This is a genomic window from Oceanobacillus piezotolerans, assembly GCF_003665065.1.
GTDB classification, from domain to species: domain Bacteria; phylum Bacillota; class Bacilli; order Bacillales; family Amphibacillaceae; genus Oceanobacillus; species Oceanobacillus piezotolerans.
The window spans coordinates 1-84777 of the sequence record NZ_RCHR01000010.1 but is presented as its reverse complement, the minus strand read 5'-3'; the positions used below and the strand labels follow the sequence as shown (position 1 = coordinate 84777).

Below are 84777 nucleotides of genomic sequence, written 5' to 3'. Positions count from 1 at the left end.
GGCGGAGAGGCCACACCTGTTCCCATACCGAACACAGAAGTTAAGCTCTCCAGCGCCGATGGTAGTTGGGTTTTCCCTGCGAGAGTAGGACACCGCCAGGCAACGAGAAGACAGGATACAAATCAAATTGTATCCTGTTTTTATTTGGGCAATTTTAGCACGAACAGTATTCAATATTTGCAGAGATGACCTAACAATTAACAAAGGAGAAATAAATAAAAGAATAGGCATATAATAATAGATAAAGGGTTTTGTTTCATTTATTTTTGTCTAAAATGATAAAAAGATATTTGCATCTCCAAAGTAATTGAGTATAATGATAGTATAGTCAAAGATAGTCAAAGTCAAAAAGTGATGATAAACGATAGACTCCGAAGTACAACAGGTTAGAGGAGATGGTAGGATGAGTAACATATCGGATGTCATTGAACAGTATTTAAAGCAGGTTCTGCAGTCAAAAGGCAAGAATGAAATCGAGATTAAGCGAAGTGAAATTGCAGATCAATTTCAATGCGTCCCCTCCCAGATTAATTACGTTATTAACACACGGTTTACTTTAGAGAAAGGATATATCGTAGAAAGTAAACGTGGAGGTGGTGGGTATATTCGCATTATGAGGGTAAGACATAAGGACAAGTCAGAACTTATAGACGAAATCATTAAAATGATAAACCCCGCCGTATCTCAAAGGGGGGCAGTCGATGTAATTGCTCGGCTGCTGGAAGAAAAAATTATAACAGATCGTGAAGAGAAAATAATGTTAGGTGCAATTGATCGAACCACACTAGCATTTAATTTACCGCTCAGAGACGAGATACGAGCCCGAGTTTTAACTGCTATGCTATCTAAATTAAAGTATTATTAGTTTAAATAAGCAACAGTAAGGGAATTATTTTAAAAAGTACGAGTACGTAGCCAAAGGGGGAATTGCTATGGAATGTCAAGAATGCCATGAGCGTCCGGCTACGCTTCATTTTACACAGATTGTAAACGGGAAAAAACATGAGATTCGTGTATGTGAAGTGTGTGCAAAAGAGAAAGGGTATGTAAGTTACCCTGAGGAAGGATATTCTCTTCATAACCTACTAGCGGGAATATTTAATATTGATACATCCAATATAGATAATCCAGCTTTTCAACAACAAGTAAAAGAACTGAAATGCCCAGCATGTGGGATGACTTTTACACAGTTTAAGCAAGTTGGGAAATTCGGATGCGCGCACTGTTATGATGCATTCTCAAGTAAATTGGATCCAATCCTTAAACGAGTACATGCAGGAAATACAAAGCATTCAGGGAAAATTCCAAAACGCACGGGTGTTGACCTGCAAGCGAAAAAACAATTAAATACATTAAAGAAAGAATTACAGCATTTAATTGAGACGGAGGCTTTTGAAGAAGCTGCAAAGGTTAGAGATAAGATTAAAGCGTTAGAGAAGGAACTACAGCAGCCAGAGGGCGGTGATCATTCATGACATTAGAACACTTTATGGACGAAGCAATCAGTCCATGGATGCGTGAAGATGGACCAGATAGTGATATTATACTCAGCAGCAGAATCCGCCTTGCAAGAAACTTAGCTAATACGCCTTATCCTTTATTTGCAGAAGAAGAAAAGCTGGAGAAAGTAAAGGGCTTTTTTCAAGATAATTTTACACATACCTCTTTAGGAAACTACAAAAACTTTGAATTTATACCGATTCGTGATTTAAGTGCTATAGAGAAAAAGGTTTTAGTAGAGAAGCACTTAATAAGTCCACATCTAACCAAACACACACAAGAATCAGCCGTATTGATTTCGGAGAATGAACAAGTATCGATCATGATAAATGAAGAAGATCATATTCGTATTCAACTATATTTCCCAGGACAGCAGCTCCGCCTGGCACTTGATAATGCCTTTCGTGTAGATGATTGGCTGGAAGAGAAGATTACCTATGCTTATGACGAGGATAAAGGTTATCTGACGACTTGTCCTACCAATGTGGGAACAGGAATGCGAGCTTCCGTTATGATGCACATTCCTGCCTTAGTAATGACAAGGCAAATTAACCGAATGATGCCTGCCATTAGTCAACTGGGATTGGTTGTTAGAGGTATATATGGAGAAGGCAGTGAAGCGCTGGGTAATGTTTTTCAAATATCCAATCAGATTACACTCGGTAAATCAGAAGAGGATATTGTGGATGATTTAGAAAGTGTAGTAAATCAGCTAGTGGAACTTGAACGTAATGCCCGCAGTCTTATCATGAAAGAGTCCGGTATTGCATTGGAAGATCGCGTATACCGTTCCTATGGTACTTTGGCCTATAGTCGAATTATAGAATCAAAAGAGGCATCCAGTTGCATATCTAACGTGCGATTAGGAATAGACTTAGGTATTATAGAGAATACATCTAGAAATATACTAAATGAATTAATGGTGCTAATTCAACCAGGATTCCTACAACATTATGCTAAGAAAACATTGTCAACAAATGAGCGCGATGTATTAAGGTCATCACTCATTCGCGAACGATTACAATTGGGCAAATAGGAGGGAAGCAATTATGATGTTTGGACGATTTACAGAAAGAGCGCAAAAGGTGCTGGCATTATCACAAGAAGAAGCAGTACGTCTAGGACATAATAATATTGGTACAGAACACATTCTTCTTGGACTAGTACGCGAAGGTGAAGGTATTGCTGCTAAGGCATTACAATCACTAGGGTTAGAAGTATCTAAAATACAAGAAGAAGTAGAAAAGTTAATAGGTGTTGGAAAACAGCCAATGCAGTCAATTCATTATACGCCACGTGCTAAGAAAGTAGTGGAGCTTTCACAAGATGAAGCTCGTAAGCTTGGCCATTCTTATGTAGGAACAGAGCATATTCTACTTGGATTGATTCGAGAAGGAGAGGGTGTAGCTGCACGTGTATTAAATAACCTTGGTGTGAGCTTAAATAAAGCAAGACAACAAGTACTGCAGCTGTTAGGCAGCAATGAATCACAAGCTGGCCGACAAGGTAGAGGCGGACAGCAGTCCAGTGCTAATACTCCGACACTCGATTCTTTAGCAAGGGATTTAACTCAAAGTGCTAGAGATGGGAAAATTGACCCTGTTATTGGACGTTCCAAAGAAATTCAACGTGTTATTCAAGTCCTAAGCAGAAGAACGAAAAATAATCCTGTGTTAATTGGTGAGCCAGGAGTAGGGAAGACCGCTGTGGCTGAAGGTCTAGCTCAGCAAATAGTAGATAATGAAGTTCCCGAAACGTTAAGAGATAAACGTGTCATGACGCTTGATATGGGTACAGTAGTAGCTGGAACTAAATATCGTGGTGAATTTGAAGACCGCCTTAAAAAGGTAATGGAAGAAATACGCCAAGCGGGAAATATCATTCTTTTCATCGATGAATTACATACCTTAATCGGTGCAGGTGGTGCAGAAGGGGCTATCGATGCTTCTAATATACTTAAGCCATCCCTTGCTCGAGGAGAATTGCAATGTGTAGGAGCAACTACGCTTGACGAGTATCGTAAGTATATTGAGAAAGATGCTGCACTAGAGCGTCGTTTCCAGCCAATCCAAGTAGACCAACCTACTGTAGAAGAAACAATCCAAATTCTAAATGGGCTTAGAGATAGATATGAGGCTCACCATCGTGTAACGATTACGGATGAGGCAATTGAAGCAGCTGCAACTTTATCTGATCGCTATATAACAGACCGTTTCTTGCCAGATAAAGCAATTGATTTAATCGATGAAGCTGGTTCTAAAGTTCGTTTAAATTCTTATACCGTTCCACCAAATCTCAAAGAGCTGGAGCAAAAACTGGAAGAAGTAAGAAAGGAAAAGGACGCAGCTGTACAAAGCCAAGAATTTGAGAAAGCTGCTTCTTTACGAGATTCCGAACAGCGTTATCGTGAAGAATTAGAGAAAACAAAGCGTGAATGGAAAGAAAAACAAGGTCAGACTGACTCAGAAGTGACGGTTGAGGATATAGCAAGTGTTGTTTCTAATTGGACCGGTGTTCCTGTATCCAAATTAACGAAAGATGAGACTAACCGCTTGCTTAATATGGAGGAAACACTACACAACCGTGTTATAGGTCAAGAAGAAGCTGTAAATGCCATTTCGAAGGCTATTCGAAGAGCACGTGCTGGATTAAAGGATCCAAAACGCCCAATCGGCTCATTTATTTTCTTAGGACCAACTGGTGTAGGGAAGACAGAACTAGCTCGTGCACTTGCAGAAGTTATGTTTGCAGATGAGGATGCAATGATTCGTATCGACATGTCCGAGTATATGGAACGGCATGCGACATCTCGACTTGTTGGTTCGCCTCCTGGTTATGTGGGATATGAAGAAGGAGGGCAACTAACTGAGAAAGTGCGGAGAAAGCCATACTCTGTTGTTCTTCTTGATGAAATTGAAAAGGCACATCCGGAAGTATTTAACATTTTACTTCAAGTATTAGAAGACGGAAGATTGACAGATTCTAAAGGACGGCTAGTAGACTTCCGTAATACCATTATTATTATGACATCAAACGTTGGAGCAAGTGAATTAAAACGAAATAAATATGTTGGATTCTCCCTAGGAGACGAGGGGCAGGACTATAAGGATATGAAATCTAAAGTGATGGAAGCATTGAAAAAGGCATTCCGTCCAGAATTTTTAAACCGTATTGATGAAACCATTGTCTTCCATTCCCTAGAGAAGAAGCATATGAAGGATATTGTAACGCTCATGGTAAAAGAGTTACAACGCCGCTTAAAAGATCTTGAGATCGACTTTTCATTAACAGATAAGGCAATTGAAAAGATTGCTTCAGAAGGATTTGACCCAGAATATGGGGCCCGTCCATTACGCAGATCCATACAGAAAAATATTGAGGATTTACTTTCAGAGGAACTATTGAAAGGAACGATTGAAAAAGGCAATAAAGTAAAAATTGGATTAAATAATAAAGGCGACTTTATTATTCTTTCTTAAAAAAACCGTTCATATATCGAAAACTTGGTGTTCGCCTTAGCCTTTGGGTGAATGTCATAGTTGCAATCTGAGGGATAGGGGGGTATTATTCTTTCCTATCTATCAAAAGAAAAGCTAGAAGATGGATGAATCTTCTAGCTTTTCTTCAAATAAGGAGTTACTTTGTGGCAAAAATATGGAAAGTGCCCGCCATAATTGATAGATGCCTGTAACCTACAAGTATGTAAAATACGGTACAATAGATAAGAAAGGATCGAGTAATTTGGCCAAGCGTAAAACAAAATTTGTATGTCAAGAATGTGGATATGAATCTGCAAAATGGATGGGCAAATGCCCAGGATGTAATAACTGGAATACACTAGTAGAAGAAATAGAAGCAACAAACAGCAGAAATTCCCACTTTAAGGGTATTACCAAGGCAGGCAGTAAGCCAGAGAGAATATCGGGTATTGAATCTGTCGAAGAACCAAGGATTGCAACCTCCTTGAGAGAGTTAAATCGAGTGCTTGGAGGAGGAATAGTACCTGGATCGCTTGTTTTGGTTGGTGGAGACCCGGGTATAGGTAAATCAACATTGCTACTACAAGTTTCTGCTCAATTAGCTGAAAAGGAAATGCCGGTACTGTATATATCTGGAGAAGAATCTACTAGGCAGACCAAGCTTCGCGCGGATCGGTTAGGAATAAATGCAGACATGTTATATGTCCTATCAGAAACCAATTTATTTGATATAACTGCACAAATTGAAGAACTAAGACCCGCTTTTGTAGTAATTGATTCGATTCAAACGATATATAAAGAAGAGGTATCAAGTGCTCCCGGAAGTGTATCACAGGTGCGTGAATGTACAGGAGAACTCATGCGTATTGCAAAGACCAATCACATTCCAATTTTTATCGTGGGCCATGTAACCAAAGAAGGAGCGATTGCTGGACCGCGATTATTAGAGCATATGGTGGATGCTGTTTTATATTTTGAAGGAGAAAGGCACCATACATATCGAATATTACGTGGAGTTAAAAATCGATTTGGATCTACAAACGAGATGGGAATATTCGAAATGAAAGAAGAGGGACTACGTGAAGTAATGAACCCTTCTGAAATTTTCTTAGAGGAACGCTCAGAAGGAGCAGCTGGGTCGACTGTAGTAGCTTCCATGGAGGGTACTCGTCCAGTCTTAGTAGAAATACAAGCACTAATATCGCCATCCAGTTTTGGAAATCCCAGACGAATGGCGACCGGTGTTGATCATAATCGAATTTCATTATTAATGGCGGTACTGGAGAAGCGAGTCGGACTCATGCTTCAAAACCAAGATGCTTACATTAAGGTTGCTGGTGGAGTAAAGCTGGATGAACCAGCTATTGACTTAGGCGTCGCGGTTAGTATTGCCTCCAGTTTTCGTGACAAGCCAACTAAACCAGAAGATATATTTATAGGGGAAGTAGGTTTAACAGGCGAAATTCGCCGTATTTCGCGGATTGAACAGCGTGTACAAGAAGCGGCAAAGCTTGGATTTAAACGAGTAATCTGCCCTAAAAATAATCTCGATGGGTGGACTTTACCGAAAAACATCGAGGTAATTGGCGTCCAATCTGTTCAAGAAGCATTAGCGATTAGTATGGAACAGTAAATATAACTAAGCCTATTTTATTATAAAATTAAAACTTTTCAAAATTGAATGTTTAATAAAGCTGTGCTATGATTTAGTTGTTATTATAGGCTTCTTGCAATTATAAGTGATTATTTCTTGTATTAAAGGCAATAATAATTTCAGGAGGTGAAATCATGTTAAAGATTATTGTGAATGTATTTTTTGTTATTCTTGGAGGTACGATCGGCTATATTTATGTACCAGATATAATTGAACTATTAAATGTGGCTAGCGTTAGTTGGATAACTTCTCCATATTTAGGCATGGTTTTAGGTGCTATTATTTTCTTATTAATTTCCTACTGGTTAGCAGGATATATTGTAGATTTTTTAAAGTGGGTAGAGGATTCACTTTTCAAAATACCAGCAGTAGATTTGTTATTTGGTAGTTTGGGTTTAATTCTTGGATTAGTTATTGCCTACTTCATTAACATCCCATTACAGGATATTAATATTGAATTAGTATCTCAAGTATTGCCGCTCTTTATTATGGTCTTATTAGGCTACTTTGGATTTTTGCTAGGCTTCAAGCGCAGAGATGAGTTTATAAACTTATTAAAGTCGAGTAAGAAAGATAAATCTCGTGCTAGTGAAGAAGGAGAAGTTATTAAACCAAAAGCAAAGATACTAGATACAAGTGTTATTATCGATGGAAGAATTGCGGATATTTGTCAAACAAACTTCCTGGAGGGTACGATTGTAATCCCTCAATTTGTTCTTGGAGAGCTTCAGCATATTGCCGACTCATCTGATGCATTAAAGCGAAATCGTGGAAGACGCGGGCTTGATGTATTGAACCGTATTCAAAAGGAGTTACCTGTTAAAGTAGAAATCTACGAAGGTGATTTTGAAGAGATCCATGAAGTGGATAGTAAACTGATTAAACTTGCAAAGGTGATTGAAGGAATCATTGTTACAAATGATTTTAATCTAAATAAAGTATGTGACCTGCAAGGAGTCAGCGTCCTAAATATTAACGATCTGGCGAATGCTGTGAAACCTGTTGTATTACCAGGTGAAGAACTTGTTGTACAAGTGATTAAAGACGGAAAAGAGCATAACCAAGGGGTTGCCTATTTAGACGACGGTACAATGATTGTAGTAGAAGAAGGTAAAGACTATATTGGGCAAACCATTGAGGTTCTTATCACGAGTGTTTTACAGACATCCGCTGGCAGGATGATTTTTGCTAAACCAAAATTACTTGAAAAAGCATTATAAAAAGGGTATAACTTATAAGGATAGAGTTAAAAAGTGATAACAAGGTATGTTATCACTTTTTCTCATAGAAGGCTCATGTTTACGGTTTTGAACCTAAATAAGATGAAAGGGGAAACAACATGTCTAAAACTGTTCGTGTACGTTACGCTCCAAGCCCAACTGGACACCTACATATTGGAAACGCGCGTACGGCACTTTTTAATTATTTATATGCAAAGCATTTTAATGGAGAATTTATTGTTCGTGTTGAGGATACGGACGACAAGCGTAATGTTGAAGGTGGAGAAGAAAGCCAGAATAAATTTCTTAAATGGTTAGGAATTGAATGGGATGAGGGAGCAGATATCGGAGGAGAATATGGCCCTTATCGCCAAACAGAGCGCCTTGATATATATCAAAAATACGTTGATGAATTACTGGAAAGAGGACTTGCTTATAAATGCTATATGACAGAAGATGAGCTAGAAGCCGAGCGTGAAGAACAACGCGCAAATGGACAAGTTCCAAAATACTCTGGTGCACATCGTGATTTAACTTCTGAACAAATTGCAGCGTTTGAAGCAGAAGGACGTGAACCAGCGATACGTATCCGAATACCTGAAGGAAAAACTTATAAATTCCAGGATATGGTACGTGGAGAGATCACGTTTGAATCGAATGATTTCGGCGACTGGGTGATTGTGAAGAAAAATGGTATACCGACATATAACTTCGCAGTTGCAATTGATGACCACTTAATGGAAATCACGCACGTATTACGTGGGGAAGAGCATATTTCAAATACACCAAAGCAAATGATGATTTATGAAGCATTTGGCTGGGAGCCACCACAATTTGGTCACATGACATTAATCCTGAATGAAGACCGTAAGAAGTTAAGTAAACGTGATAACCATATTGTTCAATTTATTGAGCAGTATAAGAATTTAGGTTACTTGCCTGAAGCATTATTTAACTTTATTTCGCTATTAGGATGGTCACCAGTTGGGGAAGAAGAAATTTTTGATAAACAGACATTGATTGAGATTTTTGACCCAGAGCGTTTGTCTACATCTGCAGCCATCTTTGATCAACAAAAGTTGAAATGGATGAACAATGAATATATCAAACGTACGGATGTAAATAAAGTGATTGAGCTGGCATTGCCATATTTGATTGAGGCTGGCCGATTAGATCAGAATATGGATGAGAGAACTCGTGATTGGGCGGAGAAAGTGATTACTCTTTATCATGAGCAACTGCGTTATGGTCAAGAAATTGTTGAATTAACAGAGCTATTCTTTAAGGACCATATTGAATTGGACGCAGCATCGAAAGAAGTTTTGGCTGAAGAGCAGGCGCCAGAAGTACTACAAGTGTTTACTGACAAGTTAATCCATTTAGATGAATTCAATAAGGATTCTATCAAGGCACAAATCAAAGCAACTCAAAAGGAAACTGGTCATCGCGGTAAGAAGCTGTTTATGCCAATCCGTGTTGCGACAACTGGTCAAATGCATGGTCCCGAGCTTCCAATGGCTATAGAGCTGTTAGGAAAAGAAATGGTAATAAAACGCCTAGATAAAATTTTAAAAGATATTGGAGCGTAAAGATTCACATTTTAGCTCGCGTATAATATAGTAAATACAAATAGTCAGTGTTCAAAAGAGAGTTTTACCGGCTTTTTTGGACTTCTTAAAAATAAACTGAACGTTGATAAGGGAAAGTAAGAAACGCTCTGCTAACTCAGAGAGAATCACCACTTGGCTGCGAGTGATTTTTAGCACCGTTTCTGAAGTGCCCCTTGGAGTCTGTTATGGAAAGTAATTAGTACATAGCAGCGGTCCTCTACCGTTATGAGAGCAAAGTTGGGAGTCTTTTATTCTCCAAACAGAGTGGGACCGCGTTAGAAACGTCTCTGTGTATATGCACAGAGACGTTTTTTTATTATTCGGGAGGAGGGCAAGAAAGTTGAAGATCTTGAAACGAATGAAAGAGGATATGGATGTTGTATTCGAACAAGACCCAGCAGCCAGAACGTACGTTGAAGTGTTTCTCACCTATTCAGGATTGCATGCAATTTGGGCACATCGCATTGCACATGTTTTTTTTAGAAAGAAATTATTTTTTATTGCCAGGGTTATTTCCCAAATCAGTCGTTTTTTCACAGGAATTGAAATCCATCCTGGCGCCAAGATAGGAAGAAGGTTCTTTATCGACCATGGAATGGGAGTTGTTATTGGAGAAACGTGTGAGATTGGAGATAACGTTACGATATTTCAAGGGGTCACACTTGGCGGAACAGGAAAAGAGAAGGGGAAGCGCCATCCTACTATTAAAGATAATGCCCTTATTTCTACGGGAGCTAAAGTATTAGGCTCGATTACAATTGGGGAGAATTCTAAGGTAGGCGGGGGTGCTGTAGTAGTAAAGGATGTACCGGATAATTGTACAGTAGTTGGGGTGCCAGGGAGAATTGTCATACAAGATGGGGTAAAGGTTAGAAGGGATCTTGATCATCATAATCTTCCAGATCCCGTTGCAGATAAACTAAAACAAATGCAAGCAGAAATAGACAAATTAAAATCAGAACTTGAAAGAGAGAAAGAAAGGAGCCACTCAAATGTCAATTAAAATTTATAATAGCCTTACTCGAGAGAAAAATGACTTTGTTCCTATAGAAGAAGGGAAAGTGCGCATGTATGTATGTGGTCCAACTGTGTATAATTATATTCACATTGGAAATGCTCGCCCTGCAATTGTCTTTGATACCGTGCGCAGATATCTAGAGTACAAGGGTTTTGATGTTAATTACGTATTAAATTTTACAGATGTGGATGATAAGATTATCAGAACTGCAAATGAGTCAGGAGAAGAAGTATCTTCCATTGCCAATAAATATATTCAAGCATATTTAGAGGATGTCGGGGCTCTAGGAGTGAAGAAGGCAACGCACAACCCACGTGTAATGGAAACAATGGAAGATATTATAGCTTTTATCGATGATCTTATTGAAAAGGGTTTTGCATATGAGGTCGATGGCGATGTTTATTTTAAACCACGAGCATTTGATGGATATGGTAAATTATCACATCAATCCATTGATGAGCTCAGGTCTGGTGCAAGAATTCAAATCGGAGAGAAAAAGGATGATCCACTAGATTTTGCTTTATGGAAGCAGGCTAAAGAAGGTGAAATTTCCTGGAGCTCACCTTGGGGTAAAGGCCGCCCTGGCTGGCATATCGAATGCTCTGCAATGGCAAAGAAATATTTAGGCGATACGATAGATATTCATGCCGGCGGGCAAGACTTAACCTTCCCGCATCATGAAAATGAAATTGCACAGTCCGAAGCAAAAAATGAAAAAACTTTTGCTAACTATTGGATGCATAATGGGTATATTAATATAAATAATGAAAAAATGTCCAAATCACTTGGCAATTTCGTACTCACTAGAGAGTTGCTTGAGAGGCACAATCCGAAAGTGATTCGTTTCTTTATGTTAAGTGTGCACTATAGAAATCCTATTAATTTTACAGAGGAATTACTTGAGAATGCTGAAAATAGCTTTGATCGTATTAAAACAGCCTACTTTAACTTAGAACATCGGAAGGCATCCAGTTTGAACTTAGTCGATCAAAAGGATTGGTTAGAAAAAATCCATCGATTTAAGAAGCAGTTTGAAGCTGAAATGGATGATGATTTTAATACTGCTAATGCAATATCTGTCTTGTTTGAATTAACAAAAGAAACAAACGTCTACCTGCAGTTAGATCAAACCTCAATCGAGGTGATCAATGCTTTTCAAAAAGCATTTTCCACCATGCTTGAAGTCCTTGGTATTGAAATGACAGAGGATAAAGAAGCGAAGTTATTGGATGAAGAAATTGAGGAATTAATCGAAGAAAGAAATGAAGCTAGAAAGAATCGAAACTTTGCCCGCGCAGATGAGATAAGAGATATGTTAAAGGACCGTGGGATTATTTTAGAAGATACCCCACAAGGTGTGCGTTGGAAAAGAGGCTAGATGGATGAAATTAGATGTAAAACAGATGAAAAGCTTAAGTCTTGCCTATATGGGGGATGCTATTTATGAGGTTTATGTCAGGGAACATTTACTAAAGAGTGGTCAAGTTAAACCAAATAATCTGCATCAATCCGCGATTACCTTTGTTTCTGGAAAAGCTCAGGCAAAGGTAATCCTGCATTGGCTAGATATAGGAATTTTATCAGACGAGGAAGCAAAAGTAGTTGCTCGCGGAAGAAATGCCAAGTCTGGTTCTACTCCTAAGAACATCTCCGTACAAACTTATAGGTATTCTACAGCCTTTGAGGCGTTAATAGGCTATCATTATTTAGATGAAAATGAGGATAGATTGGAAGAACTTTTAAGGAAAGCTGTAAACTTTATAGAAGGAAGGAGTGAATAAAGTGGATCAAGAAATGATTATTGGAAAGAACCCTGTTATAGAGGCATTAAAATCTGGTCGTTCCGTAAATAAGGTATTGGTTTCTGAACAATTAAATCCGAATTCACTAGGAAAGCTTGGGCAATTAGCGAGAGAAGCAGGTACCATTCTGCAGAAGGTGCCACGAAATAAATTAGATCAAATGACTTCAGAGAATCACCAAGGTGTCATTGCTTATGTTGCATCCTATCAATACGCATCACTAGATGAGTTGTTTGAGCACGCCGAACAGAAGCAAGAAGATCCGTTTTTTATCATATTGGACGAGTTGGAGGATCCACATAATTTGGGTTCTATCTTACGTACCGCTGATGCAACAGGAGCCCATGGAGTTATCATACCGAAGCGAAGATCGGTGGGACTCACTGCGACAGTGGCCAAGACTGCAGCGGGCGCTATGGAGCATATCCCGGTAACAAGAGTAACCAATATCGCCAACACGATAGATGAGTTGAAGGAAAGAAATGTATGGATTGTAGGAACAGAAGCAGAAGCAACAGAAGATTATCGCCAACTGGATGGGACCCTGCCTATAGCACTTGTAATCGGGAATGAAGGGAAGGGAATGAGCCGGTTAGTAAGGAAAAAGTGCGATTGGACGGTAAGTCTTCCTATGAAAGGAAAGGTTTCTTCTCTAAACGCATCAGTAGCTTGCAGTTTACTTCTTTATGAAGTATTTCGAAAAAGGTATCCTCTGGGTGATTCATAATGGTCATTGTGGTTGTCGATGGATACAATATGATAGGAGCATGGAATGAGCTTGAGAAATTAAGGGAAATAGATATTGGGCAAGCACGCGATCGCCTAATTGAGTTAATGGCTGAGTATCAAGCTTATTCCGGCCATCGCGTGATTATTGTTTTCGATGCTTATTATGTAAGGGGAATGGAGAGCAAGTTAAAAGCCTCTAAAGTTGAAATCATTTATACCAAGGAGAAAGAAACGGCAGATGAATGTATTGAAAAACTTGTAAAAAAACTGAAGAACGTAAAAACACAAGTGTATGTAGCTACATCAGATTATGCCGAACAACGCACGATCTTTGGCCAAGGTGCGCTAAGGAAGTCTGCTAGAGAGTTATACCTGGAGTTACAGGATATTGAACGTCAAATAAAAGAGAACATTCAAACACACAAAGAGATGAAGCCACAATCCAAAATACATTTAGATAAAGAGATACTTGAAAAGTTTGAGCGAATGAGACGTGGAGAGATGTAACATTTGTCAAAAAAGTATTTTTTTTCATTATTTTTCATAAAAGTAGCCACACGGTATATTGACGGTATCTGAACCTGTCCTGTATAATATTTCCTAAAGTGACTGCAAGCTTGGAGGTTATCATCTTGAGTATCGAGCAAACTAACATGGACGATAAATACAATATAGAGCAGCTTGATGATGAAGAGATCATAAATCTTATTCATCAAGGAAGCAGTCATGCCCTTGATTACTTAATTAATAAGTACAGAAACTTTGTAAGAGCGAAGGCAAGGACTTATTTCTTAATCGGGGCTGATAAAGAGGATATCATTCAAGAAGGGATGATTGGACTTTATAAGGCGATAAGAGATTATGACGGGGACAAGCTGTCTTCATTTAAAGCGTTTGCAGAACTGTGTATTACTAGGCAAATTATCACAGCGATAAAAACCGCTACGAGGCAGAAACATATCCCTTTGAATTCATACGTGTCTTTAGATAAGCCGATATATGATGAAGAGTCAGATCGGACGCTGCTAGATGTGATTGCCGGCACACAAGTGGCTGACCCGCAGGAACTGCTCGTTAATCGAGAAAAAATGAGCGACATGGAGCTTAAGCTTTCAGAGCTATTAAGTGAATTAGAAAAGCAAGTGCTAAGACTCTATATAGATGGTCGCACGTACCAAGAAATCTCTGTAGAATTAAAACGCCATGTCAAATCAATTGATAACGCCTTACAACGAGTGAAACGGAAATTAGAACAGTTAATGGAAGCGAAAGAAATGAAATACTAACATAACTCCCTACACTCCGTATTGTAAAACAGAGGTATCAGTGTTTTTAGAGCGTTGACATAATAAGTAAAGGCATGCTACATTATATTTGGATAACCTCTGATAAAGGGGGACATGGTGAAGATGAATAAAGTAACCTTAGCGTGTGCGGTTTGTTCCAGTAGAAACTATTCAACAAACAAAAATGTATCCACAAATTCAACTCGTTTAGAAGTACGGAAATATTGTAAAACATGTGGGAAACATACATTGCATCGCGAAACAAAGTAGTTAGTGTATTTAGATGGAGTTGGGGGGTACAACCTTGTTTAAGTTCTTGAAAAATGTTTCAAAAGAAATGAAAAAGGTTAGTTGGCCAAAAGGAAAAGAGTTAACAAATTATACAATTATTGTTATTACATCTGTTGTATTTATGGCAATCTTCTTTATGATAGTTGACTCGATTATTTCATTTGGATTAAACTTCTTATAATTGTTTTTGAATAATTATGTTATGATTATGCTATAATGTTTATGAATATTACTCTTTTTAGCAAAACCCGCTTTATAAACGGGTTTTTTAAATTGCAAAAAATTATTCTATAATAAATGGTTATTATATTGTTATGAAAGGGAGGGAAGGGCAAGCGCATTGTCCTGCTTGAATGGAGAAAAAATGGTATGTTGTACACACGTACTCCGGTTATGAGAACAAAGTAAGAATGAATTTAGAGAAACGTGTAGAAACAATGGGGATGGAAGATAAGATTTTCCGCGTCATTGTACCAGAAGAAGAGGAAACAGAAATTAAAAACGGGAAGAAAAAGGTAGTTAAGAAAAAGTTTTTCCCTGGTTATGTATTAACAGAGATGATTATGACAGATGACTCTTGGTATGTCGTGCGCAATACACCAGGTGTGACAGGGTTCGTGGGTTCAAGCGGGCATGGTTCTAAACCTACTCCGTTATTACCCGACGAGGTGGATACTCTGTTGAAACGTATGGGTGTCGAGGCGCCGCGTGTTGAAGTTGACTTTGAAGTGAAAGAGAATGTAAGAGTAAAAGAAGGTCCATTTTCTGACTTTACTGGAACGATAGAACAGATCGATATTGATAAGCAAAAACTAAAAGTGCATGTTAATATGTTTGGACGTGAAACTCCGGTTGAGTTGGATTTCTCACAGGTAGAAAAGATTTAACTCCATGGGAGCTGGGTAAGGCTGAGCGTAATAGCTCAAATTAAAACGTGATAAAGTGAAACTGCACAAAGTGGGGGCTTCTTTCCATCCCTGCCGACTGTCAGTCCCTCACTTACAATTCTTGTTTGATGCTCGAATTCTTCTCGTCAAGGGCCTTACAGTAAGTTGGCCTGCGATAAAAATTTGACAAGGCCTTGCATTATTTTCACTTTCATGATAAAATTCCTATGTTATTCATGCTCTTATGAGCTTTTAAAATGAGTGGGAGGGTATTACCCTATTACCACATCACGGACTTAAGGAGGTGTGTCACGTGGCTAAAAAAGTAATTAAAGTAGTTAAATTACAAATCCCAGCTGGTAAAGCTAACCCAGCACCACCGGTAGGACCGGCGCTAGGTCAAGCAGGTGTTAATATCATGGGATTCTGTAAAGAATTTAACGCGCGTACACAAGAACAAGCGGGATTGATTATTCCAGTAGAAATTACGGTATTTGAAGACCGTTCATTTACATTTATTACTAAAACTCCACCTGCAGCTGTACTATTGAAAAAAGCAGCTGGTATTGAATCAGGTTCAGGTGAGCCAAACAGTAATAAGGTCGCTACACTCAAACGCGATAAAGTTAGAGAGATTGCAGAATCAAAAATGCCAGACTTAAACGCAGCTAATGTTGAATCAGCTATGCGTATGGTTGAAGGTACTGCTAGAAGTATGGGAATTGTCATTGAAGACTAATTCTTGAACTCGGTTTTAATTTATTTAAATACGGTAATGGGTTGCGACTCTTTCGCAACCTTTTTCGTGAAGTGTGATGACGCTGTTCATCACTGATTTATAAAAGCTATTTGCTTTTATAAGTGGGAGGTACTACCGTTATAACCACAATAGAGGAGGAAATATAGAATGGCTAAAAGAGGTAAAAAATTTCAAGAAGCTGCAAAGCTTGTTGATAGAAATAAAACTTATGAAGTAAAAGAAGCTGTTGAGCTTGTTAAACAAACAGCAAAAGCAAACTTTGATGAAACTGTAGAAGTTGCATTCCGTCTAGGAGTAGATCCTAAGAAAGCAGATCAACAAATCCGCGGTGCTATGGTACTTCCGCACGGTACTGGTAAAACACAACGTGTATTAGTATTCGCAAAAGGCGAAAAGGCAAAAGAAGCTGAAGCAGCTGGAGCGGATTATGTAGGTGATTCTGAATTCATCAACAAGATCAACCAAGGTTGGTTCGATTTTGATGTGATTGTTGCAACTCCAGACATGATGGCTGAAGTTGGTAAACTAGGACGTGTATTAGGACCTAAAGGTTTAATGCCAAACCCTAAAACCGGAACAGTTACATTTGATGTTGAAAAAGCAATTAAAGAGATTAAAGCTGGTAAAGTAGAATATCGTGTAGATAAATCTTCAAACATTCATGTTCCAGTTGGTAAAATCTCATTCGAAGATGAGAAGTTAGTGGATAACTTAACAGCGATTATTGAACAAATCGTGAAAGTAAAACCACAAGCTGCAAAAGGTGTATACATGAAGAATGTATCCATTGCTTCAACAATGGGACCTGGAATTAAAGTGGATGTAGCGAACTTCCGTTAATTGGTTATTTTTGTTTGTTTAACATCTATTGACATTTGCGTAATAACTAGATATAATACATCTTGTTGTTAAAACAATATATTGTACCGTAGACAGTAGGGGCGACAAGCTTAATCAGCCTACCGAGGTGTTTATAAACAAACAGATCTAAATGTTATTCTGTCGTTTGTATATAAAGCTCCCGTGTCTACATGGGAGCTTTTTTAATCGGATACGGTATAAAAAATCTATTAGGAGGTGGAATAATGTCTAGTATCATCGAAAAGAAAAAACAACTAGTTGAAGAAATTACGGATAAATTCCGTAACAGTAAATCAAGTGTTGTAGTTGACTATCGTGGACTTGACGTTAGTGAGGTAACAGCATTACGTAAGGAATTGCGTGAAGCGGGTGTGGAATTCAAAGTGTATAAAAACACAATGACACGCCGTGCTGCAGAAGCTGCTGAACTAGCTGACTTAAACGATACGTTAGTTGGACCAACGGCAATTGCTTTTAGTGCAGAAGATACTGTAGCACCTGCTAGAATCTTGAAAAACTTTGCGAAAGATCATGAAGCTTTGGAACTTAAAGGTGGAGTAATCGAAGGTAAAGTAGCTACAATGGAGCAAATCAAGGAATTGGCAGATCTACCAAACTACGAAGGTATGGTTTCTATGCTGCTTAGCGTACTACAAGCACCTATCCGCAACTTTGCTTATGTTACAAAAGCAGTTGCAGAACAAAAAGAAGAACAAGGCGCGTAAGTTAAAAGCTACGCTCGTGATGTAATAAATAAATTAAAAAATAATTAACTATTAGGAGGAAATATAATCATGACTAAAGAAGAAATGATTTCAGCAATTAAAGAAATGTCAGTTTTAGAATTAAATGATTTAGTTAAAGCAATCGAAGAAGAATTTGGAGTAACAGCTGCTGCACCAGTTGCAGTTGCAGGTGGAGCTGCAGGTGGAGACGCTGCTGCAGAGCAAACTGAATTTGATGTAGTACTTGAAAGTGCTGGAGCTTCTAAGATTAAAGTTGTTAAAGCTGTACGCGAAATCACTGGTCTAGGACTTAAAGATGCTAAAGAATTAGTAGATAACGCTCCTAAGGCTATTAAAGAAGGCGTTGCTAAAGAAGAAGCTGAAGAAGTTAAAGCTAAACTTGAAGAAGCAGGCGCTACTGTAGAAGTTAAATAATCTAGATTTTTTAATGATAGAGCTCGTCGAATTTCGGCTGGGCTCTTTTCAGCTACTAGAACATTTCTCTATATAGGAGCAATAGTTTATTGTTGATAACAGTAATTTGTTCCTTTTATCTTCAAAATAAAACATTAAAAGTAGGTGCCCAATAAAATGACTGAGCATTACTTTTCACAACAGCCTCATTCAAAAAGTTCACCAAAAACTTGGAGTTACACCTTAAGGAATAAAGAATACACCTTTACTAGTGATCTTGGTGTGTTTTCTAAAAACGAAGTGGATTATGGATCTAGGATTTTAATTAAAAGTTTCACAGAACCTGACGTCGAGGGAGATTTATTAGATCTCGGATGCGGGTACGGACCAATTGGCATTTCGTTAGCGGGCAGTTATCCTGATAGAAACATATGCATGGTGGATGTTAACGAAAGAGCGGTAGCTTTAGCTCGGAAAAATGCAAAGGAAAATAATTTGGATATGGTAGAAGTGATCCAGAGTGATGGATTCTCTAATATTAAGGACCGATCATTTGCTGCAGTAATCACAAATCCTCCTATCAGAGCTGGAAAGCGTGTCGTTCATGGAATGTTTGAGGGTGCGAAAGACGCACTCGTACCAAATGGAGAATTATGGGTAGTCATACAGAAGAAGCAAGGAGCCCCATCGGCTAAAGAGAAATTGGAAGACTTTTTTGGTGAGGTGGATGTTGTTTTAAGAGATAAGGGTTATTATGTGTTAAAAGCGAAAAATGTTTGACCAAAGATAACTCTTATGGTAAGATAGGAAAATGCTAATAATGGGATTTTTATGCCAAGAGGAATCTTGTTAATATTAAAGGTATATTTCGTTGATGAACGGTAAAACTGGTAGAATCGAGGAGATTTATGGTTTTTTGATAAATTTCTTTTGTCTACTTTTTCCCATTATAACGTTAAGATACTAAATCTGTAAACTATTATTTACTAAAATCGTTTTAAACGTAATAAACCTTACATATTAAGAATGCATGGATTCCTATGTTAATTTTACTTAGTAACACTAGATATATTGTTTTGGTATAAAACACACTAGATTTCTTCTAGTTGTTGTTTTTCAATATATGTAACCTTTTTAAGATCATTCTACGAAAACGTATCATTTAAGGGGTGAAGCAGTTGACAGGTCATCTAGTTCAATATGGACGGCACCGACAACGCAGGAGCTACGCACGTATTAGTGAAGTATTGGAGTTACCAAATTTAATTGAAATTCAAACTTCTTCTTATGATTGGTTCTTAGAAGAAGGTATGCGAGAAATGTTCCAGGATATTTCTCCAATCGAGGACTTTGCAGGGAATCTTTCCTTGGAATTCGTGGACTATAGTTTGGGTGAACCAAAATACGATGTCGATGAATCGAAGTCAAGAGACGTTACTTATAACGCGCCATTACGCGTGAAGGTGCGATTGATTAATAATGAAACAGGTGAAGTGAAGGAACAAGAGGTCTTTATGGGTGATTTCCCACTAATGACAGATACTGGGACGTTTGTTATAAACGGCGCAGAACGTGTTATCGTTTCTCAGTTAGTTCGTTCTCCAAGTGTATATTTCAATGATAAGATCGACAAAAACGGCAGAAGAGGAATTGCGGCTACTGTTATTCCAAACCGTGGAGCTTGGTTGGAATTTGAAACGGATGCGAAGGATATTGCGTATGTTCGTATCGACCGTACACGTAAATTACCAATCACCGTATTGCTTCGTGCGCTTGGCTTTGGAACAGATCAAGAGATTATTGAGTTGCTTGGTGAAAATGAGTACCTTAAAAACACCTTAGAAAAAGATAATACAGAAACTACAGAAAAAGCTTTAATAGAAATATACGAACGTCTGCGTCCTGGTGAACCGCCAACAGTAGAAAATGCAAAAAGTCTGCTTGTTTCACGTTTCTTTGATCCAAAAAGGTATGATTTAGCGCATGTTGGCCGCTATAAGATGAATAAAAAGTTAAACATTAAAAATCGTTTGTTCAATCAAGTCTTAGCAGAACCTATTGTGGATCCTGAAACTGGCGAGGTTCTCGCGGAAAGAGGAGCTAAGCTCGAGCGCAAACTGTTAAATAAAATCATCCCATATTTAGAACGCGCAGAAGAGGCGATTGGCAGCAAGGCATATCAGCCTCATGATGGTGTGCTTGAGGATGAAATAATTTTACAAAGCGTTAAAATTGTTGATCCAACTGATCCAAGTGGAGAAAGAGTGTTAAATGTTATCGGGAATGGCAATGTGGAGAAAACCATTAAGCACATTACACCGGCTGACATTCTAGCATCTATTAGTTACTTCTTTAACCTATTATACCAAGTTGGAGATACAGATGATATTGACCATTTAGGTAATCGCCGACTACGCTCTGTTGGAGAGTTATTGCAGAATCAATTCCGTATCGGTTTATCACGAATGGAGCGTGTAGTGCGCGAGAGAATGTCTATTCAGGACACATCTAGTGTGACGCCGCAACAGCTGATTAACATTCGTCCGGTCATAGCATCGATTAAAGAATTCTTTGGAAGCTCTCAATTATCTCAGTTTATGGACCAAACAAATCCGTTAGCAGAGCTTACACATAAACGTAGACTTTCTGCCTTAGGACCTGGTGGTTTGACTCGTGAACGTGCAGGAATGGAAGTTCGTGACGTGCACTATTCTCACTATGGACGTATGTGCCCAATTGAAACACCAGAAGGACCGAACATTGGGCTAATTAACTCGTTATCAAGTTATGCGAAAGTAAACGAATTTGGCTTTATTGAAACGCCATATCGCAGAGTTGACCCTGAAACAGGAATAGTTACAAGTCAAATTGACTATTTGACTGCGGATGAGGAAGATAATTTTATCGTTGCACAGGCAAACGCACCGCTTACAGAGGATAGTAGATTCGAAAATGAGGAAGTTATTTCACGTTTCCGAGGAGAAAACATCGTAGTAAGCCGTGATAAGATTGATTATATGGACGTATCTCCTAAGCAGGTTGTATCTGCTGCTACAGCTTGTATCCCATTCTTGGAGAACGATGACTCTAACCGTGCTTTGATGGGGGCGAACATGCAACGTCAGGCGGTTCCTTTATTGCAGCCACGCTCTCCAATCGTGGGGACGGGTATGGAATATGTAGATGGGAAAGACTCAGGTGCGGCTGTTATTTGTAAGTCTGATGGAATTGTGGAACGTGTTGAAGCTAAAGAAATCCTTGTTCGTCGTGTGTCGGAAGTGGATGGCAAAGAAGTACAGGGCGATGTAGATCGTTATAAATTACAGAAATTCATCCGTTCGAATGCAGGTACATGTATTAACCAACGCCCTATTGTAAGTGAAGGAGATCGTGTCACTAAGGGTGAAGTACTTGCTGATGGACCTTCCATGGAGGATGGTGAATTGGCGCTAGGTCAAAACGTACTTGTTGCATTCATGACTTGGGAAGGCTACAACTATGAGGATGCTATCATCATGAGCGAACGTCTTGTGAAAGATGACGTATATACTTCTATTCACATTGAGGAATATGAGTCAGAAGCTCGTGATACCAAGCTTGGACCGGAAGAAATTACGAGAGATATTCCAAACGTTGGGGAAGAAGCACTGAAAAACCTTGATGAAAATGGAATTATCCGCATTGGTGCAGAAGTAACCGATGGTGATATTTTAGTAGGGAAGGTAACACCTAAAGGGGTTACAGAATTATCAGCTGAAGAAAGACTCTTACATGCTATCTTCGGTGAAAAGGCACGTGAAGTCCGTGATACATCTTTACGTGTACCACATGGTGCAGGTGGAATAGTGTTAGACGTTAAAATCTTCAATCGTGAAGATGGAGATGAGTTGCCACCAGGTGTGAATCAGCTTGTTCGTGCGTATATTGTACAAAAACGTAAGATTCACGAAGGGGATAAGATGGCCGGCCGTCACGGTAATAAAGGGGTAATCTCTAAGATTATGCCAGAAGAAGATATGCCGTTCCTGCCAGATGGTACACCGGTAGACATCATGCTTAACCCGCTGGGAGTACCTTCCCGTATGAACATCGGACAGGTATTTGAATTGCATTTGGGTATGGCTGCAAGGCTCTTAGGTATCCACGTGGCGACACCAGTATTTGATGGAGCAACAGAAGAAGATGTTTATGAAACACTGGAAGAAGCAGGTATGGCTAGAGATGCTAAAACAGTTCTTTATGATGGCCGTACAGGTGAACCGTTTGATAACCGTGTGTCTGTAGGTGTCATGTATATGATTAAGCTTGCACACATGGTAGATGACAAACTTCACGCTCGTTCAACTGGACCATACTCCCTAGTAACGCAGCAACCTCTTGGTGGTAAAGCGCAGTTCGGGGGGCAACGTTTTGGTGAAATGGAGGTATGGGCATTAGAAGCTTATGGTGCAGCATACACTCTTCAAGAAATTCTAACTGTTAAATCAGATGACGTTGTTGGTCGAGTGAAAACATATGAAGCAATTGTCAAAGGGGAGAATGCACCTGAACCTGGAATTCCAGAATCATTTAAAGTTCTTATCAAAGAGCTGCAATCTCTTGGAATGGACGTTAAGATGCTAAATAGTGATGAAGATGAAATAGACTTGCGTGAAGTGGATGAGGACGATACACATTCAGCAAGTAAACTTAACTTAGAAGTAGAAGGTAATTAATATACTAGAAGAATGGTCTTGGGAAGGCCATTCTTCTAAAAACGCACATTATAAGGGAGGAAGGCTCCTTGCTAGATGTAAATAATTTCGAGTATATGAAAATTGGTTTAGCTTCACCAGAAAAAATCCGTTCATGGTCATATGGAGAGGTTAAGAAGCCTGAAACTATTAACTATCGTACACTGAAGCCAGAAAAAGACGGACTCTTTTGTGAGCGTATTTTTGGCCCAACGAAAGATTGGGAATGCCACTGCGGGAAATACAAGCGTGTACGCTATAAAGGTGTAGTTTGTGACCGTTGCGGAGTTGAAGTTACAAAATCTAAAGTGCGTCGTGAACGTATGGGACATATTGAACTAGCTGCTCCTGTATCACATATCTGGTACTTTAAAGGAATCCCGAGCCGTATGGGATTGTTATTAGATATGTCACCAAGAGCACTAGAAGAGGTCATTTATTTTGCTGCATATATTGTAACAGATCCAGGAAATACTCCTTTGGAGAAGAAACAATTACTATCAGAAAAAGAATTCCGTGTATATTACGATAAATACGGTAACACGTTTAAAGCACAAATGGGTGCAGAAGCCATCCGGAAACTGCTTCAGGATATCGATCTCGAAAAAGAAGTGGATGCATTGCGTGAAGAGTTGAAAACAGCCCAAGGGCAACGTAGAACAAGAGCTATCAAACGCCTAGAGGTGCTAGAAGCATTCCGTAACTCTGGAAATGAGCCAGCGTGGATGATTTTAGATGTTCTTCCGGTTATTCCTCCAGAAATTAGACCAATGGTCCAATTGGATGGTGGACGTTTTGCTACATCTGACTTAAATGATTTATATCGCCGTGTGATCAATCGTAACAATCGTTTGAAACGCTTGTTGGACTTAGGGGCACCAAGCATTATTGTACAAAACGAAAAACGTATGCTGCAAGAAGCTGTGGATGCATTAATCGATAATGGTCGTCGTGGCCGTCCAGTAACTGGACCAGGAAACCGTCCATTAAAATCCCTATCTCATATGTTAAAAGGGAAACAAGGTCGTTTCCGTCAAAACCTATTGGGTAAACGTGTGGATTATTCAGGTCGTTCTGTTATCATAGTTGGGCCTCATCTGAAAATGTACCAATGTGGTCTACCGAAAGAAATGGCACTTGAATTGTTCAAGCCATTTATTATGAAAGAGCTAGTAGAAAGAGGGCTTGCTCATAACATTAAATCTGCGAAGCGTAAGATTGAACGTGTTCATCCAGATGTTTGGGACGTATTAGAAGATGTTATTGAAGAACATCCTGTACTCTTAAACCGGGCACCGACGTTACACAGACTAGGAATCCAAGCATTCGAACCAACATTGGTTGAAGGTCGAGCTATTCGCTTGCACCCGCTTGTATGTACAGCGTATAACGCTGACTTTGATGGAGACCAAATGGCAGTTCACGTTCCTTTATCAGCAGAAGCACAAGCTGAAGCTCGTTTACTAATGTTAGCAGCTCAAAACATCCTAAATCCTAAAGACGGAAAACCGGTTGTAACTCCTTCACAAGATATGGTATTAGGAAACTATTATTTAACATTAGAAAGAAAAGGTGCGATTGGTGAGGGAAGCATCTTTAAGGATATCAATGAAGCTAAGATCGCTTACCAAAACGGATATGTGCACCTGCACACGAGAGTCGCCGTCCAAGCTTCCAGCTTAAATAATAAGACATTCACAGAAGAACAAAATCGTCAATTGCTTCTTACAACTGTCGGGAAATTAATTTTTAACGAAATCTTGCCAGATTCGTTCCCGTACATTAATGAGCCAACCAAAGGCAACTTAGAAGATAAAACTCCTGAACAATACTTTGTTGGACATGGAGTGGACATTAAAGAAGAGATTAAAAATCGTGATCTAGTAAAACCGTTTAAGAAAGGCTTCTTAGGTGATATTATCGCGGAAGTATTTAAACTGTTTAAGATTACCGAAACATCAAAAATGCTTGACCGTATGAAGGACCTTGGATTCAGTTATTCAACTAAGGCTGGAATGACGGTTGGTATAGCAGATGTTATTGTATTACCAGAGAAACAGGTTATCTTAGATGAGGCACAAGAGAAGGTAGATAGAGTCTTACAACAATTCCGCCGTGGGTTGATTACGGAGGAAGAACGTTATGACAGAGTTATCTCTATTTGGTCTCAAGCCAAAGATACCATACAAGAAAAACTAATGAAGTCATTAAGTGATAAAAACCCTATCTTTATGATGAGTGATTCAGGTGCTCGTGGTAATGCATCTAACTTTACACAGCTTGCTGGTATGCGTGGATTGATGGCTAACCCTGCTGGTAAGATTATTGAGCTCCCAATTAAGTCAAGTTTCCGAGAAGGATTAACTGTTCAAGAGTACTTTATTTCTACTCACGGTGCTCGTAAAGGTCTTGCTGATACAGCCTTGAAGACTGCCGACTCAGGATACTTAACAAGAAGATTGGTTGACGTTGCCCAGGATGTTATCATTCGTGAAGAAGATTGTGGTACCGACCGCGGCTTAACTGTAGCTGCTTTGGTTGATGGAACAGAGGTTATCGAACCACTCTTTGATCGACTAGTTGGTCGTACTTCATTTGAAACAATAAAACACCCTGAATCTGGAGAAACGATTGTATCTAAGAACCATATGATCACTCAAGATCAAGCGAAGGAAATTGTTGAGGCAGGAATAGAGCAAGTCACTATCCGCTCTGCGTTCACTTGCAATACGAAACACGGGGTATGTCAACGATGCTATGGCCGTAACCTAGCAACTGGTTCCAATGTTGAAGTTGGTGAGGCGGTAGGAATTATCGCTGCACAATCTATCGGTGAACCAGGTACACAGTTAACGATGCGTACTTTCCATACCGGTGGGGTTGCTGGTAACGATATTACCCAAGGTCTGCCGCGTATTCAGGAATTATTTGAAGCACGTCATCCAAAAGGCCAAGCGGTTATTACAGAAATCTACGGTAGTGTCCTTGAAGTGAAAGAAGTAAAAGATAGACAAGAAATTGTTATTCAAGGGGACGTGGAACAACGCTCATATGCTGTTCCTTATAATGCAAGAATGAAGGTTTCTGTAGGAGATAGTGTTGTTGCTGGTCAAGAGTTAACGGAAGGTTCTATTGATCCGAAAGATTTATTACGTGTTAAAGGTGTGGAAGGTGTTCAAGAATACATTCTGCGTGAAGTTCAGCGAGTTTATCGTATGCAAGGGGTAGAAATCGGAGACAAACACGTCGAAGTGATGGTTCGCCAAATGCTGCGTAAGATTCGTGTGGTTGATTCAGGAGATACAGATGTACTACCTGGATCCTTATTAGAACTTCATCAATTTAAAGAAGCAAACAAATCCGTACTCCTTAATGGAGGTCAGCCTGCAACAGGGAGACCGGTATTACTTGGTATTACCAAGGCATCCTTGGAAACAGACTCCTTCTTATCTGCGGCATCATTCCAAGAAACAACTCGTGTACTAACAGATGCTGCAATTAAAGGTAAACGTGATGAATTATTAGGATTGAAAGAAAATGTTATTATTGGTAAATTAGTTCCAGCTGGTACTGGTATGCAGCAATACCGCAGAATTAATCCGGTATTAGACAAACCAGAAGAAGAAGTGGAAGAAGCTGAAACTGAAACAGTACAATAACAGATCTTAATGAACAGCAAATGAACAAGTAGTTATTATCGGAAACATTAGAAAACTTGGCGTTCGCCAAGCCTTTAGGCGAATGCCATAGTTGCACTTATGCAGATAAGTAAGTTTATACTTTCTTATCTGCCAAAAAATATCAATAATATTATTGACATAAAAAACGATGGATGGTACTATATTCAAGGTGCTTCCGATATACTTGTTGCTTTGGAGGATATGAAAATGTCTAATGAAAAAGTGACAAAGATTAAGCAAAGCTTAATCATTGGGACGAAACAAACACTGAAAGCCATGAAGAATGGCGAAGTAAGTGAAGTGTATGTCGCTATGGATGCGGATAAACACATCACACAAAAGGTAGTAAGTTTGGCGGAACGCTTAGAAGTCCCTTATAAATATGTTAATTCCAAGAAGGAATTAGGTATTTCATGCGGGATTGATGTAGGAGCGTCAACTGCAGCGGTAAGGAAATAGTTGGGTTATGTATATAATCCAAAGCATTTTTTTACGTTAAAATGGACCGCCTGGATGTGTGGGTTTACAAGATGCAGATTTATTAACTGCTTATTAATATAAAATCATGAAGGGAGGACAATGAGTCATGCCAACTATTAATCAATTAGTACGTAAAGGTAGAGTCAGCAAGACTAAGAAATCTGATTCACCAGCGCTTAACAAAGGCTACAACAGCTTCAAAAAATCTTTTACAGATGTAAATTCTCCTCAAAAACGTGGAGTTTGTACTCGTGTAGGTACACTTACACCTAAGAAACCAAACTCAGCGCTACGTAAATATGCACGTGTTCGCTTGTCTAACAACATGGAAGTAACTGCTTATATTCCTGGTATCGGACATAACTTGCAAGAACACAGTGTTGTATTGCTTCGTGGAGGACGTGTTAAAGACTTACCAGGGGTACGTTACCACATCGTACGTGGTGCGCTAGATACTGCTGGAGTTGAAGGTCGTATGCAAGGTCGTTCTAAGTATGGAACGAAGAAACCAAAAGAGAAAAAATAATGAATCAAAATTAAGATAGAAAGAAAGGAGGATACTTATATGCCTCGTAAAGGTCCAGTACCAAAACGCGATGTATTACCAGATCCGCTTTATAATTCAAAATTAGTTACACGTTTAATCAACCAAATTATGGTCGATGGTAAACGTGGAAAGGCACAAAAAATCCTTTATCGCGCATTTGAACTTGTTCAAGAAAGAAGTGGCCAAAGCCCTATGGAAGTCTTCGAACAAGCGATGAAGAATGTAATGCCTGTACTTGAAGTACGCGCGCGTCGTGTTGGTGGTTCTAACTACCAAGTACCGGTTGAAGTTCGTCCGGAAAGACGCCAAGCATTAGGATTGCGTTACCTTGTTAGCTATTCACGTCTACGTGGGGAGAAAACAATGGAAGAACGTCTTGCTAATGAAATCTTAGATGCTTCTAACAACACAGGAGCTTCCGTTAAGAAACGTGAAGACATGCATAAGATGGCTGAAGCCAACAAAGCATTTGCTCACTATCGTTGGTAATAATAAACGAACAATTTTTCCAATTAGAAAGGAGAAAAACATATGGCTAGAGAGTTCTCCTTGGAAAAGACACGTAATATCGGTATTATGGCACACATCGATGCAGGTAAAACAACAACTACCGAACGTATTCTTTTCTATACAGGACGTATTCACAAAATCGGTGAAACACACGAAGGTGCTTCACAAATGGACTGGATGGAGCAAGAGCAAGAACGTGGTATTACAATCACTTCTGCTGCGACAACTGCTGCATGGAAAGAACATCGAATCAACATTATTGATACACCAGGACACGTAGACTTTACAGTTGAAGTTGAACGTTCCTTACGTGTACTTGATGGTGCTGTAACGGTGCTTGATGCACAATCAGGTGTTGAACCTCAAACTGAAACAGTTTGGCGTCAAGCAACAACTTATGGTGTACCAAGAATCGTATTCATCAACAAGATGGATAAAACAGGTGCAGATTTCCTTTATTCTACAAAGACTCTTAAAGATCGTTTAGGAGCGAACGCACACCCTGTTCAGTTACCAATTGGGGCTGAAGATCAATTCAATGGAATTATTGACCTTATCAAAATGGAAGCACACTTCTATCTTGATGATCTAGGTACAACTGAAGAAGCACGCGAAATTCCAGAAGAATTAAAAGATCAAGCAGAAGAATTGCGTACGAATTTAATTGAAGCTGTAGCAGAAACTGATGAAGAGCTTATGATGAAATACCTTGAAGGTGAAGAAATCAGCGAAGATGAGTTGAAAGCTGCAATTCGTAAAGCAACACTTAGCGTAGAATTCTATCCTGTGTTCTGTGGATCTGCATTTAAAAACAAAGGTGTTCAATTAATGCTAGATGGTGTTATTGATTACCTTCCAGCACCAACAGATGTTGAAGCAATCGAAGGTATCATTCCTGGCACAGAAGAGAAGACAACTCGTCCATCAAGTGATAATGAGCCATTTTCAGCATTAGCGTTCAAAGTTATGACTGACCCTTATGTTGGTAAATTAACCTTCTTCCGTGTTTACTCTGGAACACTTGAGTCTGGATCATATGTGAAAAACTCTGTGAAAGATAAGCGCGAACGTGTTGGACGTATCCTTCAAATGCACGCAAATCACCGTGAAGAGATTTCTAAAGTTTATTCTGGTGAAATTGCCGCTGCTGTTGGTTTGAAAGATACATCAACTGGTGATACGTTATGTGATGAAAAGAACCTAGTTATCTTAGAATCAATGGAATTCCCTGAACCAGTTATCTCTGTTGCTATTGAACCAAAAACAAAAGCAGACCAAGATAAGATGGGTATTGCATTGTCTAAGCTTGCTGAAGAAGATCCAACATTTAAGACAGAAACAAACACAGAAACTGGTCAAACTATCATCTCTGGTATGGGTGAACTTCACTTAGATATCATTGTTGACCGTTTGAAACGTGAATTTAAAGTAGAAGCAAACGTTGGTGCCCCTCAGGTTGCATATCGTGAATCACTGCGTACTGCTGCTGAAGTAGAAGGTAAATTTGTACGTCAGTCTGGTGGACGTGGACAATATGGTCACGTATGGATCAAGTTTGAGCCTAATGAAGAAGGCGCTGGAGTTGAATTCGAGAACAAGATCGTTGGTGGGGTAGTTCCACGTGAATACATCCCTGCAATTGAAAATGGAGTTAGAGAAGCTGCAGAGAATGGTGTCCTAGCAGGATATCCTCTAATCGACTTCAAAGCTACGTTATTCGATGGTAGTTACCATGATGTTGACTCAAATGAAATGGCGTTTAAGGTTGCTGCTTCTATGGCACTTAAAGCAACGAAGAACAAATGTAACCCTGTAATTCTAGAACCAATTGAAAAAGTTGAAATTGTTGTTCCTGAAGAGTACATGGGGGATATCATGGGTGACGTAACTTCCCGTCGTGGACGTGTAGAAGGTATGGAAGCTCGTGGTAATGCGCAAGTAATTCGTGCAATGGTACCTCTTTCTGAAATGTTTGGTTATGCAACTGCATTGCGTTCTAACACGCAAGGTCGCGGAACATATACAATGCATTTCGACCATTATGAAGAAGTGCCTAAGTCCATCGGTGAAGAAATTATTAAGAAAAACGTTGGCGAATAATTGATTTTTTGTCCATTGTGACGTATAACAATTAGTGAAGACTAAGAAATCAACTTTGATTTCTTAGTTGAACATACATTATTAAAAATATCTTTATTTACTTAAAGGAGGAACTATAAATGGCTAAAGAAAAATTCGATCGCTCCAAGAGTCACGTAAACGTTGGTACAATCGGTCACGTTGACCATGGTAAAACTACATTAACAGCTGCAATTACAACTGTACTTGCAAAACATGGTGGTGCAGAAGCACGTGCTTACGACCAAATCGATGGTGCTCCAGAAGAAAAAGAACGTGGTATCACTATCTCAACTTCTCACGTAGAATATGAAACTGAAACTCGTCACTATGCGCACGTAGACTGCCCAGGTCACGCGGACTATGTTAAAAACATGATCACTGGTGCTGCACAAATGGACGGAGCTATCTTAGTAGTATCTGCTGCTGATGGTCCTATGCCACAAACTCGTGAGCACATCCTATTATCTCGTAACGTAGGTGTACCTTCAATCGTTGTATTCTTAAACAAAGTTGATATGGTAGACGATGAAGAGCTTCTTGAATTAGTAGAAATGGAAGTTCGTGATCTATTAACTGAATATGACTTCCCTGGTGATGACGTTCCAGTTATCAGCGGTTCTGCTCTAAGAGCTCTAGAAGGCGACGAAAAATATGAACAAGCTATTCTTGACTTAATGGCAGCTGTAGACGAATATGTTCCAACTCCAGAACGTGACAACGACAAGCCATTCATGATGCCAGTTGAGGATGTATTCTCAATTACTGGTCGTGGTACTGTTGCTACTGGTCGTGTTGAACGTGGTCAAGTTAAAGTTGGAGACGAAGTAGAAATTATTGGTCTTCAAGAAGAAAATGGTAAAACTACTGTAACTGGTGTTGAGATGTTCCGTAAACTTCTTGACTATGCAGAAGCAGGTGACAACATTGGTGCGTTACTTCGTGGGGTATCCCGTGAAGATATCAACCGTGGTCAAGTTTTAGCTAAACCAGGTTCTATTACACCACATACTAACTTCAAAGCTGAAGTTTATGTATTATCTAAAGAAGAAGGTGGACGTCACACTCCTTTCTTCTCTAACTACCGCCCACAGTTCTACTTCCGTACTACGGACGTAACTGGAGTAATCAATCTTCCAGAAGGAACTGAAATGATCATGCCTGGAGATAACACTGAAATGACAGTTGAACTTATTTCTCCAATCGCTATCGAAGAAGGTACTCGTTTCTCCATCCGTGAAGGTGGACGTACTGTTGGATCAGGCGTTGTAACTACAATCGAAAAATAATATATTTATCGATATACAAAACAGGTAACGCATTAGCGTTACCTGTTTTCTTTATATAAACACTATCGCCAACCTATCTGTAATTCTTACTAATATATAGTCTATAGAAAAAGTTGATTAATTGAATTCAGAATAGTGGTTAACACCGCTACGGAAATACACTACGCTTTCCACGGGCGCTGTTGAGCCTCCTCGAGACTGTCGTCTCTCCGGGGTCTCAACTAGGCTTATCATCCCGCAGGAGTCTCCGTGTATTTCCTCCGCTAAATTATGCTTTTTAATCTATAAATATAGGAAGGTGGAAACACCGCCCAATTATATGAAGTGATTGGAGCGGAGGGCAGTCGACTCCTCGAAAAAGAAAAGCACTTTTTCTTCGTGCGATGTATCACTGCTGAAGCCTTCCTTGTCCTACGGGAAAAGCAACAGCCGAAGACCCCGCAGGAAATGGTTTTCTTCCGAGGAGGCTAAGGCGCTGCCCGCAGTGGAAATCACGAACAAATAATTCTAGGGTGTTTCCGTACTCTTTATATTTTTTCACGATATCTAGAATTAAACTAATCAGTAGTCTATCTATTCTCTAGAGTAACAAATTCTATCAAAAACAAATCTGCTTATTAATGTCTTCATTAAATAGCAGTAGTAATGTGTAATTAAAGTAATAGGTAACAAAAATAGAATATCTCTTTTTCAAATACTAATAGAATAAACAGCAATTCTAATCGATAACTTCACATAATAACTTATATGCAATAAGTAGAAAAATATTCAAGAAAAGCTTGCAAAACCACAAATATCTATGTATAATACACAAATGTGCGACCGATAATTAGTTTTAAAAGAAAGGTTGCATAGGCCAACACCATTTGGTATACTTATAATGTTGGTCAGAAAAAGGCGATGAAGTGAGAGGTTGTTGGCACACCCGGCCCCTTTGCCATGGCGGGTGGTCAAGAAATTTTCACGGAGAATGTCTATAATAATATGGGCGAAAAAGGAGGGAAAATAATGGCAAAAGAGAAAATTAGAATCCGTTTAAAAGCATATGATCACCGTATCTTAGATCAATCTGCAGAAAAGATTGTTGATACTGCGAAGCGTTCTGGAGCAAATGTTTCTGGTCCGATTCCATTACCAACTGAAAAATCAGTTTACACTGTATTACGTGCGGTACACAAATACAAGGATTCACGTGAACAATTCGAAATGCGTACACATAAACGTTTAATCGATATTGTTGAGCCAACACCAAAGACAGTTGATTCGTTAATGCGTCTTGACTTACCGTCTGGTGTAGATATAGAAATTAAATTATAATTTATTGTTATTTATAGGAGGTGTAACGGATGACGAAAGGAATCTTAGGTCGTAAAATCGGCATGACTCAGCTTTTTACTGAAAGTGGAGAATTAATCCCAGTAACAGTTGTTCAAGCTGAACCTAACGTGGTATTACAGAAAAGAACTTTAGAAAATGACGGCTATGAAGCATTACAACTTGGTTTTGCTGATAAGAAGCCATCTCGTACGAACAAACCAGAAAAAGGCCATGCTGAAAAAGCAAACACTGCCCCTAAGCGCTACGTTCGTGAATTCCGTAACGTTAACCTTGACGGAGCAGAAGTTGGTCAAGAAGTTAGCGTTGAAATTTTTGAAGCTGGCGAAAAAGTTGATGTAACAGGAACTTCCAAAGGGAAAGGTTTCCAAGGTTCAATCAAACGTCACGGACAACAACGCGGTCCAATGGGACACGGTTCACACTATCATAGAGGACCAGGTTCAATGGGTGCTGTTGATGCAATGCGTGTATTTAAAGGTAAAAAATTACCAGGACATATGGGTTCTGAACAAGTAACCATTCAAAATCTTGAAGTAGTAAGTGTAGATGCTGAAAAGAATCTATTACTAATCAAAGGTAATGTCCCTGGTGCGAAAAAATCATACGTGAAAATTACAAGTGCGATTAAAGGTAATTAATCACACAAACGAAGGGAGGATATGTCATGCCTAAAGTAGCACTATTAAAACAAGATGGAAGTAATGCTGGAGAGATTGAATTAAATGATGCAGTATTTGGTATTGAGCCAAACACACATGTGCTTCATGAAGCAGTAATTATGCAACGTGCATCTTTACGTCAAGGAACACACGATGTGAAGAATCGTTCTGAAGTGCGAGGCGGTGGTCGTAAACCATGGCGTCAAAAAGGAACTGGTCGTGCGCGTCAAGGTTCAATTCGCTCCCCACAATGGGTAGGTGGTGGAGTTGTATTCGGTCCAACACCACGTAGCTATAGCTATAAGTTACCGAAAAAAGTACGTCGTTTAGCTCTTAGATCTGCTTTATCTTCTAAAGTGAAAGAAGAGAATATCGTCGTATTAGAAAGCATCGCAATCGATGCACCAAAAACAAAAGAAATCGTTAATATGCTAGATGCAGTTAATGCTGATGCGAAAGCACTTATTGTAACTGCGGATAAAAATGAAGTAGTTGCACGTTCTGCGAATAACTTGAAATCTGTTAAGGTATTAACAGTTGAAGAAGTTAACGTTTTAGATTTATTAACGCATGACAAGCTAATCTTAACGAAGGATGCAGCTGAAAAAGCAGGGGAGGTGTTTGCATAATGAAAGATCATCGCGATGTTATTAAACGCCCTGTCATTACGGAGCACTCAGCTGACCAAATGGCAGATAAAAAATATACATTCGAAGTATCCCCTAAAGCAAACAAAACGGAAATCAAAGATGCTGTGGAAGCTATCTTTGGTGTAAAGGTTGTTAAAGTGAACACACTTAACCTTAAAGGTAAGTTCAAGAGAATGGGACGTTACGGTGGTTATAGATCAAACCGTAAAAAGGCCATTGTACAACTATCTGAGGATAGTAAAGAACTAGACTTCTTTGAGGCTTAATTACTAGATATCTGAAAAGGAGGGAAAAAGATGGCGATTAAAAAGTTTAGACCAACATCAAACGGTCGTCGTAACATGTCTGTTTCTGATTTTGCTGAAATCACTACAGACAAACCAGAGAAATCCCTGTTAAGTCCAATTAAGAAACGTGGAGGACGTAACAACCAAGGGAAATTAACTGTTCGTCATCAAGGTGGCGGTCATAAGCGTCAATACCGTATTATCGATTTCAAACGTGATAAAGATGGAATACCAGGACGCGTTGCTACAGTTGAGTATGATCCAAACCGTACAGCTAACATTGCATTAATTAACTATGCGGACGGAGAAAAACGCTACATTATTGCACCAAAAGGACTTCAAGTAGGTCAAGAAATCGAATCAGGTGAAGAGGCAGATATCAAAGTAGGGAATGCATTACCAATCGGTAAAATCCCTGTAGGTACTGTTATTCACAACATCGAGTTAAAACCAGGTAATGGTGGACAATTAGCAAGATCAGCTGGTGCTGAAGCGCAAATCTTGGGTCGTGAGGAAAAATACACACTAGTACGCCTAGCATCTGGTGAAGTTCGCTTAATCTTAAGCACTTGCCGTGCAACTGTAGGTCAAGTTGGTAACCTAGAACATGAACTAATCCGTGTTGGTAAAGCAGGACGTTCTCGTTGGAAAGGTATCCGCCCTACTGTTCGTGGTTCTGTAATGAACCCTAATGATCACCCACACGGTGGTGGTGAAGGTCGTGCGCCAATCGGACGTAAATCACCTATGTCACCTTGGGGTAAACCAACACTTGGTTACAAGACACGCACACGCAACAAGCCGTCTGATAAGTATATTGTTCGTAAACGTAAAAAATAAACCAATTTAAAGACGGGCAAAGATAATCCCGTCTCTCACTTGCGGAAGGAGGTTTATCCATGGGTCGTAGTTTGAAAAAAGGACCTTTTGCAGATGACCATCTATTAAAGAAGATTGATCAGTTAAACGAAGGGGATAAAAAACAAGTAGTAAAAACTTGGTCTCGTCGTTCTACCATCTTCCCTAATTTTGTAGGTCATACAATTGCGGTATATGATGGACGTAAACACGTTCCAGTATATGTAACAGAAGATATGGTCGGACATAAGTTAGGTGAATTCGCACCAACTCGTTCATACAGAGGACACTCTGCCGACGACAAGAAAACAAAACGATAATAAGGAGGTGCAGACCGAATGCAAGCTAAAGCCGTTGCGAAAACAGTTCGTATAGCTCCTCGTAAAGTTCGTTTAGTTGTTGATCTTATTCGGGGAAAACAAGTTGGCGAAGCAATCGCGGTTCTACGCCATACACAACGTGGAGCTTCACCAGTAGTTGAAAAAGTTTTGAAATCTGCTATCGCAAATGCAGAACACAACTATGAAATGGATACTGATAATCTAGTAGTATCTGAAGCATATGTAAATGAAGGACCAACATTGAAACGCTTCCGTCCACGTGCACAAGGACGCGCAAGCAGAATTAATAAACGCACAAGCCACATCACTGTGGTTTTAACAGAAAAGAAGGAGGGATAGTTAGTGGGTCAAAAAGTAAATCCAACAGGTCTCCGCGTAGGCATTATTAAAGACTGGGAATCAAAATGGTATGCTGGTAAAGACTATGCAGACTTACTACATGAAGATATTAAAATCAGAGAATATCTTGAAAACCGCCTAAAAACAGCTGCTGTTTCTTCTATCGAAATCGAACGTGCGGCTAACCGTGTAAACATTACGATTCATACTGGTAAACCTGGTATGGTAATCGGAAAAGGCGGCTCTGAAGTTGAAGCACTTCGTAAATCTTTAAATGCTTTAACTGGTAAACGAGTACACATTAACATTGTAGAAATTAAGAAAGTAGATATCGATGCGAAATTAGTAGCAGACAATATCGCTCGTCAATTAGAAAACCGTATTTCATTCCGTCGTGCACAAAAGCAAGCAATTCAACGTGCAATGCGTGCAGGTGCTAAAGGAATTAAAACACAAGTATCTGGCCGTCTAGGCGGTGCTGATATCGCTCGTGCAGAACATTACAGCGAAGGAACAGTTCCACTTCATACTTTACGTGCTGACATCGATTATGGTACAGCAGAAGCAGACACTACTTATGGTAAGCTAGGTGTTAAAGTGTGGATCTACCGTGGGGAAGTCCTTCCAACTAAAAACCATAAATAAAGGAAGGGGGCAAACGCATTATGTTAATGCCTAAACGTGTTAAGTATCGTAGACAACATCGTGCTAATATGAACGGTCGTGCTAAAGGTGGTACAGAGGTATCATTTGGTGAATACGGATTGCAAGCATTGGAGCCATCTAGAATCTCCAACAGACAAATCGAGGCTGCTCGTATTGCTATGACTCGTTATATGAAACGTGGCGGTAAAGTTTGGATTAAAATCTTCCCAGACAAACCGTATACAAAGAAACCCCTAGAAGTTCGTATGGGTTCTGGTAAAGGTGCTCCTGAAGGTTGGGTAGCAATTGTAAAACCAGGTAAAATTTTGTTTGAAATCGCTGGTGTACCAGAAGAGGTTGCTCGTGAAGCGTTACGACTTGCTTCTCATAAACTACCGATTAAAACTAAATTTGTAAAACGTGAAGAAATTGGTGGTGAAAACAATGAAGGCTAATGAGATTAGAGATCTAACCACTGCCGAAATTGAACAAAAAGTAAAATCTTTAAAAGAAGAATTATTTAATTTGCGTTTCCAACTTGCAACTGGTCAGTTGGAAAACACTGCACGTATTCGTGAAGTAAGAAAAGCAATTGCACGTATGAAAACTGTTGTACGTCAACGTGAATTAAACGTAAATAACTGATTCAAGAGAGGAGGTTAGCCTCGTATGACTGAACGTAATAATCGTAAAGTTTATACTGGACGTGTCGTTTCAGACAAAATGGATAAAACAATTACCGTTGTAGTTGAAACTTACAAAAACCATAAATTATATGGTAAACGCGTTAAGTATTCTAAGAAATTTAAAACTCATGATGAAAACAATCAAGCGAAAGTTGGCGATATCGTTCGTATCATGGAAACTCGCCCACTATCTGCAACAAAACGTTTTCGTTTAGTAGAAGTTGTTGAAGAAGCAGTAATTATCTAATTTAAATGTTGACTCGGAACGTATCCGAAGGGAGGTCACAGTGTTATGATTCAACAAGAAACTCGATTAAAAGTTGCTGATAACTCTGGTGCTCGTGAATTATTGACCATCAAAGTATTAGGTGGATCTGGTCGTAAGACAGCTAATATTGGTGATATAATTGTTTGCTCGGTAAAACAAGCAACACCAGGAGGCGTTGTCAAAAAAGGTGACGTTGTTAAAGCTGTAATCGTACGTAGTAAATCTGGTGCGCGTCGTAAAGATGGATCCTATATTCGTTTTGATGAAAATGCTGCCGTAATTATTCGTGATGATAAAAGTCCAAGAGGAACTCGTATTTTCGGACCTGTTGCACGTGAATTACGTGATGCTAAATTCATGAAAATCGTATCTCTAGCTCCAGAAGTTTTATAAGTTTATAAATTAACTTGACAAGGAGGTGCGTAATGCATGCATGTCAAAAAAGGTGATAAAGTAAAAGTATTATCTGGTAAAGATCGTGGTAAAGAAGGTGTCATCTTAGAAGCATATCCTAAAAAGGATCGCGTTCTTGTAGAAGGTGTTAACATGATTAAAAAACACGCTAAACCTTCACAAGAGAACCCACAAGGTGGAATTCTTAACATAGAAGCTCCAATTCATGTTTCTAATGTTATGCCAATCGATCCTAAGTCAGGTGAACCAACTCGTGTTGGATATGAAGTTCGTGACGGTAAAAAGGTCCGAATCGCTAAAAAGTCCGGTGAACTTTTAGATAAATAATTCCGCTGGTGAAAGGAGGGCGACATGATGAATCAATTAAAACAAAAATATCAAGATGAAGTCGTATCATCTTTAATGAATAAATTTAACTATAAATCTGTAATGCAAGTACCTAAGATTGAAAAGATTGTTATCAACATGGGTGTTGGTGACGCTGTTCAAAACTCTAAAGCATTGGATAGTGCGGTTGAAGAACTATCATTAATTTCTGGTCAAAAACCACTTATCACTCGTGCGAAGAAATCTATCGCTGGTTTCCGTTTGCGTGAAGGAATGCCTATTGGAGCGAAGGTTACTTTACGTGGTGAACGTATGTATGAGTTCTTACAAAAACTTATCTCTGTATCACTTCCACGTGTACGTGACTTCCGTGGTATTTCCAAGAAAGCCTTCGACGGCCGTGGTAACTACACTTTAGGTGTGAAAGAACAATTAATTTTCCCGGAAATTAACTATGATAAAGTCAATAAAGTTCGTGGTATGGATATCGTTATCGTAACAACTTCTAATACGGACGAAGAAGCTCGTGAACTATTGGCTCAGCTAGGCATGCCTTTCCAAAAATAAGCTAAAAGCTAATACAAGGAGGGAAAATTTTGGCTAAAAAATCTATGGTTGCAAAACAAAAGCGCCCACAAAAATACCAAGTACGTGAATATACTCGCTGTGAGCGTTGTGGTCGTCCACATTCTGTAATTCGTAAATTTAAACTTTGCCGTATTTGTTTCCGTGAACTTGCCTATAAAGGTCAAATTCCTGGTGTCAAAAAAGCAAGCTGGTAATCCCCGATTAGGGAAGGAGGTAATGATTAATGGTGATGACAGATCCAATCGCAGATATGCTAACTCGTATTCGTAACGCTAACATGGTTAAACATGAAAGTTTAGAGCTTCCTGCTTCTAAAATGAAAAAAGAAATCGCTGATATCTTGAAACGTGAAGGCTTTGTTAAAGATTATGAAGTGATTGAAGATAACAAACAAGGTATTCTGCGTATTTTCCTTAAGTACGGTCCTAATGAAGAACGAGTAATCACTGGTATTAAACGTATTAGTAAACCAGGATTGCGTGTATACGCTAAAGCTGATGAGGTACCTCGTGTACTAAACGGTCTAGGTATTGCTGTCGTTTCAACTTCTAATGGTGTTCTATCTGATAAAGAAGCACGTTCTCAAGCTGTTGGCGGCGAAGTTTTAGCATATGTTTGGTAATTAATTTGTTAATTAGAGGAGGTGCAATGAATGTCTCGTATAGGACTTAAACCCATCGAAATTCCAGAAGGTGTAGAAGTTAAACTTGATGGAAACACAATTACAGTTAAAGGACCTAAAGGTCAATTAACAAGAGATTTAAATTCTGATATGAAGATTAATATAGAGGACAATGTTCTAACTGTAGGACGTCCAAGCGATAACAAAGAACATCGCGCATTGCATGGTACAACTCGCAGCTTAATCAACAACATGGTTGTAGGTGTAAGTAAGGGTTATGAAAAAGCACTAGAAATTATCGGTGTAGGTTACCGTGCGCAAAAACAGGGAAATAAAGTTGTTATAAGTGCTGGTTACTCTCATCCAGTTGAGATTGAACAAATTGAGGGAATCGAAATTGAAGTACCTAAAAACACGGAATTAATCGTTAAAGGTATTGATAAACAGTTAGTCGGAGCTGTTGCTGCTAACATCAGAGCAATTAGATCACCAGAACCTTACAAAGGTAAAGGTATCCGTTATGCTGGAGAATATGTACGCCGTAAAGAAGGTAAAACTGCTAAGTAAGATTAGTTAGGAGCAGAAAGGAGTGACGTAGATGATCACAAAACCTGACAAAAATGTTGTACGTAAAAGAAGACATAGTCGTGTTCGCAGAAATCTTTCTGGAACATCAGCTCGTCCACGTTTAAACGTATATCGTTCAAATAAACACATCTATGCTCAATTAATAGATGATATCAACGGAGTTACTGTTGCAAGTGCTTCTACTAAAGATAAAGAATTGAATGTTGAATCGGCAGGTAATGTTGAAGCAGCAAAACAAGTCGGAGAACTGATTGCTAAACGTGCTCAAGATAATGGATTCAAATCTGTAGTATTTGACCGTGGCGGATATTTATATCATGGTCGTGTAAAAGCATTAGCAGAAGCTGCTCGTGAAGCAGGACTTGAATTTTAATCGTAAGGAGGGAAACATTTAATGAATACAAGTATCGACCCGAATAAATTAGATCTTGAAGAACGTGTTGTTGCGGTTAACCGTGTATCGAAAGTAGTTAAAGGTGGACGCCGTATGCGTTTTGCAGCAATCGTTGTAGTTGGAGATAAAAACGGTCATGTAGGTTTTGGTACTGGTAAAGCTCAGGAAGTACCTGAAGCTATTAAAAAAGCAGTTGATGATGCGAAGAAAAATCTAGTTACTGTACCACTTGTTGGAACTACCATCCCTCATGAAGTACATGGTAGATTCGGATCTGGTAAAGTATTAATGAAACCAGCTTATGAAGGTACTGGAGTTATCTCTGGTGGACCAGTTCGTGCTATTCTTGAACTTGCAGGAGTTGGTGATATTCTTACTAAATCCCTAGGTTCAAACACACCAATCAATATGATTCGTGCAACAATCGATGGTCTTAAACAATTGAAGCGTGCAGAAGATGTAGCAAAATTACGTGGAAAGTCCATTGAAGAACTGTTAGGATAATAAGGAGGGAAACATTATGTCTAAAAAATTAGAGATCACCCTCACACGGAGTGTTATTGGCAGAAAACAAAATCAAGTAAAGACTGTTGAAGCTCTAGGTCTTAAGAAAATTCGTCAAGCCGTAGTTCTTGAAGATACTCCATCCGTTCGTGGTATGATTAATAGAGTATCTCATCTAGTAACGGTGAAAGAAGTTTAATTAATACTAAGTGTAAAGAGGAGGTGCTCGCATGAAACTACATGAGTTGAAAGCAGCTGAAGGAACACGTAAAAACAGAAACAGAGTTGGACGTGGTACTTCTTCAGGTAACGGTAAAACTTCTGGAAGAGGTCATAAAGGTCAAAAAGCTCGTTCTGGCGGCGGTGTTCGTCCTGGATTCGAAGGGGGCCAAATGCCTTTATTCCAAAGACTACCAAAACGCGGTTTTACAAACATCAACCGTAAAGAATACGCAATTGTAAACCTAGAAACATTAAATCGTTTTGAAGATGGCACTGAAGTCACTCCTGAGCTATTACTAGAAACTGGTGTCGTAGCAAAACCTAAAGCAGGTATTAAAGTACTTGGTAAGGGAGCTATCGAAAAGAAACTTACAGTAAAAGCTCACAAGTTCTCTGCTTCTGCAGTAGAAGCAATCGAGGCAGCGGGCGGTAAAACCGAGGTGATTTAATGTTTCGCACACTCTCCAATTTTTGGCGCGTAGCAGATATTAGACGGAAAATAATTTTTACGTTATTGATGTTAATTGTCTTCCGTCTAGGTACCTTTATCCCGGTACCTTTTACAAATAATCAAGCAATTGATTTTATGAACCAGCAAAACGTGTTTGGTTTCTTAAACACTTTTGGTGGAGGGGCTTTGCAAAACTTCTCCATCTTTGCAATGGGGATTATGCCTTACATTACGGCATCCATTATTATGCAGTTATTGCAGATGGATGTGGTTCCTAAGTTTACGGAATGGAAGAAACAAGGTGAAATGGGTCGTAAAAAGCTTGCACAGTTTACACGTTATTTCACTATTGTGTTGGCATTTATCCAAGCAATCGCAATGTCGATCGGATTTAATGCTTTAGCTGGCGGATTACTCATCGAGAATCCAAACTTTCTGAAGTTCTTAGTTATTGCAATTGTATTAACTGCTGGAACCTCTTTCTTAATGTGGGTTGGTGAGCAAATTACTGCACACGGTGTTGGGAACGGAATTTCTATTCTGATCTTTGCCGGTATTGTAGCAGCTATCCCAAATGGGGCAGCTCAGCTATACAGTCAGTATTTTGTAAACCCTGGTGATGAATTATTTATAAACATTATCATTGTTGTGCTTATTCTCTTGGTTATACTTGCTGTAACAGTAGGTGTGATATACGTTAACCAAGCGTTACGTAAGATTCCTGTTCAGTATGCGAAAAAATTGGTTAATCGTTCTCCAGTAGGCGGTCAATCTACACATTTACCATTAAAGGTAAATGCGGCAGGGGTAATTCCTGTTATCTTTGCTGTAGCATTTATGATGGCACCTAGTACGATTGCTAGTTTCTTTGAAGGCCAAGTTGCACAAACAATAGTAAGTGTTTTTGATTATACACAACCAATTGGTATGCTGCTTTATGTAGTGTTGATTATTGCATTTACTTACTTCTATACATTTGTTCAAGTGAATCCAGAACAAATGGCGGAGAATTTGCAAAAACAAGGTGGATATATTCCTGGGATTCGTCCTGGTACTAATACGGAAACCTACTTAAATCGTGTTATTAACCGATTAACTTTCGTAGGTGCGCTTTTCTTAGCGGCTGTAGCTGTATTACCGATGGTCTTAGGTGCACTGGCTAATCTGCCTACCGCAGTACAAGTTGGCGGCACAAGTTTACTAATCATTGTAGGTGTTGCTTTACAAACCATGAAGCAACTAGAAAGTCAGTTAGTGAAGCGTCACTACAAAGGATTTATTAAGTAATTTCCTGCTGCCTATCGAGAGCGAGGGGAAGACATTGAATTTAATATTGATGGGATTACCTGGTGCTGGTAAAGGGACTCAGGCCCAAAAGATTAATGAAAAATATAATATCCCTCATATTTCTACAGGGGATATGTTCCGTTTAGCTATTAAAGAAGGAACCCAATTAGGGTTGAAAGCGAAGGAATATATGGATCAGGGTGAACTCGTTCCAGATGAAGTAACAGTTGGTATTGTGAAAGAACGTTTAAGTAAAGATGACTGTAACAATGGTTTTCTTCTAGACGGCTTTCCAAGAACAATTGCACAAGCGGAAGCTTTAGAACAAATACTAGCTGAGATGGATCAAACGATCGATTCAGTTATACATGTAAATGTTCCGGAAGCGAAGCTAGTGGAACGTTTGACTGGCCGTAGAATCTGTCCAACATGTGGTACTGCATACCATGTTGAATTTAACCCTCCTAAAGTTGAGGGAATCTGTGATAAAGATGGTTCACAGTTGATTCAGCGTGATGATGATAAGGTTGAAACAGTGAAGAATCGTTTGTCAGTTAATATTAAACAAACGCAACCGTTACTTGATTTCTATGAAAACAGAGGGTATCTAGTTAACATAAACGGAGATCAAGAAATTGATGATGTATTTAGCGATATCCAAAGCTTCTTAGAAAAATAGTAATTATCTAATCTAGTGTGGAACAGATGCATTTCTTTATCTTAATCTGTATAATGTATGCATGAAATACAAAAATCCTTAGTATTGCTTTTGAACTCTAGTAATACTGGTTAAAATAACCTTTATAGGTGACAATCAAACTGTAGCCTAAGTGCAGGTGATCTTGTTGAACGAAGGTGCTAGAGGATCGCTGTTAGGTCGGGTTGTACGTGTTTTACAAGGACGAGAAACCAATCAGTACATGATTATTATAGAAGTGCTGGATGATCGTTATGTTATTCTCGCAGATGGAGAAAAACGTAAAACAAATCGGCCGAAGAAGAAGAATCTGCATCATATAGAGATAACGGATTATATTTCCCCAGAAGTCCAAAACAGCCTTCTAGAAACCGGTCGTGTCACAAATGGGAAATTGCGGTTTGCCATATCAAAGTATATGAGTGAGATTGTGACTGATTTGAAGAAGGGAGATCTACACGATGGCGAAAGATGATGTAATTGAAGTAGAAGGTACCGTAACAGAAACATTGCCAAATGCAATGTTTAATGTAGAGCTTGAAAATGGCCATACGGTTTTGGCCCATGTATCTGGTAAAATTCGTATGCATTACATTCGTATTTTACCTGGTGACAAGGTAACGGTTGAACTTTCTCCTTACGATTTAACAAGAGGAAGAATAACTTATCGTTACAAATAATCTAAAGCTCCGATATAAGAGGAGGTAAACTGATGAAAGTAAGAGCATCCGTTAAACCAATTTGCGAAAAGTGTAAAGTTATTAAGCGCAAAGGCAAAGTAATGGTTATTTGTGAAAACCCTAAGCATAAACAAAAACAAGGTTAATAAGGAGGTGCTGAGACTTAATGGCACGTATTGCAGGTATTGACATTCCACGTGAAAAACGTGTGGTAATATCATTAACTTATATATATGGAATCGGTAAGAAAACTGCACAGAAAGTCCTTGAAGAAGCAGGCGTTTCAGAAGACACTCGTGTACGTGATCTAACAGAAGATGAACTTTCTAGAATCCGTCAAGCAATGGAACAATTTACTGTTGAAGGTGACCTTCGTCGTGAAGTATCCCTTAATATTAAACGTCTAATTGAAATCGGTTCTTACAGAGGTCTTCGTCATCGTCGTGGATTACCAGTTCGTGGACAAAACACGAAAAATAATTCACGTACTCGTAAAGGCCCACGTAAAACTATGGCTAACAAGAAAAAATAACGTAAAGGAGGTAAACTTATCCTATGGCACGTAAAACAAACACACGTAAACGTCGTGTGAAAAAGAATATTGAGTCAGGTGTAGCACACATCCGCTCTACATTTAACAACACAATTGTAACAATTACAGATAAACAAGGTAATGCAGTTGGCTGGAGTTCTGCTGGAGCATTAGGCTTTAAAGGTTCTCGTAAGTCTACTCCATTTGCTGCTCAAATGGCTGCTGAAACAGCTGCAAAATCAGCATTGGAAACTGGTATGAAGACTTTAGAAGTAACTGTTAAAGGACCTGGTGCTGGACGTGAAGCTGCAATTCGTTCTCTTCAAGCTGCTGGTTTGGAAGTAACTGCAATTGTGGATGTAACACCAGTTCCTCATAACGGTTGCCGCCCACCAAAACGTCGTCGTGTTTAATTTTACCGTATAGAATTTGTTACCCTGTCAATAATGGGTTATGATAGCTAAAATATTGGTGATTAAGCTTTCTGACAGCATCGAGATAAGACAGTACGTAAAATCTTAAAGTAGTGCAGAAACGCCTACTGCTTATTTGAGGAATTTCGGTTAGACATTTGTCTAGCCGGGGTTTCGACGTTTTAAAGGAGGGTTTTAATTAAATGATCGAAATAGAAAAACCAAAAATTGAAACGGTTGAGATTAGCGAGGATGCTACATTTGGTAAATTTGTAGTCGAACCGCTTGAACGTGGATATGGTGCCACTCTAGGAAACTCCTTGCGTCGTATCTTATTATCCTCACTTCCAGGTGCTGCTGTTACATCCGTTCAAATTGACGGTGCACTACATGAGTTTTCAACGATTGATGGTGTAGTAGAAGATGTCACACAAATTGTTTTGAATTTAAAACGATTAGCTTTGAAAATCTATTCGGATGAACCAAAAACATTGGAACTCGATGTTCAAGGTGAAGGTAAAGTAACTGCAGCTGACCTTACTTATGATAGTGATGTAGAAGTCTTAAATCCAGATTTATATATTGCTACATTAAACAGTAAGGGTAGCTTACACATGAAAATTACTGCAGAACGTGGTCGTGGCTATCGTCCTTCAGAAGAAAACAAGCGTGACGATCAGCCTATTGGTGTAGTACCAATCGATTCGATCTTTACACCAGTATCACGTGTGACCTATCAAGTTGAAAATACACGTGTTGGGCAAAATGCTAATTACGATAAGCTAACATTAGATATTACAACAGATGGTAGTATTCGCCCTGAGGAAGCTATTTCTCTAGGAGCAAAAATCATTACCGAGCATTTTAATATCTTTGTAGGATTAACAGATGAAGCACAAAACGCAGAAATAATGGTAGAGAAAGAAGAAGATCAGAAAGAAAAAGTGATGGAAATGACCATCGAAGAGCTTGATCTTTCCGTTCGTTCTTACAATTGCTTGAAACGTGCTGGTATTAATACCGTACAAGAACTTGCGAACAAGTCTGAGGAAGATATGATGAAAGTTCGTAATTTGGGACGTAAATCCTTAGAAGAAGTAAAAGTTAAATTAAATGAACTTGGTTTAGGTTTACGAGAAGACGACTGAGAATGACAGTCACCTAGAGTTTTTTAAGAAAGGGAGGGATTAGTCCATGGCTAGAAAGTTAGGACGTACAACAGATGCCCGTATGGCACTTCTTCGCAATCTTGCTTCAGATTTAATTATTCATGAGCGTATTGAAACAACTGAAGCAAAAGCTAAAGAGCTAAAATCAATCGTTGATAAAATGATTACGTTAGGAAAACGTGGGGATCTTCATGCTCGCCGTCAAGCTGCAGCTTTCCTTTACAGAAAAGAAGCTGACGATGAAAACAACGTAATCCAAAAATTATTTGATGACGTTGCTGCTCGTTATGAAGATAGACAAGGTGGATATACACGTGTTCTTAAACTTGGCGAACGCCAAGGTGATGGAGCAAAAATGGCAATCGTTGAATTAGTTTAATGAAGATTGTTGCGGCAAGGGCAGGACTCAAACTCTCTCGAGATGAATCCAAGCCCTTTTTTGCTTAATAAGCCATTTCTCTATTCGATTTCATAAAGAATTGGCTCGGCATTCGCAGTATGTGAATGCCGATTTTATATTTGCAGAGGGAAGAATCTTTCATTAGAAATATAAGAGAATTATGCTATATTGAATATTAAAGTAAACTCACTTAGTGGGAGCTCTTTAAATCGGTCAAGATATCTTTTGTTTTACATCTTTGCAACTTTGCGCCGAGTAAGGCATAGGTGCAGGTCATGTCAAATCTAATTGGCTGGCCAGTCAGTTAGCGGGAAACGATTGCATAAGGGGGATATAGCATGGAAAACAAGCCGTTAATACAATTTAAAAACGTTTCATTTCGTTATAATGATAAAGCCCCCTGGGTGCTTGATAATGTATCTTTTACTATAGAAGAAGATGAATGGGTTGCTATTATCGGCCATAATGGTTCTGGTAAATCCACCATTGCTAAATTAATTAATGGATTACTTTTCCCGCAAAAGGGTGAAATTCTTATCTCTGGTAAGAAGGTAGATGAGGAATCAGTCTGGGAAATTCGCAAAGAAGTCGGAATGGTCTTTCAAAATCCAGATAATCAGTTTGTTGGTGCAACGGTACAGGATGATGTTGCATTTGGAATGGAAAACCGTGGGATACCAAGAGAAGAAATGATTAAAAGAATCGATGAGACTCTTAAAGCAGTTGGTATGTCAGACTATCGGCTGACCGAGCCACATAGACTTTCAGGTGGGCAAAAGCAACGAGTGGCGATAGCTAGTGTACTAGCAATCTCACCAAAGGTATTGATTCTGGATGAGGCTACAGCCATGCTAGACCCAAATGGCCGGAAGGAAATTATGCAGACAGTATCAAGTATACTGGATGAAAGAAATTTTGCCCTAATAACCATTACTCATGATCTAGAAGAGATTGTACAAGCCGACCGAGTCATTGTTATGAACAATGGACAAGTATGGGATGAAGCAAAACCTCGTGACATCTTTACAAAAAAAGAGGCTTTACGAGAAATTGGCCTGGACGTACCGTTTGTTGCAATTCTTGCAGATGAACTTAAACAATATGGAATTCCATTGCCTAAGGAGCCATTAAACCACGGAGAGTTGTTGGAGGACCTATGGACATTACATTTAAGAACGTAACCTATACCTATCAACCAAACACACCATTTGAACATACAGCACTCGAGAATATGTCATTCCATGTTAAATCGGGGTCATTTGTTGCCATTATCGGCCATACAGGTTCAGGTAAATCTACTTTACTTAGTCACTTAAACGGATTGCAGGTTCCTACAGAAGGAGAGGTAACGATTGGTGATTACCGTCTTTCGAGGGAGCATAAACCTTCTGACCTAAAGGAACTTCGCAGTAAAGTTGGCGTGGTTTTCCAATATCCTGAGCATCAATTGTTTGAAGAAACAGTCGAAAAGGATATTGCATTTGGTCCAGAAAACTTTGGAGTCCCGGAGAGTGACATTAAGAAAAGGATAGAAAAGGCGAGCCGTGCTGTTGGACTGTCTCCGGAATTATTAAAACGTTCTCCATTTGAATTAAGTGGAGGGCAAATGAGAAGAGTAGCAATTGCAGGCGTTTTAGCGGTGAGCCCAGAAGTATTAGTACTGGATGAACCAACTGCTGGCCTCGATCCTCGTGGACAGAAGGAAATGATGGATATGTTCTATCAACTACACAGGGAAGAGGGGCTAACAACTGTATTAGTTACACATAGTATGGAGGATGCATTAAAATACGCAGACTATGTGATTATCTTGAATAAAGGTGCTAAATATATGGAGGGAAGGCCAGAGGAAGTCTTTACGCAAAAGGAAGCCCTTCAAAAAGTGCAACTGGATGTTCCTGAAATCGTCCAATTTCTAACAGCCTTTAACCAGAAATTTCATACCTCGATTCCATTTCAAAAGCAGTCAGAAAAAGAGCTTGCGAGATCGATTCAACAAGTGTTAAAGGGAGATGAAGAAAAATGAATTCCATTATCATTGGTCAGTATGTCCCCGGAGATTCTATTATACACAGAATGGACCCACGGACGAAAATCACGATTATCTTTTTCTTTATCTTTATTGTGTTCTTTGCAAATAATGTAACAAGCTATGGTTTACTGGTAGTTTTTGCGGCACTCAGTGTTTTCCTATCTAAAGTGCCTCTTCAATTTATTGCAAAGGGATTAACGCCAATTTGGTTCCTTGTTGCCTTCACCTTTATTTTGCACTTATTTGTAACAAAAGAAGGAGAATTATTTTTTGATTTCTGGATTTTTGAGTTTTATACTGGTGGAGTAATGCAGGGACTCGCTATATCCGTACGTTTCTTTCTATTAATATTGGTTACTTCTTTACTAACATTAACAACTACGCCAATGGAAATAACCGATGCGATAGAGGATATGCTAAGGCCACTGAATAAAGTGAAATTTCCTGTCCACGAGCTAGCACTTATGATGTCTATCTCACTAAGGTTTATTCCAACGTTAATGCAAGAAACCGAAAAGATTTCGAAGGCACAAGCCTCACGTGGAGTAGATTTTAAAAATGGGCCTATTAAGGCAAGGATCAAAGCGGTTGTTCCATTATTGGTTCCTTTATTTGTGAGTGCTTTTAAACGGGCTGAAGAGCTTGCTATGGCAATGGAGGCCCGTGGCTATCAAGGTGGCTATGGAAGATCAAAGCTTAGACAATTACAAATAGGAAAAATAGATATTATGGTATATCTCGTATTTATTGCCGTAATTGCAGGGCTATTTTTAACAAGAACATATGGATAAGAAAAGGGAAGCAAGCAATGGGTGAAAGAATAAAGTGTACGATTCAATATGATGGAACCCTATTTCATGGGTTTCAAATACAACCGAATAAGCGAACCGTCCAAGGAGAGCTGGAAAAGGCTCTATCACGGGTGCATAAAGGATCCAAGATAAAGACAGTGGCATCAGGGCGAACAGACAGCGGAGTGCATGCAAAAGGGCAAGTGATTCACTTTGATAGCATCTTATCCATTCCTTCTGAAGGGTGGAAGCAAGCTTTGAATACCCAACTGCCTGATGATATATATATCATAGATGTTAAACGCGTTTCTAGCGCGTTTCACGCGCGTTATGGTGTGTCCCAGAAGGAATACCATTATATCGTATTAAACCGCCCAGACACAGACGTATTTAACCGTAATTATAGCTATCACTTTCCATATGAAATTGATATAGATAAAATTTTAGAAGCTTGTCGTTATTTGGAAGGAACACATGACTTTACAACCTTATCATCTGCCAAATCAACCGTAAAGGGAACCAAAGTGAGAACCATCTATGAAGCAAATTGCATTAGACAAGGAGACAAGCTGACCTTCGTTTTCCGGGGAAGCGGATTTCTATATAATATGGTTCGAATCATGGTAAGTGTTCTATTAGATATTGGTCAAGGCAGGCGAAAGCCAGAAGACATTCCAAAAATGATAGAGAAAAAAGATAGATCACTTGCCGGAAAGACTATTGCTCCGCAAGGTCTTTACCTATGGAAGGTCACTTATGATGATCAGGAGGAAATAAATCCATCATAATCATTTCTTCTATGAAAGAAAAACGAAGAATAATGAAGGATAACCTTGACATTTACATCTAAAATGTTATATTATGATACATGGCATTTTATTTCTTAAAAACCATGATTAGCCCCGGAAACTAATTATGTTGAATAAGAATAACAATAGATTTGAAACGATTTATTTAAATTTGGAGGGAAAAAACATGCGCACAACGTTCATGGCGAATGAAAACAATATTGAACGCAAATGGTTAGTTGTGGATGCTGAAGGCCAACGTTTAGGTCGTTTAGCTAGTGAAGTTGCATCTATCCTTCGTGGAAAACACAAACCAACTTACACTCCACACGCTGATACTGGAGATCACGTAATTATTATCAACGCTGAAAAAATTGAATTAACAGGTAACAAATTAAACGACAAGATGTATTACAACCACTCAGGACACCCAGGTGGACTTAGAGCTCGTAATGCAAGCGAAATGCTTACTAAATATACAGAGGAAATGTTGGAAACTACAATTAAAGGTATGCTTCCTAAAGGACCTCTAGGCCGCAGAATGGCGAAAAAATTACACGTATTCAGAGGCGCTGAACACAATCATCAAGCACAAAAACCAGAAGTTTACGAACTTCGTGGGTAATTGAAAAAGGAGGTAAACATTTTGGCACAAGTACAATACTACGGAACAGGTCGTCGTAAAAAATCAACTGCTCGTGTACGTCTAGTACCAGGATCAGGTAATGTAAAAGTTAATGGTCGTGATGCAAGAGAGTATTTCCCATATGAAACTCAACTTCTTATTCTTAACCAGCCTTTAGCTGCTACAGAAACAGAAGGAACATATGACGTATTAGTAAACGTTCATGGTGGAGGTTTCACTGGTCAAGCTGGTGCTATCCGTCATGGAATCGCTCGTGCACTTCTTGAGGCAGATCCTGAATACCGCACAACTCTTAAACGTGCTGGATTCTTAACTCGTGACCCTCGTATGAAAGAACGTAAGAAATACGGTCTTAAAGGCGCACGTCGTGCACCTCAGTTCTCAAAACGTTAATATATCTACGTTTCAAGGCTCTTTTCACTTATGTGGAAAGGGTCTTTTTTATTGCCTGTAAATTGTCTGAGACTACAACTCAACCTATATTATAGTTTATTATTGGAATGTCTCTGCTGTCTTCTCCTTCGCTTTATCGGTCACATGAGTGTAAATATGCCTCATGGTTTTACTATCGGTATGACTTGCATTAACTCTTCATAGAAGTGGGGGACTGACACCGTAGAAAATTTGCATTTCCTCCGTACTAGACTTGAAAAGAGATAATCTAAGTTAATTAAGAATCAACATATGGCGGCAATATTATTTCCTATTTCTTTAATTTGATAGTTTTCTACTAAAATTTCATGAGATTCTGTGTTTCCATATATAGCCGTATTAATAAATTTCTTTATATATACTACATGACTGCTTTGCATCATCACTTTATGTACGTCTTGATTATAATATTTGATAAAATTTAGTAATAATAATAAAAGCACCAGATAGCTAAAGCTGGTGCTTTCCTAACGTAACTAACTATCCAAAGGAACCATACACGGATAGTAGTTCAATTTATGATATTTTATCAACATCTTTATCTTTTTTATCCGGACTTTCATAACCATTTTTCCAGAAATCAGCATTCTTAATTCCATATTTAGATGAGTTGAATTCTGGATCTTTACCTTGCTTAAGCTGCTCTTCGTAATCCTTTAAAGCGATATTTGCTGGTTTAAATAACAATAGAATTGCAATTAAGTTCAGCCAAACCATAATTCCAAGTCCAATATCACCCAATGCCCATGCTGCTGTTGAAGTACTTACAGATCCAAGGAAAATAGAGAATAAAAGAAGTAGTTTCAGTAAAAAGAAAGCAATATTTCTAAATCTGCCACGTACTAGATAGGCAAGGTTAGTCTCTGCGATATAGTAATAAGCGTAAATGGTTGTAAAGGCAAAGAGGAATATTGCAATAGCAATAAATCCTGATCCGAACCCTGGGATGACTGTATCAACTGCCGCTTGAGTGTAACCAGGGCCTGGTTCAACTCCTTGAAGGTTTTCAGTAATGGTTTGCCCAGTATTTTCATCAATTACATTGTAAGAACTTGTAAATAAAATCATCATAGCAGTTGCTGTTACAACTAAGAATACATCTAAATAAATGGAGAATGATTGCACAAGACCTTGTTTAACGGGATGAGACACTTCCGCCGCCGCTGCTGGGTGAGCACCTGTACCCTGACCGGCTTCATTGGCATATAGACCACGCTTTACCCCCCACATAATAGCTGAACCGATAATACCACCAAATAATTCTTCTGCTCCGAAAGCGCTTTTAAAGATTAACGCAAATACAGCTGGAATATCTACAAAATTGCTACCTATGATTACAAGTGCAAGTAACACATAAGCAGCTGCCATGAAAGGAACGACCAATTCTGCAACCTTAGCAATACGCTTAACACCACCAAAGATAGTAAAACCAACAAGTGCGATAAGAATTAGGCCAGTAATTGTTGTATCAAGACCAAAAGCGTTATGCACACTATCTCCTATTGCATTTGCCTGTATACCTGGCATTAAGAAAGACATTGCAAGCAGAGTTGCGCCTGCGAAAATGACCGCAAACCATTTCCAGCCAAGTCCTTTTTCAATGTAGAATGCAGGACCCCCGCGATACTGACCATCTTGCTTTTCCTTATAGATCTGAGCAAGAGTTGACTCTACGAAAGCTGACGCTGCACCGATAAAGGTAATGACCCACATCCAAAAGACAGCACCAGGTCCTCCAAAAGCAATACCTGTTGCGGTTCCAGCGATGTTACCTACGCCAATACGACCCGATAAAGATATCGCTAATGCCTGGAATGGAGAAACCCCTGCATCGGAACCCTTCCCCGTAGTTACTAGTTTTATCATTTCCTTAATATGGCGAATCTGTAGGAATCTGGTGCGAAAACTAAAATACAAACCAGTTACTACAATGAAACCCACCAATAAAGGACTCCATAGCCAGCCGTTAATAGTGTCTATAATTTGATTAAACAAAAAATCACCCCTTTTATAATTCAGAATATTATCTGAATTATAAATTATAATAAATTATAATACAATCCCTTTTTATTAAAATAAGAAAAATAAATCTAATAGATTATCATAATGATGCTATTAACAGCATGAATTCTATGTTTTATAACAAAGGTTAGAAACATAAGCATCTTTTACCTGTAAATTGTTTGAGACTACAGCTGACCCTATATTATAGTTTATTACTGGAATGTTGCTGCTTTAGCAATCTTAAATAGTTGTGTTGATAGATTTTAATTAATAAGATATATAGCACTATTGTTACAATCGTACTATTTTTAGATGTACTTCTTCTAAAATTGATGTATTGATTCATTTCTACGTCATGCATACTGCCCACCCTGCCTAAATATAATGAATCTGAGCGTCTTATTATATTAAGATTGTTTCATAATAACGCCAAGTTGTTTTCACAAACTAGAGAAATGGGTGGGAAGGAAATGATGAAAATGGTTCCAGACCCTTATGTCAATCAACGTACGGTTAGAGATTTTGATTGTGAACCGAGTTGTAATCAAATAAGTGTAATCGTCGATTATATGGGATTGCCTAGAGTAGAGAAGTGGAATCTAGATCAAGGGAGACCTGAGCAGCAATCTTTTTCATCGGAAGGAATTACGTTCTTAAAATATGTTGCTGGCACTTCGGATTTAATTATTGGGATGGATGTGACGGGAAATGAAAGGGAGCAATTATTTCTCCTCAAGGAAAATGGTATGCTCATCCCACTGACCAACTCGCCTGAACATGTTCATTTATATGGGGGAAGCTCTCCGGACGGGAAATGGATTGCCTGGTCCAGTAACCGACGGAACCCAGCATTTTTAGATATTTATATCCAGAGTCTAGAGACATTTGAAACTCATCTAGTGTTTGCGGAAGACGGAATGTTTACTGTGGTGAGATGGTTTCCTAATGGAAATGCATTACTGGTAAGAAGAACAAACTCCGCGTTAGATCATGATTTAGGGATATTATCTCTTTTAAATGGAAACATCGACTGGATTACAGAGCATTCAGGAGAAGCGAGCTACCGTAATATCCATTTCAGTCACAACGGGGAAGATATATATCTATTGTCCAACAAAGATAGTGAATTCTATGGACTAGCACGTATTAATCTGCGCACTAAACAATTAACCTGGCTGCTGCGGGGAAATTGGGATTTTGAAGGATTGGCCTTTAATAAGGAAAATAACATGTTTGCTTTTACTGAGAATCAAGGTGGAATCTCAAAAGGATACTTGTTTGATTTGAACCAAGGAACTCTTTATACATGGGAAACACCAATTGGGGTCATTACCAATCTTGCCTTCTTACCTCAACGACAAATGCTGCTTTTTAAATTAAATGGACCTAAGCACCCGTCAGAACTATGGGCACTTCATCTTTTAACTCTTCAGGCCCAGCCAGTAATGAATGAAAGCAAACCTCTCATAGAAGGAATATCCTATCCTAGATTGCTATCCTATCGTTCATTTGATGATCTTCAGATTCCTTTTTTTTATTATAAGCCAAAGTCAGCTGCTAAGAAACATCCGGTTGTCATCTATCTTCATGGTGGACCAGAAAGTCAAAGCCGAGCGTCCTACAATCCACTTTTGAAATTTTTACTAAGCCAGGGCTATTGTATAGCAATACCTAATTTCCGCGGGAGTACAGGGTACGGAAAGACGTATACCCATTTGGATGATGTAAGAAAACGCATGGATGCTGTAAAAGATGTGATATCCCTAGTGGATTGGCTCAGACAAGAACCAGATATTGATGTGAGTAAAATCGCTGTCCTTGGAGGAAGTTATGGAGGATTTTTAACGCTTGCCTTGATCAGTCATTATCCCCATTTATGGGCGGCTGCAGTTGATATTGTTGGTATGTCGAGCCTGCGGACGTTTATCCAAACAACCAGTCCCTGGAGAAAGCGGCTTAGAGAAATTGAATACGGTACTGTTGAACGTGACGGGGATTTTTTTAATCAGATTGATCCTCTTAATCATGCTGATGAAATTACGGCTCCCCTTCTAGTCATCCATGGCGAAAATGACCCGCGGGTCCCCATCGGCGAGTCGGAGCAAATCGTCAATAAACTGAAGCAACGAGGACATCCCGTTACATTTCATCGTATAGAAGGGGAGGGGCATACCCTAGTGAAGCCGGACGATAAAATCTATGTTTACTCTATGGTGGCTGCTTTCCTTGAGAAATATTTGGGACGTAATTAATATAAAAGCTGACCGCAAAGTGAGTTGGGAATCTAATTACGGACTTGTTCTGCCTTTTACAGTGGTAATGCAACTAAATTCTTGAAAGTGGCCCCACCAGATATTGGAGTAGCTGGGCCTGTAACCCTTTGAAATTTCTAAGAATCAACATTTTTCTTTTTCTAATAAATAGAATCAGTGTATTGGAGAATCATTTTTTTACATTTCCTCATGTTATATATACATACATGACTAGAAAAATACGGCGCTCGTCGTGAACCTCAGTTCTTGGAATGTTTATTTTTGGCGATTTCAAGGTCCTCAACCACTTTGGTTGAGGATTTTTTTATGTGAAAAAATTCTTCCAGAATAAAAATATTTTTAGGCCACTTTTTTAACCAATATAAATTTAGTTATACGGTGAAAACACCATTAAAGGGCTTAATCGATGGATGAATTTTTGCCGACTTTTATAAATTAGGCTTTTATATTAGTAACAATACCCATCTAATGTACATAAGTTGTTGATGAGTAATCGAAATATTAAATGTACCATCTGGTATACTGTTCCTTTTTCGATTTAACTCTGCTGTTACTGTTTCAAGTTTTAGGCACATATTTTAAATTATTATTTAGGAGGAAAAGAAAATGAATGAATTCCATAATGAACTTCAAAATTTGAATGTTGGTGATTTCCAAGCGACTCAGGCAGTGCCTTGGGATCAAAGTGAGTATTATACTGATCAATCTGGTGAGCTATTCGGATTTGGCTTTGGCAGATGCTTTGGTTTTAGCTGCTTTGGGTTCCGGTGCTTTAGCTGCTTTGGATGCGGTGGATGTGGCGGATGTGGCGGATGTGGTGGGTGTGCTCGTTGTTTCAGATGCGGCGGGTTTCGTTGCCATGGTGGATTTTGGTAAGACGGTCAATTATATAGTTTTTATTATAGAAAGACCCCTGTATTGTTGCAGGGGTCTTTCCATATAAGTTAAGGCATAACGGACAAATTACTGTACATATGTTGGTAGTGGTAGTGCTAATAAACAATGATGATCACAAGTGGTATAAGGAGGATAGAGATGGCAAATTTGAACACTTCTATGCGTCTCAAAGTGAAAAGAGACACGTTTTATCTCCCTGATCCAAACAGAGGTGTGTATTTTCGAAACAATATAAGTTCTTTCCATATCGAAGGTATTGGGATTGATCAATGGGTTGAAAAATTGTTACCAATGTTCAATGGGGAGTATACGTTAGGACAATTAACTAACGGACTGCCTGGCCCATATCGGGATCGAGTATATGAAATTGCAGAAGTGCTCTATGAGAATGGGTATGTTCGTGATTTAAGCCAGGACCTTCCACATCAATTGCTGGATTATCAACTTAATAAGTATGCATCTCAAATTGAATTTGTGGACAATTTAGTTGGTTCTGGGGCAGCACGTTTTCAAGTTTTCCGTCAGGCCAAAGTGCTGGCAGTTGGCTCTGGTTCGATTTTAAATTCATTAGTTTCTTCTTTGATTGAATCCGGCCTGACTAAAATCCATGTGCTAATCACAGACGAGTTTCCGACTAATAGGGAGAGGTTAATAGAACTTGTAGAACATGCACAGAAAAAAGACTCGGACATTGACTTAAAAGAGGTTTCGCAAAAGAAGGAGAGTTGGCTGGAAATAGTGAAGCCCTTTGATTCGATTTTGTATGTGAGTCAGGAGGGAGAACTAGAGGAACTGAGACATCTTCATACCGTTTGCAGGGAAGAGAAGAAAATGTTTATCCCCGCTATATGCCTTGATCAGGTAGGCTTAGCAGGTCCATTAGTACATCCGGATTCTGAGGTGTGTTGGGAGTCAGCATGGCGGCGTTTGCACCATTCTGTCTTATCCCAAAATCAGCATTATCCTGCCTTCGCTGCCACTACGGGGGCCTTGTTAGCCAATGTGATTGTATTTGAATTGTTTAAAGAAGTTACTGGAGTCAGGGAATTGGAACAGAGTAATAGGATTTTTCTTTTGAATATGGATACATTGGAGGGAAACTGGCATTCGTTTTTACCTCATCCACTTGTAACGAGCAATATATCAGCACAATGGGTTGAAGATGTCGAAGACCGCCTCCAAACAGGTTCAGATAAAGTTGAATCAGGTAAATTACTTCTTTATTTCAATGCATTAACATCAGAGGAAACGGGAATCTTCCATATTTGGGAGGAGGAGGATTTAAAGCAGCTTCCGTTAGCTCAGTGCCGTGTCCAGGTAGTCGACCCATTGTCAGAGGGACCAGCCGAGTTAATGCAAAACATTGTCTGTTCGAGTTTGACTCATGAGGAGGCACGAAGGGAAGCAGGATTAACTGGAATTGAAACGTATATGTCGCGAATGGTCAATTTGGTTGTTAATACTTTGCCAAAAAATAAAAATGTCGAAAGAATTGTAGTACCAGAGGAAAATGTTGGAGTTGGTACTGGTGAATCTTTTGCGGAAGGTGTTGGCCGAGGGTTACAAAAGTGTTTGGCAGAAGAGTTGAGAAGGCAACAGCTTAATCAGGAATATCCTGTTTCCCGAGTACAGTTGGATTTTATAGAAGATGAGAGATGCCGGTTCTATTTAGAGGCACTGACTACAATGCAGGGTGCACCAATAATTGGAACAGGGAAGGAAGTGTCCGGTTTTCCTGTAGTATGGGTAGGTACGGAGGACGGGTGGTATGGCAATACAGACCTCAATATAACTATGGCATTGCGGAGGTCATTACAGGAGGCGCTTATCAACGTGCAAAACAAAGCGGATTCCTCATCTGAACTAGTAACGTCCGTACTTTTGAAAGAGAAAATGCCGGTTAGTCTTCGTATTCCTGCTTGTGAAGAGAGGACACAACCCGACATCCTACAAGGAGCCTTAGAAATATTGAAACGGAATAGAAAACGGGTCTTCGTATTCGAATTTGGACTTGAACCTGTATTTAAAAAGCAACTAGACGGAGTGTTTGGTGTTTTGCTGCAAGAGGAGGATGCACAATGAGTTCCTTCGTGATAATTGTCGGAGAAGGGGTGCTGGCAAGACTTGTAAAGAATGAACTGTCAGCACACCATCAAGTTCTTCATAAGTCGATTTTAGAGGAAGAAGTTCCAAAAAATACAGATTTAGCCCTTATATTGGATGATGGTTGGCAACCCGCAGTTCATCAAAAAGCGGAAGAAGTGTTACGAAAGACTGGTACGCCCTGGCTCAGAGGCTTCGTTTCATTTGGAGAAGGTGTAGTAGGTCCGCTTGTACGACCAGGTGAAGCCGGTTGTTCTCAATGTGCGGATATGAGACGCCTCATGGGAGGGCGTGACCGTACAGAGATGTGGGAATTGCAACGAGGAATGACTATGGCTGGAGGAATAGGAAGTGACCCGTGGTCTTCAAGTACCGGACTCTTGCAAATGGCTTGCCTGATTGGGGCTGAGGTGCAGAATGTATTAAAAGGTGATCAGGCTAATTCGGAAGGAAAGGTATATCTAATTGACATGAAAACACTGAAGGGCTCATGGCACTCTTTTCTGCCCGACCCATTGTGCCCAGTCTGTGGTCAAATACCCGACGATTCGCGAGACTTAGCCCGAATTTCACTGCAGCCAAGTCCGAAAATAAGTTCTGGTAGTTTCCGCTGCCGTCCATTGGAAGAGATAGAAAAAGATATTGTCAAAGACTATCTGGATAATCGTACTGGCCTTCTGAATAGTAAAATGTATGACCTAATGACTCCGTTTGCTGATTCGAGTGTCACTTTGCCTATGTTAGCCGGTGACGAGGGAACAGCAGGCCGGACTCATTCATACGAAGAAAGCGTGTTGACAGCCATTTTAGAGGGAGTGGAGCGGAACTGCGGTATAGAGCCTCGTGGCAAACGGACAGTTATATATGATAGTTATCGCAACTTGGAAAATCAAGCACTCCATCCATTGAAGGTAGGCGTACACACAAGGGAACAATATGCGCAGCCTGGTTTTCCATTTAAATCGTTTGATCCTAATCGTTCCATTAATTGGGTATGGGGGTATTCGTTTTTAGAAGAGCGTCCAGTGCTGGTACCTGAGCGTCTTGCCTATTATAGTGTTGGATGCGAATCACAAGGTTTTATCTATGAAACTTCTAATGGTTGTGCGCTAGGAGGAAGTTTAGAAGAGGCGATTTTCTACGGAATGATGGAAGTAGTTGAGCGTGATTCATTCTTGATGACTTGGTATGCGAAACTGAATCTTCCGCGACTGGATCCTTTTACAGCCGAGGACCAGGAGTTGGAATTAATGGTCGAACGGATGCGAGCGGTCGCTGGGTATGATTTGTACTTGTATAACTCCACGATGGAACACGGTATTCCAAGTATTTGGGCCATGGCTAAAAACAGAAAGGAAAAGGGATTGAATCTCATCTGTGCAGCCGGAGCTCATCTGGACCCAGTACGCGCGGTGAAAAGCGCGGTACACGAGCTTGCTGGCATGATGCTGAACCTTGATGAAAAATTTGAGGCGAATCAAGAAAAGTATGAAAGAATGCTGTATGATTCTTCCTTGGTGAAGGAGATGGATGACCACGGCATGCTTTACGGTTTGCCACAAGCAGAAGAGCGCTTAAGTTTTTTGCTTGACCATAATGGCCCAATGCGAACTTTTAAGGAGGAGTTTAAGTGGAAGTCGAATCATATGGATCTTACCGATGATTTGCGTGATCTCCTTCAGGCGTTCCGTCAGTTAAACCTTGATGTAATTGTAGTGGACCAGTCGACACCGGAAACGACACGCAACAGATTGTATTGCGTAAAAGTACTAATTCCGGGGATGCTGCCGATGACTTTTGGGCATCACCTTACCCGCCTGACAGGGCTGGAGAGAGTACTTCGAGTCCCGATGGAGCTCGGATATACGAATCAACCATTGACACCAGAACAACTCAATCCATATCCGCACCCGTTTCCTTAAAGACTGCTTAGGAGGTAGAGGATGAGTCTGGAAGAATTTTTGCACAATCTGCATTTTAATATTGATAAGGCGAATCAGCCGAACTGGGAAGTGGATTGGGAGGATGCCCCTCTTGCATATAAACTCTACCGTGGATTACCAGTTGTTCCATTGTCCACGGAAGTACCCTTGACGCTTACTGGAGAAGAACCTCCCGTAAAACTTGACCTTAATAGAGTCGGGCATTTTCTCTGGTATGTGTTTGGTTTTACTCAAATGAGCCAATCAGTCATCCCAATGGATGCCACAGATCAAGACTCTTTCCCTTTACAGTCGTATCGGCGATTTGCTCCTTCTGGCGGTGCGCTATATCCTAATGAGTTGTACGTATACTTGAAAGTAGAAGGACTCCCCGATGGGGTCTACCATTATGATGTTGCACACCATAGCCTAGTATGCTTAAGGAAAGGGAATTTCGATTCTTATTTAGCCAGGGCTCTGGGCAATCGGTGCGACATCTCCTCGTGTTTTGGTATTGCCTTTGTGTCGACTATGTTCTGGAAAAATTTCTTTAAATACAACAACTTTGCGTATCGACTTCAAGGGTTGGATGCTGGTGTGCTGATGGGACAGTTAATGGAGGTAGCGGAAAGGTTTGGTTTCGCCTCAGGTGTATACTTTCAATTTCTTGATACCGCAATCAATCATCTGCTTGGACTATCCGAACTGGAGGAGAGCGTATATAGTATAATCCCGCTATCGGTGGAAGCCACCATCTGGTCTGCTAACGGAAAGGACCAATACAAAAATATTATATCGGAAGAATTGAAACAAGAACTGTCAGCAATTCAACCAAAACATTTCCAACGGTCACTTCGTGTCAAAGAATATCCGATGATTACTGCGATGAATGAAGCCTCTAAGCTGAATTCTACAAGATCATTTCGGGTAATCGAAGAGAGGTCAATTCCTGAACGTGTGGAGCGGACGGAGACATTGCCTCATATAAATCCCATGTCGTATGATCTAGCTGAGGCCTGTAGAAACCGATTTTCTCCCGACATGGATTTCGTTTTAGGAAAAGTGAGTCAACAACAACTGTCCACCCTTCTTCAAGAAGCCACGAATTCTTTTTCATATAGAAATGATTTGGATGAAGCATATAGGAGTAATAATCCTCGTGTAACGATTTACAGCTGCTTATATAATGTGGAAGGTATTTCAAATGGGGCGTACTATTATGACAGTGCAAACCATTCGCTAAGAGAAATATGTCCGGGAGATCATCGACTCCATTTGCAGGCTGGAATGACTCTGGATAATGTGAATTTGCTCCAAGTACCACTTTGCCTGCATGTGGCAGGTGATAAGGAATTTTATAAAACAGAACTAGGATACAGGGGTTACCGAATTCAACAGATGGAAGCGGGTATGCTCGTGCAACGATTGCTTTTGGCTGCTTCAACTCTCGGGATGGGAGGGCATCCGCTTCTTGGATTTGAAGCGAATTTGAGTGATGAACTCTATAAAATGGATCAACAAGGAAAGACCAGCCTTATTCAAATCCCAATCGGTCCCTATCGCCCTCGTCCCTGGCTGAGTGGAGGCTTGCACAGCTAATTTAGAGATAGCTAATCACGAAATGTTTTTTAGATTTCCTCTTCCAAAACAACATAGTAGATTAAAAGATACAACAAGAAAAATACTAAGAGTAAATAAGATGTGAAATATTTAGCAAACGGGTGCAAATCACGGATAAGAATCGCGATTTTACTTGTCAAAATGAAATCAATGACAAGAGTTATCTGATTTTGTTTACTTTTCTGTTGAACGAACTTAAGAGGAAAATAACTATAAAAAAACGACTCTTAAAAAAAGAGCCGTTTTTTTATTAAGGTAACTAGGGTAATCTTATTCGGAAAAGGTTAGGTTATTTTTAACTATAAGAAATTATGTTAAAAATTTCTTTCCAATTTCTTTATAGAGATAAATACTTTTTAGGAATTCATCGACTTCAACATACTCATCCGGCTGATGAGCAGCCGCTGTGCCGCCAGGTCCCATCACAATGACAGGGAATTTCTTCTCTGCCTTTGTAAATTGTGAACTGTCGGTATAAGCAGTAATTCCGCCAAGTGTTATATCGCCACCTAATGATTTCTTGACGTCTTGAACCAGTTTAACAAAGGAATCCTCGCTTGAAGTTCTCACAGGCTGCTGGTCATTCAATATACGGATATCGGCCTTAAGATTAGGGTATTTTTCTTTCACAGATTGGATCACTTGTTCCATCTGCTCGATAATTTGTTTGTGATCTTGAGAAGGGACGGTTCGAATATCAATATTTACCAAACATTGGTCAGGTACGACATTGGTATTGGTGCCTCCCTTGATGACGTCAATGCTGAAGGTAGGGCCACCTAGCAGATCATCTTCCTCATATTTTAATTCAAATTCTTCACCTAGCATTCTATGGATAATTTCATTCATATGAACGACGGCATTCGTTCCTGTATCCGGCATGGAACCATGGGCCGTTTTACCGTATGTGATAATTTGTGGCCATAAAGCCCCTTTATGTGCAATCTTGATTTGATTTTCGGTTGGTTCCGCAACGATCAGTGCATCTAACTGGTCAGTGTAACCTTTTTCCGTTAACTGACGAGACCCAACAGCTCCCGCCTCTTCTCCAACCGTTGCTAAAAGGGTAACCTCACCTTTCTTCGGTAAACCTTGTTCCTTAAGCGCAATCATGGCTAGTGCACAGGCAACAAGTCCACTTTTCATGTCACTTGTTCCACGACCATAAATTTTGCCATCTTCTTCTTCGGCTCCAAAAGGATCATGCTCCCATTCAATTTCCCCAGTAGGAACAACATCCATGTGTCCTGTTAGCCCAAGGACTGGTCCGTCTTCTTCCCCTTTTATACGAGCAATTAAATTGGCCCGATTCACGTCGTATTCAACTAGTTCGGTCTCGATGCTATGTTCATCAAAAAGGCTTTTTAACTTTTCAGCGACTGCTGTTTCGTTTCCTGGGGGATTGACACTTTTGATTTGAATGATGTCTTTTAAAAATGATTTGGCTTGTTCCTGATTCATATTATCACCTCAGAATCCAATCTACCCTTCTTTACCCACAGTAAAACGGAAATGCATTCTTAGAAAGGCGTGACCTGAATGTTTGTACAAATATAGCTGGGGAATTAATATAGCAGAAAGGATGAGAAACGTTGATTACATGGGAAATACTTAATATCATAGGTACCCTTGCTTTTGCGATTAGTGGTGCTATTATTGCAATGGAAGAGGATTATGACATATTAGGTGTCCAAGTGTTAGGATTCACAACTGCATTCGGCGGCAGTACGATTCGTAATTTGTTAATTGGCATACCAATTGAAACCATTTGGACGCAAGGTAATCTATTCTTGGCTGTTTTCCTGACAAATACACTTATATTTCTCATCCCAAATCAGTGGCTGCAATATTGGAATAAGGGGGGCATTCTTTTTGATGCCATGGGTTTGGCATCATTTGCGATACAAGGGGCTTTTAGCGCTGTCGAGGCAGGTGTGCCGTTAAGTGCAGTGCTTGTTGCTGCAACGTTGACAGGTTGTGGTGGAGGAATGACACGAGATGTTCTTGCAGGGAGAAAACCTATGATTCTACGTAAGGATATTTATGCACTTTGGGCAACACTGGGTGGATTAATGATTGGGCTCGGCTTCGTCCAGGGACCTTGGGCGACAGGTGCTCTTTTTGTTGCAATAGTTACATTGAGGATGTTATCGGAGCATTTCAATTGGAAATTACCTCAGCGTTCCATATCGTGATTGTGATTGTACTAAGGATGTTCAGAACAATAACGAGAAGTGTAAAGTTTATAAAGAAAAAACTATCCTATATTCTGGAAGAAGGATAGTTTTAAAAGGTTGTTTTTAGATTTAGTTAATCATACTGCCCTATTTATGGATAGTAAACAGAGTGGGAAGTTAAAATAAAAGAAAAAATGCTACAAAACGAAGTAACATTTTTTCTCTTGCTGCTTTATGAATCCTGGCTCTGCGATAGGTGCTGGATATAGTTGTACCCGGTAAAATCGATTGAATCGATCTCAAAGAAGTTTTTCAAAGCTAGGGCAGCACCACCTAAGGTGCATGACTTTTCCCCAAGCTTGGAAGCTCTAATTTCACGATAATTATTCATTTTTGATTTTAACTTTGAAGTGATATCTGTAATAAATGGCGAATTACCATTGATTAGGGAACCATTCAATACTACCTTCTCGGGATTAAATATGTTGATGACATTATTCAACCCTATTTCTAAATACTCTATATACTGATTTATAATGTCACAGCTTTTCAGGTTCTTCTTATCAAAGGCATCTTGCAATGGGATGTTATTCTCCTCTAATATGCTTATCAATGCTCTTTCAGAAGCATATAATTCCCAGCATCCCTTATTTCCGCAGGGGCATTCTAATCCATGCGACTCGACTATCATATGGCCAATCTCCCCAGCAAACCCTTGATAACCTCGGTAAATCCTATTATTGTTTATAATTCCCAATCCAATCCCAGAGTACAATGTTATACAAAATAAGTCTGGAATATGCTCATCAAAGACTTGCTCAGCAAAAACGCTTAAGTTCGCATTGTTATCAATGTAGACAGATGTATGGAACGCCTCTTCTAGTTTACTCTTTATATTAATATTGGACCATTCTTCCTTAGGCGTAAAGATAATCTCTTGTTTATTGTTAACAATACCATGTATGCCAATGCTGATCCCTACAAGTCCAAGCGGCTGGTATGATTGGTTATATTTGTTAATAAGAGGGGTGAGTGTTTCAATGAGCTGGGCTGTTAGTTGGGAAATATCTTCAAAAGCAATTTTTGTATGGAGGGTATCTATCGTCCTCCCATTTAACGTCATGAATAGAAAAGAAATGTGTGTTGCATCGATATCAACACCAATGCTATATCCAGCATCCCCATTAATTTCTAGCATGATAGGCCGTCTTCCGCGATTAGTCGATTCATTCCCTTCTGTTTCCACTACTAAATTCTCTTGAATAAAGCGATTAACCTGAGCGGATACAGTAGCTTTGTTTAACCCAGTTATTCTAGCTAAATCACTTCTGGACAATAATTTATTCTTAATGATTTCTTCTAATAATATCTTTCTGTTTAGCTGTTTAATGTAGGAAGCGTCTCCCGTTTCCATTGTTTATCCCCCCGATGTAATTTGATTAAATTAAGACTTGAATAATGAACCGTTTACATATATCATAGTATATGTAAAATAGTTTGTTTAGTAAACAAATAATAAATCATGAATATTTTTCCACACAATATAAATGCTAAACATAGGCTAATGATAAAAGAAGGGTGGGGTAAATGTGAAAACGTTTATTACAGATGACTTTCTTCTGTACAACGAAACAGCTAGAGAGCTTTTTCACAACACAGCAAAGGATTTACCAATTATCGATTATCATAACCATTTAAACCAGTATGAAATCATGGAAGATAAGAATTTCTCTGATTTAGCAGAAGTTTGGTTAGGTGGAGATCACTACAAATGGCGTGCAATGCGTGCAAATGGAATCAGTGAGGATTATATTACTGGAAATAAACCTGGATATGAGAAATTCCTTGCATGGTCCAAAACAATTCCAAACGCAATAGGTAACCCGTTATACCATTGGACACATCTTGAATTACTCCGTTATTTTGATATAGACGAGCTTCTAAATGAAGAATCTGCTCCTCGTATTTGGGAGGAAGCGAATGCGAAGCTAGCAACAAAAGAAATGTCTGTACGTAATTTACTTAAGAATAAGAAAGTGGAATTCGTTGGTACAACAGATGACCCTGCAGATGATTTGAAAACACATGAAGCATTAGCAAAAGAGGATATTGGAATTACTGTTTCTCCTTCTTTCCGTCCAGATAATGCACTAGGTATAGAGAAGGAAGATTTCCCGAGCTATGTAGAAAAGTTAGCAGGCGTTTACAACAAAGAGATTGAAAACTATGATGTATTTCTTGATGCATTGAAAAGCCGTGTAGATCACTTTGCAGAACATGGCTGCAAGAGCTCAGACCATGGTATCAATGTAATGTTCTACGAAGAAGCAACAAAAGATGAAGTAGCAGCTATTTTTGCAAAACGTCTAAAAGGCGAAGCTCTGACCAATAAAGAAGTAGAACAATTTAAAACATATACATTAGTAACGCTTGGTGAGCTTTATGCTGAAAAGAAATGGGTCATGCAATTACACATCAATCCTTTACGTAACAATAGCACAAGAAGATTTAAGCTGATTGGTGCAGATAGTGGCTTTGACTCTATTGGAGATCATTTGTTAGCTGATAAATTATCTAACCTATTAGATGCGATGGATATTAATGATAAGCTTCCGAAAACCGTACTTTATAGTTTAAATGCACGCGATAATGATGTTCTTGCAGCAATGGCAGGGAATTTCCAAACAGATGAGATTGCAGGGAAAGTGCAATTTGGTACTGCTTGGTGGTTTAATGACACCATTGATGGGATGGAAGATCAAATGCGTACACTAGCAAACATGGGGCTTATTAGTAACTTTATTGGAATGTTAACAGACTCCAGAAGTTTCTTGTCATTCCCACGACATGAATACTTCCGCCGTATCCTATGTAACTTATTAGGAACATGGGTAGAGGAAGGGAAAGCTCCAAAAGATATGAAATTGCTTGAAACGTATGTGAGAAATATTTGTTATGAAAATGCAAAACGTTATTTTGCAATATAAAGGCGTTTCTGATATAAAAAAGATATAGTATGTGTTCAAAAAGGAGGATGAAAAGGACCGAGAAGTTCGAGGCGGCGCAGCTTTGAGGAACGGAACGTATGCAGTGTGATACGTGAGTACCGGAAAAGCAAGCCAACGTAGAAGTTCGAAGTGTCATTTTTACCGGACTTTTTGAACATCCTCCTATAGTGAAATAATAAACATGCTACACAGAAAGGGTATGACAAATGTCTAAACAACAAATTGGTGTTATTGGCTTAGCAGTAATGGGTAAAAATTTAGCCTTAAATATTGAGAGCAGAGGAAATTCGGTAGCAGTGTTTAACCGCACTTATGCGAAAACACAAGATTTTCTTGCAAACGAAGCAAAGGGTAAAAACTTTGTTGGAGCAGAAACGATTGAAGAATTTGTTAACTCATTAGAAAAACCAAGAAAAATCATGATGATGGTTCAAGCTGGTCCTGCAACAGATGCAACGATTGAATCCCTTATGCCATATCTTGAAGAAGGCGATATACTAATCGACGGCGGAAATACATTGTATGAAGACACAATGCGTCGTAATCAAAAACTGGACGAGTCTGGTATACACTTCATCGGAACAGGTGTATCTGGTGGGGAAGAAGGAGCATTAAACGGTCCATCCTTAATGCCTGGCGGTCAAAAAGAAGCGTATGAGCTAGTTGCTCCCATCTTTGAAGCTATTTCAGCAAAAGTAGATGGCGATCCATGTGTAACGTATATTGGGCCAAACGGTGCTGGTCACTTTGTAAAAATGGTTCACAACGGTATCGAGTATGGCGACATGCAATTAATTGCAGAAGCATATAACATTATGAAAAATGTACTTGGCATGGAAGCAGATGAACTTCATGAAGTATTTACGGAGTGGAACAAAGGTGAATTAGATAGCTACCTTATCGAGATCACTGCTGATGTCTTCACGAAGAAAGATGACGAAACAGGCAAAGCCCTTGTTGAAGTTATCATGGATAAAGCAGGACAAAAAGGTACTGGTAAATGGACAAGTAAGAACGCACTTGATCTAGGTGTTCCACTTCCATTAATTACAGAATCTGTATTTGCTCGATTCATCTCTTCACTGAAAGACGAACGTGTTGCAGCAAGTAAAGTACTATCTGGACCAGAATCAGTACAATATGATGGCGACCGTAAAGAACTTATCGAAGCAATACGTAAAGCACTATACATGAGTAAAATTACTTCTTATGCACAAGGTTTCGCACAAATGCGTGCAGCATCTGAAGAATATGGATGGGATCTTAAATACGGAGATATTGCAATGATCTGGCGTGGTGGATGTATTATCCGTGCACAATTCCTGCAAAAGATTAAAGAAGCATTCGATAACGAACCTAAATTAGCAAACTTAATGCTTGATCCATATTTTAAAGAAATCGTAGAAAATTATCAATCAGCATTACGTGAAGTAATTACAGTTGCTATGAAACATGGAATTCCAGTTCCGACATTCTCTAGTGCGATCGCTTATTATGATAGCTATCGTTCTGAAGATTTACCAGCGAACTTAATCCAAGCTCAACGTGACTACTTCGGTGCACATACATTTGAACGTAAAGACAAAGAAGGCGTATTCCACGCTGATTGGTTTTAATATCCAAGCTTAATAAATAGAACTCCCTTCTAGAATAGCAGGGGGTTCTATTTTTATGTATCATTCGTGCAATCCTCTTTAGCCCCCCATAATGCAATTTAAATCCCCATAATGTTAAAATCCTCCTACCAGAAAGGAATGAAACCATTTACAATTAAAAGTGTAAGCGCTTATTATTTTTATAATTTATCTAGTAAGATTTTTTAAAAAGCATTCCTGGATAATTTTGTGGAGAAAACAGACATTTTAGGCTAATGAAATTGCTTACAATAAGTGAGATAATAAAAACAGTTCCACTGAGGGGGGATGTCATCTGAATAAAGAATTAGTAGTGAATTATCGCATTCATGGCGTATGGGATAATCTCGACTATCATTCCCATCGAGAATATGAAATTTTCCTTTTTCATTCAGGAACTTGCAGATATCTCATTCATAACCAAATCTATGACTTGGAGCCAGGGGATATCCTGATTATGGATGGGCTAGCACTTCACAAGCCGAACGTGCCTCCAAATGGCAATTATGTTCGCAGTGTGGTTCATTTCCCACCACAATGGATCAAAGGAATGCTGAAAGAAATCGGTGGGTTGTATCTGTTAGATGTGTTTGAAAAGCTCCACCATTGTTTGATTCGCACAAAGGTAAGTGAAGAAGCAAAACAGTTAGAGATGGTTGTACGTCGTTTGGAAGAGATTAATCGAATTTCTACCCAAGAAGATATGAATTCACAACTCGAAATGAAAGCGTTACTACTTCAAGCGTTGACGATTATACATCGTCTCGGAAATTTGGAATCTTTAAAAGCTTCCGGTGAAAAAGTAGAAAAAGCAGAGCATGCGGAAAACATCGCTGAATTCATTCAGAAAAATTATATGAAACGAATAACGATTGATTCCATTGCTCAAGCGTTGAACATTAGTAAATCATATGTTTCCCATGTGTTTAAGGAAATGACCGGATTTACAATTATGGAATATGTGATGGGTTCCCGCCTTACACAAGCAAAATACTTATTGGAAGCGGAACCAGAGAAACCACTGAAAGAGATTGCTAGTGAAAGCGGTTTTGAAAGCATTTCCCATTTCAGCCGTTATTTTAAGAGTAAAGTTGGTGTGACTGCAAAGGCATATCGCAAGAGCCGACTAAAATTATATAGTGAGGAGAATTCATAATGAAAAAAGTTAGATTAGGTATTATTGGTTTAGGAGCACAAGGTGGCGCATATGCAGGATTTATTACAGAAGGCAGAGTTAAGAACATGGAAATTGGTGCTATTTGTGATATCGATCCTGAGAAGAAAAAAGTGGCAGAAGAGAAATATCCAAATGTTCCATTCTATGAAAACTATATTGAAATGTTGGAAAGCGGAGATGTTGATGCAATAGTTACTACTGTACCACACTATCTGCACCCTGAAATGGGAATCGAAGCATTAAAGAGAGATGTACATGTACTTGGTGAGAAGCCAGCAGGTGTATATACAAAACAAGTTAAAGAACTAAATGACTTTGCAGCAACGAAACCCGAACTTACATTCGCAATTATGTTTAACCAAAGAACAAATGAATTATATCAAAAAGTGAAAGAAATTATTGATAATGGAGAAATTGGTAACATCCGCCGTACAAACTGGATTATCACAACATGGTGGAGACCACAAGGTTATTATGATCAAAGCGCATGGAGAGCAACATGGGAAGGTGAAGGCGGTGGTGTTCTTGTAAACCAAGCACCTCACCAACTTGATTTACTTCAATGGATTGCTGGCATGCCGAAGAAAGTATATTCCAACGTGAAGTATGGCTATCAAAGAGATATTGCTGTGGAAGATGAAGTTACGGCATTGCTTGATTACGGTAACGGTGCAACAGGTGTGTTTGTTACATGTACACATGACGCCATTGGAACAGACCGTTTTGAAATTCTAGGTGACAACGGGAAGATTGTTGTCGATGACAGCAAAAAAGTTACCATTACACGCCTTAGAAAACCAGAAAGTGAAATGAGTCAAACAATGGACATGATGACAGTTGCGAAACTCGTTATGGGTGGAGATACGGATGAACTTTACGGAACAGAAGTTATTGAATTTGAAAGTGTTTGGGGCGGACAGCATGTAGCCGTATTAGAAAACTTTGCTGCAAACATATTAGATGGGGAGCCATTAATTGCTCCTGGATCTGACGGAATTAATGGAGTTGCACTTGCAAATGCAATCCACTTATCCAGCTGGTTAGGAAAAGAAGTAGAACTTCCAGTAGATGAAGAAGTATATCTAGAAGAATTAAATAAACGAATCGAAGAAGAAAAAGCAAATCCAATTAAGAAATAGTTCATTTTTAGAAAAGTGGAGGTATTTACCTTCATTTTTCTAACCCATTTATTATAAGGGGGCATGGTTACATGCTTAAAGTAGCAGTTATTGGGCTTGGTGAAATCTCAAAAATTCATCTGCCAGTCATCGAAGAAAGTAAGAATGCAGAATTAGTGGCAGTATGCGATATAGATGAGACACTGAAAGACACGGTTCCAGGAGTACCCTTTTATACTGATTACCATGAAATGCTTGCAAATGAAACATTGGACTGTGTTCATATCTGCCTTCCGCATCATCTCCATTACCCAGCTACCAAAGCTTGTGTGGAACATGGTGTACATGTATTACAGGAAAAACCCTTAGCCAGAAATGCAGAAGAAGGCATGAATCTAGTTGATTTAGAAGATCAGTATAAAGATGTCAAAATATGTATTTGTTTTCAAAACAGGTTGAATGAGACATTTGTGAAGCTCAAGGAAATTGTAGATAGTGGTGAGTTCGGCAAGGTAACTGGCTTAAAAGGTTTGGTTACTTGGTTTAGACCGAAGTCTTATTACGATGAGAAGCCTTGGCGAGGAATTATGAGACAAGCTGGTGGCGGTGTGATGATTAATCAGTCCATCCATACACTGGATTTAATGCAGCTCATTGGTGGTGAGATTGATACAATTCGTGGCTCTATTGATAATTTATTTGATTATGGATATGAGGTAGAGGATACCGCAGCAGCTAACATTCAATTTAAAAATGGAGCAACAGGGTTATTTTTTGCTACGGTAACGAATGCGACGAACTCTTCCGTTGAGTTTCAAGTTATTCTGGAAAAAGGGAAACTGACCATCAAAGATAGTATTTTGACGAAGACGAATGAAGATGGAACGAAAGAGAGAATCATAGAGGATTCTAAACTTCCGGGCAGTAAATTTTATTATGGAGCAAGTCATTCTATGTTAATTAACCATTTCTACTCATGCATTGAAAAGGATTCACAAGATTATATTCATGTAAAAGATGCACAAACATCTATGGAAATGATTAGTGCGATACGGAGATCCTCTGAGATTAAAAAAACAATTAATATGGAGGTATACAAATGACTAAAGGTAAAATTGGCGTACAAATGATGATGTTAAAGCAAAAAGTGGAAGAACTTGGTGCATATGAAACGATGAAAAAACTGCACGAACTTGGCTTTAGCGCGGTAGAGGTTTCACAAATTCCAATGACAGAAGAAAATGTTGCAGAATTAAAACGTGCAAGTGAAGATTTTAATATTAAAATTGCAGCATTATCCGCTGGGTTAGAACCAATGCTTCCAGGCGCACCTGGTGAAACATTATCAAATGACTTTGATAAGATTGTAAACGATGCGAAAACGTTAAACTGTAACTTCATTCGTATCGGAATGTTACCATTTAATGTAATGGGTGATAAAGATCGTATCATGGCATTTATCGAAAGAGCGGAGGCAATGGCTCATCGTTTGGCTGAGCATGGAATTGAATTATATTACCATACACATCACATTGAATTCCAAAAATATGATGGTGAGTTTTTACTAGATCTGATTAAAAATAATACATCCAAACTTGGCTTCGAACTTGATGTTCACTGGATTCAAAGAGCTGGTGTAAACCCTGTAGAGTTTGTTAAACAATATAAAGGCAGAATTTCATTATTGCACTTGAAAGACTACCGGATTGGGCAATTGGAAGTTACGGAAGATGACTTGAAAGACTTAGCGCAGTTCATGGTTAAATTCACTAATACAATTGAATTTGCTGAAGTAGGCGAGGGTAATTTAGATATTCCTGCAATTATGGAAGCAGGTCTTGAAAGTGGTGCACAGTACTTCCTAATCGAACAGGACGATACGTATGGCAGAGATCCATTTGATTGTCTAGAGACTTCTGCAGAAAATCTAAGAAAATTGGGATATTCTGACTGGTTTTAATCTAGTATTCTAATAATTTCATGGGTAGGGCCGCCGAATAGACGGCTTCTATCCATTTAATCTGTATATAAAGGAGCGATATATTTTGGGGAAAAATGACGGTATGAATTATGCACCAAAAGGAAAGCCGAATCCAGTTGTCAAAGAGGGCGAATTTCAAATTGCGGCAGCGGCACTTGATCATGGACATATTTATGGAATGTGCAATGGCTTAGTAGAAGCTGGAGCAACATTAAAATGGGTTTATGATCCTGATTCTAAAAAGGTAGAAGAGTTTGTCGAGAAGTTTCCGGAAGTAAATGTAGCCCAATCTCTAGAACAAATTTTAAATGACGATGAAATTAAACTAGTTGCAGCTGCTGCTATACCATCTGAACGCAGTACACTTGGAAATAAAGTGATGGAAGCTGGTAAGGATTACTTTACAGATAAAACACCTTTTACAACAATGGAACAGTTGGAAGAAACGAAAAAAGTTGTGGAAAGAACTGGACAAAAATATATGGTTTACTTTAGCGAACGCCTTCACGTTGAGGGAGCTGTTTTTGCTGGTCAGCTTATTAACGATGGAGCAATTGGTAAAGTAATCCAGGTTACTGGATTCGGACCACATCGTCTAAATGCACCGAGTCGTCCAGACTGGTTCTTCAAGAAGGAACAATATGGTGGAATTCTATGTGATATTGGTAGTCATCAAATTGAACAATTCCTATACTATACAGGGAACAATGATGCGAAGGTATTGCATAGTAAAGTAGCTAATTATAATAATCCGGAATATCCAGAGTTAGAAGACTATGGTGATGCAACACTAGTTGGAGATAATGGAGCGACTTTTTACTTTAAAGTGGACTGGTTTACTCCAGATGGCTTAAGCACTTGGGGAGACGGCCGCACATTTATTACAGGGACAGAGGGTACTATAGAGATTCGTAAATATGTGGACGTTGCACGTGAAGAATCTGGAGATCATCTATTCCTTGTTAATAAAGATGGGGAGAAGCATTATGAACTTTCTGGAAAAGTTGGGTTCCCATTCTTCGGTGAGTTGATCAAGGATTGCATCCATCGCACAGAAAATGCAATGACACAGGAACATGCATTTAAAGCTGCTGAATTATGTCTTAAAGCGCAAGAGGAAGCGGTTGTAGTAACAAAATAGATTTGGTTGTACATGAATTGGGTAGGCACCTTCTTACGAGAAGGTGTCTATTTTTTATAGTGGAATCACAGGCAGTAAGCTCCAACTGATTGAAGATTCATTTTATCTTTTGTAATCTAAATGTCCATCTATAAGAAAAAGCCCCCACCTAAGGCGAGGGCTTTCATTTAGAATCTAATTATTCTTTCGCTGCTTCTCTCTTTTCAGCTAAAGCAATTTCAAGTTTTTTCGTACGTTCCTTGTTTAATGGATAAACAAATACTAGTATAAGGAATACGATAAAGTAGGTAATGGCTGGTATAAGTGTTGCTACCGTATAAATTCCATCCTTCACTTCTTGTGCTTGTACAGTGGCTGCGTTGTTATAACCTACAAATGTAAGTGCGTACCCAGCAAGTCCTCCTGCAAACGCCTGTCCAATTTTCCTTGCGAAGGAATAAACCGCATAAACGGTACCGTCTTCACGGGAACCTGTTAAATATTCTTGATAGTCAATCGCATCTGAAACGAAGGCCCAAATAATCAGATTGAAAAATGCAAAACCAAAAAGACCAATTGCATTGATAGTGAAAAAGACTGGTAAAGATATATTTGGAATCAGATAGAGTACTAGATAAGCGATACCCGCTATCAGCATTCCAGCTGAGCCAAGCTCTTTTTTACCAAAACGCTTCACAAGCGGTGTCAGGGCTGGCATGGCTAGGAATACGGCACCACTTTGTATTAAACTAAATATACTAAAAGCGGTTGCATTTTCAAAATAGTCTTTGAAAAGATATATGTTAATAGAACCGACAAGCATCATTGTCAACATAAATAAGATAGAAGCAACCAAAAGTGTAATTAATGGCTTATTTTTCGCAAGGCCTTTAACCGTTGTTGCAAAATTAATATTTTCACCTGGTTTCTTCTCTGGTTGCTTAATACGTTCAGTAGTTAAATTTACACAGGCCATGTAACATGCAATAGCTAAAATAGCAAATAAGACAGCAATCATGGACAAACGACTTGCAGAAACTTCATTATCCACGAATACAATCAGTGGTGCACCTGCGCTAATGACAAGGTTCGCTGCCATCGCACCGGTAGTTCTCCATCCAGATAGTGATGCGCGATCAGTGGAATCACTAGATATAACGGAAGCCATGGAGCCATATGGAATGTTTACAGTTCCGTATAGTGCTGCCCATGCCATATAAGTAACATACGCATAAGCTAAATAAAATCCATCGGACATACCAGGAATAGGAAGGAAAAGTAATATAGTAGCTATAGCAAGCGGAAATGACATTCTAAAGATCCAAGGCTTAAATTTCCCTTTCGATGTTGTCTTCCTAGAATCGATAAAACGCCCCCATACTACATCTGTAATCGCATCCCAGAACCGGGCAACTAAGAATAGTGTACCAACTGCAGCGGCACTAATACCGAAGACATCGGTATAGTATACCATTAAGAATGTACTTACAAGTATAAAAGAGAAATCGTTTCCAAAATCACCAAATAAGTAACCGATCTTATCTCTCATGCCGAATGGGCGTACTGGTTTTGTATTGTTTGGCAATTGTTCAGGTGTTTTTAATGCAGCTTGACTCATTTGAAAATCCCCCTTGATAGTTTAATCGCTTTCAATTTACTTAACAGAAAACCTTTTCTGAAATTTCAACGAAGTATATTGGTTATTTTGTTAAGCCAACAAACTAACTCTTAAACTTATAATATATGAAAGCGTTTTATTTAGCAAGCACTTTTTGCTAAATGCTAGAGTAGGAAATTTCACTTAAGGTTTTTTTAAAGAGTCTGGCTTTAAGCAAGTATGTACACTAAGGCTGGATTTGTTAACCAATCAAGGTTAATAAACCCAAAGAGTGCTAAAAATTTGTTTAAATAGAAAAATAGACAACCCATGGAACATAAGATAGCTGCTTCCTCGTATGAAACACCATGGAAGCAGCTATCTTTCTTGAAAGAGGAGTTTTTAGTTCATTATCTGTTACACTGTTAACGGAGATTCTGTAGCTTCTAAATGCAGGGCTGCTTCCGGAATAGTCAAAATCAGCTCAGGCACTTCTAAAAATTGCTCAATAGCTAATGCACAGGCACCAAGTACGCATGCCCGGTCTGCTAAATCAGATAATACAATATTTCGGTAGCGACTAATTGAACAGTTTAAATGACTCTTTAATTCCTCTATAGCTTTTGGATACAGTTTTAATAATTTGCTGTTTAACACAATTGTTTCCGGATTATGCATATTAATAATGTTATTGATCCCTATTGCAAGGTATTTAATAAACCTTTTAAAACACTCTACTACTTGAAGATTTTGCTCGTCTATAAACTCTTGAATGTCATCGAAGCTTAGATTTGGTTTATTAAGTGTGACAGACAGCTCATCTAATATCCTAGGCTCGGAGGCATAACGTTCCCAGCAGCCATGATTCCCGCATGAACAGGGTTTACCGTCCGGAGAGATAATCATATGCCCCATTTCGCCGGCATAGCCGTGATATCCCTTATATAAACCGCCATTAATAATAATTCCAACACCAATACCCGAGGTTAAAAGGATGGATAGTAAATCATAATCCTGGTGATGATTGTAAACCCTCTCAGAATAAGCTGCTAAGTTAGCGTTATTTTCAATTGTAATTGGTAAATCCACACTTTGTAAAAGTGTAGCCTTTAGATCCTTTTTCCTCCAGTTAAATTTTGGAATAAAATGAAGTGACTCATCCGTATTAATGGTTCCATGCACCCCGATTATTGCAGAAATTAAACCATAAAGGGCATGCGAATATCTCTCTTTATAGGTATCAATTTGATCAGCTATTAGTTTAGTGACCGTGTTATAATCCTTTGTATCCAGTTGAATGATGTGGTGTTCTACTGGAGTTCCAGCTAAATCTGAAATGGTGAACTGGGTAGTGGGATAATCTAAATCTATTCCCAGTACATATCCAACTTGGGCATTAATTGAAAGCATAATTGGCCTTCTCCCGATTGCTTGGTGCTCGTGTTTTGTCTCGTAAACGAGCTTCTCTTCTAACAGATCAGAAACCTGAACAGAAATCGTTGCTTTATTTAATCCCGTGGTCTTTGATAAATCAGCTCTAGATATATATCCATGTTTAACAATTTCTTTAAGAATAAGACTCCTGTTTATCTTTTTAATGTACGCACCATCACCTGTAACCATGAACGTACGCCCCCTTTTGTGATCTATTTTGTAAACTACTTAATTTGTCTATTATATAAAGTATAGAAATATAACTTATTCATATTGGAAGGGTTTTCATTTTTGTGCAAAATAAAATAATCCTTATTTACTATTATAGCAAAGATTTAGTAAATTGTTATAAAATATTTAAAAGAAGTTTGGTTGAGTTTCATTGCAATAATTTATATAGTAATAATAGAAACAGCTTTTATAGGAAGTTCAAAAAGTCCGGTAAAAATGACACTTCGATCAGGGGAACTTCTGCTAAACCGCCCACGTCCTGTGGGCAACGCAGAAGTCACCACATCCTGTGGAAGCTCGTTGGCTTGCTTTTCCTGCGTGCAAAATCGTCTGCTCATGTATTAAAAGCATACATTAAAACATCTGCACCTGTATCTACGAGGTTATTCAAGAAGTTAATTCCTCGGTGCAAGCCAGCGGAGAAGTAATTTCGTCGAGGTAGGCTCGCTACTCAAAGCTGCGCCGCCTTGAACTTCTTGGTCCTTTTTATCCTCCTTTTTGAACCCTTATGAAAATTTAAGAAGAATGGGGAAATTACAATGAAGATTGCACTAATAGCACATGATAAGAAAAAAGATGATTTGGTTCGATTTGCAGAAGCATATAAATATGTTCTGGAGAAGCACAATCTATATGCTACTGGTACAACTGGATTACGAATTGCTGAAAGTACTGGTCTTGAAATCTATCGTTTTCAGTCAGGTCCATTAGGGGGCGACCAGCAGATTGGTGCATTAATCGCAGAGAATAAAATGGACATGATTATCTTTTTCCGTGATCCGTTAACTGCACAACCTCATGAGCCAGATATATCTGCTTTATTAAGGTTGTGTGATGTATATTCCATTCCTCTAGCTACGAACATGGGAACAGCTGAAATGCTTATTCACTCATTAGACCGTGGCGACCTTAAATGGAGAGAGATTATTCATCAGCGTAATAACCAATAGGTTTTTGAAAGTGAATGGATAAGGACTTTCTAAGTTCTAAAAAAGTTAAATATTATTGACGTGCAAACTAGAAGATGATATTCTAAATTTAATTAATTTGTTTATTAAACAAATTAATTTCACGTGTATAAGAACTCGTTTTACAAATATAGATTTCTGATGGATACTTGCTAATCTTAAGATAAGTTATCTTCCTTTTTTCAAATGTTTGAAAGGGATTACAGATGATTTTAGAAACAGTTAGATTAAGAAGTCTCAAATAAAGTAAAGCGGGAATGATAATAATATATAGTAAAAGAAATGAAAAGCTATTTCCTGAATGGAGTGATTATGATGAGTATTCTTCAAGAACTTGTACAGGGTATTCCGGTTCCTAAAATGGCTAAAGTTAAACAGACATTTGAAATAACACAGCTAGAAGATGTTGTGGGCACCTTAAAGGCAGAGTTAGAAGGTGTGAAGGACCTTATTAAGCCAGGAGCAGAAATCGCTATTGCTGTTGGAAGCAGAGGTACCGATGGTCTAGTAGAAATTACAGCAACCACTGTTCAATTTTTAAAAGATTGTGGAGCAAAGCCATTTATTGTTCCTAGTATGGGTAGTCATGGTGGAGCAACTGGTCCTGGCCAAAAGGCAGTATTAGAGCACTTAGGTGTATCAGAAGAAAGTGCTGGCTGCGAAATCCGATCTTCTATGGAAGTAGTTAAGATAGGAGAGCTGCCAAATGGTTTGCCAGTTTATATTGATAAATATGCATCTGAAGCAGATGGTATAGTTGTCATCAACCGTGTGAAGCCACATACTGCATTCCGAGGAAAAGTAGAAAGTGGAATTATGAAAATGATTTCTATCGGTCTAGGGAAACAAAAGGGTGCAGAAGCTTGTCATCAGTTAGGATTTAAACATATGGCAGAGCACATCCCTGCCATGGCGAAAATTGCTATTGAGAAGAAACCAATTCTTTTTGGTGTAGCTACAGTAGAAAATGCCTTTGACAAGGTAGCTAAACTACAAGTGTTAAGAGCAGACGAAATCGAAGAGAAAGAACCAGCACTTCAAGAACTTGCTAAAAAACTGCTTCCTAAGATTTTTGTAGACCAGATTGATGTACTTGTCATCGATCAGATTGGTAAAAATATTAGTGGGGATGGAATGGATCCTAATATTACAGGGCGTTATCCAACTCCATATGCGCACGGGGGACCAGAAGTATCCAAAATGGTCGTATTAGATTTAACACCACAAACAGAAGGAAATGCAAATGGTGTCGGAACTGCTGATTTTACGACGCAGCGTCTAGTGGATAAAATGGATCGCGAAGCAACCTATGCGAATGGTTTAACTTCCACAGTTGTTGGACCAACTCATATTTCAACCGCAATGCCAAATGATAAGATGGCGATACAAGCGGCAATTAAAACATGTAATATTTTAGATTTTACAAAGGTGAAACTCGTTCGTATTAAAGATACCTTGCATGTTGGCGAAATAGAAGTATCTGAGAATCTTCTTGATTACGTGAAAGAACATCCTAATATGGAACAAGTATCTGATTTATATGATTTTGACTTTAATGAAGAAGGAAATTTTAAATAACAGTAGGGGGACATTACACAATGGAAAATTTATTTGATCTGACTGGAAAAGTAGCAGTAGCAATTGGAGGAAATAGTACTCTAGGTTCTGCAATGGCAAAAGGATTAGCGAATCAAGGTGCTAAAGTTGCGATTGTAGGTCGTAATTTAGATAAAGCTGAAGAAGTAGTTAAAGAAATTCAAGCAGATGGTGGAGACGCGAAAGCTTTCCAAGCAGATGTTAGTGAGCTTGAAACAGTAGAACGTGTAGCAAAAGAGATTGAAGATTGGGCAGGTGGCTGGGATATTCTCCTAAATGCACCTGGTAAAAATAGTTCTACTCCATTCTTGGAGTTATCACAAGAAGAATATGATGATATTATGAGTGTTAACTTAAAAGGATTAGTGTTTACTACTCAAATCTTTGCTAAACAAAATATCGAGAAGAATCGTAAAGGTAGTATCATTAACATTTCGTCTGTTTCTTCTACTATACCTTTATCTAGAGTATTCACTTACTCTACATCTAAAGCTGGTGTAAACAGTGTGACACAATACTTAGCTCGTGAATTTGCTCCAAACGGAATTCGTGTAAATGCAATTATTCCTGGTTTCTTCCCGGCAGAGCAAAACCGTAAGATCCTTGATGATTCACGTATCGAATCTATTATGAACCATACACCAATGAAACGCTTTGGTGAGCCAGAAGAATTACAAGGAGCTACTATCTACTTAGCTTCTGAGAAAGCATCTGGATTTGTAACAGGTACACTAATGCGAGTTGACGGTGGATACTTAGGAATGACAATCTAATAATAGCTCTACACTAGAGGCTTTGGGTTTAACCAAAGCCTTTTCGGCTCAAAAGCGAAAGCACACGCTTGGGGACGTATAGTGGTGAGGAAATCTCGCCAGTCGGAGTGCGCTGGACTAGACGCTAAGTAAGCAATACAGTTGTAAAGGAAGAGGTATGATGCAAAGAGAACTGGTTATTGGACTGGATATTGGAACGACAAGTGCAAAGTCTGTAGTTTTTGACCTAAAAGGAAATCTAATTGCAGAAGCAGAGGAGTTAGTAGAGACGTATTATCCGAACCCTGGTTGGGCTGAACAAAGTCCTAAAGAGGTTGAAGATGCTACTGCAAAAGCATTAAAAGACTCTATTCAAAAGGCAAGTGCAAAGCCTGAAGAAATTTTGAGTGTAGGAATTTCATGTGCGATGCATTCACTAATTTGCTTAGATGATGCGTATCAGCCATTATCACAAATGCTTATTTGGTCAGACACAAGGAGCAGTGAATTAGCAGAGCGCTTTATTCATGATAAGGGCAACAATATCTTCTCAAGAACAGGAACACCAATCCACCCAATGTCTCCATTTGTTAAATTAATGTGGATGAAGGAAAACCATTATGAGGCATATGAAAAAGCTGCTTACTTCATGACAATGAAAGAATATCTGCTTTATAAGTGGTTCGGTGAGAAGGTAGCAGACTATTCTATGGCTTCTTCTACTGGATTAATGAATGTAGAGAAATTGGATTGGGATGAAGATGCATTAGAGCTAGCTGGAATTAGAGCAGATCAGCTTTCTAAGATTGTTCCCCCTACTGAAATATTGACGAATATTAATGGAGAAGTAGCGGAGGAAATTGGTATTTCTGTTGATACGCCATTCGTTATTGGGGCAGCCGACGGACAGTTAGCTAACCTCGGTAGTGGTGCTATTTCCCCTGGCGAAGTAAATGTTTCTGTTGGAACGAGTGGAGCAATCAGACAGTTTGTGAAAGGTGCTCCGGTAAATGATAAGATGGAAACCTTCACTTACGCTTTCACGGACGATACATCGATTATTGGTGGACCAACGAATAATGGTGGAATTGCATTGCAATGGCTGAAAGATATAATTGAATTTAAAGGGACTCATGATGAATTAGTAGCTGGAGCAGCACAAGTAGAGGTTGGTTCTGGAGGCATCATCTTCTTACCTTATGTAAATGGAGAACGAGCTCCATTATGGAATGGACGTGCGAAAGGCAACTTCTATGGTTTGGATATCGCTCATACGAAGGATCATTTGGTTCGTGCAGTGCTTGAAGGGGTAACCTTTAATATCTACCAAATAGGAAAATCCCTGGAAAAGATTGCAGGTAAACCAGAGAAAATTACAGTAAATGGTGGTTTATCAAAATCTAGATTGTGGGTTCAAATCATGGCGGATGTTTTTGGCCAGGAAATATATTTATCTGACACACATCATAACGCTGCATGGGGAGCTGCGTGGACAGCACTCGTAGGGATTGGTAAGGCTGAAACCTTTGCAGATATAAAGTCAAGTCTCCCAGCAGAGAGTGTGACCCAGCCAAATATGGAGAACCACGAAAAATATAAAGAGATTTATAAGCAATATGAAGAACTTGGTCACAGTATCGAGAAATTCTTTTAATGAAAAGGAGAGTTGCCCTTAGAGGGTAGCTCTTTTTTTGCAGATAGGAACGTAAAAAATTTCTAACTCCATAAGTATATTAAGACATTCACCTAGAAGCTTGGTGAATGCCGCGTTATCTAACAGAAGGAGAGCATTCTTGCGTAAGTCTCGTAGGTATAGCACAGTTGGTATATTGGGGTTATGGCATGCTCCTCCGTTTCCAATGTCTTGATATTTTACATGCTTACAGATAGTATAAGAATAATCAATAGTTTGTTTAACATTCAAACTATTAGGAGTCTAGTTTGTAGTAAAGGGGAAGAAAATGGGGAAACATTTTATATCACGTTATCTTTATATCTTTTATTGCTTTGTATTTATACTTCATATCATAAATGTATTTTTAGAAAGTGAAACGATGAATGATACAATTGGATGGTTTGCGCTGGTAATGCTAGTTGTATCCTTTGCTGGGGCATCAAGGCTCTTTAAGATTCTAGGAATGGCATTTTTATTTGTTGGAGGCACCGTATACCTTACAGCCGGACAGTCTATCATAGCCATACCAAGTCTGTTTACTTCCAATATGAGTTTATTAGTCTTACTTTCCATGTTGCCGTGGATGAACAGTGTAGTAAAGAGTGGCCGTTTTGATAAAAGCTTAAATAGTTTGTTACATGTGAATGCGAAAGACTTAGGAAGTCTTTATCCGCGATCTTCTGCAATCACATTGACACTTGCTTCCTTTTTAAACTTATCTGCCGCAACGATATCTCAGGATGTGTTGAAAGAACAATTACAAACCTTGAAAAAGGATGTTAGAGATTCTTTTATTGGAACATCTACCCTTAGAGGCTATACTTTAGCGCTATTGTGGAGTCCTTTAGAAATTCTGCTTGCGGTCACCATATTTACTACAGGTGTGGGCTACGTTTCTTTACTGCCATGGTTACTCCTTATAGCAGGAATAACATTTTTATTGGATTCTTTATGGGGACGTTTTTATTATCGCAAATATAACTATCGCTTAGACAGGGAAGTTAATATAGATAAAAAAGCGTTGATTAAAAAAATAGCGCATTTGCTGCTGGCACTTATTCTATTCTTAGTTTTAGTGATTGCGATAGGGAATAATTTAAACTTAGACTTTATCTTTACGGTTACGATTTTAATCTTTCCATTTTCCTTGGTATGGTCTATTGTAATGAAGCGTTTCAAGAGCTTTTGGACGATTGGCTGGAGAACTTGGATAGAAAAAACAAACACAATGCAGAATTTCGTCGTATTATTCCTGTCATTAGCATTCTTTGCAAACAGTATAAATGATACGCCATTTCTTCTTTTTATCCAGCAGCCGATCATTGCTCTCGCTGAGTACCCATTCATTATCTTTGTTATCATACAGCTTATCTTTATTGGTTTAAGTATGTTCGGTGTACATCCAATTGCAACGATTGGAATGTTAAGCGGAATTGTTGCCGTATTAATAGAATTGATGAATCCATTAAGTCTCGCAATTGTAATGATAACCAGTGCAATAGCTACACTTACGGTTGGATCATATGGGTTGGTCGTTCAGTTGACCTCTAACAATACAGGACAAAGTCCATATCGAATCACGTTGAATAATTTGCCGTATGCCTTGATCTTTGGAGGAATTGGCTCTTTTGTTGGATATATTCTCTTATAATGAAAGTCGAAAAAATTAAATTGACAGGGATGACTGACGATTATTGAATGGCCGAAATGAATAACTTTAAAACATAAGAGGCTGGGACAAAACCCCAGTGAATAAAAAATAAGGCGTGGGGCTTACAATATAAAACTGTAGGCCCCACGCCTTTTATGCCATTTTTAAGTAAACAAAAAGGACACCTTTTGATAAAAT

87 protein-coding genes, 1 rRNA gene and 2 other annotated features are annotated in these 84777 nt (G+C 39.0%); of the genes, 83 read left to right on the top strand and 5 right to left on the bottom strand.

Translation table 11 applies throughout. The features are described from left to right. From rrf to rpsI, 65 genes are all read left to right on the top strand, one after another. Positions 1–101 (top strand): 5S ribosomal RNA (rrf, locus tag D8M04_RS18625); the annotation flags it as partial. A gap of 302 nt (positions 102–403) precedes the next feature. Further along, positions 404–865, top strand: coding sequence for a CtsR family transcriptional regulator (locus tag D8M04_RS18620; protein WP_121524918.1), 462 nt, complete (start codon positions 404–406; stop codon positions 863–865). A 67-nt stretch (positions 866–932) separates the two neighbouring features. Beyond that, the gene (gene mcsA / locus D8M04_RS18615; RefSeq protein ID WP_121524917.1) at positions 933–1475 is read left to right on the top strand and encodes a protein-arginine kinase activator protein McsA; all 543 of its coding nucleotides are present in this window, start codon (positions 933–935) and stop codon (positions 1473–1475) included. Next, positions 1472–2536: a protein-arginine kinase McsB gene (gene mcsB / locus D8M04_RS18610; RefSeq protein ID WP_121524916.1), complete on the top strand. Its 1065-nt coding sequence runs from the start codon at positions 1472–1474 to the stop codon at positions 2534–2536. Before mcsA ends, mcsB begins: the two co-directional genes overlap by 4 nt. 13 nt (positions 2537–2549) lie before the next feature. Further along, the gene (gene clpC, locus D8M04_RS18605) at positions 2550–4979 is read left to right on the top strand and encodes an ATP-dependent protease ATP-binding subunit ClpC (protein WP_121524915.1); all 2430 of its coding nucleotides are present in this window, start codon (positions 2550–2552) and stop codon (positions 4977–4979) included. Positions 4980–5241: 262 nt separating this feature from the next. Next, a complete protein-coding gene (radA, locus tag D8M04_RS18600; RefSeq protein WP_121524914.1) occupies positions 5242–6612 on the top strand; it encodes a DNA repair protein RadA in 1371 nt (456 codons plus the stop codon). 155 nt (positions 6613–6767) lie between these two features. Then, a complete protein-coding gene (locus D8M04_RS18595; RefSeq protein WP_121524913.1) occupies positions 6768–7853 on the top strand; it encodes a PIN/TRAM domain-containing protein in 1086 nt (361 codons plus the stop codon). 119 nt (positions 7854–7972) lie between these two features. After that, positions 7973–9442: a glutamate--tRNA ligase gene (gltX, locus tag D8M04_RS18590; RefSeq protein ID WP_121524912.1), complete on the top strand. Its 1470-nt coding sequence runs from the start codon at positions 7973–7975 to the stop codon at positions 9440–9442. A 94-nt stretch (positions 9443–9536) separates the two neighbouring features. Then, positions 9537–9755 (top strand) — a binding site (T-box leader). A 54-nt stretch (positions 9756–9809) separates the two neighbouring features. Further along, positions 9810–10466 (top strand): serine O-acetyltransferase, encoded by a 657-nt coding sequence (cysE, locus tag D8M04_RS18585; RefSeq protein ID WP_121524920.1) that lies wholly within the window; start codon positions 9810–9812, stop codon positions 10464–10466. Beyond that, the gene (gene cysS / locus D8M04_RS18580) at positions 10456–11859 is read left to right on the top strand and encodes a cysteine--tRNA ligase (RefSeq protein WP_121524911.1); all 1404 of its coding nucleotides are present in this window, start codon (positions 10456–10458) and stop codon (positions 11857–11859) included. The genes cysE and cysS overlap by 11 nt, the downstream gene beginning before the upstream one ends. Positions 11860–11863: 4 nt before the next feature. Then, on the top strand, positions 11864–12262 hold the full coding sequence (locus D8M04_RS18575; RefSeq protein WP_121524910.1) for a Mini-ribonuclease 3: 399 nt from the start codon (positions 11864–11866) through the stop codon (positions 12260–12262). Position 12263: 1 nt separating this feature from the next. After that, positions 12264–13010 (top strand): 23S rRNA (guanosine(2251)-2'-O)-methyltransferase RlmB, encoded by a 747-nt coding sequence (gene rlmB, locus D8M04_RS18570; RefSeq protein WP_121524909.1) that lies wholly within the window; start codon positions 12264–12266, stop codon positions 13008–13010. Then, positions 13010–13519, top strand: coding sequence for an NYN domain-containing protein (locus tag D8M04_RS18565; RefSeq protein WP_121524908.1), 510 nt, complete (start codon positions 13010–13012; stop codon positions 13517–13519). The genes rlmB and D8M04_RS18565 overlap by 1 nt, the downstream gene beginning before the upstream one ends. 146 nt (positions 13520–13665) lie before the next feature. Beyond that, positions 13666–14298, top strand: a complete 633-nt coding sequence (sigH, locus tag D8M04_RS18560; protein WP_187695470.1) for an RNA polymerase sporulation sigma factor SigH — start codon at positions 13666–13668, stop codon at positions 14296–14298. A 123-nt stretch (positions 14299–14421) separates the two neighbouring features. Then, on the top strand, positions 14422–14568 hold the full coding sequence (gene rpmG / locus D8M04_RS18555) for a 50S ribosomal protein L33 (RefSeq protein ID WP_121524906.1): 147 nt from the start codon (positions 14422–14424) through the stop codon (positions 14566–14568). Between the two features lie 13 nt (positions 14569–14581). Further along, the gene (gene secE / locus D8M04_RS18550) at positions 14582–14770 is read left to right on the top strand and encodes a preprotein translocase subunit SecE (RefSeq protein WP_246001343.1); all 189 of its coding nucleotides are present in this window, start codon (positions 14582–14584) and stop codon (positions 14768–14770) included. A gap of 172 nt (positions 14771–14942) precedes the next feature. Further along, a complete protein-coding gene (gene nusG, locus D8M04_RS18545; RefSeq protein WP_121524904.1) occupies positions 14943–15476 on the top strand; it encodes a transcription termination/antitermination protein NusG in 534 nt (177 codons plus the stop codon). A gap of 313 nt (positions 15477–15789) precedes the next feature. Beyond that, a complete protein-coding gene (rplK, locus tag D8M04_RS18540) occupies positions 15790–16215 on the top strand; it encodes a 50S ribosomal protein L11 (protein ID WP_147436835.1) in 426 nt (141 codons plus the stop codon). A gap of 168 nt (positions 16216–16383) precedes the next feature. After that, on the top strand, positions 16384–17076 hold the full coding sequence (rplA, locus tag D8M04_RS18535) for a 50S ribosomal protein L1 (RefSeq protein WP_121524902.1): 693 nt from the start codon (positions 16384–16386) through the stop codon (positions 17074–17076). Between the two features lie 68 nt (positions 17077–17144). Further along, positions 17145–17290 (top strand) — a sequence feature (ribosomal protein L10 leader region). Between the two features lie 31 nt (positions 17291–17321). After that, entirely contained in the window at positions 17322–17822 is a 501-nt protein-coding gene (gene rplJ, locus D8M04_RS18530) for a 50S ribosomal protein L10 (RefSeq protein ID WP_121524901.1), read from the top strand. Positions 17823–17891: 69 nt separating this feature from the next. Next, a complete protein-coding gene (rplL, locus tag D8M04_RS18525; protein WP_121524900.1) occupies positions 17892–18257 on the top strand; it encodes a 50S ribosomal protein L7/L12 in 366 nt (121 codons plus the stop codon). A 156-nt stretch (positions 18258–18413) separates the two neighbouring features. Then, positions 18414–19016, top strand: coding sequence for a class I SAM-dependent methyltransferase (locus D8M04_RS18520; protein WP_121524899.1), 603 nt, complete (start codon positions 18414–18416; stop codon positions 19014–19016). 389 nt (positions 19017–19405) lie between these two features. Further along, entirely contained in the window at positions 19406–22951 is a 3546-nt protein-coding gene (gene rpoB, locus D8M04_RS18515) for a DNA-directed RNA polymerase subunit beta (protein WP_187695469.1), read from the top strand. A 68-nt stretch (positions 22952–23019) separates the two neighbouring features. After that, positions 23020–26628, top strand: a complete 3609-nt coding sequence (gene rpoC / locus D8M04_RS18510; RefSeq protein WP_121524897.1) for a DNA-directed RNA polymerase subunit beta' — start codon at positions 23020–23022, stop codon at positions 26626–26628. A gap of 228 nt (positions 26629–26856) precedes the next feature. After that, complete coding sequence (locus D8M04_RS18505) at positions 26857–27108, top strand: ribosomal L7Ae/L30e/S12e/Gadd45 family protein (RefSeq protein WP_121524896.1); 252 nt, start codon at positions 26857–26859, stop codon at positions 27106–27108. A 127-nt stretch (positions 27109–27235) separates the two neighbouring features. Next, positions 27236–27655 (top strand): 30S ribosomal protein S12, encoded by a 420-nt coding sequence (gene rpsL, locus D8M04_RS18500; RefSeq protein ID WP_121524895.1) that lies wholly within the window; start codon positions 27236–27238, stop codon positions 27653–27655. Between the two features lie 39 nt (positions 27656–27694). Beyond that, positions 27695–28165: a 30S ribosomal protein S7 gene (gene rpsG / locus D8M04_RS18495; RefSeq protein ID WP_121524894.1), complete on the top strand. Its 471-nt coding sequence runs from the start codon at positions 27695–27697 to the stop codon at positions 28163–28165. 42 nt (positions 28166–28207) lie between these two features. Continuing rightward, positions 28208–30286: an elongation factor G gene (gene fusA / locus D8M04_RS18490; RefSeq protein WP_121524893.1), complete on the top strand. Its 2079-nt coding sequence runs from the start codon at positions 28208–28210 to the stop codon at positions 30284–30286. 119 nt (positions 30287–30405) lie between these two features. Then, positions 30406–31593 (top strand): elongation factor Tu, encoded by a 1188-nt coding sequence (tuf, locus tag D8M04_RS18485; RefSeq protein WP_121524892.1) that lies wholly within the window; start codon positions 30406–30408, stop codon positions 31591–31593. 1008 nt (positions 31594–32601) lie between these two features. Further along, a complete protein-coding gene (gene rpsJ, locus D8M04_RS18480) occupies positions 32602–32910 on the top strand; it encodes a 30S ribosomal protein S10 (RefSeq protein WP_121524891.1) in 309 nt (102 codons plus the stop codon). 29 nt (positions 32911–32939) lie between these two features. Continuing rightward, positions 32940–33569 carry a 50S ribosomal protein L3 gene (gene rplC / locus D8M04_RS18475; protein WP_121524890.1) on the top strand — a complete coding sequence of 210 codons (630 nt, stop codon included), beginning with the start codon at positions 32940–32942 and terminating at the stop codon, positions 33567–33569. 26 nt (positions 33570–33595) lie between these two features. Continuing rightward, a complete protein-coding gene (gene rplD / locus D8M04_RS18470) occupies positions 33596–34219 on the top strand; it encodes a 50S ribosomal protein L4 (protein WP_121524889.1) in 624 nt (207 codons plus the stop codon). Further along, positions 34219–34506, top strand: coding sequence for a 50S ribosomal protein L23 (rplW, locus tag D8M04_RS18465; protein ID WP_121524888.1), 288 nt, complete (start codon positions 34219–34221; stop codon positions 34504–34506). The genes rplD and rplW overlap by 1 nt, the downstream gene beginning before the upstream one ends. 30 nt (positions 34507–34536) lie before the next feature. Beyond that, the gene (rplB, locus tag D8M04_RS18460; protein ID WP_121524887.1) at positions 34537–35367 is read left to right on the top strand and encodes a 50S ribosomal protein L2; all 831 of its coding nucleotides are present in this window, start codon (positions 34537–34539) and stop codon (positions 35365–35367) included. 59 nt (positions 35368–35426) lie between these two features. Beyond that, the gene (gene rpsS / locus D8M04_RS18455) at positions 35427–35705 is read left to right on the top strand and encodes a 30S ribosomal protein S19 (RefSeq protein WP_121524886.1); all 279 of its coding nucleotides are present in this window, start codon (positions 35427–35429) and stop codon (positions 35703–35705) included. Between the two features lie 18 nt (positions 35706–35723). Beyond that, entirely contained in the window at positions 35724–36065 is a 342-nt protein-coding gene (gene rplV, locus D8M04_RS18450; RefSeq protein WP_121524885.1) for a 50S ribosomal protein L22, read from the top strand. A gap of 3 nt (positions 36066–36068) precedes the next feature. After that, positions 36069–36710: a 30S ribosomal protein S3 gene (gene rpsC / locus D8M04_RS18445; RefSeq protein ID WP_121524884.1), complete on the top strand. Its 642-nt coding sequence runs from the start codon at positions 36069–36071 to the stop codon at positions 36708–36710. Positions 36711–36730: 20 nt separating this feature from the next. After that, complete coding sequence (gene rplP / locus D8M04_RS18440; protein ID WP_121524883.1) at positions 36731–37165, top strand: 50S ribosomal protein L16; 435 nt, start codon at positions 36731–36733, stop codon at positions 37163–37165. Further along, positions 37155–37355, top strand: coding sequence for a 50S ribosomal protein L29 (gene rpmC / locus D8M04_RS18435; RefSeq protein ID WP_121524882.1), 201 nt, complete (start codon positions 37155–37157; stop codon positions 37353–37355). Before rplP ends, rpmC begins: the two co-directional genes overlap by 11 nt. Positions 37356–37379: 24 nt before the next feature. Further along, entirely contained in the window at positions 37380–37643 is a 264-nt protein-coding gene (gene rpsQ, locus D8M04_RS18430) for a 30S ribosomal protein S17 (protein WP_085993676.1), read from the top strand. Positions 37644–37688: 45 nt separating this feature from the next. Beyond that, positions 37689–38057, top strand: coding sequence for a 50S ribosomal protein L14 (gene rplN / locus D8M04_RS18425; RefSeq protein ID WP_121524881.1), 369 nt, complete (start codon positions 37689–37691; stop codon positions 38055–38057). Between the two features lie 36 nt (positions 38058–38093). Continuing rightward, entirely contained in the window at positions 38094–38405 is a 312-nt protein-coding gene (gene rplX / locus D8M04_RS18420) for a 50S ribosomal protein L24 (protein ID WP_121524880.1), read from the top strand. Positions 38406–38432: 27 nt separating this feature from the next. After that, positions 38433–38972, top strand: coding sequence for a 50S ribosomal protein L5 (gene rplE, locus D8M04_RS18415; RefSeq protein WP_121524879.1), 540 nt, complete (start codon positions 38433–38435; stop codon positions 38970–38972). A 29-nt stretch (positions 38973–39001) separates the two neighbouring features. Further along, entirely contained in the window at positions 39002–39187 is a 186-nt protein-coding gene (locus tag D8M04_RS18410) for a type Z 30S ribosomal protein S14 (RefSeq protein WP_047185890.1), read from the top strand. A 29-nt stretch (positions 39188–39216) separates the two neighbouring features. Next, positions 39217–39615 (top strand): 30S ribosomal protein S8, encoded by a 399-nt coding sequence (gene rpsH / locus D8M04_RS18405; RefSeq protein ID WP_121524878.1) that lies wholly within the window; start codon positions 39217–39219, stop codon positions 39613–39615. Between the two features lie 30 nt (positions 39616–39645). Further along, the gene (rplF, locus tag D8M04_RS18400; RefSeq protein ID WP_121524877.1) at positions 39646–40182 is read left to right on the top strand and encodes a 50S ribosomal protein L6; all 537 of its coding nucleotides are present in this window, start codon (positions 39646–39648) and stop codon (positions 40180–40182) included. Positions 40183–40213: 31 nt separating this feature from the next. Then, entirely contained in the window at positions 40214–40576 is a 363-nt protein-coding gene (gene rplR / locus D8M04_RS18395; protein WP_121524876.1) for a 50S ribosomal protein L18, read from the top strand. A gap of 21 nt (positions 40577–40597) precedes the next feature. After that, positions 40598–41101 carry a 30S ribosomal protein S5 gene (gene rpsE / locus D8M04_RS18390; protein ID WP_121524875.1) on the top strand — a complete coding sequence of 168 codons (504 nt, stop codon included), beginning with the start codon at positions 40598–40600 and terminating at the stop codon, positions 41099–41101. 16 nt (positions 41102–41117) lie between these two features. Further along, positions 41118–41300 (top strand): 50S ribosomal protein L30, encoded by a 183-nt coding sequence (gene rpmD, locus D8M04_RS18385; protein ID WP_121524874.1) that lies wholly within the window; start codon positions 41118–41120, stop codon positions 41298–41300. Positions 41301–41331: 31 nt separating this feature from the next. Next, positions 41332–41772, top strand: coding sequence for a 50S ribosomal protein L15 (rplO, locus tag D8M04_RS18380; RefSeq protein ID WP_121524873.1), 441 nt, complete (start codon positions 41332–41334; stop codon positions 41770–41772). Beyond that, the gene (gene secY / locus D8M04_RS18375; RefSeq protein ID WP_121524872.1) at positions 41772–43061 is read left to right on the top strand and encodes a preprotein translocase subunit SecY; all 1290 of its coding nucleotides are present in this window, start codon (positions 41772–41774) and stop codon (positions 43059–43061) included. The genes rplO and secY overlap by 1 nt, the downstream gene beginning before the upstream one ends. A 34-nt stretch (positions 43062–43095) precedes the next feature. After that, positions 43096–43740 (top strand): adenylate kinase, encoded by a 645-nt coding sequence (locus D8M04_RS18370; RefSeq protein WP_121524871.1) that lies wholly within the window; start codon positions 43096–43098, stop codon positions 43738–43740. A 166-nt stretch (positions 43741–43906) separates the two neighbouring features. Next, a complete protein-coding gene (locus D8M04_RS18365) occupies positions 43907–44233 on the top strand; it encodes a KOW domain-containing RNA-binding protein (RefSeq protein WP_121524870.1) in 327 nt (108 codons plus the stop codon). After that, on the top strand, positions 44220–44438 hold the full coding sequence (gene infA, locus D8M04_RS18360; RefSeq protein ID WP_121524869.1) for a translation initiation factor IF-1: 219 nt from the start codon (positions 44220–44222) through the stop codon (positions 44436–44438). The genes D8M04_RS18365 and infA overlap by 14 nt, the downstream gene beginning before the upstream one ends. Positions 44439–44470: 32 nt before the next feature. Next, positions 44471–44584, top strand: a complete 114-nt coding sequence (gene rpmJ / locus D8M04_RS18355; RefSeq protein ID WP_010095733.1) for a 50S ribosomal protein L36 — start codon at positions 44471–44473, stop codon at positions 44582–44584. A gap of 20 nt (positions 44585–44604) precedes the next feature. Further along, entirely contained in the window at positions 44605–44970 is a 366-nt protein-coding gene (rpsM, locus tag D8M04_RS18350; RefSeq protein ID WP_121524868.1) for a 30S ribosomal protein S13, read from the top strand. A 23-nt stretch (positions 44971–44993) separates the two neighbouring features. Further along, positions 44994–45383, top strand: coding sequence for a 30S ribosomal protein S11 (gene rpsK / locus D8M04_RS18345; protein WP_121524867.1), 390 nt, complete (start codon positions 44994–44996; stop codon positions 45381–45383). A 203-nt stretch (positions 45384–45586) separates the two neighbouring features. Next, positions 45587–46531, top strand: a complete 945-nt coding sequence (locus tag D8M04_RS18340) for a DNA-directed RNA polymerase subunit alpha (RefSeq protein ID WP_121524866.1) — start codon at positions 45587–45589, stop codon at positions 46529–46531. A 46-nt stretch (positions 46532–46577) separates the two neighbouring features. Further along, positions 46578–46931, top strand: coding sequence for a 50S ribosomal protein L17 (gene rplQ, locus D8M04_RS18335; protein ID WP_121524865.1), 354 nt, complete (start codon positions 46578–46580; stop codon positions 46929–46931). Between the two features lie 359 nt (positions 46932–47290). Continuing rightward, entirely contained in the window at positions 47291–48133 is an 843-nt protein-coding gene (locus tag D8M04_RS18330; RefSeq protein WP_121524864.1) for an energy-coupling factor ABC transporter ATP-binding protein, read from the top strand. Then, positions 48109–48978, top strand: a complete 870-nt coding sequence (locus D8M04_RS18325) for an energy-coupling factor ABC transporter ATP-binding protein (RefSeq protein ID WP_121524863.1) — start codon at positions 48109–48111, stop codon at positions 48976–48978. The genes D8M04_RS18330 and D8M04_RS18325 overlap by 25 nt, the downstream gene beginning before the upstream one ends. Next, positions 48975–49775, top strand: coding sequence for an energy-coupling factor transporter transmembrane component T family protein (locus D8M04_RS18320; RefSeq protein ID WP_121524862.1), 801 nt, complete (start codon positions 48975–48977; stop codon positions 49773–49775). Before D8M04_RS18325 ends, D8M04_RS18320 begins: the two co-directional genes overlap by 4 nt. A gap of 17 nt (positions 49776–49792) precedes the next feature. Continuing rightward, positions 49793–50563: a tRNA pseudouridine(38-40) synthase TruA gene (truA, locus tag D8M04_RS18315; protein ID WP_121524861.1), complete on the top strand. Its 771-nt coding sequence runs from the start codon at positions 49793–49795 to the stop codon at positions 50561–50563. 187 nt (positions 50564–50750) lie between these two features. After that, entirely contained in the window at positions 50751–51188 is a 438-nt protein-coding gene (rplM, locus tag D8M04_RS18310; protein WP_121524860.1) for a 50S ribosomal protein L13, read from the top strand. Between the two features lie 21 nt (positions 51189–51209). Beyond that, positions 51210–51602: a 30S ribosomal protein S9 gene (gene rpsI / locus D8M04_RS18305; protein ID WP_121524859.1), complete on the top strand. Its 393-nt coding sequence runs from the start codon at positions 51210–51212 to the stop codon at positions 51600–51602. 555 nt (positions 51603–52157) lie between these two features. Here rpsI and D8M04_RS18295 read toward each other — a convergent pair. Beyond that, positions 52158–53636: an alanine/glycine:cation symporter family protein gene (locus D8M04_RS18295; RefSeq protein ID WP_121524858.1), complete on the bottom strand. Its 1479-nt coding sequence runs from the start codon at positions 53634–53636 to the stop codon at positions 52158–52160. A gap of 479 nt (positions 53637–54115) precedes the next feature. Here D8M04_RS18295 and D8M04_RS18290 point away from each other — a divergent pair, with 479 nt between their 5' ends. The 5 genes from D8M04_RS18290 to D8M04_RS18270 all read left to right on the top strand — a co-directional run bounded on the left by D8M04_RS18290 (position 54116) and on the right by D8M04_RS18270 (position 62439). Continuing rightward, the gene (locus D8M04_RS18290) at positions 54116–55897 is read left to right on the top strand and encodes a S9 family peptidase (RefSeq protein ID WP_121524857.1); all 1782 of its coding nucleotides are present in this window, start codon (positions 54116–54118) and stop codon (positions 55895–55897) included. 627 nt (positions 55898–56524) lie between these two features. Then, the gene (locus D8M04_RS18285; RefSeq protein ID WP_121524856.1) at positions 56525–56794 is read left to right on the top strand and encodes a heterocycloanthracin/sonorensin family bacteriocin; all 270 of its coding nucleotides are present in this window, start codon (positions 56525–56527) and stop codon (positions 56792–56794) included. Positions 56795–56953: 159 nt separating this feature from the next. Next, the gene (locus D8M04_RS18280; protein WP_121524855.1) at positions 56954–58897 is read left to right on the top strand and encodes a putative thiazole-containing bacteriocin maturation protein; all 1944 of its coding nucleotides are present in this window, start codon (positions 56954–56956) and stop codon (positions 58895–58897) included. Continuing rightward, positions 58894–60840 (top strand): TOMM precursor leader peptide-binding protein, encoded by a 1947-nt coding sequence (locus D8M04_RS18275; RefSeq protein WP_121524854.1) that lies wholly within the window; start codon positions 58894–58896, stop codon positions 60838–60840. Before D8M04_RS18280 ends, D8M04_RS18275 begins: the two co-directional genes overlap by 4 nt. 21 nt (positions 60841–60861) lie before the next feature. Further along, entirely contained in the window at positions 60862–62439 is a 1578-nt protein-coding gene (locus D8M04_RS18270; RefSeq protein WP_121524853.1) for a SagB family peptide dehydrogenase, read from the top strand. 330 nt (positions 62440–62769) lie between these two features. On the opposite strand, the gene D8M04_RS18265 is transcribed toward D8M04_RS18270, so the two are convergent. Next, positions 62770–63921, bottom strand: coding sequence for an ArgE/DapE family deacylase (locus D8M04_RS18265; RefSeq protein ID WP_121524852.1), 1152 nt, complete (start codon positions 63919–63921; stop codon positions 62770–62772). Between the two features lie 134 nt (positions 63922–64055). Between D8M04_RS18265 and D8M04_RS18260 the strand changes: the two genes are divergently transcribed. Continuing rightward, positions 64056–64655 (top strand): trimeric intracellular cation channel family protein, encoded by a 600-nt coding sequence (locus D8M04_RS18260; protein WP_121524919.1) that lies wholly within the window; start codon positions 64056–64058, stop codon positions 64653–64655. A 214-nt stretch (positions 64656–64869) separates the two neighbouring features. Here the strand turns inward: D8M04_RS18260 and D8M04_RS18255 are convergent, their stop codons facing one another. Next, positions 64870–66051 carry an ROK family transcriptional regulator gene (locus D8M04_RS18255; RefSeq protein WP_121524851.1) on the bottom strand — a complete coding sequence of 394 codons (1182 nt, stop codon included), beginning with the start codon at positions 66049–66051 and terminating at the stop codon, positions 64870–64872. Between the two features lie 175 nt (positions 66052–66226). Between D8M04_RS18255 and uxaC the strand changes: the two genes are divergently transcribed. The 7 genes from uxaC to D8M04_RS18220 all read left to right on the top strand — a co-directional run bounded on the left by uxaC (position 66227) and on the right by D8M04_RS18220 (position 74696). Beyond that, a complete protein-coding gene (gene uxaC / locus D8M04_RS18250; RefSeq protein WP_121524850.1) occupies positions 66227–67624 on the top strand; it encodes a glucuronate isomerase in 1398 nt (465 codons plus the stop codon). A gap of 227 nt (positions 67625–67851) precedes the next feature. Further along, the gene (gndA, locus tag D8M04_RS18245; RefSeq protein ID WP_121524849.1) at positions 67852–69261 is read left to right on the top strand and encodes an NADP-dependent phosphogluconate dehydrogenase; all 1410 of its coding nucleotides are present in this window, start codon (positions 67852–67854) and stop codon (positions 69259–69261) included. A gap of 331 nt (positions 69262–69592) precedes the next feature. Next, complete coding sequence (locus tag D8M04_RS18240; protein WP_121524848.1) at positions 69593–70435, top strand: AraC family transcriptional regulator; 843 nt, start codon at positions 69593–69595, stop codon at positions 70433–70435. Then, the gene (locus tag D8M04_RS18235; RefSeq protein WP_187695468.1) at positions 70435–71595 is read left to right on the top strand and encodes a Gfo/Idh/MocA family protein; all 1161 of its coding nucleotides are present in this window, start codon (positions 70435–70437) and stop codon (positions 71593–71595) included. Before D8M04_RS18240 ends, D8M04_RS18235 begins: the two co-directional genes overlap by 1 nt. A 71-nt stretch (positions 71596–71666) precedes the next feature. Beyond that, complete coding sequence (locus tag D8M04_RS18230) at positions 71667–72677, top strand: Gfo/Idh/MocA family protein (RefSeq protein WP_121524846.1); 1011 nt, start codon at positions 71667–71669, stop codon at positions 72675–72677. Continuing rightward, a complete protein-coding gene (locus D8M04_RS18225) occupies positions 72674–73534 on the top strand; it encodes a sugar phosphate isomerase/epimerase family protein (RefSeq protein ID WP_121524845.1) in 861 nt (286 codons plus the stop codon). The genes D8M04_RS18230 and D8M04_RS18225 overlap by 4 nt, the downstream gene beginning before the upstream one ends. 85 nt (positions 73535–73619) lie before the next feature. Next, a complete protein-coding gene (locus D8M04_RS18220) occupies positions 73620–74696 on the top strand; it encodes a Gfo/Idh/MocA family protein (protein ID WP_121524844.1) in 1077 nt (358 codons plus the stop codon). Positions 74697–74874: 178 nt separating this feature from the next. Here the strand turns inward: D8M04_RS18220 and D8M04_RS18215 are convergent, their stop codons facing one another. Both D8M04_RS18215 and D8M04_RS18210 read right to left on the bottom strand, forming a co-directional pair. Then, positions 74875–76293: an MFS transporter gene (locus D8M04_RS18215; protein WP_121524843.1), complete on the bottom strand. Its 1419-nt coding sequence runs from the start codon at positions 76291–76293 to the stop codon at positions 74875–74877. A gap of 396 nt (positions 76294–76689) precedes the next feature. Next, entirely contained in the window at positions 76690–77895 is a 1206-nt protein-coding gene (locus tag D8M04_RS18210) for an ROK family transcriptional regulator (RefSeq protein WP_121524842.1), read from the bottom strand. A 581-nt stretch (positions 77896–78476) separates the two neighbouring features. Here D8M04_RS18210 and mgsA point away from each other — a divergent pair. The 5 genes from mgsA (at position 78477) to D8M04_RS18185 (ending at position 84579) form a co-directional block, all read left to right on the top strand. Continuing rightward, positions 78477–78887 carry a methylglyoxal synthase gene (gene mgsA, locus D8M04_RS18205; protein ID WP_121524841.1) on the top strand — a complete coding sequence of 137 codons (411 nt, stop codon included), beginning with the start codon at positions 78477–78479 and terminating at the stop codon, positions 78885–78887. Positions 78888–79220: 333 nt separating this feature from the next. Further along, a complete protein-coding gene (locus D8M04_RS18200) occupies positions 79221–80483 on the top strand; it encodes a nickel pincer cofactor-dependent isomerase, group 22 (RefSeq protein WP_121524840.1) in 1263 nt (420 codons plus the stop codon). Between the two features lie 20 nt (positions 80484–80503). Then, the gene (locus tag D8M04_RS18195) at positions 80504–81274 is read left to right on the top strand and encodes an SDR family oxidoreductase (protein WP_121524839.1); all 771 of its coding nucleotides are present in this window, start codon (positions 80504–80506) and stop codon (positions 81272–81274) included. A gap of 160 nt (positions 81275–81434) precedes the next feature. Further along, on the top strand, positions 81435–82907 hold the full coding sequence (locus D8M04_RS18190; RefSeq protein ID WP_121524838.1) for a gluconokinase: 1473 nt from the start codon (positions 81435–81437) through the stop codon (positions 82905–82907). Positions 82908–83214: 307 nt separating this feature from the next. Beyond that, positions 83215–84579, top strand: coding sequence for a hypothetical protein (locus D8M04_RS18185; RefSeq protein ID WP_121524837.1), 1365 nt, complete (start codon positions 83215–83217; stop codon positions 84577–84579). Positions 84580–84777 lie beyond the last annotated feature (198 nt).

What these genes read in the sequence shown, in the direction of transcription:
- D8M04_RS18215 (WP_121524843.1), bottom strand. Translation starts at nt 76,293, where the DNA reads ATGAGTCAAGCTGCATTAAAAACACCTGAACAATTGCCAAACAATACA.
- rpsL (WP_121524895.1), top strand. Translation starts at nt 27,236, where the DNA reads ATGCCAACTATTAATCAATTAGTACGTAAAGGTAGAGTCAGCAAGACT.
- infA (WP_121524869.1), top strand. Translation starts at nt 44,220, where the DNA reads ATGGCGAAAGATGATGTAATTGAAGTAGAAGGTACCGTAACAGAAACA.
- tuf (WP_121524892.1), top strand. Translation starts at nt 30,406, where the DNA reads ATGGCTAAAGAAAAATTCGATCGCTCCAAGAGTCACGTAAACGTTGGT.
- gltX (WP_121524912.1), top strand. Translation starts at nt 7,973, where the DNA reads ATGTCTAAAACTGTTCGTGTACGTTACGCTCCAAGCCCAACTGGACAC.
- rplB (WP_121524887.1), top strand. Translation starts at nt 34,537, where the DNA reads ATGGCGATTAAAAAGTTTAGACCAACATCAAACGGTCGTCGTAACATG.
- D8M04_RS18330 (WP_121524864.1), top strand. Translation starts at nt 47,291, where the DNA reads ATGGAAAACAAGCCGTTAATACAATTTAAAAACGTTTCATTTCGTTAT.
- mgsA (WP_121524841.1), top strand. Translation starts at nt 78,477, where the DNA reads ATGAAGATTGCACTAATAGCACATGATAAGAAAAAAGATGATTTGGTT.
- mcsA (WP_121524917.1), top strand. Translation starts at nt 933, where the DNA reads ATGGAATGTCAAGAATGCCATGAGCGTCCGGCTACGCTTCATTTTACA.
- rplA (WP_121524902.1), top strand. Translation starts at nt 16,384, where the DNA reads ATGGCTAAAAGAGGTAAAAAATTTCAAGAAGCTGCAAAGCTTGTTGAT.
- rplV (WP_121524885.1), top strand. Translation starts at nt 35,724, where the DNA reads ATGCAAGCTAAAGCCGTTGCGAAAACAGTTCGTATAGCTCCTCGTAAA.
- rpmG (WP_121524906.1), top strand. Translation starts at nt 14,422, where the DNA reads ATGAATAAAGTAACCTTAGCGTGTGCGGTTTGTTCCAGTAGAAACTAT.
- rplC (WP_121524890.1), top strand. Translation starts at nt 32,940, where the DNA reads ATGACGAAAGGAATCTTAGGTCGTAAAATCGGCATGACTCAGCTTTTT.
- rpsM (WP_121524868.1), top strand. Translation starts at nt 44,605, where the DNA reads ATGGCACGTATTGCAGGTATTGACATTCCACGTGAAAAACGTGTGGTA.
- D8M04_RS18185 (WP_121524837.1), top strand. Translation starts at nt 83,215, where the DNA reads ATGGGGAAACATTTTATATCACGTTATCTTTATATCTTTTATTGCTTT.
- secE (WP_246001343.1), top strand. Translation starts at nt 14,582, where the DNA reads ATGGAGTTGGGGGGTACAACCTTGTTTAAGTTCTTGAAAAATGTTTCA.
- D8M04_RS18595 (WP_121524913.1), top strand. Translation starts at nt 6,768, where the DNA reads ATGTTAAAGATTATTGTGAATGTATTTTTTGTTATTCTTGGAGGTACG.
- rplL (WP_121524900.1), top strand. Translation starts at nt 17,892, where the DNA reads ATGACTAAAGAAGAAATGATTTCAGCAATTAAAGAAATGTCAGTTTTA.
- D8M04_RS18275 (WP_121524854.1), top strand. Translation starts at nt 58,894, where the DNA reads ATGAGTTCCTTCGTGATAATTGTCGGAGAAGGGGTGCTGGCAAGACTT.
- mcsB (WP_121524916.1), top strand. Translation starts at nt 1,472, where the DNA reads ATGACATTAGAACACTTTATGGACGAAGCAATCAGTCCATGGATGCGT.
- D8M04_RS18225 (WP_121524845.1), top strand. Translation starts at nt 72,674, where the DNA reads ATGACTAAAGGTAAAATTGGCGTACAAATGATGATGTTAAAGCAAAAA.
- D8M04_RS18280 (WP_121524855.1), top strand. Translation starts at nt 56,954, where the DNA reads ATGGCAAATTTGAACACTTCTATGCGTCTCAAAGTGAAAAGAGACACG.
- nusG (WP_121524904.1), top strand. Translation starts at nt 14,943, where the DNA reads ATGGAGAAAAAATGGTATGTTGTACACACGTACTCCGGTTATGAGAAC.
- rplP (WP_121524883.1), top strand. Translation starts at nt 36,731, where the DNA reads ATGTTAATGCCTAAACGTGTTAAGTATCGTAGACAACATCGTGCTAAT.
- rpsQ (WP_085993676.1), top strand. Translation starts at nt 37,380, where the DNA reads ATGACTGAACGTAATAATCGTAAAGTTTATACTGGACGTGTCGTTTCA.
- rpsJ (WP_121524891.1), top strand. Translation starts at nt 32,602, where the DNA reads ATGGCAAAAGAGAAAATTAGAATCCGTTTAAAAGCATATGATCACCGT.
- D8M04_RS18290 (WP_121524857.1), top strand. Translation starts at nt 54,116, where the DNA reads ATGATGAAAATGGTTCCAGACCCTTATGTCAATCAACGTACGGTTAGA.
- D8M04_RS18320 (WP_121524862.1), top strand. Translation starts at nt 48,975, where the DNA reads ATGAATTCCATTATCATTGGTCAGTATGTCCCCGGAGATTCTATTATA.
- sigH (WP_187695470.1), top strand. Translation starts at nt 13,666, where the DNA reads ATGGACGATAAATACAATATAGAGCAGCTTGATGATGAAGAGATCATA.
- secY (WP_121524872.1), top strand. Translation starts at nt 41,772, where the DNA reads ATGTTTCGCACACTCTCCAATTTTTGGCGCGTAGCAGATATTAGACGG.
- clpC (WP_121524915.1), top strand. Translation starts at nt 2,550, where the DNA reads ATGATGTTTGGACGATTTACAGAAAGAGCGCAAAAGGTGCTGGCATTA.
- D8M04_RS18575 (WP_121524910.1), top strand. Translation starts at nt 11,864, where the DNA reads ATGAAATTAGATGTAAAACAGATGAAAAGCTTAAGTCTTGCCTATATG.
- rplW (WP_121524888.1), top strand. Translation starts at nt 34,219, where the DNA reads ATGAAAGATCATCGCGATGTTATTAAACGCCCTGTCATTACGGAGCAC.
- D8M04_RS18235 (WP_187695468.1), top strand. Translation starts at nt 70,435, where the DNA reads ATGAAAAAAGTTAGATTAGGTATTATTGGTTTAGGAGCACAAGGTGGC.
- D8M04_RS18520 (WP_121524899.1), top strand. Translation starts at nt 18,414, where the DNA reads ATGACTGAGCATTACTTTTCACAACAGCCTCATTCAAAAAGTTCACCA.
- rplN (WP_121524881.1), top strand. Translation starts at nt 37,689, where the DNA reads ATGATTCAACAAGAAACTCGATTAAAAGTTGCTGATAACTCTGGTGCT.
- rplX (WP_121524880.1), top strand. Translation starts at nt 38,094, where the DNA reads ATGCATGTCAAAAAAGGTGATAAAGTAAAAGTATTATCTGGTAAAGAT.
- rpmD (WP_121524874.1), top strand. Translation starts at nt 41,118, where the DNA reads ATGTCTAAAAAATTAGAGATCACCCTCACACGGAGTGTTATTGGCAGA.
- rplM (WP_121524860.1), top strand. Translation starts at nt 50,751, where the DNA reads ATGCGCACAACGTTCATGGCGAATGAAAACAATATTGAACGCAAATGG.
- D8M04_RS18230 (WP_121524846.1), top strand. Translation starts at nt 71,667, where the DNA reads ATGCTTAAAGTAGCAGTTATTGGGCTTGGTGAAATCTCAAAAATTCAT.
- D8M04_RS18210 (WP_121524842.1), bottom strand. Translation starts at nt 77,895, where the DNA reads ATGGTTACAGGTGATGGTGCGTACATTAAAAAGATAAACAGGAGTCTT.
- D8M04_RS18325 (WP_121524863.1), top strand. Translation starts at nt 48,109, where the DNA reads ATGGACATTACATTTAAGAACGTAACCTATACCTATCAACCAAACACA.
- rpsE (WP_121524875.1), top strand. Translation starts at nt 40,598, where the DNA reads ATGAATACAAGTATCGACCCGAATAAATTAGATCTTGAAGAACGTGTT.
- D8M04_RS18195 (WP_121524839.1), top strand. Translation starts at nt 80,504, where the DNA reads ATGGAAAATTTATTTGATCTGACTGGAAAAGTAGCAGTAGCAATTGGA.
- cysS (WP_121524911.1), top strand. Translation starts at nt 10,456, where the DNA reads ATGTCAATTAAAATTTATAATAGCCTTACTCGAGAGAAAAATGACTTT.
- rplJ (WP_121524901.1), top strand. Translation starts at nt 17,322, where the DNA reads ATGTCTAGTATCATCGAAAAGAAAAAACAACTAGTTGAAGAAATTACG.
- rpsH (WP_121524878.1), top strand. Translation starts at nt 39,217, where the DNA reads ATGGTGATGACAGATCCAATCGCAGATATGCTAACTCGTATTCGTAAC.
- rplR (WP_121524876.1), top strand. Translation starts at nt 40,214, where the DNA reads ATGATCACAAAACCTGACAAAAATGTTGTACGTAAAAGAAGACATAGT.
- D8M04_RS18505 (WP_121524896.1), top strand. Translation starts at nt 26,857, where the DNA reads ATGTCTAATGAAAAAGTGACAAAGATTAAGCAAAGCTTAATCATTGGG.
- D8M04_RS18255 (WP_121524851.1), bottom strand. Translation starts at nt 66,051, where the DNA reads ATGGAAACGGGAGACGCTTCCTACATTAAACAGCTAAACAGAAAGATA.
- D8M04_RS18620 (WP_121524918.1), top strand. Translation starts at nt 404, where the DNA reads ATGAGTAACATATCGGATGTCATTGAACAGTATTTAAAGCAGGTTCTG.
- rpmJ (WP_010095733.1), top strand. Translation starts at nt 44,471, where the DNA reads ATGAAAGTAAGAGCATCCGTTAAACCAATTTGCGAAAAGTGTAAAGTT.
- D8M04_RS18340 (WP_121524866.1), top strand. Translation starts at nt 45,587, where the DNA reads ATGATCGAAATAGAAAAACCAAAAATTGAAACGGTTGAGATTAGCGAG.
- truA (WP_121524861.1), top strand. Translation starts at nt 49,793, where the DNA reads ATGGGTGAAAGAATAAAGTGTACGATTCAATATGATGGAACCCTATTT.
- D8M04_RS18190 (WP_121524838.1), top strand. Translation starts at nt 81,435, where the DNA reads ATGCAAAGAGAACTGGTTATTGGACTGGATATTGGAACGACAAGTGCA.
- rpsS (WP_121524886.1), top strand. Translation starts at nt 35,427, where the DNA reads ATGGGTCGTAGTTTGAAAAAAGGACCTTTTGCAGATGACCATCTATTA.
- rplE (WP_121524879.1), top strand. Translation starts at nt 38,433, where the DNA reads ATGAATCAATTAAAACAAAAATATCAAGATGAAGTCGTATCATCTTTA.
- rpsK (WP_121524867.1), top strand. Translation starts at nt 44,994, where the DNA reads ATGGCACGTAAAACAAACACACGTAAACGTCGTGTGAAAAAGAATATT.
- rplO (WP_121524873.1), top strand. Translation starts at nt 41,332, where the DNA reads ATGAAACTACATGAGTTGAAAGCAGCTGAAGGAACACGTAAAAACAGA.
- rpsG (WP_121524894.1), top strand. Translation starts at nt 27,695, where the DNA reads ATGCCTCGTAAAGGTCCAGTACCAAAACGCGATGTATTACCAGATCCG.
- D8M04_RS18200 (WP_121524840.1), top strand. Translation starts at nt 79,221, where the DNA reads ATGAGTATTCTTCAAGAACTTGTACAGGGTATTCCGGTTCCTAAAATG.
- D8M04_RS18285 (WP_121524856.1), top strand. Translation starts at nt 56,525, where the DNA reads ATGAATGAATTCCATAATGAACTTCAAAATTTGAATGTTGGTGATTTC.
- D8M04_RS18265 (WP_121524852.1), bottom strand. Translation starts at nt 63,921, where the DNA reads ATGAATCAGGAACAAGCCAAATCATTTTTAAAAGACATCATTCAAATC.
- fusA (WP_121524893.1), top strand. Translation starts at nt 28,208, where the DNA reads ATGGCTAGAGAGTTCTCCTTGGAAAAGACACGTAATATCGGTATTATG.
- D8M04_RS18565 (WP_121524908.1), top strand. Translation starts at nt 13,010, where the DNA reads ATGGTCATTGTGGTTGTCGATGGATACAATATGATAGGAGCATGGAAT.
- rpmC (WP_121524882.1), top strand. Translation starts at nt 37,155, where the DNA reads ATGAAGGCTAATGAGATTAGAGATCTAACCACTGCCGAAATTGAACAA.
- rplD (WP_121524889.1), top strand. Translation starts at nt 33,596, where the DNA reads ATGCCTAAAGTAGCACTATTAAAACAAGATGGAAGTAATGCTGGAGAG.
- gndA (WP_121524849.1), top strand. Translation starts at nt 67,852, where the DNA reads ATGTCTAAACAACAAATTGGTGTTATTGGCTTAGCAGTAATGGGTAAA.
- rplQ (WP_121524865.1), top strand. Translation starts at nt 46,578, where the DNA reads ATGGCTAGAAAGTTAGGACGTACAACAGATGCCCGTATGGCACTTCTT.
- D8M04_RS18270 (WP_121524853.1), top strand. Translation starts at nt 60,862, where the DNA reads ATGAGTCTGGAAGAATTTTTGCACAATCTGCATTTTAATATTGATAAG.
- rplF (WP_121524877.1), top strand. Translation starts at nt 39,646, where the DNA reads ATGTCTCGTATAGGACTTAAACCCATCGAAATTCCAGAAGGTGTAGAA.